This is a genomic window from Natrinema sp. SYSU A 869, assembly GCF_019879105.1.
Lineage (GTDB): Archaea > Halobacteriota > Halobacteria > Halobacteriales > Natrialbaceae > Natrinema.
Map to the genome: position 1 here is coordinate 631,122 of NZ_CP082248.1, position 115,343 is coordinate 746,464.

General features: G+C 57.8%; 90 protein-coding genes, 14 pseudogenes and 1 CRISPR repeat array (1 of these 105 only partly in view). Of the genes and pseudogenes, 42 read left to right on the forward strand and 62 right to left on the reverse strand.

Translation table 11 applies throughout. The features are described from left to right. Nucleotides 1-336: 336 nt before the first annotated feature. A complete protein-coding gene (locus K6I40_RS28200) occupies nt 337-954 on the reverse strand; it encodes a hypothetical protein (protein ID WP_255681503.1) in 618 nt (205 codons plus the stop codon). A 188-nt stretch (nt 955-1,142) separates the two neighbouring features. Between K6I40_RS28200 and K6I40_RS06975 the strand changes: the two genes are divergently transcribed. Both K6I40_RS06975 and K6I40_RS06985 read left to right on the forward strand, forming a co-directional pair. Then, the gene (locus K6I40_RS06975; protein ID WP_222913931.1) at nt 1,143-1,355 is read left to right on the forward strand and encodes a helix-turn-helix domain-containing protein; all 213 of its coding nucleotides are present in this window, start codon (nt 1,143-1,145) and stop codon (nt 1,353-1,355) included. 1,294 nt (nt 1,356-2,649) lie between these two features. After that, nucleotides 2,650-3,747 (forward strand): hypothetical protein, encoded by a 1,098-nt coding sequence (locus tag K6I40_RS06985; protein ID WP_222913938.1) that lies wholly within the window; start codon nt 2,650-2,652, stop codon nt 3,745-3,747. A gap of 294 nt (nt 3,748-4,041) precedes the next feature. On the opposite strand, the gene K6I40_RS06990 is transcribed toward K6I40_RS06985, so the two are convergent. Continuing rightward, nucleotides 4,042-5,784 (reverse strand): BCCT family transporter, encoded by a 1,743-nt coding sequence (locus K6I40_RS06990; RefSeq protein ID WP_222913940.1) that lies wholly within the window; start codon nt 5,782-5,784, stop codon nt 4,042-4,044. Between the two features lie 408 nt (nt 5,785-6,192). Between K6I40_RS06990 and K6I40_RS06995 the strand changes: the two genes are divergently transcribed. The 3 genes and pseudogenes from K6I40_RS06995 to K6I40_RS07000 all read left to right on the forward strand — a co-directional run bounded on the left by K6I40_RS06995 (nt 6,193) and on the right by K6I40_RS07000 (nt 10,192). Further along, nucleotides 6,193-7,044, forward strand: a complete 852-nt coding sequence (locus K6I40_RS06995) for an NAD+ synthase (protein ID WP_222913942.1) — start codon at nt 6,193-6,195, stop codon at nt 7,042-7,044. A gap of 452 nt (nt 7,045-7,496) precedes the next feature. Beyond that, nucleotides 7,497-7,625, forward strand: a pseudogene (locus K6I40_RS28960) (site-specific integrase); the annotation flags it as partial. A 1,394-nt stretch (nt 7,626-9,019) separates the two neighbouring features. Further along, complete coding sequence (locus tag K6I40_RS07000; RefSeq protein ID WP_222913236.1) at nt 9,020-10,192, forward strand: ISH3 family transposase; 1,173 nt, start codon at nt 9,020-9,022, stop codon at nt 10,190-10,192. 1,338 nt (nt 10,193-11,530) lie between these two features. Here the strand turns inward: K6I40_RS07000 and K6I40_RS07005 are convergent. Next, on the reverse strand, nt 11,531-12,361 hold the full coding sequence (locus K6I40_RS07005) for an IS5 family transposase (protein ID WP_222913921.1): 831 nt from the start codon (nt 12,359-12,361) through the stop codon (nt 11,531-11,533). Nucleotides 12,362-12,448: 87 nt separating this feature from the next. Between K6I40_RS07005 and K6I40_RS07010 the strand changes: the two genes are divergently transcribed. Then, nucleotides 12,449-12,742, forward strand: coding sequence for a hypothetical protein (locus tag K6I40_RS07010; protein ID WP_222913944.1), 294 nt, complete (start codon nt 12,449-12,451; stop codon nt 12,740-12,742). Here the strand turns inward: K6I40_RS07010 and K6I40_RS07015 are convergent. Both K6I40_RS07015 and K6I40_RS07020 read right to left on the reverse strand, forming a co-directional pair. After that, nucleotides 12,739-15,195: a hypothetical protein gene (locus tag K6I40_RS07015; RefSeq protein ID WP_222913946.1), complete on the reverse strand. Its 2,457-nt coding sequence runs from the start codon at nt 15,193-15,195 to the stop codon at nt 12,739-12,741. The two genes, K6I40_RS07010 and K6I40_RS07015, sit on opposite strands and share 4 nt — an antisense overlap. A 139-nt stretch (nt 15,196-15,334) precedes the next feature. After that, nucleotides 15,335-16,396, reverse strand: a pseudogene (locus tag K6I40_RS07020) (ISH6 family transposase); the annotation flags it as partial. 133 nt (nt 16,397-16,529) lie between these two features. On the opposite strand from K6I40_RS07020, the gene K6I40_RS07025 reads away from it, so the two are divergent. The 5 genes from K6I40_RS07025 (at nt 16,530) to K6I40_RS07050 (ending at nt 19,110) form a co-directional block, all read left to right on the forward strand. Continuing rightward, complete coding sequence (locus K6I40_RS07025) at nt 16,530-16,817, forward strand: winged helix-turn-helix domain-containing protein (protein WP_222913948.1); 288 nt, start codon at nt 16,530-16,532, stop codon at nt 16,815-16,817. Nucleotides 16,818-16,871: 54 nt separating this feature from the next. Further along, a complete protein-coding gene (locus tag K6I40_RS07030) occupies nt 16,872-17,174 on the forward strand; it encodes a hypothetical protein (protein WP_222913950.1) in 303 nt (100 codons plus the stop codon). Nucleotides 17,175-17,346: 172 nt separating this feature from the next. Next, the gene (locus tag K6I40_RS28205) at nt 17,347-18,258 is read left to right on the forward strand and encodes a plastocyanin/azurin family copper-binding protein (protein WP_255681504.1); all 912 of its coding nucleotides are present in this window, start codon (nt 17,347-17,349) and stop codon (nt 18,256-18,258) included. A 103-nt stretch (nt 18,259-18,361) separates the two neighbouring features. Next, nucleotides 18,362-18,877: a bacterio-opsin activator domain-containing protein gene (locus K6I40_RS07045; RefSeq protein ID WP_222913953.1), complete on the forward strand. Its 516-nt coding sequence runs from the start codon at nt 18,362-18,364 to the stop codon at nt 18,875-18,877. 53 nt (nt 18,878-18,930) lie between these two features. Further along, on the forward strand, nt 18,931-19,110 hold the full coding sequence (locus tag K6I40_RS07050; RefSeq protein WP_222913955.1) for a hypothetical protein: 180 nt from the start codon (nt 18,931-18,933) through the stop codon (nt 19,108-19,110). A gap of 1,309 nt (nt 19,111-20,419) precedes the next feature. Here the strand turns inward: K6I40_RS07050 and K6I40_RS07060 are convergent. Next, nucleotides 20,420-21,403: a hypothetical protein gene (locus tag K6I40_RS07060; protein ID WP_222913958.1), complete on the reverse strand. Its 984-nt coding sequence runs from the start codon at nt 21,401-21,403 to the stop codon at nt 20,420-20,422. A gap of 214 nt (nt 21,404-21,617) precedes the next feature. Between K6I40_RS07060 and K6I40_RS07065 the strand changes: the two genes are divergently transcribed. After that, nucleotides 21,618-21,965, forward strand: coding sequence for a hypothetical protein (locus K6I40_RS07065; protein WP_222913960.1), 348 nt, complete (start codon nt 21,618-21,620; stop codon nt 21,963-21,965). Nucleotides 21,966-22,074: 109 nt separating this feature from the next. Here the strand turns inward: K6I40_RS07065 and K6I40_RS07070 are convergent, their stop codons facing one another. From K6I40_RS07070 to K6I40_RS07105, 8 genes are all read right to left on the reverse strand, one after another. Then, nucleotides 22,075-22,590, reverse strand: coding sequence for a site-specific integrase (locus tag K6I40_RS07070; protein WP_255681686.1), 516 nt, complete (start codon nt 22,588-22,590; stop codon nt 22,075-22,077). Between the two features lie 80 nt (nt 22,591-22,670). Beyond that, nucleotides 22,671-23,453, reverse strand: a complete 783-nt coding sequence (locus K6I40_RS07075; protein ID WP_255681505.1) for a hypothetical protein — start codon at nt 23,451-23,453, stop codon at nt 22,671-22,673. A 219-nt stretch (nt 23,454-23,672) separates the two neighbouring features. Next, nucleotides 23,673-23,888 carry a hypothetical protein gene (locus K6I40_RS07080; RefSeq protein WP_222913963.1) on the reverse strand — a complete coding sequence of 72 codons (216 nt, stop codon included), beginning with the start codon at nt 23,886-23,888 and terminating at the stop codon, nt 23,673-23,675. Next, nucleotides 23,881-24,819 (reverse strand): ArdC-like ssDNA-binding domain-containing protein, encoded by a 939-nt coding sequence (locus K6I40_RS07085; protein ID WP_222913965.1) that lies wholly within the window; start codon nt 24,817-24,819, stop codon nt 23,881-23,883. Before K6I40_RS07085 ends, K6I40_RS07080 begins: the two co-directional genes overlap by 8 nt. A gap of 124 nt (nt 24,820-24,943) precedes the next feature. After that, nucleotides 24,944-25,867 (reverse strand): transcription initiation factor IIB family protein, encoded by a 924-nt coding sequence (locus K6I40_RS07090; RefSeq protein ID WP_222913967.1) that lies wholly within the window; start codon nt 25,865-25,867, stop codon nt 24,944-24,946. 448 nt (nt 25,868-26,315) lie between these two features. After that, entirely contained in the window at nt 26,316-27,077 is a 762-nt protein-coding gene (locus K6I40_RS07095; RefSeq protein WP_222913969.1) for an MBL fold metallo-hydrolase, read from the reverse strand. 78 nt (nt 27,078-27,155) lie between these two features. After that, nucleotides 27,156-27,923, reverse strand: coding sequence for a helix-turn-helix domain-containing protein (locus K6I40_RS07100; protein WP_222913971.1), 768 nt, complete (start codon nt 27,921-27,923; stop codon nt 27,156-27,158). A 58-nt stretch (nt 27,924-27,981) separates the two neighbouring features. Further along, nucleotides 27,982-28,377: a CopG family transcriptional regulator gene (locus tag K6I40_RS07105; RefSeq protein WP_222913973.1), complete on the reverse strand. Its 396-nt coding sequence runs from the start codon at nt 28,375-28,377 to the stop codon at nt 27,982-27,984. Nucleotides 28,378-28,480: 103 nt separating this feature from the next. On the opposite strand from K6I40_RS07105, the gene K6I40_RS07110 reads away from it, so the two are divergent. Further along, nucleotides 28,481-29,311 carry a hypothetical protein gene (locus K6I40_RS07110; RefSeq protein ID WP_222914977.1) on the forward strand — a complete coding sequence of 277 codons (831 nt, stop codon included), beginning with the start codon at nt 28,481-28,483 and terminating at the stop codon, nt 29,309-29,311. Nucleotides 29,312-29,418: 107 nt separating this feature from the next. Here K6I40_RS07110 and K6I40_RS07115 read toward each other — a convergent pair whose 3' ends face one another. Together K6I40_RS07115 and K6I40_RS07120 are read right to left on the reverse strand one after the other, a co-directional pair. Beyond that, nucleotides 29,419-29,631, reverse strand: a complete 213-nt coding sequence (locus tag K6I40_RS07115; RefSeq protein ID WP_222913975.1) for a hypothetical protein — start codon at nt 29,629-29,631, stop codon at nt 29,419-29,421. Next, a pseudogene (locus K6I40_RS07120) lies at nt 29,624-30,163 on the reverse strand (DUF955 domain-containing protein); the annotation flags it as partial. The gene K6I40_RS07115 and the pseudogene K6I40_RS07120, both read right to left, overlap by 8 nt. Nucleotides 30,164-30,239: 76 nt before the next feature. On the opposite strand from K6I40_RS07120, the pseudogene K6I40_RS07125 reads away from it, so the two are divergent. Then, a pseudogene (locus K6I40_RS07125) lies at nt 30,240-31,063 on the forward strand (IS5 family transposase). Here K6I40_RS07125 and K6I40_RS07130 read toward each other — a convergent pair. The 3 genes and pseudogenes from K6I40_RS07130 to K6I40_RS07140 form a co-directional block, all read right to left on the reverse strand. Continuing rightward, nucleotides 31,007-31,497: pseudogene (locus K6I40_RS07130) on the reverse strand (ArdC-like ssDNA-binding domain-containing protein); the annotation flags it as partial. The pseudogenes K6I40_RS07125 and K6I40_RS07130 overlap by 57 nt on opposite strands. Before the next feature lie 756 nt (nt 31,498-32,253). Continuing rightward, nucleotides 32,254-33,225 (reverse strand): transcription initiation factor IIB family protein, encoded by a 972-nt coding sequence (locus K6I40_RS07135; protein WP_222913977.1) that lies wholly within the window; start codon nt 33,223-33,225, stop codon nt 32,254-32,256. A 222-nt stretch (nt 33,226-33,447) separates the two neighbouring features. Then, entirely contained in the window at nt 33,448-33,882 is a 435-nt protein-coding gene (locus K6I40_RS07140; RefSeq protein WP_222913979.1) for a TRAM domain-containing protein, read from the reverse strand. Nucleotides 33,883-34,423: 541 nt separating this feature from the next. On the opposite strand from K6I40_RS07140, the pseudogene K6I40_RS28210 reads away from it, so the two are divergent. From K6I40_RS28210 to K6I40_RS07195, 12 genes and pseudogenes are all read left to right on the forward strand, one after another. After that, nucleotides 34,424-34,605: pseudogene (locus tag K6I40_RS28210) on the forward strand (hypothetical protein); the annotation flags it as partial. A gap of 93 nt (nt 34,606-34,698) precedes the next feature. Continuing rightward, entirely contained in the window at nt 34,699-36,198 is a 1,500-nt protein-coding gene (locus tag K6I40_RS07145; RefSeq protein WP_222913981.1) for a hypothetical protein, read from the forward strand. 231 nt (nt 36,199-36,429) lie between these two features. Then, nucleotides 36,430-38,004 carry a cell division protein FtsZ gene (locus K6I40_RS07150; RefSeq protein ID WP_255681509.1) on the forward strand — a complete coding sequence of 525 codons (1,575 nt, stop codon included), beginning with the start codon at nt 36,430-36,432 and terminating at the stop codon, nt 38,002-38,004. 396 nt (nt 38,005-38,400) lie between these two features. Continuing rightward, a complete protein-coding gene (locus K6I40_RS07155) occupies nt 38,401-40,224 on the forward strand; it encodes a PH domain-containing protein (protein WP_222913985.1) in 1,824 nt (607 codons plus the stop codon). Between the two features lie 296 nt (nt 40,225-40,520). Then, on the forward strand, nt 40,521-41,948 hold the full coding sequence (locus K6I40_RS07160) for a cell division protein FtsZ (RefSeq protein ID WP_222913988.1): 1,428 nt from the start codon (nt 40,521-40,523) through the stop codon (nt 41,946-41,948). Next, nucleotides 41,945-42,211 (forward strand): hypothetical protein, encoded by a 267-nt coding sequence (locus tag K6I40_RS07165; protein ID WP_222913990.1) that lies wholly within the window; start codon nt 41,945-41,947, stop codon nt 42,209-42,211. Before K6I40_RS07160 ends, K6I40_RS07165 begins: the two co-directional genes overlap by 4 nt. Beyond that, complete coding sequence (locus K6I40_RS07170) at nt 42,208-43,221, forward strand: hypothetical protein (RefSeq protein WP_222913992.1); 1,014 nt, start codon at nt 42,208-42,210, stop codon at nt 43,219-43,221. Before K6I40_RS07165 ends, K6I40_RS07170 begins: the two co-directional genes overlap by 4 nt. Further along, entirely contained in the window at nt 43,218-45,308 is a 2,091-nt protein-coding gene (locus K6I40_RS07175; RefSeq protein WP_222913994.1) for a hypothetical protein, read from the forward strand. Before K6I40_RS07170 ends, K6I40_RS07175 begins: the two co-directional genes overlap by 4 nt. A gap of 3 nt (nt 45,309-45,311) precedes the next feature. Continuing rightward, complete coding sequence (locus tag K6I40_RS07180; protein WP_222913996.1) at nt 45,312-46,538, forward strand: hypothetical protein; 1,227 nt, start codon at nt 45,312-45,314, stop codon at nt 46,536-46,538. Between the two features lie 2 nt (nt 46,539-46,540). Beyond that, on the forward strand, nt 46,541-49,501 hold the full coding sequence (locus K6I40_RS07185; protein ID WP_222913998.1) for a hypothetical protein: 2,961 nt from the start codon (nt 46,541-46,543) through the stop codon (nt 49,499-49,501). A 1-nt stretch (nt 49,502) separates the two neighbouring features. Beyond that, on the forward strand, nt 49,503-50,498 hold the full coding sequence (locus tag K6I40_RS07190; protein WP_222914000.1) for a hypothetical protein: 996 nt from the start codon (nt 49,503-49,505) through the stop codon (nt 50,496-50,498). Next, nucleotides 50,491-52,740, forward strand: coding sequence for a hypothetical protein (locus K6I40_RS07195; RefSeq protein ID WP_222914002.1), 2,250 nt, complete (start codon nt 50,491-50,493; stop codon nt 52,738-52,740). Before K6I40_RS07190 ends, K6I40_RS07195 begins: the two co-directional genes overlap by 8 nt. A 69-nt stretch (nt 52,741-52,809) precedes the next feature. Here the strand turns inward: K6I40_RS07195 and K6I40_RS07200 are convergent, their stop codons facing one another. The 6 genes from K6I40_RS07200 to K6I40_RS28215 form a co-directional block, all read right to left on the reverse strand. Continuing rightward, entirely contained in the window at nt 52,810-55,050 is a 2,241-nt protein-coding gene (locus tag K6I40_RS07200; RefSeq protein ID WP_222914004.1) for a hypothetical protein, read from the reverse strand. Then, entirely contained in the window at nt 55,047-55,913 is an 867-nt protein-coding gene (locus tag K6I40_RS07205) for a hypothetical protein (RefSeq protein WP_222914006.1), read from the reverse strand. Before K6I40_RS07205 ends, K6I40_RS07200 begins: the two co-directional genes overlap by 4 nt. Continuing rightward, nucleotides 55,906-58,203 carry an ATP-binding protein gene (locus tag K6I40_RS07210; RefSeq protein WP_255681516.1) on the reverse strand — a complete coding sequence of 766 codons (2,298 nt, stop codon included), beginning with the start codon at nt 58,201-58,203 and terminating at the stop codon, nt 55,906-55,908. Before K6I40_RS07210 ends, K6I40_RS07205 begins: the two co-directional genes overlap by 8 nt. A 1-nt stretch (nt 58,204) precedes the next feature. Then, a complete protein-coding gene (locus K6I40_RS07215; protein ID WP_222914008.1) occupies nt 58,205-59,182 on the reverse strand; it encodes a hypothetical protein in 978 nt (325 codons plus the stop codon). 186 nt (nt 59,183-59,368) lie between these two features. Continuing rightward, nucleotides 59,369-60,199 (reverse strand): hypothetical protein, encoded by an 831-nt coding sequence (locus K6I40_RS07220; RefSeq protein WP_255681518.1) that lies wholly within the window; start codon nt 60,197-60,199, stop codon nt 59,369-59,371. Nucleotides 60,200-60,207: 8 nt separating this feature from the next. Continuing rightward, entirely contained in the window at nt 60,208-60,468 is a 261-nt protein-coding gene (locus K6I40_RS28215) for a hypothetical protein (RefSeq protein WP_255681520.1), read from the reverse strand. A 131-nt stretch (nt 60,469-60,599) separates the two neighbouring features. Here K6I40_RS28215 and K6I40_RS07225 point away from each other — a divergent pair, with 131 nt between their 5' ends. Both K6I40_RS07225 and K6I40_RS07230 read left to right on the forward strand, forming a co-directional pair. Then, a complete protein-coding gene (locus K6I40_RS07225; RefSeq protein WP_222914010.1) occupies nt 60,600-60,761 on the forward strand; it encodes a hypothetical protein in 162 nt (53 codons plus the stop codon). Continuing rightward, nucleotides 60,754-61,446: a recombinase family protein gene (locus K6I40_RS07230; RefSeq protein WP_222914012.1), complete on the forward strand. Its 693-nt coding sequence runs from the start codon at nt 60,754-60,756 to the stop codon at nt 61,444-61,446. Before K6I40_RS07225 ends, K6I40_RS07230 begins: the two co-directional genes overlap by 8 nt. 264 nt (nt 61,447-61,710) lie before the next feature. Here K6I40_RS07230 and K6I40_RS28220 read toward each other — a convergent pair whose 3' ends face one another. Beyond that, complete coding sequence (locus tag K6I40_RS28220; protein WP_255681523.1) at nt 61,711-61,833, reverse strand: hypothetical protein; 123 nt, start codon at nt 61,831-61,833, stop codon at nt 61,711-61,713. 585 nt (nt 61,834-62,418) lie between these two features. On the opposite strand from K6I40_RS28220, the gene K6I40_RS07235 reads away from it, so the two are divergent. Then, on the forward strand, nt 62,419-64,158 hold the full coding sequence (locus K6I40_RS07235; protein ID WP_222914014.1) for a PQQ-binding-like beta-propeller repeat protein: 1,740 nt from the start codon (nt 62,419-62,421) through the stop codon (nt 64,156-64,158). Between the two features lie 538 nt (nt 64,159-64,696). Here K6I40_RS07235 and K6I40_RS28225 read toward each other — a convergent pair. Continuing rightward, nucleotides 64,697-64,996 carry a hypothetical protein gene (locus K6I40_RS28225; protein WP_255681691.1) on the reverse strand — a complete coding sequence of 100 codons (300 nt, stop codon included), beginning with the start codon at nt 64,994-64,996 and terminating at the stop codon, nt 64,697-64,699. Between K6I40_RS28225 and K6I40_RS28230 the strand changes: the two are divergent. Further along, a pseudogene (locus K6I40_RS28230) lies at nt 64,928-65,395 on the forward strand (site-specific integrase); the annotation flags it as partial. The gene K6I40_RS28225 and the pseudogene K6I40_RS28230 overlap by 69 nt on opposite strands. A 24-nt stretch (nt 65,396-65,419) precedes the next feature. Further along, nucleotides 65,420-65,554 (forward strand): hypothetical protein, encoded by a 135-nt coding sequence (locus K6I40_RS28235; protein ID WP_255681692.1) that lies wholly within the window; start codon nt 65,420-65,422, stop codon nt 65,552-65,554. A 334-nt stretch (nt 65,555-65,888) separates the two neighbouring features. Here K6I40_RS28235 and K6I40_RS07245 read toward each other — a convergent pair whose 3' ends face one another. Further along, nucleotides 65,889-66,788, reverse strand: coding sequence for a DNA-binding protein (locus K6I40_RS07245; RefSeq protein ID WP_222914016.1), 900 nt, complete (start codon nt 66,786-66,788; stop codon nt 65,889-65,891). Nucleotides 66,789-67,700: 912 nt separating this feature from the next. Here K6I40_RS07245 and K6I40_RS07250 point away from each other — a divergent pair. Then, nucleotides 67,701-67,856 carry a rubrerythrin-like domain-containing protein gene (locus K6I40_RS07250; protein ID WP_222914019.1) on the forward strand — a complete coding sequence of 52 codons (156 nt, stop codon included), beginning with the start codon at nt 67,701-67,703 and terminating at the stop codon, nt 67,854-67,856. Nucleotides 67,857-68,129: 273 nt separating this feature from the next. On the opposite strand, the gene K6I40_RS07255 is transcribed toward K6I40_RS07250, so the two are convergent. The 7 genes and pseudogenes from K6I40_RS07255 to K6I40_RS07285 all read right to left on the reverse strand — a co-directional run bounded on the left by K6I40_RS07255 (nt 68,130) and on the right by K6I40_RS07285 (nt 73,657). Then, on the reverse strand, nt 68,130-68,402 hold the full coding sequence (locus K6I40_RS07255) for a helix-turn-helix transcriptional regulator (protein WP_222914021.1): 273 nt from the start codon (nt 68,400-68,402) through the stop codon (nt 68,130-68,132). A gap of 355 nt (nt 68,403-68,757) precedes the next feature. After that, a complete protein-coding gene (locus K6I40_RS07260) occupies nt 68,758-69,051 on the reverse strand; it encodes a PadR family transcriptional regulator (protein WP_222914023.1) in 294 nt (97 codons plus the stop codon). 1,725 nt (nt 69,052-70,776) lie between these two features. Further along, on the reverse strand, nt 70,777-71,217 hold the full coding sequence (locus tag K6I40_RS07265; protein WP_222914026.1) for a response regulator: 441 nt from the start codon (nt 71,215-71,217) through the stop codon (nt 70,777-70,779). A 263-nt stretch (nt 71,218-71,480) separates the two neighbouring features. After that, nucleotides 71,481-72,104, reverse strand: a pseudogene (locus tag K6I40_RS07270) (DNA-binding protein); the annotation flags it as partial. A 578-nt stretch (nt 72,105-72,682) separates the two neighbouring features. After that, a pseudogene (locus K6I40_RS07275) lies at nt 72,683-72,889 on the reverse strand (hypothetical protein); the annotation flags it as partial. A gap of 71 nt (nt 72,890-72,960) precedes the next feature. Then, a pseudogene (locus K6I40_RS07280) lies at nt 72,961-73,364 on the reverse strand (transcriptional regulator). A 23-nt stretch (nt 73,365-73,387) separates the two neighbouring features. After that, nucleotides 73,388-73,657 (reverse strand): DUF6516 family protein, encoded by a 270-nt coding sequence (locus tag K6I40_RS07285; RefSeq protein WP_222914984.1) that lies wholly within the window; start codon nt 73,655-73,657, stop codon nt 73,388-73,390. Between the two features lie 262 nt (nt 73,658-73,919). Here K6I40_RS07285 and K6I40_RS07290 point away from each other — a divergent pair, with 262 nt between their 5' ends. Next, complete coding sequence (locus K6I40_RS07290) at nt 73,920-75,716, forward strand: multicopper oxidase (protein ID WP_222914028.1); 1,797 nt, start codon at nt 73,920-73,922, stop codon at nt 75,714-75,716. A 316-nt stretch (nt 75,717-76,032) separates the two neighbouring features. Here the strand turns inward: K6I40_RS07290 and K6I40_RS07295 are convergent, their stop codons facing one another. Further along, on the reverse strand, nt 76,033-76,596 hold the full coding sequence (locus K6I40_RS07295) for an SWIM zinc finger family protein (RefSeq protein ID WP_222914030.1): 564 nt from the start codon (nt 76,594-76,596) through the stop codon (nt 76,033-76,035). Nucleotides 76,597-76,826: 230 nt separating this feature from the next. Between K6I40_RS07295 and K6I40_RS07300 the strand changes: the two genes are divergently transcribed. Beyond that, a complete protein-coding gene (locus tag K6I40_RS07300; protein WP_222914032.1) occupies nt 76,827-77,090 on the forward strand; it encodes a hypothetical protein in 264 nt (87 codons plus the stop codon). 681 nt (nt 77,091-77,771) lie between these two features. Further along, entirely contained in the window at nt 77,772-77,966 is a 195-nt protein-coding gene (locus K6I40_RS07305; protein ID WP_222914034.1) for a hypothetical protein, read from the forward strand. 125 nt (nt 77,967-78,091) lie between these two features. Here the strand turns inward: K6I40_RS07305 and K6I40_RS07310 are convergent, their stop codons facing one another. The 23 genes and pseudogenes from K6I40_RS07310 to K6I40_RS07420 all read right to left on the reverse strand — a co-directional run bounded on the left by K6I40_RS07310 (nt 78,092) and on the right by K6I40_RS07420 (nt 105,366). Further along, the gene (locus K6I40_RS07310) at nt 78,092-78,913 is read right to left on the reverse strand and encodes an ArsR family transcriptional regulator (RefSeq protein WP_222914036.1); all 822 of its coding nucleotides are present in this window, start codon (nt 78,911-78,913) and stop codon (nt 78,092-78,094) included. Nucleotides 78,914-79,116: 203 nt separating this feature from the next. Continuing rightward, entirely contained in the window at nt 79,117-79,332 is a 216-nt protein-coding gene (locus K6I40_RS07315; RefSeq protein ID WP_222914049.1) for a hypothetical protein, read from the reverse strand. Then, a complete protein-coding gene (locus K6I40_RS07320; protein ID WP_222914051.1) occupies nt 79,325-80,263 on the reverse strand; it encodes an ArdC-like ssDNA-binding domain-containing protein in 939 nt (312 codons plus the stop codon). Before K6I40_RS07320 ends, K6I40_RS07315 begins: the two co-directional genes overlap by 8 nt. A 123-nt stretch (nt 80,264-80,386) precedes the next feature. Continuing rightward, nucleotides 80,387-81,310: a transcription initiation factor IIB family protein gene (locus K6I40_RS07325; RefSeq protein WP_222914053.1), complete on the reverse strand. Its 924-nt coding sequence runs from the start codon at nt 81,308-81,310 to the stop codon at nt 80,387-80,389. Between the two features lie 473 nt (nt 81,311-81,783). Beyond that, nucleotides 81,784-83,058: direct repeats of the CRISPR family, unit length 30 nt; unit sequence GTTTCAGCAGTACCTTTGTAGGGTTGAAGC. 589 nt (nt 83,059-83,647) lie between these two features. After that, nucleotides 83,648-84,547, reverse strand: coding sequence for a DNA-binding protein (locus K6I40_RS07330; protein WP_222914055.1), 900 nt, complete (start codon nt 84,545-84,547; stop codon nt 83,648-83,650). An 843-nt stretch (nt 84,548-85,390) separates the two neighbouring features. Continuing rightward, on the reverse strand, nt 85,391-85,627 hold the full coding sequence (locus K6I40_RS07335; protein WP_222914057.1) for a type II toxin-antitoxin system HicA family toxin: 237 nt from the start codon (nt 85,625-85,627) through the stop codon (nt 85,391-85,393). Between the two features lie 15 nt (nt 85,628-85,642). Next, complete coding sequence (locus K6I40_RS07340; RefSeq protein WP_175416523.1) at nt 85,643-85,912, reverse strand: type II toxin-antitoxin system HicB family antitoxin; 270 nt, start codon at nt 85,910-85,912, stop codon at nt 85,643-85,645. Continuing rightward, nucleotides 85,909-86,229, reverse strand: coding sequence for a hypothetical protein (locus K6I40_RS07345; protein WP_222914059.1), 321 nt, complete (start codon nt 86,227-86,229; stop codon nt 85,909-85,911). The genes K6I40_RS07340 and K6I40_RS07345 overlap by 4 nt, the downstream gene beginning before the upstream one ends. 61 nt (nt 86,230-86,290) lie before the next feature. Further along, nucleotides 86,291-86,584, reverse strand: a complete 294-nt coding sequence (locus K6I40_RS07350; RefSeq protein WP_222914061.1) for a PadR family transcriptional regulator — start codon at nt 86,582-86,584, stop codon at nt 86,291-86,293. Nucleotides 86,585-86,794: 210 nt separating this feature from the next. Continuing rightward, a complete protein-coding gene (locus tag K6I40_RS07355; protein WP_222914063.1) occupies nt 86,795-87,034 on the reverse strand; it encodes a hypothetical protein in 240 nt (79 codons plus the stop codon). A 393-nt stretch (nt 87,035-87,427) separates the two neighbouring features. Continuing rightward, nucleotides 87,428-88,318: an arsenite methyltransferase gene (locus K6I40_RS07360; protein ID WP_222914986.1), complete on the reverse strand. Its 891-nt coding sequence runs from the start codon at nt 88,316-88,318 to the stop codon at nt 87,428-87,430. Between the two features lie 154 nt (nt 88,319-88,472). Then, complete coding sequence (locus K6I40_RS07365; protein WP_222914065.1) at nt 88,473-89,429, reverse strand: permease; 957 nt, start codon at nt 89,427-89,429, stop codon at nt 88,473-88,475. Between the two features lies 1 nt (nt 89,430). Continuing rightward, nucleotides 89,431-89,814 (reverse strand): metalloregulator ArsR/SmtB family transcription factor, encoded by a 384-nt coding sequence (locus K6I40_RS07370; RefSeq protein ID WP_222914067.1) that lies wholly within the window; start codon nt 89,812-89,814, stop codon nt 89,431-89,433. 574 nt (nt 89,815-90,388) lie between these two features. Then, nucleotides 90,389-90,919: a hypothetical protein gene (locus K6I40_RS07375; protein WP_222914069.1), complete on the reverse strand. Its 531-nt coding sequence runs from the start codon at nt 90,917-90,919 to the stop codon at nt 90,389-90,391. Nucleotides 90,920-90,928: 9 nt separating this feature from the next. Further along, nucleotides 90,929-91,636 (reverse strand): helix-turn-helix domain-containing protein, encoded by a 708-nt coding sequence (locus K6I40_RS07380; protein ID WP_222914072.1) that lies wholly within the window; start codon nt 91,634-91,636, stop codon nt 90,929-90,931. Nucleotides 91,637-92,041: 405 nt separating this feature from the next. Then, nucleotides 92,042-93,298, reverse strand: coding sequence for a hypothetical protein (locus K6I40_RS07385; protein ID WP_222914074.1), 1,257 nt, complete (start codon nt 93,296-93,298; stop codon nt 92,042-92,044). 375 nt (nt 93,299-93,673) lie between these two features. Further along, nucleotides 93,674-96,687 (reverse strand): annotated as a pseudogene (locus K6I40_RS07390) (type IV secretion system DNA-binding domain-containing protein). Continuing rightward, nucleotides 96,677-97,825, reverse strand: a complete 1,149-nt coding sequence (locus K6I40_RS07395) for a hypothetical protein (protein ID WP_222914076.1) — start codon at nt 97,823-97,825, stop codon at nt 96,677-96,679. Before K6I40_RS07395 ends, K6I40_RS07390 begins: the two are co-directional and overlap by 11 nt. Continuing rightward, nucleotides 97,818-101,135 carry a conjugal transfer protein gene (locus K6I40_RS07400; protein ID WP_222914078.1) on the reverse strand — a complete coding sequence of 1,106 codons (3,318 nt, stop codon included), beginning with the start codon at nt 101,133-101,135 and terminating at the stop codon, nt 97,818-97,820. Before K6I40_RS07400 ends, K6I40_RS07395 begins: the two co-directional genes overlap by 8 nt. A 5-nt stretch (nt 101,136-101,140) precedes the next feature. Further along, nucleotides 101,141-102,349: a hypothetical protein gene (locus K6I40_RS07405; protein ID WP_222914080.1), complete on the reverse strand. Its 1,209-nt coding sequence runs from the start codon at nt 102,347-102,349 to the stop codon at nt 101,141-101,143. Next, nucleotides 102,350-103,204 (reverse strand): hypothetical protein, encoded by an 855-nt coding sequence (locus tag K6I40_RS07410; RefSeq protein ID WP_255681534.1) that lies wholly within the window; start codon nt 103,202-103,204, stop codon nt 102,350-102,352. Further along, a complete protein-coding gene (locus tag K6I40_RS07415) occupies nt 103,201-104,955 on the reverse strand; it encodes a hypothetical protein (protein ID WP_222914083.1) in 1,755 nt (584 codons plus the stop codon). The genes K6I40_RS07410 and K6I40_RS07415 overlap by 4 nt, the downstream gene beginning before the upstream one ends. 30 nt (nt 104,956-104,985) lie before the next feature. Then, entirely contained in the window at nt 104,986-105,366 is a 381-nt protein-coding gene (locus K6I40_RS07420) for a pilin (protein WP_255681498.1), read from the reverse strand. Between the two features lie 405 nt (nt 105,367-105,771). Here K6I40_RS07420 and K6I40_RS07425 point away from each other — a divergent pair. From K6I40_RS07425 to K6I40_RS07440, 4 genes and pseudogenes are all read left to right on the forward strand, one after another. Then, nucleotides 105,772-106,431, forward strand: a pseudogene (locus tag K6I40_RS07425) (DNA-binding protein); the annotation flags it as partial. Between the two features lie 56 nt (nt 106,432-106,487). Beyond that, nucleotides 106,488-107,484: pseudogene (locus K6I40_RS07430) on the forward strand (IS630 family transposase). Nucleotides 107,485-107,803: 319 nt separating this feature from the next. Then, entirely contained in the window at nt 107,804-108,004 is a 201-nt protein-coding gene (locus tag K6I40_RS07435) for a hypothetical protein (protein WP_222914089.1), read from the forward strand. Continuing rightward, nucleotides 108,001-109,209: an archaea-specific SMC-related protein gene (locus K6I40_RS07440; RefSeq protein ID WP_222914091.1), complete on the forward strand. Its 1,209-nt coding sequence runs from the start codon at nt 108,001-108,003 to the stop codon at nt 109,207-109,209. Before K6I40_RS07435 ends, K6I40_RS07440 begins: the two co-directional genes overlap by 4 nt. A gap of 639 nt (nt 109,210-109,848) precedes the next feature. Here the strand turns inward: K6I40_RS07440 and K6I40_RS07445 are convergent. Continuing rightward, nucleotides 109,849-110,631, reverse strand: coding sequence for an IclR family transcriptional regulator (locus K6I40_RS07445; RefSeq protein WP_222914092.1), 783 nt, complete (start codon nt 110,629-110,631; stop codon nt 109,849-109,851). A gap of 423 nt (nt 110,632-111,054) precedes the next feature. Here K6I40_RS07445 and K6I40_RS07450 point away from each other — a divergent pair, with 423 nt between their 5' ends. Beyond that, nucleotides 111,055-112,113: a TAXI family TRAP transporter solute-binding subunit gene (locus tag K6I40_RS07450; RefSeq protein ID WP_222914094.1), complete on the forward strand. Its 1,059-nt coding sequence runs from the start codon at nt 111,055-111,057 to the stop codon at nt 112,111-112,113. A gap of 328 nt (nt 112,114-112,441) precedes the next feature. Here the strand turns inward: K6I40_RS07450 and K6I40_RS07455 are convergent, their stop codons facing one another. Continuing rightward, nucleotides 112,442-113,626 (reverse strand): enolase C-terminal domain-like protein, encoded by a 1,185-nt coding sequence (locus tag K6I40_RS07455; protein ID WP_222914096.1) that lies wholly within the window; start codon nt 113,624-113,626, stop codon nt 112,442-112,444. Between the two features lie 191 nt (nt 113,627-113,817). Here K6I40_RS07455 and K6I40_RS07460 point away from each other — a divergent pair. Beyond that, a pseudogene (locus K6I40_RS07460) lies at nt 113,818-115,043 on the forward strand (mandelate racemase/muconate lactonizing enzyme family protein). On the opposite strand, the gene K6I40_RS28965 reads toward K6I40_RS07460, so the two are convergent. Then, nucleotides 115,014-115,238: a hypothetical protein gene (locus K6I40_RS28965; RefSeq protein ID WP_345779382.1), complete on the reverse strand. Its 225-nt coding sequence runs from the start codon at nt 115,236-115,238 to the stop codon at nt 115,014-115,016. The pseudogene K6I40_RS07460 and the gene K6I40_RS28965 sit on opposite strands and share 30 nt — an antisense overlap. Before the next feature lie 39 nt (nt 115,239-115,277). On the opposite strand from K6I40_RS28965, the gene K6I40_RS28970 reads away from it, so the two are divergent. Beyond that, nucleotides 115,278-115,343, forward strand: the 5' end (the start) of a protein-coding gene (locus tag K6I40_RS28970; RefSeq protein WP_345779383.1) for a D-2-hydroxyacid dehydrogenase. 519 nt of this gene lie beyond the right edge of the window; 66 of the gene's 585 nt are visible here — the first part of the coding sequence; it begins with the start codon at nt 115,278-115,280; the stop codon falls past the right edge of the window.

A 115,343-nucleotide genomic window follows, 5' to 3' on the forward strand; every position in this document is an offset into this window, starting at 1 on the left:
GGCGACAGCGGATCAATCCGTTGCCGAGTGGCTGGTACGAGTCGAACCGCTTGCTTGTGCCGTCCTCTAAGAGAATCGTGACCATCGTCAGATCTCTGGGATGACCCCTACGCCATGGTACATGTGTCGCTGGTCCCGACATTTCGAGCAAGCGTGCAAGATACCATCGTTATCCCCGAACACGCGAATGTACCGTTCCGAATGATGAGCGCCGCAGTTCTGACAGTAACTACTCATCGTGCACCTCTTCGGGAACACACGTTGCACGCGCTCGAGCGATCTCGAATTTCTCGAGTTCTATCTGCTCGCGTCCGGCGTCGGTCACTCGCCGGCGCATCAGTGATCCCCTCTGAACCGGCAGCCCTCTTTGTGAGTGGCATACTCTTTGCGTTCAGTGAGGATTTCACGGCCACAGTCCCAGCAGCGAACGTAATCCTCGCCAGTGGGATGATCGTACTTGTCGACCTCCGGGAACGGTCCTTCCCACGGGTCGCTTTCGTCCTCGAGAACCTCCGCATCAGTGGCTACCTCACGAACCGACACGCCGCCGTCAGTGGCGGCCTTACGGCCGGTGAGAGTGTCGGCGTCGGCAGTGTCGGACTCGTCATGCTTGGTCGGAACGAACACGCCTAGATCGTCGTCGATCGCGTCCTCGTCGATCCACTCCGGGATCTCCTTGAATCCGACCGCGTAGCGCGCACGATGGACGTGCTTGCACACGTCATTGTCGTCTAGGTTGTACTCCTGATCCGGGCATTCTTCGCCGTTCTTCTTGTGACATGTTCCTTCAACGACGTGAACGTGATATTCGCGTCCGGATTCGGTCGTCACCGAGTAGCGGTTCGAATTGTCCTGAACGGCCGGCAAGTCGCCGAGAACCGTCATGATCTCGGTCAGCGCCTTTGCCTCTCGAGTCTCGATACCTTCAAACGTGTCCGCTTGTTCAGTCATCATGGGTTATCTACTTCAAGACAGCCCAGCTCGCCTGTTGGCGCAGGCGGGCATTCCTTCCATCTTGAATGCCCCTTGGAACCGGGTCTGCCTCCACTTCTTGCTATGTAGCAAGTGACCATAAAACCTTCCATATAGCAAGTACTTGCTTTGTAGCAATTATTAAATAGACGGAGCGGTAAGGTTTTGACATGGAGCAAGAACCGTTGCATATGGTCTACTCCGAGGAGGATTACCTTGAAGCGATTCGAGAGAACGCCCCCGCAACGACGCAAGAGGTGGCCGACACCGTCGGTGTTACTCGACAGGGTGCCGACTACCGTCTCCGCAAGCTCGAGGACAACGGTCTGGTCTCGAGCGAAATGCTCGGGAATACGCTCATCTGGACGGTGAACGACAGGTGAGCTCTGCTGCCGAGTGTCCCACGGGCAGGGAAGGGTTTGACACTAAACGGGGTATGAAAATACACCATGCCAGTGTCCACAACGAGAGTATCGCGGCCTATCCTGCTCAAGAATTCACTTGCAAGTGGTGCGATGAGATATTCTCCCGTGAAGTGAGACCGGAAGACACCCGGAGTTTCTGCTCACAGTCGTGTGCATCGAAGTACAGACACAAGGAGAGAGGGAACAACCTCTACAATGGGGCGGGCGGACCGAAAAAGAGAGCGTTAGAACGCGACAACTACACTTGCCAGCGGTGCGGGGACGAAGTGGAAGACGGCCACCGAAAAAGTCCTAAAAGCGGAGAAGTACATCACATTATCCCGAGAGCCGCCGGTGGGCCGGATGCGTTGCCAAATCTCGTAACGTTGTGTCTCCGGTGCCACAAAGAGGCCCACCGAGACATGGGTGAGATTCACGAATACGCACCAGATGTCCTCAAGGAGTTGCAAGACGTTGTCTGCGAGGGTTAGAGCAACTATTGAGTTGTCTCTGTGAGAACACTTATGGACAAGGGTCAAAATGACTGAGGTAATCAAAACCGAACGAAGATCAGACTACGGAGGTAGGATAGTCCGAGGGCTGGGACCCCTCGAAGTAAGCACGCTCGCGCCCACGCGAACGCATTTCAAGCCTACGACGACACGAGGTCGTCTACTCTGTCCCTATCATGGGTGGAGTAAAAGACCTTTCGTCGTCGTTCGATCTGTGCATGGGGTGTTGTGGCGTGTTAGGACACTCAAGCCACAAGAATGATGGAAACACGAACGACGGAAGCGAACGAATCGGCGCCGAACTCGAGCAGCTCGACGACTCGAGAAATTTTCACCCTCTCCAGACCCGCGAGAGTCTAAGGAGATAGAAGAAACCCGCCGAAACGCCGGAAACCACGAGCGAGAGCACACTAGCGCTCGAGCGATTGCGGCGACGCTTGCTCACTACTACTACGTCACAGTACGTGACGTTGCTCTCTCAGAGGTGGTTCGATGAGTTCCACGAATACCCTCGGTCTTCGTTGGAAGCGTCCTCCGGAGTGGGAGAAATTCGAGAGAGCGGCTCACGATATTTTCCCGTCACGGGACTCAGCAACCGGGTATCTCGTAGAATTGGCGTGGCACGATTTTCGAAGTGACCACAAAGCCGAGGAGATAGTCAGTCGACTTCTCGAGGCAGTCGGTACGAACTCGGCTCCCGAAGAGGGTAAAAAATTCTCACGCGGTCTCGAGACGTCGGTGATGGTCGAACAACCGTTCGAGTGAGTTCGTCGGTCAAAGAGGAGATGGCTGACTTTGCTGACGAGAAAGACGTCGCGAACTACGAGATTCTCCGCGCGGTCGTGTGTTATCGTCTCGATGGTGGGGCACTTGGATGGGTCGGTCGACAGCTCAAAAAACTCGAAACACGACTCGATCTCGACACGGACGTCTCACTCGATGACCCAACGCGAAAGCGAAACAAGATCATCGATCGACTGCGCGAACTCGCCGGCGACGGCGAACTCACGTCGTTCACGCTCGAGGAATTCAATGAAGCAGTCGAGACCCATCCCAATCTGAAGATATCGGCGTCGAAGCACACTCGCGAGCGGCACCTTCCGAACGTGCTCGACGAACTCGAGTTCACGTGGCACCCGTCCAAGTCGAATCTGTTCGTCTCGACGGACGAGATCGATATCCCGGACGTTCGCGATCCGCGTTCGAAACCGAAAGCGATGCTGAGCGAGGCAGACAAGCGACTCGCGGTCAAGGTCGATGCACTCGAGAAACTCGCGAGTCTCTCCGACTCTCGCGAGCGATACCAGTACACCAAGGACGAGGCAGTCGGGATCAACGGGCTCGCCTACAACAACGCGGGCAAGTACATGCGGCAGGTCGCTGATTCGCCGGGATTCTCGTTCAACGAGGACAACGACGTCCTCCGAGTAACCAAGCGCGATATCCTGAAGACGGAGATCGCGAACGACGACGCACTCGAGATTATCGGACACCTCGCGATCGAAACCGAGAGCAAGGCCGATCGAGACGCCGAACTCCCGGATGAGAGCGGTCAAGAGTGGCTCGAGTCGACACTCGAGGAACTCGAAGACGTCGATGTTGAGGAGGTCCCCGAGCCCGCTCTCGAGACCGTCGTTCAGAACAAGATCGCACGGGCGCGATATCCTGACGAGATCGACGAGACGGACACAATATCTGGCGAGGCAGTCGAGAGAGTGACCGGTGAGGAGATCGAGACCGTGATCGAGACGCTCGGTCTGGGCGATAGCGAGCCCGATGAACTCGCGAACGTCGATGACCAGCTCGAGGTGCTCGAGGCTGGTCGCAAGGCAGCGGCAACGGACGGAGGATATGAGTGATGATGGTTCCCGGCGCGGTGGTCTGGTTTGATGAGGCGGTCGAAAATCTCGCGTGTCGTCACGGCGTGCTCTCGGCGGAGGATCGAGAGTTTCGCGAGACGATCGCGGCGATAATGATCGCCGACACGCACCCAGAACTCGAGGATCCGGATAATGTCAGGGAGAATGATATTACCGCCGAACCCGTCCATCTGTTCGTGAGCGAGGTCGTGTTGGGGATGCTGCTGCAATCCGGGATAATTCGTGTTGGTCTGCGACGCGTTCGGCTTCCTCGAGGATCGTCGGCAATCTCGGTCAGTCGTCTGCACTCTCAGAAGTCTCCCGAATGTCGGTCACGACTTCGGACCGGGATCTGTCGATGGCAACGTCCTCGTCCGTGATATCCTGAACGCGGTCGGCGAACTCCTCGGATTGGAGAAGTTCGTACTCCGTCTGAAGTCCGAGATACATCGTATAACACATCACGATGAGGACGAGTGAGAACGGGAAACCGGTCGCGATTGCTGCGGTCTGGAGGGCGTTGAGACCCCCGCTGTACAGCAACAGGGCGGCGACGACGCCTTCGGTGATCGCCCAGAAGATACGCTGGGTCTTCGGCACGTCATGTTTCCCGCCGGAAGTCAAGTGGTCGATGACCAGCGAGCCAGAGTCCGAGGACGTGACGAAGAACATGGCCACGACCAAGATGGCTAGCAGCCCGAAGACGGCGCCGAACGGAAACTGGTCTAGCAGGGCGAACATTGCGACCGTCTGGCCAGCTTGTTCGTGGGCTGTGAGGACCGCGCCGTTACCCTGTAGCGAGTTGAACAGTGCACTCCCCCCGAAGGCGGCGAGCCAGACCGTCGAGAACAGCGACGGAATAACGAGGACGCCGACGACGAACTCCTTAATGGTCCGTCCTCTCGAGATGCGAGCGATGAACGTCCCGACGAACGGCGACCAGGCGATCCACCACGCCCAGTAGAACACCGTCCAGTCGTTGACCGTCGACGATCCGTCACTAAGAGTGCCGGTGAAAAACGCCAGCGACGGGAGGTTGGTGAAGTACGACCCGAGCCCTTGCACCCAGGCGCCGAAGATGAAGACGGTCGGCCCGACAAGGACCACGAATCCGAACAGGGCGAACATCAGGTAGACGTTCAGCGTGCTCAGGCGCTTGACGCCGCCTTCCAAGCCGGCGGCGACGGAGGCCGTCGCGATGGTGGTGATGATGGCGATAAGCAGTATCTGTGGGACCGTTCCCGTCGGGACGCTTACGACGCCCAGGATGTCACCAAGGATGTACGAGAGCCCGGTGTTGATCTGTTTGACACCGAGGCCAAGTGACGTCGCGAGGCCGAACAGCGTCGCGAACACGGTTACAAGATCGATGAGATGTCCTGGCCAGCCGTAGATACGGTCGCCAAGCAGCGGCCAGAATATCGATCGGAAGGTCAGGGGGAGGCCGCGGTTGAACGAGAAGAACGCCAGACTGAGCCCAACCAGTCCGTAGATTCCCCACGGGTGAATTCCCCAATGGAAGAACGTCTGCGTCAAGGCTGCGACGCCCGCCATCCCCGTCCCCGCTTCGGCGTCGAAGAACCCAGGAACGTCGGAGTAGTAGACCATCGGCTCCGAGACGCTGTAGAACATCAGCCCGATACCCATGCCTGCGCTGAACAGCATCGCCATCCACGAGAAGTCGCTGAATTCCTTCTCGGCCTCGACGCCACCGATTCGGATCTTCCCGTATTTGCTGAACGCGAAAAACAGGAGGACAGCGATGAAGAAGTTCACCGAGAGGAGGTAGAACCAGCTGAAGTTCCCTTCGAAGAAGCTCCGAACGTCTGAGTATACCGTGGCCGCCTGTTCGCCGAGGAGGACGGTCGCGGCGACGAACACGGCGACCAGCAGGAGTGTGACCGGGAAGACGACTGGGTGCACGTCGAATCCCCACTTCTGGACGTTCGTGTCGCCGGGATCGCGTTCGGACTCCGGGTGGAACAGATCCATCTGGAGACCCTCCGTCAGCCCGCCAGAGTCGTCATTGTCGTCCATCTGTCACCCGCTCCTGTTCCGGTTTGGCTGTCGTTCAGTCGGCCTCGAATCGGGCCGCTCCGCTTGTGGGACGACGGTCAGTTCGACGGCTGGGGATGTCGAACTGGGGATGGTATTCGGTCGGTCAAGTGCTTGATACGCCTGCGGTGTCGCTGCTGTGTTTGTGTCCTTGCGCAGCATCGGCTGTTCAGTTCGTTGCATTCAGCACTGGCTTGTTGTTGTCCACCTGAATTCGGACGGGAAAAGCGATGCAGTCGGGTTCTCAGATGCGAGTTCTTCTTACCTCACGTCCACCTGCTTAACACACTTGAATGTTCGCGTAGCAGCTGTCAGAACTGGTGAATTCGCCAACTGAACGTCTCCCCTTCGAATCGCTTTTCCGTGTCAAGGCGAGACGTTCCGGGCATCATGGCGAACCTCTACGAACAGACCCAGCGCGAGATTGACCCACTCGACCTCCGCTTCTCCGAGAGCGAACTCGAAGCACGCGTCACCCACCTCACTGACTTCATCGCCGCACAAGTCGACGCAGCTGGCGTCGACGGCGCACTTATCGCGCTCTCAGGCGGTATCGACAGTACAGCGACCGCCCACCTTGCGGTCGAGGCCCTCGGTGCAGACGCAGTCCACGGCCTCCTTCTACCGAAAGAGGTCAACGAGGACGCGAACATGAGCGACGCCAAACAGGCCGCCCGTGAACTCGGCATCACGTACGACGTTCTCGAAATCGACGGCATCGTCGACGAGATCCTCGACACATACGATGCGGAGCCGGACGACAACTCTGAGGGCCGCTGGGAAGGACGACACGTCGGGAATACGAGTGCCCGCGTCCGAATGACACTGAACTATCTCGTCGCAAACTACGAGAATAAACTAGTTCTCGGAACGGGGAACCGCGCCGAACTCGGCACCGGCTACGTGACGAAATTCGGCGACGGAGGCGTTGACTGTAACCCGCTCGGGAACCTCTACAAACAGCAGGTTCGGCAAGTCGCCGCCCACCTCGGGGTCGACGAATCCCTCGTTCAGAAGACGCCGACCGGCGGCATGGTCGACTACGATACTGATGAGGAGGAGTTCGGTATTGACTACGACACCCTCGACGCGATCCTCGCACTCCACGTCGACGGCGGTGTCCCCGCCTCGGCCACTGCCCGCTTCACGGGCACCTCCGTTGACGACGTCGAGCACATCGTCGAAATGCACGAGCAGAGCGAACACAAGCGTACGCCACCATTGGCCCCAGAACCTCTGTAACCTAGAACGGGCGTGCTCACTTGTTTTCGAGTGCTGCGTAAATATCCGCGTAGTAGCGTCTGTCAGGCTTCCTCATTTCGAGGACGTCACCGAGACAATCGACAAGTAGGACGGCGATGTCTGGTCCGATGAAGCAAAACAAGCGGCGACGCGAGAACTCCGCAAGTTCTGGGACGATAACGGGGATGAGAAGTGATGGCGACCAGCGGTGACATGGTCGAGATGAAAGCCGAGTTCGAGCGCCCGTTGACTGATGAAAAGGTCGCCGAGCGTTTCTGGGCGATTGCCGAGTTCTTGCAGGGAGACGATGAATGATAACGGGTTCGACATCCGCTGGCGTGGTGTCGATGGGAAGGCCAAAAACTCGCTTTTGAGCTGCACTGACGGCGGTTACATAGGGTCGAGTGCGTCCGCTATGTGGGAATATGGGAGCCGATTAGCCGCGAGCCGGTCGAAGACGTCACCCTCGAGTTGTCATGTCGGTCGGTGGCTGGGATTCGTTCCAAGCAATCGAACCCTATCTGAACGCACCCACTGCCGACGTAGTCAATGAGGCCTTCGAGAACGCTGGCCTAGCGTAACATTCGATCAACAGGGTGTCATAGAAAGTTTCCATACCCTCTCTCTGTGACTACCCGACAAACGGTAAGTACAGGCGAAGGCGTTACCGCGACGAGCATCTGCGAACGAAGTGAGCAGTTCACCGCCGAAGCGGGCGAAGCCCGCGGAGGCGGTCTTTTAGCGTAGATTTTTGCAAGCGGTTCGAGCGACCGAAGGGAGCGAGGATCCGCAGCAAAAAGGTACTTGTGCACATGTAGTGAACGGGTAGTTCAGACCAGATTGCGTGAAAAGAACTCCATTCGGATCGTTCTCTGACACCTTCTGGAACAAGCAAGATGGACAGTCCCCTACTGTTGCTCGAGTTCAGTGATACGCTGGCGCCAGGGCTGACAGTCCCCCTGTCGCGTGTTGGCCGACGCGACGCCGTATCGCTCGTGGATGGTCTCACTGAACTGGAGCTCGCAATTGACAGTCCCCTACTGCTGTCGAGTTCACTCTTGAACTCGAGTCCCCGTGATTTGCTGTTACTGGAACCGTGGTGTTTCGCACAAGATGGCACCCAACTAGTGGACCGTCCAGTAAGTTCCTACCCGGTTACGTAGCGAGTCTCACGGTAGACACGAGGAGGGGAGCACTCCGCTGCCAAGAGTCGTCCCCATCTATCAGTTCCCTAATTGGTACAAATTAACTGGCAGGTTCACTAGCTCCAGCAACTATCTAACTCGGACAGTTCGTGATTCTTCTGGGGCATTCCACCCTAACTTACTCCAGATATTCCGCCACTTCGTTGGATACTTTCTGTGAATCGTCAAGTCCTGTCCATCTATACAAAAGTAGAGCGACCCCTCTCTTGGCCCGTGACTGTTGCAAGCCAATACGTATTCCACTTTGTAGCAGCCATCATTGGCGAATTCGGGGTGGTCGTAATACAACGAGAATATATCTCCTTCATAGATTATATTTTCAATGTACAGGTCGTGGGGTTCGCTTTTGGCACCAATAAACCCGTACGTGCGCTCTTCATCGATTTATAGGGTTGTCTCGCAAACCTCATTAATTGAATCACCATCATCAAACCACCAATCGAAAAGTGTAAAACTGAGATAGACATCTTCAGCCGAATCATTCCCGGCATTTACCAGGGAAAGCTCGGCAGAGATTGTTGTCGAATCTGGACCGGTTATAGGGTCGTGATCACCAGGTGTAGCATCTAATAGAAGTTCTGGTCGATTATAGAAATATCTATGATATGCTAATCCCGTCCCCAACAGAGCCACTACCGCTGCCATCTCCGCACTTAGTAGGACAGTCCCGATCCAATCGAGAAACACTCCAATAGTCGGTAGTTCCCATCGAATCAGAAGTTAGTCGAGACTGATGAGGTTAGATTCTCAGGAAGCGTCTGAATGGGTGTATGAAGTGCCTCTACCATCCAGACACCGTTCTTACGGCCTCTGACCTTGAAACCTTAGCGCTTGATCTCCTCTCTGAGATCCCGATCCCCGGAGTCGAAGGCTGCGGCTTCGACTCCGGGATTATCCGACAGACGCTCCTCCAGGCCGCTGTCGATCAGAAATCCATCAAGGCTGTCACTGACACCACTCGTGGAACGTACTCCGATGACTACACGCTTGCCCAACTTCACACGGTCCCGCCTGCTGAACTCGAAGCAATCGCTAACCGCCTTCTCTGTCAGCAGGCGGCGATGATCCTCGGCGCTGGGCCGAGGATCATCTGCCTCGACTTCGTCGATATCCATTATCATGGCTGTCCACACGCTGAACCTGGTGTAATCTGTCACACGAAGCCTCGCGATGGCACCTCCCAGTGCCATCGCTACCTTGCTGGATTTGTTCTTTGTCGGGCCAAACCACTGGTCGTCGCAGTCACACCCGTTCGTGGTGATGAACCGAAGAGCGACGCGGTCGAGCGAGTGCTCGACCACGTCGCGGCCCTCCCCTTTGATGTCGCTGGCGTTCTTGCCGACCGTGGGTTCTACGACGGAACGTCGATCGAGCGACTGAATGCAGTCGCATCAGTCGCTCTTCCAGTCGTGCGGCGCGGAAAACAGATGGCAGAGAAACTCGACACGACGGTGTCCTACTGGACGGAGTACGTGATGTACGAGGGGAGCGAGCGGGAACTACGCTTCCCGCTCGCGGTCTGTGTCTCCTACCAGCAGGGCAATCGAGGTAAACACGGCTTGCTCGTTCGGGCGTACGTGGCGTGCGATCTGACCGATCGCACGCCGAAAGATGTCGAAGCACTCTACCAGAAGCGCTCAGCGATCGAGACAGCTTTCCGAACGATACGTGAAGCGCGTGCACGAACCAGCACGACTGATCCAGTCGTGCGGCTGTTGTTCGTTCTGGTGAGCTTCCTGTTGCGGAATCTCTGGGTGATCGTTCGGTGGGGCGTGCTCGCCACGCCGCAGCGCGGCGGGCGAGCACTGCCTGTCTGGTTCCGGTTCGAGGTCTTCCGCGAGTGGATTGATCACGCACTCGACGACACGTTACGGCGGAAATGGGAAGCACCGACGAACTGTACCGGGATTCCGGCGACCTATAGCCAGCTGGACGCGGGCTGAGATCGCCCGCGTCCAGCGGCAACCCTATACCGGAGCGACGGCCTCGCATCGTGTCTGGCGCGACGGCTCTCTCACTGTCGTGAGATCGCCGTCTGAGCGTGCCGCAGGGAATCACTCGGTCTGATCTCTTTCAGTCCTTCTAAAAATCGAGTCAGCAATCAGGATCGATGGGAACTACCGATAGTAGCTGTTATCTTGGTGAGCCAATCCATTGCAAATTCTAGCATTCTCAGGAAGATGATTCCAGGCTTAAATAGTCCGTCGCTTTGACCCGACTTATCGCCCTTGGTACTGTTGGCACTCCATCAGTGCATCAAGATGTGATGAATTGACCTGTGTCGCTCACGTCGGCACCCAAGATGCCGGTAGCACTGGCTGACACCCCACGCTGACGCTTTGCGTCTTTGTCGGTCTGTTCCGGCAGCAGAGGACTGTCCTCACTCTTGTCGGTGGAGACTGTCCTGTGTAGTCACAGCCATGCTTTGCTGGTCCTCACTCGGTCCCTGGGGTTTCCTCATTGCTGTCCGCTACGTCCTGCTGTTGCGGCCTCTCGCTTTGCGGTCTTTTGCTGTGCGGTACACTGGCCTGGTCTGCTGGCGGCTTGCTGTCCTCCTGGTGTTGACTGTTCCGCTGGCGGTACACTCTGCTTTGGGGCCACTGCTCGCATTGCTGGACTGTCCCCCCTTCATCTCTGCATCTTTCCGCTCTGGGTCCGGCACACCCTGACTGTCCCACAGTCTCATTCGGCTGTCTTCCTCGCCGTCGCTCTCGAGTGGACTGTCCCACTGCTGGTTGTTCCCTACTCTGGGTACCTGGTGCTCACTCGAGTTTCCTTCGGCTCTGTGCGTCCGCTGGGGTGCCCCTGTTCGCGTCATCTCGTCCTCCCACTCTCTTGTGATCTCTTCGGGTGCCATCCTCTGCTGTGGTCGTGGCGTGATTCGTTCCACTCGCGTAGGGTTCTGTCTGCTTGGGTAGCGCTTCCGTCGCGTTGCTCGAGAGACTGATACGTCTCTGATTCTTTGCCCGGTTGACTTGTGGCCCCTGTGGTTTGATTGGTTCCTTATTGGTCGGTGTTTCTGGGATAGTTGGATAATAGTAGGATAATTACTAAGTAGATAGGCGTTATCTATAGGGTGTGGTCAATGTATGAGTTCCGAGAGTTCGGGCAAATTCGACGAGATTTCTGAGCAGATCACTGAGGATCGTGGAGCGTTGCTCACGGCTCTAAGTCGATCGGACAGTGACGAACGTTCGACGACAGAACTCCGCCGTGAAGCAGGGATCCCGTCGGGGAGTATGAGCTACCAGCTCTGTTGAATCGCTGTAAGGCGGTGGATTTCACTGTTTGACGGCACGTTTGATGTTGTAGACGACACACATCAGAGAAATTTCACGGAACTCTCGATACCAGTTACGCGCTCGCACGGCGTAGCCGAGCGAGCGCTTGACGGCTGAGTTGACGGTTTCGGCCATTGACCGCTGAGCGTACCGATCTTCATCAATGCGGGCGTTGTGTGCGTGATCGTACGGAGCGAAGATCCGGTGTTTGATCAGCGGGCGAATGTCGAGTTCACGGAGTCGTTCGCGGAGTTGTTGCTTGTCATAGCCCTTATCAGCGGCTAGAGACCGCAGATCGCCCGCGTTCCGGCGGGCGATCTGCTCACAGAGATCTGCGTCGCTGCCTTCTAACGTCGTCGAGCAGTGAAGATCAAGCACAGCTTGCGTTGCTGTATCGACGAGTTTTGTAACTTTGAGCGTCTGAACACGATAATTCGTTCGGTGGCAGTAGTGACGGCTTGCACGATCTCGTTCATAGAACGTAGCGTCGATCGCAGCGTGCTCAGAGAGGTCGTGTAGCTGTGCCGACTGGCACAGCAACACTCGACAAACGCTCATCTCGATCCGATCAAACGCCTTACACAGCGTAGATGGTGCGGGGAGATCGGCCGTATCAAGGCCGATCTCCCCTGTTATTTGCGGCATTTCCTTCAGCAGATCGATCGTCATTCGATAGGACGTATCGAGGTAAATCCGCAGACAATGCAGGGAAACGAGGGCATAGTCGGCGAATCCGCCGCCACCTTTCGGGGCGGCGGATTCGTCTCCATCGCCAGTAACGTTTTGAGCAATCGGCACAACTGCCCCAATGAAGCGGGAGATTTGGGTCATGAACAACTGAAGTCTCCCGCTTCAAGACCTTCGATTTAGCGAACCATTCCGCCGCTGTCTAGTGATTCAACACAGCCGAGCTACCACATGCAGACGCTCGTTGATCTTGGGCTAGTGGAAGTCGTCGGAGAGACCGAAGGGGAGGGAACGATCCCGGCGAACGTCTATTCCATTACCTCGCTCGGTCAGGAGTTCCTGGACTCGAGCCATTGGCGCTCGTTCCCGACGTATGATGATATAGAGCGACTCGAGAACCATGTGAGTAGTCTTGAGGACGAACTCGAGACTCTGAAAGACGTCGTCCGTCGCGGACTCGGTGATGACCTCCGGACAATCATCAGCGAAGAAGTCGAGAAGGAGTTGGAACAGCGGGAGCGTTAGTCGAGTGTTTCGAGCAACCCGTCAAGCGTCCCGGTTTCTTCGTCCTCTTCTGGATCGTCGTCTCCCGTCCCATCAGCACCGAGACTCTCGAGTGGGACAGTCATGCCGTCAATGTAGACTTGGAGCGAATCGCCATCAGACGGCACAACAAGGATGTGCCAGCCGTCGCCGTGATCTGGTAGTTCGCCGTCATCGAAGATGTGCTCGGGAATGACCGGGGTTTTGACCGTCCGAAGGTTCTCGGTCGCTCCAGGATCGACCGAAGGGTACCGGTCGGCGTCGGTGAAGATGCTCTCCACGTTGGGGAAGCGAGCATGCTCTTCGCCGGAGCTATCGCGAAGGATGTACTTGCCAGTCCGTTCGTTGCGAACCCAGACGTCTTCGCGAGCGCCGTCACGATAGATTTGCTCATCGTCGATGCTCAATGGGTGCAAGTTGTAGAAGCGCGTCTCTCCGTCCGGCTTGTGGTTCTCGTGCGCTCCCAGTGGCTCTTCAGCGAGCGTCTTCCATACGTTCGGTGCGATCGACTCGCGGGCGATGAACAGGCATTGCTCTCCGTCGTTGACGGCACTGGCAAGATTCTTTACCGTTTGGCCCTGTTTGGTGCTCCCAGTGGCCTTCTCGGCTTCGATCGAGACGTTATTCAGGTCGGTCAGCTGGGTAAGCACAGGTTCTTTCTCTTCAAATTCAGCCACACGGTTCGCGATCTCTCGAGCAGACGCCGAGTCGCCTAACTGCAGCGCATCGTCTAGGTTGGCCGTCGCATCAGGCATATCTGAGCCGTCTTGCTGGGGGATATCCACCAGAAGCCCGGTGTCCATCAACGGATCATAGGCGTCTCGAAGCAGCTGCTTGTGACCTTCGCCGCCGTTGTTCTCCTGGACGCTTTCATCGTCGTCAGCGAGGGAGTTCCCGCCAGAGAAGATAGCCTGCTTCCCCTGCTCGGTACACCGAACGTATAGCTTCCCGCCACGGTCCTCTCGTTCGATCTCACGGGCAGAGAGGTAGTCCAGAGCCGAGGAAACCTTGGATGGAGTGGAGACGTCCACATCGTACAGGTAGTCGTCCAGGCGCTCCGGGACGTCGTTTAGGAACACAAAGCCATCGTCGGACCCCTGTCGGAGCGCTTCGTCGTAGATCGCCTTGCACACTCGAGATTGTTGCCATGGTGTGAGGGTCGTACTCTCGGCTTCTTGTCTACTTGGTGTCCCGAAGAAATGGGATTCGTCCTTGATCTCTTCTGGACTCTCTGGGATCTCCCCATACTGTTCTACGGAGCGGCGCTTGAGGTCGAGTACGTCGGTATCGCTCATGAGAGCGGCGTTGCCTACTTCGCTCCGTACCTCGCGAACGGGCGGGAATGTGTTGACCCGGTAGGAGTGCGTGAAGTCGTCGTTATCGTCGTGGGTCCGCATGTACATGGAGTACCGCGAGAGATTCGAGAGGTCCGAGTCGTCGATCGTATGCTGGCCGGCGATATACTTCGCGTCCTGTCCACTGGTTCCGAAGCTAACGAACGTCTCAATCTGACTCTCGACGGCATTTGTGAGGCTCTCGGGGAGCTGGTAACTCGGTGCCTGACAGGCAAGGACGAACCAGAGCCCGTAGCCGCCGGCCTCAGAGAGCATTTCATCGACGTTGGACTCTCGAGTTACCGCCTTGTCGAACTCGTCCCACACGCAGAAGAACGGATCCTCGTTCTCGCTCATCTTCTTCGCGTTGTAGAAGCGCCGAACGAGCGGCGTCGTGATGAAGTTCTTCTCGGTTTCCCCGAGCGAGGGATCCAACCGTAGGACCGCTATCTTCCCGTCATCGACGATATCCTGGATCCGGATCGTCGGCTCTCGAGTGGAGAGCATGGTCCGGAGCGTCGCGTTGTGGACGACATTATCCATGCGGCCGGCCAACGGCTCGAGGTCAGCGTCTTCCTTCTCCTTGATCCGGTCGGCTGTCTCCCGGATGAAGTGGACCCGTTCTTCGTTCATCCAATCGGCGAATTGCTCGAGGTTATCCTGAGACGAGCATGCTGCAGCAAGATCGACGGGAGTGCATGTCTTCCCCGATTGCGTCATTCCCCGGATCAGCGTCCGCGTGACGCGACTCATGAGCGCTCCCCAGTAGTTATCGGACCCGCCGGTCTGGGCGAACGCAGCGGACATGTCATCGGCCAAGCTCTCTACGTAACTCGAGTGAGCGACTGATCCCGGCTCAAGCTCATCGGGAACCTCGAGGAGATTGAACCGGACCATTTCTTCGAAATCATCACCAGTGTCGATAAAGACAAAGTCCTCTTCTGTCCGATCCTCCGGCCACTCGGCGATGAACTCCTCATCATCGGCGAAAAAGCGGCGTTGCAGGATATAGAGCCCGATCAATGCGGCGACCCCTCCGAGGAGGACGATGAAGTTGGGTAGTGCAGACTCGCTCGGCGTTGGGACAGGCCCAATTGACATTGGCTTTCCCCCGCCACCGCCGCCGCTCTCGTAGAGCGCAATTGTGTACGTACCGCCGTAGGAGATCGGGGTCGAACCGTTCAGTTCCGCGCTAAGCGTTGCTATACTGCCGTCATTTTGGGTCCCGTCCCAAACTCGTCTAGAGTTCGCCTCTGGTAGCGTCAACTGACACCTCCATTGTGATGGCTGTTTTGGCTGATCGCTCGAGCAGTTCGTCGGCGAACGCCGCGAACTGCTCGGGATCGGCATACTGCACCAGATTCAACCAGAGAAGCGACTCTAACCCCGCTTCTGACCACCGCATCCATTGATTCTTACACCGCTTCGAAACTTCACCCCTGGCTCGTTCGACCACGTTTGACGTCCACGGAACCTGCTGTTGGTCAAGCGCGAGTTCCGCGAACGTCACAGTTGCTTCTGCCCATTCCTGGAGGTACGCCGTAGCTTTCGGGGAGTCTTGACGCTCTAACCTCCAGGCTTCCTTCCGGAGAGTCTCGAGCGTTTGGTCGATCCGCGAGCGAATCGCCAAACGCTCATTCCTCGGTGCATGGAGTGCAACAGAGTTCTTCAGATGGAACAGATCATCCGTAACGCCAGAGACGATTGCTTTCCGTTCGGAGAGCGGAAACGCATCATCTTTTCAGAGCTTGTACCCGAGCGTTCGACCGACGTGAACGAGATCGAGCTGGTGAGATCGATCACCACTCTCGAACGCATCGACGAGCGCCTTCTCGGCGTCACTGACGACCGTGGCGTCGTCAGTGACCGCCTCAGTCTCTTCGAGGGCTTCTGCTGTTTCATCCCAGGATTCGTTAACGTTGACGTCTAAGAGTGTGGTTTCTGTGTCGTCACTCTCGGCTGTTTGCCCGAGGGTGACGTTGACATCATGGTAGGAGCAGTGATCCTGCTGGCTATGACACTTCGTTCCATCAGGAACGACAGTGTCTGCGTTCGTCCCAGGAAGCCGATCACGAACGAAGTCACCGAGCTTGCTGCTGTATTCACGGACTCGCCGGTTGAGCGTCGAAATTGAGGGCATGGGAGTGAAGCCGTCGCCGTGGGCGACGGCATCACGATAGCTGAGCGAAGTAGCGAGTTCGGCAGCCTGGAGTGAGATATCCTCTTGATAGATGCGCTGGCCGTCGAAGTCGATAAGATCCTTGAGCGGACGGAAATAGGTCGGGTCGCCGTCGATAGCAGCCATTCGAGCAGTTCTCTGATTCACCAACAACGTGCTTCACAAGAGCGCTGTTTGATGTCGATTGCTTTACCGCGTTATCTGAGCCTTCAATCTGACCAAGTGTTTACAAGCTAGCTATCCGATATCCAAGTGGATGGACGGCGTTCTCTGGTATCTGCTTGCGAGTTCTCGCGGCGGTCCGACTCGCGTCCGGATCATCCGAGCGCTTAACGAGCGGCCGCGGAACGCCAACGAACTTGCGACCGAACTCGACATGGATTACACGACAATTCGCCACCATCTCGATGTGTTGCTGGACAACAACGTAGTCAGGACGGGCGGCGGCAACTACGGCACCGTGTACCTGTTCACCGATCAGGTGAAATCGAACTGGAATACTGTCGATGAGATCCTTGAGACAGTCGACCCAGAAGAGCCGTAATTTGGGACAAAATTTGGATAGCACCTATAACGATGACGACGAAATAGCAATCTGATGGAAGCCTGGCTCAACGCGGCGAGGGCGGCAGCGGGGGTGAATGTAGTACTCTTGCTCGCTCTTGGTTCGGTCTGGCTTCACAATTACCGGCAGCACGGTGCTCGCCACACGCTTGGGCTCCTCGTGTTTGCCGCGTTGCTCCTCGTTCAAAACGGTCTCTGGCTGTATTTCTACGTTCTTCACCCGGACTTCATCGGCTGGTTCGTCAATTCTGGTACTGACGTGCAGGTCGGTGTGACGATGTTGTGCGGTCTTGAGCTTGTTGCACTGCTGTTTTTAACCCGAATTACGTGGCTTTGACAGGTCTCTCGCCAACTTTGGACGAATTTTGGATGAAGTCCGGAAAATGACCTTATGCTGAAACGTCGACCGATCAGGTATGCGCCTGAACCGACGCACACTACTCGGGGCGACAGCTGGAGCGATCACCATGGCGGGATGCCTTGGGTCCGATAATTCGAGCGGCGAACCGGTGTCTAGTCCTGGCAACGAGAGTGGGAACGAAACTAACGGCGGAAACGAAACGGGCGACAATGGGTCATCCAGTGACCCAGCGGGTCCGACGGTGCAGGTCTACTGCCACTGTGATCGCGAGCCTATCCTCGTGGGGCCGACCGGCCAGACGCTGTACATGTTCGAGCAGGATACGCAGGGTGAAGGGGCGAGCGCCTGTTATGATGACTGCGCTGAGAACTGGCCGCCGCTGACGGTTGACGAGGAACCGACCGTCGGTGAAGACGTTGCGGCCGAGGTAACGACGTTCGAACGTGAGGACGGGTCGATGCAGGTGGCTGCAAACGGTTGGCCGCTGTACTACTTTGCTCGTGACCAGGCGTTGGGCGATGTCGAAGGCCAGGGCCTCAACGATGTCTGGTGGGTCCTTGACCCTGACGGGGCTTCCATCCGATCTGACCTCGGGTCGCATAGCCATGGTGGCGACGTGCCGGAAAGTCCGTCTGAGAACGCTGATGTCGCGATGGTGTCCGATGATGGACACCACTTCGATCCCCACCTTGTCTGGATCGAACCGGGCGGCACTGTGACGTGGACGCTGGAGAGCGGGAGCCATACGACGACCGCCTACTCTGCTGATGTAGAAAAACCACAGCGGATTCCCGACGATGCAGATGGCTGGGATAGCGGCATCCTGCAAGAGGAGGGAGACACGTTCGAACACACATTTGACGTTGAGGGTGTGTACGACTACTTCTGCCAGCCCCACGAAGGAATGGGGATGGTGGGAAGTGTGATCGTTGGCGAGCCAGATCCGCACGAACAACCCGGACTCGAACTACCCCAAGAGGACTTGCCAGACGGGGCGCGAGAGATGCTCGAACAGTTGAATCAGGCGGCAAACGAGGCACTCGGGCATACACACGAGTGATCGCCTGAGGACTCGGAGCGGCTACTCTCTATTAATCGCTAATCCCGAAAGTCACTGGCATAGGACAACGAGCAGATAATCCACTGGAACCTATAGTAGTCCTATGGTCGTACTCCTCGAATTCACGATCGATGCCGAGGGATTCGTAATAGGCGAGATTCTCAAGCAGGCAACGGGTGTCTATACCGTTGAATTGGAGCGGGTCATCCCGCTGGGTGAACGCCCTATCCCCTTCCTATGGGTGACAAGCGACGACCTCGATACGTTTGAAGAGAATGTCCTCTCACACCCTCTCGTGCAGAAGGTCCACAAACTGGAGCGAATCGATGATCACGGCCTCTATCGAATTGAATGGGCGGAGGACCCGCCCAACAATCTGCTCGTAGGCATCCAGAACACGAATGGAACCCTCCTTGATGCCCACGGCGGTGAGAACTGGTTTTCACCGATGTTCGCCAACATATGTCGGACGAAAACTGTTGTCAGGGGAAGGACAGCCGTCCACACATCGTCGCGGCTGATGGTGGCTAACGGGCCGATGAGATCTTTACTGCCCTCGCCGATAGGCAGCGACGGTGCGTACTCCACTGTCTCCAGAACGAAGAGCGGGCCTCACTGACCGATGTCGCGATGCAGATCGCTACGTGGGAATACGACGCTTCACCCGATGATATGCCAGACGAGGCGATCGAGGAATACAAGGTGATGCTTTTCCACCACCATCTCCCGAAACTCCGTGAAGCACGCCTTGTCGAATATGACGAGCGCTCGCAACAACTCCTCTTGCGTGAGTGTCCCGACCTCGTCGAGGTCTGCCTCGAACACTGTCAGGAGCAGGATCTCCCCGGCTGACCTACTCGAGATCATACAGAATAAGCGTACCCTCACCGCGAATAGTGACCTCCAGTCCCTCATAGAAGAACGTGATCACAACCACGTTACAGCTGCGGACGAGCGTATCAACGGCGTCAGTCGAAATGTGCTCTCTTAACGGTGTGAGGTCCATCGGGTCAGCGTCTCGAACACGAGCAACTGCATGGAGCAACGCTCTCGACGGTAACTCATCTTCTGTGAAGTCAAAGCGGTGTTCAGTCCCATGGTCTGTCATTATATTCCTCCAGACGGGGCGGCAGCAGTCCCCACAGGGTGTGGGACTATAACATGCATGGATGGGAGTGTAATGACTATTCATGGGGCCGTTAGAGCGTTCATGGAGCGCCTCGATCTCGCGGACCGAGATAAAGGATGGACTCTCGAGCACTATCCCCATGCTGCGAGCGCCGGGGGTAGAGACACAAACTGTCACCCACATATCCAATATAGAGGGAGATGGTGGACGATCCCGATCTCGGCTCCGGCGAGTTGCGTGATCCGGAGATCATGAAGGCGTGGAACGTGTGGTGCCGTCGAGGAGTCATTCTCCCGGGATACGCGAGGGACATCGCCAGACTGCGCCGCCTACACCGAGAATGGGGCCGAGAGGAAGAGCCGTTGCGGTAACGGAGCAGCCCACCAATAGGATTTACCGCTGGAAGACCCGGCCAAGAGTGAGAGAGAAAGGTTTCACTCCCAAACCATAGGACAGTACCCGCTCGAGCGCGACGCTCTCCTGAGGACTTATTGTGGCACAGTAACATGGTCTATATGCAGGGGCAGCTGGACATCCCCGGTTCAACCCCCTGCAGAGGAGGATTGAGCTACCTCGGCCACCACTTCCCGACGTAGCTTTTCAGTGCTATCGACGTCCTCGAGGTCGTCGCAGGAGACGTTTTCCCCAAGCGAAGACGGCACAGCCGAGTCGACCGACGATCGAGAATCGCAAGGCGGCAGAGGGAAAAATCCCCAGCAGAAATTTCACCTCACCCTCTGGCGAGTCGACCGACGGTTGCGAGGAGTAGATCGTGACTGTCGCCGAGCAGTTCGATGACCTTCCGAAGAAAGCGGTGACCGAGCCGGTGATCATGAATAAGACCGCACGGTCAAAGTATCCCGACGAAAAGCTCGAATCCGTTGATAATCGTCTCCTCATCGGGCTTCGAGAGGTAGGGCTCGAGGCTCTGATAGTCGTCCCAGCCACCGACTTCCATTACAACCCGTGGCTTCATCCGTTCCCGAACGAGCATCGTATGCGCGCAGTATCAGCGAAGGTCATGCGAGGAGATTACGATTGTGTTCCGACTGACGTCCCGGGGTTGAACTCCGTCAAGTCCTCAATCCGCTGTTCTAGTTCTCCAACTTCCTGCCGCAACTCCTCAGCTTCTGGATCGTCACTCAACGCCAGTTGGTCTTTCAGTCCTTGGAGACGGCTTTCCTTGCTTTCCTCGTCAACCTCGGCTTTGCGGACGTATTCGCGTTCGTCGATCTCGTACACCGCCGACTCTGAGAGTTCAGTCACCTCAAGCGCCTCATCGACCTTCTCGCGATCAACGGACATGAGCCGCTCGCGAGGGATACCGGCATCTTCGAGCACACGGAGCACCTCCTCGTCGGCTTTGAGCGAGCGGTTGCGTCGAGTCGTGCGTTGGACCGATCCATACTGGCCGTACACCGGCTTATCATGGTGAAGCCGGTCAAGAAGAACTTCACGAACCTCTGTGCGAAGGTCGCCCGCATTCCGTTGGACATCCGAGAGTAGTGTATAGAGATTGATGAGCACTGGCGTCTCCCACTCGTCGAGTTCCGCTGGATTATGCCGCTCGAGAGCGTCGATCAAGAGCAGCATGTCGGCGTAGACGTCAAGATCTGGTTCCGTCCGGTCTTGATTCTGCTCGTCAGTGGAGGGAGAGACACCCTTGATGAGTTGCGAGGTTGTTGGCTCGTCGGTCTCAGTGAGCGTCCCCGCCCGGTCGTTACACTCATAGCGAGGGTGAAGACTCAGAACTGCCGCGTACGGTTCCGCGTCCAGGGGGAGCCGTTGGAGGTCGAATGTGCCCCCAGAATCGGTGATTCGGCCGGCTAAGGTCTCGAATTGGTCGCGTTGCAACGGCTGCGAGTCGCCGGTATCGGTGAACTTAATCACGATACGGGACTCTTGAGCGCTGATAATACGAAACTGCTTCTCAGTGAGCGGTGTTGTGAGTGTGGCGTCCTCTCCAAGAGCATCGCATTCATCGAGGAGTGTCTGCCAGCTCGTCCCAAAAGGCATGGCCGTATGTAGTGGCCCAACGAAAAAACGTCTTCCCTTGCTCTACAGACCGTCATAGAGAGGTTTACCACCTCGACACTATCCTTGATCGAGAGGGTGTTATAGAATGATCCGCATGACGTTCTTTTCACTCAATCTGGAGCGAACTATCCGTTCACTACACGTGCGAACTGAACACCAGAAGTGTTATTTACTCATTCAAGTCATCTAATGTATGGGAGACGAAATTTCGTTTGATGGCCGGTCACTTGTTGGCGTTGCGAACGACGAAGACGGGGAAGTGGGTGCAGATACCGTCTTCCATTTTGAACAGGCCGGCGAACGAATCTATGCAAACTACTCTGGTGGCGATATTATAGATGGGCACTTGGTTGGGACATTCGATGGGGAACAATGGGACATCAGATACACCCAAATAAATACGGATAATGAAACCGCAACTGGCCACTCTGTTGGTGATGTCGAACTCCTCAACGATGGGCGTATTAGAGTTGAAGATAAGTGGGAGTGGGAATCAAAATCCGGTACTGGCGAGTCAATTCATGAAGAAATTGACCAGTAGATAGTCCTAACAAATCATATCTCGTCTGGTCACTACTTGACCTGTACTTACCGTTTGTCGGGTAGTCACAGAGAGAGGAACTTTTCTATGACACCCTGTTGGTCGAATGTTACGCTAGGCCAGCGTCCTCGAAAGCCTTATTGACTACGTCGGCAGTTGGAGCGTTCAGATAGGGTTCGATTGCTTGGAACGAATCCCAACCACCGACCGCCATGACAACTCGAGGGTTCACCTGCTTATCAACGAGAAGCCGCTGTGCATACCGGCGTCGGAGATCGTGAGAACTTACGTACTGATAGTCGTCATCACCCGTCTCGTCGGCTGTGCGTTCTGCTGTACGCTTTATAACTGCACGCACACCACGCTCAGTGAGATCGACCAGCGGCTCATCGCTATCGATATCTTCAGCGTTCTGATAGCGGTGGATGTCACCTTCCACGTCCTTCGGAAGATAGGCGTCTCGAGGCTTTCCGCCGTTGCCTGTGGTATCTTGTCCTTCAGGAACTCGAAGACGATAGTGCTCCCCGCCGTCGGTGCGTTTGACGTGTTTCGGCTTTACTTGGGGAATTTCAAACGCTCGAAGCCCAACGTAGTCACCCAACTGGATGGTGTCAATGACTGAAATTGAAACGTCGAAGTGGCATTCAGGATATCCGTTTCCGGACTCATCGACGAGTGGAACGACATCGTAATCGACGCGTCGAACTATCGCCGAAAAAGGGACCGAATACCACTCCGTAGCCGATGCAGTCCAGGGATACGTCGCGAGGTACCAGTCTTCGACCCCGACTCGGGATCGTCCCTCATGTTGTCCGACCGCCACGCCGGAAGGTCAACGGGGAGGTTCGACGCGGCGACACCGGAAATCACCCCCATCGAGGACGCCAACACGGCGATTTGTAGTTCGAATCGACTAAAATCTAGCGAGTCGGACTGCAGGAGCGTCCACACCATTCCGGAAACGAACAGCACCACTCCAGCAATGGTCAACCACTTGTCTGCGACGGACAAACCGTCTTCCCGTTGCGTGAGTCGAATCACGACGACACCCGTGACGAAGTGGACGATGAACACTGCGAGGAGGGATCCCGCGATTGACAGTGCTGCGAACGGGTTCCACGACGGGAGCGCCGACATGAAACTGGCGAGCAGGTCGGTCGGAACGAGACCGGCGACGAACTGCACGAACGCCCGAAGCACTGCGGCAATCAGGGAGTCGATCACCGCGAGGATCCGGACCGCGAGTCGAACCTCGCCGTCGAGGAGCGCCCGCGCGAGGTCACGAACTAGTCCACTGTCGAGAAGTTCGGCGAGGAGAAAGAGGCCGAATGGCGGAATTACTCCCAACACGAAAACCCAGCGCACGACCCACGAAAGGACGCCGCTCCGGGGGACGGTTCGCGCGACGAACCAGACGATAATGGCGAACGGAACGATTGCAAGCGGCGATTCCTGGAGGACGCTGAGCGTCGTTTCGAATATGGACACGGAGCGGTGGACGCACTGAAACTGGAACGAGAGTATTGAGAACTTTTCGGCTCCGGAAGTAAAAGAAAGAGAGCTCCCGATTCCGTTTTTGATCTCTTGCGTTTACACTCCGGTTCCGAGGGTACTGATGGATTTCGGGAGATTACGCTCGCCGCCGCAGTCTACAACGTCGAACTTATATGGTACACATACGGACAGAGGAGAACCAGATAGGCTCTCCTACTCCGGACCCGCAAGGACCTGCACATTGGACTGCGTCACGCAGAGACGAAACTCACCAACCGAGAATCTCACCTCGAGGTCATCGTTCGCTGAGTCGACGAGTTGCTTGAGCGCTTCGATGTCGATCACCCGTTGCAATTGGTACTCGTCATGACCGAGTCCCTGCTCTTCGAGTGCAGTGACGATCTCGAGGAGCAGATTTCGCTCACTCATCTTCCATCACCTCGTCGACGACATCAACGATCTCTGCCGCTGTCGAACTGATCCGTTCGAGTCGGTCGAAGATTGCCTCTGGTTTGTCGCCCTCCCACGCGGCCAGATAGAACGCCGAGCCGCTCGTATCCAGTCCGAAGTACCGCCCAACGATATAGCCGACTCCCTCGGCCTCGAGTTCGCGTTTCGAGCGGTCAGTCTCGTCGTCGACGTCACCATGCAAGCGTGCGTGGGCGTATTCGTGGACGAGCGTCACAGCGAGAGCTGCGCTGTTCTCACGATTTCGGACCTCGATTAGTGGTTGCTCTGCAGGAGAGCGATACTGACAGATGCCTTTGGCGTCGCCGTGAGTCCACTCCGTTGGGGAGACGACCTCTACATCTACGTTGAGTGATGAGGCCACCTCGAGAAGCACTGGGAGCAGTCCGTCGGCATCTCCACTCGCTTCGGTCTCGAGTCCGGGCAGTGGCTCTCCCTCAGTTTGGGAAATATCGAAGACGGGCGCTGGCCGGAAGCCCACGAGCCCTTTTGACCACTCTTCGGGTGCTGTCTCGTCGTATTCGCAGTCGCTTCGATCGTGGTACGATGGCGAGTTCTCACACTCGGGGCACTGCTTGGCGATGATCGGTGCCCAGATCCAGATCGCGTTTTCGCCCTCCTTCACATGCCGGTCGAATTCGTCTTGCCACGTCCGATAACCGGCGATACGAGTCGCGTTCGGACACTGGCGAGTAATCAGCAGCGTATTTCGGTAGGAGTAGTCGTGGAAGTGACTTTGGACATCGAGCCACTCTTGGAACTGCTCACTCGAGACTGCGTCGTCAACCTCGTCGACGAGGTCTTCGACCCAGGCTTCCATCGTACTGTGCATCTCGTCACGTCTGGTGTCCGAGTCATTGAAGGACACCGGCGAACAGTCGTTGGTAGTCATTGCTCTCGATGACGGACGCTCAATTCTGGAACGCCCCTCACCCCTCAGGGGGAGAAAAAACGAACTCGAGTCAGCGTTCGAGCGGATCCGCTACAAGCGCCTCATCGGGTTCTCTGCTACCAACTTAGGCGTCGATCTCGAGTAACTCGTCTCGACGGCTTCGAAGTGTGTTTGGTGATGTTCCTGCAATGTCGGCAATCCGATGCTGTGACAGACAGAACCCGGCTTGCTCAGCAGCGAGATAGAGACACCCCGCTGCGACGCCACTCGGCCGGCAGCCAATTGTGATCCCAGTTTCCCTCGCTCTCTGTGCGAACTCGAGTGCTCGTCGACGCACGTGGTCTGGGACTTCGAGGTCCGTTGCAAGCCGTGGAATGCGATCTGCTGCCGAAGTCGGCTGTGTCGGTAACTCGAGTTCGACGTTCATCGCGTCGTAGGCAGTGGTGAGTCTACTCTGTTCACAGCGGGCACTGGACGCAACTTCTGCCCGGGATCGTCCGAGTCCGTTACAGCGAGCGATTGCGTAGACGCTGGCTGCGGCCACTGATTCGAGCGAGCGGCCCCGACAGAGGTGTTCGGACTGTGCACGTCGGAAGAGCGCACACGCCTGATCACGGATACTGTCTGCGAGACCGAGACTCGCGACGATCCGCCGTACTTCACTGAGTCCATAGGCGAGGTTTCGGTCTGCTTTCGATTGCCACTGTGCACGGGACTGTTCGCGACGCAGTCGGTTCAGTCGTCTTCGCTTCGTGCTTGATAGGGTGTTTCCATTTCCATCCTGCTTGTAGCCAATCTCGGTAGAGAGACCTCGATCGTGGCGTGTCGGCGTCAGTGGTGCGCCAGTCCGTTTCTGGGTTTCTCCGTCGTCATTTCGTCCCCAGTCAGGACTTCGGTCCAAGTGGTTGTTCTCGAGGATGCGTCCACAGTCCTCACAGATCGTTTCGTGGCTGGTCTGTCGAACACTACCGCCACAGTCCGGACAGTCAGTTGCAGTCGTCTGGACGTCTTCGTCGAACGCAGTCGTGTCGATGTCTCTCGTTGCCATCTGTAGTTCCGAAGGGACAACAGAATAGCCCCTTCACCACTTCTGGGGCGATAAACAGCGACGGTTGATTAGAGGAATCCTCTATGGGACTAGAATGATACCTCGAGTCCGGTATAGACAAATCACATGATATTGTCGACCCGTTCGAGCGCCGAACGAAATCAATCCTCAGAACTACTCGTTAACTTATAAGCAAAACCCTACGCCATCCATTGGATTCGAAGTGTTCTGAAAACGGATGGGCGCTGCAGGCTCCGGCTCGACTGTCGAACGAATCGACCTCTGAGGCGTGAGACGTCCGAATTCGGGGGTCTGAAAATCGAATTATATAATAGGATTCCAACATGTTTCTCGCGTCGTACTGAATACAGCACGTCGCTGTACCGAGATCAAAGCTTGATTAATCCGGTCAGTGCGTGCTACTGAAATCGCACTCAGTGAAGTCCCGTTACAGGGAGACCTGCTCCCCATCCTCGGGTACAACCACGTCCTCGGTCTCTGCTCGCAATTCCTCCCGCGAGAGCAGACAGTGATTGATCGCTTCCATATGAACGACCGTGACCGTCGCGTCAGTGGCCTCACGGACGGCGCTGATGTCCTCGATACCCATCGTGATGGGTTTACCCTGATCGAATTGCGCTTCGCCGCCGTTGAGGATGACCATATCGAGGTCGAATCGGTCCAGCGTCTCTTCCACCGGGTCGTACCAGATTGTATCGCCAGCAATGTACAGCGTCTCGTCACCTTCGAAGACAAACCCGGAAACCGGGCCCATCCCCTCGGCTAATTCGCCATGTCCGTGCTGGCCCGGCGTCCGGTGAATCGTAATGCCATCGAAGGTAGCCTTGTCGTCAACAGGTCGCACGTCGATGAACCCTTCGTCAGTGAACGCCTCGGCCTCTTCAGGCTGACAAAAGAGCGGGACGTCCGTCTCAAGTTCCTCTTTCGCCGCCTCGTCCCAATGGTCGGTGTGACGATGGGTGACAGCGACTGCGTCGTAGTCAAGATCAACGTCTGGTAGCGGAACGAGCGGATTCCGGCGTTGATTCTCGGTCGTGAGGAACTCGGGAACTGCCGGGTTATCTGTCACCGTCGGCATCTCTCCTTGCGGTGTGAACATCGGATCAACGAGGAATGTCGTCCCGTTGATTGTCGCAAGGACGGTAGCGTTTCGTACGAGTTGTACACTAATGTCGGAGTCACTCGTCATACACGAGTGCTTGGAGAGACGAAGGATTACGAATTACTTCGAAATATTCCAAGTAGTCCTCCCGAGTGCGTTGTACACCTACTGAATGAACTCGATGTCTTCGGGGTCAAGCGCCGCGTCAATATCGACGGTCATCGAATCAGCTGCGAACTGTTCTGCGAGCCATGCTTCAGCGCGGTTCAATCGATACTGGAACGTTGAATTCGGTACATCGGTTTCGTCCGCGATCTCGGTGACTGTAGCCTGTCGTGGTTCCTCGTAGTAGCCGTGGCTCAGTGCGGCTTCGAGCGCCGACTTCTGTTCAGGTGTGAGGTCGGTCTGTACCCGACTATCTTCAAGAAGACACGGTGGCTCCCCGAGTCGTTCAACGGTGAGCGACAACCCATCGCGGAGATTGTTCCGAATTTCGTCGTGCATTGCTCCAATTGAATCATCGATGAGTAAATGCCAGCGGGATTGGTCACCCCGGCGTTCGGACCGCATAATCAATCCTTCACCGACGTGCTTTGCAGCGACGAGGGGAATCGACCGCGGGCCGTCGCCTTCCCTGCGGAGCGAGTAGATCTTCCGTGATTCAGGATTCGACGAGAGAATCTCAAACTGCCACTCGGTGATAGGCGCGCCGCACATTCCGGTCGTGTTCGAATCATTGGCAATCCGCTCCAGGCGGTCATCGTACTCGTTAAGGACGGAGGCCGGACCGACGACTTTGTCGATTCTCCACACCGCCTCGCTCGTTGCGTGCACCTCCATTGACCGGGCGTGCAGGTCCGGGTTGTCGATGAAGAGATCCATCAACTCATCGGTACCCCTCTCGTACTCAACGGTGAAAATGACCTCTCGCATAATACTGTAGGTTCGCGTTCGCCGCGTATAACCGCTGGGAACCGTTTCTGGCAGATCGTCATTCCTCGCCGTCCCGGATGACCATTACCTTGACCCGATTTACGCCGTCAAAGTCGCGGAGTCGGTAGGTGAGGTTACGTACCTGCTCGGCTGGCCCCCGACAAAACAGTGATTCGAGACACCACTCACCTTGGTGCGTATGACTCGTGTTGAGGATAACATCTTGGTACCCGTGTTGAACTGCGTGTAGTTCCTGTATCACTTCGTGATGGCGATAATCGAACGCGACGAGCGCGACGATCTCTCCGCTTGTCTCTTTGAGGCGGGAGTGTGACTCAATATACTCCAGCATCGCTTCTCGAACCGCTCGGGACCTGTTGTCGATGTCCTGCTCTTGCCAGACTCGGTCGAACTCTTCTATTACTTCGTCTGGAATATTGAAACTCGTTCGCATAGTTACTGGTTCGTCGGGATTCTACAAGAGGATCTCGTATGACGAGTCACCCATTTCGGTATTAACAACCGTTATTCACGTCGATAGCAGATTCTCACTCAGGATGTTACACGGCGAAGCGTTTGGTCTCTTCCTCGGGGCAGTCGCGCTCGGTGCCGTTCACGGCATCGAACCGGGTCACGGGTGGCCCGTTGCCGCCTCATATGCGCTCGACCAGACGAACAAGTGGGTGTACGGGTTCGCGGCGAGTCTCATCATCGGCGTCGGCCACCTTATCAGTAGTATCGCTATGGTAGGGGTATTCTTCTACGCGAAGGACTACTTCAACCTCACGCAGGTCAACGAGCCGATGACAATACTCGGTGGTATCCAGATCGGCGGGCCAGTCAGTCTTGTGGCCGGTGTCCTGCTCATCGCGCTTGGGATTCGTGAATATTCCCACGGGCATTCTCACGGCAGTCACGATGGTGAGGGCCACTCCAACCATCACAGCCATGACCACCAACACGATCTGGACGAACATTCAAACCATTCTCACGAGCAGGGCCATTCACACAACCACAACAATGGGCTGATCACTCGTTTGAAAGGCTTCGTTCCCTTCGTCGGTGGGCACTCTCACTCACATGATGACCCCGAAGCAACTGCTGATCGTGGCCTCCTTGGGATCGCGTGGTTCGCATTCGTACTCGGATTCGCCCACGAAGAGGAATTCGAGATTATTGCACTCTGCGCCGGGTCTAACCACTGCCTCGAACTGATGAGTGCGTACGCCCTCACCGTCATCGCGGGTATCGTCGGACTGACGATGCTGTTGATTGCAGGCTACCAGCACTCAGAGGAGAAAGTCGAGCAGTACACGCCGTACCTCCCAACGTTTTCCGCAGCTGTCCTCATCATCATGGGATTTGGTTTCATTACCGGGGTATTCTGACTTGCCCGTTCAATTCGCATATATACTTACCAGACTATTCATGTCGGTTAGGGATGAAATTTATATGGTACATAAACGGACAGAGGTGAACCAGATAGGCTCTCCTACTACGTACTCGGAAGGACCTGCACATCGGACTGTGTCACGCAGAGACGAAACTCACCAACCGAGAATCTGACCTCGAGATCAGCACCTGCTGAGTCGACGAGTTGCTCGAGCGCTTCGATGTCGATCACCCGTTGGAATTGGTACTCGTCATGACCGAGTCCCCGCTCTTCGAGTGCAGTGACGATCTCGAGGAGGAGATTTCGCTCATTCATCCACCATCACCTCGTCGACGACAGCGATGATCTCTGCGGCTGTCGAACTGATCCGTTCGAGTCGGTCCAAGATTGCCTCTGGTTCGTCGCCTTCCCACGCGGCCAGATAGAACGCCGACCCGCTCGTATCCAGCCCGAAGTACCGACCCACGATATAGCCGACTCCCTCGGCCTCGAGTTCGCGTTTCGAGCGGTCAGTCTCGTCGTCGACATCACCATGCAAGCGTGCGTGGGCGTATTCGTGGACGAGCGTCACAGCGAGAGCTGCGCTGTTCTCACGATCGCGAACCTCGACCAGTGGTCGTTCTGCAGGAGAGCGATACTGACAGATGCCTTTGGCGTCGCCGTGAGTCCACTCCGTTGGGGAGACGACTTCTACATCTACGTCGAGTGATGAGGCCACCTCGAGAAGCACTGGGAGCAGTCCGTCGGCATCTCCACTCGCTTCGGTCTCGAGTTCGGGGAGTGGCTCTCCCTCAGTTTGGGAAATATCGAAGACGGGCGCTGGCCGGAAGCCCACGAGTCCTTTTGACTGCCGTGTTGAATAGCGATCTAATCGGTTGATATCGCGGGTTAGAAAGGTGAAGTCGAAGAAATCGATTCTGTCCATGGAAGTCGATCTCCTCGACTTCGTTGAGCAGTGTCGCCACCTAGCCAAACAAGCGTTGGGGAAGCACGCGGGCGAGCCCGCCAGCGGCGGGTTCGCCCGCTGGGTCCATGTCGTACTGCACTGTTTTCGACTCGAAGAGGGCCACAGCTACCGCGAAACGCCGAATCGACTGGAGTACATGACTGAGATTCGTGATATACTCGGCCTAGATCGGGACGATCTGCCGGAGTACACGACGATCTACAAGTCGTTCGACCGGCTGAAATGTGGGTATGGCGGGCGTTGCTGCGCGTTTCCGCGCAGCAACACCCGCAGTCTGGCCACGCAGCACTCGACAGCACGTTCTTCGACCGACGTTCAGCCTCATCGTACTACCGCCAGCGGTCGGGAAGTACCGTTCAAACGCTGAAAGTGACGACATTAACCGGCAGGGAGTCCCTTGCTGTTCTTGACGTCCATATCTCGGCCCGGTGGAAACACGATACGAAGACCGGGCCGCAGGTCGTCCGCCGGAACGCGGACGACCTGCTGTCCGTCGCGGCGGACAAAGCGTTCCACAACTGGGTCACAAAATATGAGTTCTACGCGCTCGGTGTCGATCCACTCATTTTACAGCGTGGATCGAGACCGCTCACGGTAGGACATAACGCACTCATCCGGGCAAAAGGCTACTCTCAGCGCTGGATGGCTGAAACCTCGTACTCAACAACGAAGCGCTCGCTCGGCGATGCCGTGCGAGCGCTGGGCTGGTATCGACAGTTCCGTGAGATCGTCTTGATGTTCGCCCTCATCAACATTGAACCGTTGTGTGAATCGCTCTAACCATGACTCAGCATCTATTCAACACGGCACTTTTGACCACTCTTCGGGTGCTGTTTCGTCGTATTCGCAGTCGCTTTGATCGTGGTACGATGGCGAGTTCTCACACTCGGGGCACTGCTTCGCAATGATCGGTGCCCAGATCCAGATTGCACTCTCGCCTTCTTTCACATGACGGTCGAATTCGTCTTGCCACGTCCGATAGCCGGCGACGCGGGTCGCGTTCGGACACTGACGAGTGATTAGCAGCGTATTTCGGTAAGAGTAATCGTGAAAGCAGCTCTGGACGTCGAGCCACTCCTGGAACTGCTCACTCGAACTGCGTCATCAACCTCGTCGACGAGGTCGTCGACCCAGGCTTCCATCGTACTGTGCATCTCGTCACGTCTGGTGTCCGAGTCATCGAAGGACACCGGCGAACAGTCACTTGGAGTCATCGTTTGTGACGACGGACGCTCCATTCTGGAACGCCCTTCACCCCCTTCGGGGGACGAAAAACACACTCGAGGGAGCTCTCGACCGACTCCATTCCAGTAGGAAGCACTCCAATATATTCCGAAAAATATAATAAGAAAACAACCTCATGTACAGAGAACGCACCGATTGTTCGGTGCAGTCTATGTTCGTGTATTAATCCGACAAGAAAGGATTTACGTATTTGCGACTTACCTGCTTATATGAACCGCCGTCAGACCCTCGCGGCCCTCGGTACAACAGCCCTTACGTGGGTCTCAGGGTGTGCCACTCTTGAGGCCGAACTGGGAATGCGGACAGATACGCTCGGTGCAGTGACGCTGGCAAACAGTCTCCCAGAGTCGGTTGAGGTCTCGCTCGAAATCCTCCGTGATGGAAATCGCGTTCATCAGGCGTCGTATCAACTTGACTCAGGATCAGAACGAGAACGGCCACAGTACACCATTAATGAGTGGGGAGAGAATCCGAATGCACAACGGTGGGCTGTTCGAGCCAAGACACCACAAAGTGAGTGGAAAGACGCGACAATCGACGCTGCGACGGGCTCTGAAAACGAATGCTACAGTGTGACCGTCGTCACTGATGAGCGACCGGAGTCACTTCTCGTCCTTCTTGGCGGATGTAAACCGCACAACCGCTAACGATTACTGCTACACTCACACACGTCGTTACCATCGCCCAATTCATCATCGCCCAGATTTCCGGATAAAGAAACCGCGCTACCAACTACTCGTTACAAGCGTCTCATCTGGGTTGCGATGATCAGACTCAGGGATCGATCTCGAGTAAGTCGTCTTGCCGACTGCGGAGCGTGTTTGGGATGTTCCTGCGATATCGGCGATCCGCTGCTGGGAAAGACACAAACCGACTCGCTGGGCCGCGAGATAGAGACACCCCGCTGCGACGCCACTCGGCCGGTAGCCGATCGTCAATCCGCGTTCGCGTGCCTCCTGTGCGAGCTCGAGCGCTAGTCGACGAACATGATCTGGGACCTCAAGTTCTGTCGCAAGCCTCGGAATACGATCTGTTGCTGCAATCGGCTGTGTCGGTAACTCAAGTTCGACGTTCATCGCGTCGTAGGCAGTGGTGAGTCTCTCCTGGTCACAGCGGGCACTGGACGCAACTTCTGCCCGGGATCGTCCGAGTCCGTTACAGCGAGCGATTGCGTAGACGCTGGCTGCGGCCACTGACTCGAGCGAGCGGCCCCGACAGAGGTGTTCGGACTGTGCACGTCGGAAGAGCGCACATGCTTGGTCACGGATACTGTCTGCGAGACCGAGACTCGCAACGATCCGCCGCACTTCACTGAGTCCATAGGCGAGGTTCCGGTCTGCTTTCGACTGCCACTGTGCGCGGGACTGTTCGCGACGCAGTCGATTCAGTTGTCGTCGCTTTGTGCTCGAGAGCGTGTTTCCGTTTCCATCCGTCTTGTAGCCAATTTCGGTGGACAGGCCTCGATCGTGACGTGTCGGCGTCAGTGGTGCGCCGGTCCGTTTCTGAGAGTCTCCGTCGTCATTTCGTCCCCAGTCAGGCCTTCGGTCCAAGTGGTTATTCTCGAGGATACGTCCGCAGTCCTCGCAGATCGTTTCGCGACCGGTCTGTCGAATACGACCGCCACAGTCCGGACAGTCAGTTGCAGTCGTCTGGACGTCTTCGTCGAACGCCGTCGTATAGATGTCTCTCGTTGCCATCGATAACTCCGAAGGGAACAACTGATCAGCCCCTTCACCTCTTCTGGGACGATAAACATCGCTAAGGAGCTGTTGTCGATCTCCCTGTTGGAACGGCCGCGGATCCCTCACTCACTTTTTCGACTACTTGGTGGGCGAGGATCTCTCTATCAGACCAACTGGAACGGAGCCCTCTCAGCACAATGGTTACCGAGAAGAAGGCCGACCTACGAGGGATAACAATTAGAGTGCTCGTGGATCGCTATCGACGATGCTCGCAAACGCGACGTTCTCCTGAACCTGCTCGATTTCGACGGTCGGCTCGTCACCAGGTTGGGAACCGGGGACAATCACGACGTAGCCACGTTCGACTTTTGCAATACCGTCGCCCTGATTGCCGACAGTCTTAATTGTTACATCACGCACTTCGCCTTCATCGACAGGGGGTTCTGACGGGGCGCGACTCACGGTCTCCTGAGAAGGCGGTTGCTGTGGCCCCTGTTGCATCGATGACTCTGTCGAGGCAGGAGACTCAAGAATCGCTACGCGATACGTTTCGTTAGCTGACAACGCTTTATGATCGACTTCACTCGAAGGAACTTCAATAATGTACGTCCCATCTTGCTCTTCGATTGGAGCGCTGAACAGAGAGCGAAGGGAATTAGGGATCTTGACCATTGAGTTTGTAGTACTCAGTACCCACGGGACAAGTAAGTTTAACCAAGAAGGTTGGCGAGTTCGTAGAGGTTTTCTTTGCGGTTGTACTCAATTGAGAGGAATGAACTCTCTGGTTTTCACGGGATTTCGTGGCTCGTCAGAGTCATCTCATTGTTTTGAGTCGACTGATTCCGTGAAGTTCACTTGAGAAACCGGACGTGGCGCGTCCGGGTCCCCCTAGGAGGTGTGGCTAAGGCCAAGGGTTCAAACCAACCGCTATACCTTCGGAGACAGGGTGGTAGCTATATCGATAATTGTTCGCCAGAGAAACACAAATTGGAGCGGACCGCCTCCACTGTGTAGTTATGAGCATGTAGGGAACTTTAATAACAGTTTGGATAGGATGACTCCTCTATTCTCTCCCCGCTGCGATCTCTCGGCGGTATTGTACGTCTCGTCACTGATCGGTGTTTTACTCCAATTCTGGGTTTTCTCCCCGCTACGACGACCGAAGCGACGAGATGATTAACGTGACTGATTGTCATACTACGAGATCACTTTACTCTGTGAAGTCACGGTTCGAAACGTTGGCGAGTCGGCCCATGCCTGCATCTAGGAGACGGTAAATGGCCCAGTCGGCGCCTTCGGTACCGGCGTCGATGAGCTTGAGTTCACCGTTAGCATCGCCTTCCCCGAGCTGCCGCTGCTCCGATTGAAGCGAGTCGGACGGTCGACGTTCGATAGCAGGGTGGTTTGACAGCCGATACTTCTTTGCACTTCTACTGTCGACAGTTCCGACATGCAGACCGAGTTGAGGGTGGTGGGATGGAGGCGTTCGTGACGCAGTCACACGGATCCACCGTCGAAGTGGGGAACGGCCTGATGGCCTGGGTTGGTCGACCCAGCGCAGCGCTCTCACTGGCCGACGATCCGCTTCCGCTCGTGCTGGCCGGGGCAGTAGTGACAATCATCGGTGCCGCAGTCGTCGTTCGAGCGCGAGCCAAGGACTCGAGTACCGGTCCCGACAACCGCTCGAGCGGGGATCCGACCGGGAGCGAAGTCAGAGAGCGGTCCGCGCAGGTCTCGTTCGAGGAACGGATCGGGGAGACGACCCTCGATCGACTCGCACCGATTCTCCCCGACGCGGTCGGCCGCGTTCGTGATCTCGAGTCCGACGGCTGTGATGATCGCGAAACCGAGCGAGAGCGAATCAACCGCGCCGAGCGGGAACTCCGCCGCGGCCTCAAGGACGCGCTTGCAGACGGCCGCCTCGATACGGGGTTGACCGGGCCGGACGACGAACCCTACGAGATCGTGAACCTTCCGAGTCGCTACCGCGAGTTCACCGTGCCGCCATCGGGGCGGACGGTCCACGTCGGAGAGGCCGAGAGGGCCGTTCGGGACCAACTCGAGGACGGCACCCTCCGGGACGCGGCCATTGCCGCTGCGGCAGTTGACGACCATCGCGAAAAGATTCGGCAGTACGTTCAGGATCGCGAGGAAGAGATCGTCGACCTGCGGAACGAAATCGACGCGACGCTCGTAGACGTCCGCGACCTGAGCGGCCGACTCGACGGGAAGCTGGCGGACCGTGTCGAGGAGTTCGTCCTCGACGGACGACACGACGATGTCGACGGCGTCGCCGAGATCGAACGCGACATCTCGGACGCGATGCACTCGCTGCACCGCTGTTCGTTCGAGGACGCGCGACGGGAACTCCGAACCGCGCGCGAGGCCGCCGCCGACCTGCTCGTCACCGTCGACTTCCTCGGTGGGCTGGTCGGCACCGTCGAACACGGGAGCGGAACGGTCGAAGTGCCGACCGTCGTGTCGACGGCGCTCGTAACCGACCTCGCACCAATCATCGAACGACAGTACGATGTCGACGCGTCGGTCGACGGGACCGCAATCGCCATCACCGAACGGAACATGCCCGGCGACGAGGACGATGTGTCGAGGATATCGGACGTGGCAACACCCGCGACCGAGCAGACGCCTGCGGGTGAGTCGACCGGCGGATCGACGGGGACCCGGAATCACGTCGCAACCGAGTCAGTCGCCGACGAAATCCTGTTTGTCCTCCGGGAACTCGGCGGAAACGCGGACGGCGATACCGTCCAGTGCCAGACCGAACGGCTCCCAAAAGGAATCGCGCAGCCGGCCGTTCTTGAGGAACTGGCCGCGTTCTGCCGACGACAGACTGATGTCGTCGCCACCGTTGACCTCCAGGAGGGGGCACCGCCGGGCTTTCTCGAGATCGAGTTTACCGACCGGACGACGGTCAGGGGCGGTCTCGAGACGTTACGAGAGCGGTTCGTCGAGCGCCACGGCGGCTAAGACGAGTGTAGGTGCAGCTTCGATCGCTGGTGGGTGCCGACAGACGGGTGTGCGATCGCACGTTCAGTTGGTATGTTCTATGTAGGTATTCATGTAATAATTTAACATCTCGAAAACTGAGTCTGGTAGAGTCCAAGATCGAAATCGCTGCCGGTCCACACGTAATCCTTTAGATAGTTCCGACGAAGGGATAGGACAGTACTGAGAATGACGAATCTCTGTAAAATTTGTATGGCGCAGGCGGGCGAGTGGGAGCGGGCGACCCTCGTCGAACACGTCCGAGACGCACACGGCGACGAGCCGGAGTCCGTCGAACAGGTGTATCCAGACCTGCGCGAGGAGGTGTTCGCTCCGGAACCACCCGAGGACGATTCGACCGGCAACGAAACTCGATCGGGACCGGCGAAATCGACCGAGACGCTCAGCGAGGACCTGCTCGATAGCACCTATGGGAAGAAGTGGTTTCTCGTCGGCGTCGGCGGCGCGGGGAACAATATTCTCGATGCGATCTTGCTCCGTCGCGAGACGCTGGCGGAGAACAACGAGCGCCGCGCTCGGATCTGGGAGGGCGGACTCGCCGGTTACGGGCTCCTGAACACGAACGTCAGCGAACTCGAGCAGACCTACTACGCACAGGAGGAGAAGGGCTACAGCCGCAATGACCTGTTGCCGAACTGTATCATCGGGTTCGGCCGCCACGATTATGCAGGCGCCGGCTATCGGTGGGACATCGGCAAGGAGTTGATGGAGGCCGATTTCGAGGGCGACTCCGACCCCTTCCGAGAGCGCTGGGACATGAAAATAGAACGGATTCAGGACTCGCAGGCCGTAATGTTCGTCCACAGCGTCACGAAGGGGACCGGCTGCGGTGCGACGCCGGTCGTCGCCGATAACCTCAGATCCGACGTCCTCGAGGACGACACGGTCGTCCCGAAACCGCTTTTCAGCAGCGTCGTCATTCCGTCGGAGGGTACCGAGTACTCGGAGTTCGGCGGCCGCGCGAAGGTAAACGGCGTCGTCGGACTCGCGCGCACCTCCCGAGCGGTCGACGCGATCATCCCGTTCGATAACAACTGCCTCGAGAACGTTCAGGCGGACATCCGGCCGCAGATCGACCGGCTTGCGGAGTACAACCCGCCGCAGTATACGGAGATAAACCGACCGCTCGTCGCGTTCCTCGAGGCGTTTACCATGTCATCAGTGCCGCAGTTCCTCGATCAGGACGCGACGATGTCGATCATGGGCGACGTGTTCGATCCGGCCGACAGCTTCCGGCCGGTCGAGGACAAGTATCAGCTGAATCCCGACGTGTCGTTCACGCCGGCGGTGATCCTCGCGCCGATACTGGGGCGATCACGTGCGAGCGTGATCGATCGGTCGAAACTCGAGATTCTCGTCCGGAATGCGCTGTTTCAGAACAAACTGGCCGAGTTCGATCCGACGACCGCCTGGGGCGGGACGTTCCTCGTGTACGGTCCTCCCGAAAAGATGGACGCCGTGTCGGATTTCGTCGGCGACGGGACGCTGACGGAGATCATCTCCGGCGAGGAGTTCCTCGACGCGGGCAACGTCTCGGGAATCGAAACCGTCGACGTCCACGTCAAACAACTCGTGACGCCGGACCTCGACGACGTCCACCTCTGGGGGACGCTGTGGAATCCGGAGATGCCGTCGCTGTCGGAGATGTACGATCAGGCCCAGCGACTCAAGCAGGAGGGCAACAGCGAACAGGCCGAAAACGTCCGCGAGGAGTGGGACGCGGTCGAGGCGCTGTTTTCGGCGCTCGGTCGGGAGAACATGGCGTAATCGGCTGTTATCTCGCCGACCCGGTCGGCTCGTCGACGTATCATCGCGTGACGGAACTGGCCGTCCATCGCGTCCAGCATTCATCCATATGTGAATTATAGGGAATGAAATGTAAATATTACGGGTCTTTGTTCGACACATGCCAACGATGACGGACGACAGCTGTGGGGAGGGAGAGTTCGTAGTACTGGAGACCGGAAGAGAGACGGATCGTCACCGGTCAGACGCGACGACTACCGCTCGGCGACAGCGCCCGTAACGACCGATGTCAGAAGAAGACGCCCATCAGGCGAGCACCACCGGCATCAACCCACTCGACGGGGAAGTCGTCCTCAAAACGTTCACCCGTCCTGGATCAACTGGAAGTGGCGACTGTTCGGATCGATACTGTTCCTCATGGCCGGTCTCAGCGTCGGTGGCGGTGGGAGGACCGTCATTATGGGGATCGGAATGTTGCTCTTCCTCAACGTGTACCTCGCCCGAAGGCGGAGCCGCTATATCGTCACGAACCAGCGGGTCAAAAAGAAAACCGGCTTACTGAGTACGTCGACCGGTGAGACGCGGCTGAGCAACATCAACGGAATCTCGACCGGATCCGGTATCCTCGAAGGACTGGTCGGAAAAGGAACGGTCTCTATCACGGACGCCGCCGGTGAGACGTTTCCCATCAAAGGCGTCGGCGACTACGAAAAGCTCGCCCGGACGCTCCGCGAACGGCATCAGCAATCCATGCAACCGGGCCGCGGTCACGGGGCGGCCGCTCAGCCCGGTCCCGGTCCGGCCCAGCACCGCGGCGGTTCGGCCCCGGTGCGGCAGGCACAACAAGGGGCCGACGGCGGTCAGAACAGCTCTCAATCCGGCGACCGAGCGGCAGCCGAGTCGACCGAGGCCGCCGACAGTCCCAAGGACCGCTGTCTCGAGTGCGGCTCCCGCGTCGACGCGGGCGTGAGTTTCTGTCCGGAATGCGGGGCCGACGATCCGTTCACGCCGTCGACGAGCGACGGGACCGACGAGACGGCGGCCGAGACCGACACCGAGCCTGCGCCCGAACGCGACACACCGACGCATCCGATCGCCTCGATCGCGGAGTCGGTCGCCAAGCGCTGCCGGCCGGACTCGAGCGCTGCGACGGAGCTGTGTCAGACGCTGTCGGCCGAGGAGACCGACGAGCGGCGGCTCGAGGACGCCCTCGAAGCGGCGGTCGATACGCTCGAGACGGCTGCCACGGTGACCGACGCCGTCGAGAGGGTCGACGATCCCACCGAACGCCGGCAGCTGGAGTCCGCGCGCCGGACGATCACCGGCGAGCGCGGCCGCCTGCCCGCCGAGATCGAACCGATCCTCGATCGGACGATCGCAGTCAGCGAGGACCTTGAGGCGTGTGAACGCGAACGCGAACAGCTCCGAGAGGCCGCCGACGCGGTCTGTCAGGCCGCGAGACGGAATACGCGCGTAAAGCTCCGAAGCGGGGACGTCACCGACCGGACGGTCGCGGTGGCCGAAGCGATCGAGGACGGCGATCTTGGCGGCGACTCGACCGAACCGATCATCCCGGCAGTCGCCGGCGAACTCGAGCGCTCCATGCAACCGGAGTCGTCCCAATCCCGAGAACTGCTCGAGACGCTGGAGAAGCCGGAGTCCGACGGCGTCGAAGCGGTGTTGCGATCGACGGTCGATTCCCTCGATTCCTACGCGGACCTGCGGGCCACCGTCGCCGACATCGGCGAGCGCGACGTTCGGCGACGACTCGACGCCCTCGACGACGAACTTGGGCGGAAGGATGGCGACGTCTACCGACACCTCGCCGACCGCGTGCGGGAACTCGAGGCGATGCTCGAGCGCGATGGCGTCACGGACGTGCAGCTGTACGCGATCTACCAGGAGTCGACATTCTACGATCGGACGCTGTTGCCGCGGCTGTCCAGATCGCTGGGCGGCGACGGCGAGGCCGACCTCGAGCGGTCGGTCGCCGATCTCGATGATCGGATCGACGCGATCGAGCGCGAGTACATCGACGTCCGAGCCGATCACAACCACACCATTCCGCGGCACTTCCTCTCGCTGGCCGACGACCTCCGGGCGGAGGCTCAACGCGTCGACGGCGACAGCCCGATGCGTGCGGCCGGCCTCTGCTCGGCGGCCGACGAGGTGCTCGGCCACGTCGAAGCGCTCTACGAGCGAAACGAGTACAGCGTCATGCTCCGGCGGCTCCGCGGGTAGGACGCTCCCAACTCGGTTCGATATTCACACATCGGTCGCACGACAGCTGTGCGATCGGGTGTGCCTTGACTTTCAGTGGCTACTATATCTTCTGTTACTCTAGCGTCATCTAGCAGAGAATGACACGAGTTATATTCGGTTGCTTGAACGTAGATTCTATCGGATAACACTAACAGAAACACGCGATTGCAGGGCCATCAGTTTTAAGATACGTTGCTCGAGTGGTTTGATTGACAAGACATGTCCGATCCGATAACTACATTTGGAGTCGAACAGTACGATATTTTGATAATTGTATGACGTACCTGTTCGTTGGGGCTGGACAAGCAGGGGGAGCGATCGTCGATGCGATATTCGATTACACCGACGATTCACTGCTGGGGATGTTCGACTCGGCCGACATTTCGACGCTCGGCCGGCCGCTGGTGTTCAATTCGACGATGCGGGACCTCCAGAACCTCTCGAACGTTCCAGCCGAAGACCAGTACGGAATCGCGGAGCAACACGGCCTCGTCCAGGGGACCGAACCCGGGTTCGAGGAGATGGTAACTGGCGGGTTCGGCCGGAACCCGGTCGACGCCGACGAGGTGATGGCAGAGCACGCGCCACAGATTCAGACGATCCTCGGCGAGAAATTCGACCCGTCGTTCGCGAACGAGGCGGCGTTTGCAAACGAGACGGCGTTCGACGACGACTCGGTTGACGAGGACGCGCCGCTCGACGAGGACGGCGAGAACGATATGCCGGACGACGAGGATACGCCGCTCGACGAGGGCGATGAGGACGACGCGCCGGCCGAGACGCTCTCGGAACCGGCGGTCGAGCCGACGGGATCGGGCGTCCAGTTCGCGTTCCTGTTTCTCGGACTCGGCGGCGGAACCGGCTGCGGAATCGGCCCGCATCTCGCTCGCGAGATCAAAGCGTTCACCGACGGGCGGACAAAGGTGGTCGCGGTGGCGGTGTTGCCGAACACACAGAGCGCCGACGCGGTCGGTGGGGCCGACGACGGCGACGACGTTAGCGCCGGCCGACAGGCCTGGAACGCGCGCTATGGTCTCGATCGCCTCGAGGACGAGGTCGACGGGATCATCCTGATCGACAACCAGCGAATCTCCTATCTCGACTCGGCGGGCGGAGAGTTCGGGGAGTACAACGAGTACGTCGCCGCGTCGATCTACGATCTGGTCGCCGGACCGGTGTTGAGCGGGATCAATCCCAGTGCGGTCGAGGGTATCGATACGCCCGACATCGACGTTCGGGACATCGTCACATCGCTCTCCTTCGGCGTCGCCGGCGAGGAGACGGAACCGGGTTACGCCGCGATCGGCCGCTCGGTGACGATGACGCGATCGCTGCCGGGGTATCTGTTGCCGTTCGTCGGCAAGCGTGATATCGACAGCGCCGCGCTGTCGCGGCTGTCGGCTGCCAAGCAGTCGCTCGCGAAGGCCGACATCGGCGATTCTCAGAAGGCGATTTCACTGATCAGGGCGCCGAAATCGAACCTCGGTACCGGGAGCCACAGCATCGAGATCGGGACGGTCAAGGAGTACCTCGAGCGGAGCAGCAAGCTGAGCGAGGTGAATCTCGGAGTCGCGATGAGCGACCGGAACCTCGCGTCGGTGACGACGCTGCTGACCTACCGTCGCGACGACCTCGACCGGCTCGCGGACATCGAAGCGGCCGCCGAGGCTTACGAGGAGGAGACGGAGGAGTTGCTCGCATGAGACGGCGACAACGGAGCGCGGTGTGCCTCCTCGCAGTCGTCGCCGTACTCGTCGTGCTCACGGCGACGGTCGCGGCCGACGGGTCCGCAGTGAAAACGACCATCGACGAGACCGAGGCAGCGGCTAACGCGATGGCACTCGCGGATCAGACGATGCTGATCGCGGCCGGCGGAGCGCTGCTCGGAATCGGGTTCGGCGCCGCGGTCGCGAGCGGTATCACCTACTGGTACAAGAACCGGGAAATCGGAGGGCGGTTGCAATGAAGGCGGGACGGCAGCTCTTGTTTCTCACGGTGATTCTAAGCGTTACGCTCGCGGTCGGTGCCGGATCGGCCGCCGGCGCGCCCGACAAGAACTGTCCCGCCACCGGCCAAGTTGTCGTTGGTGTCGCAAACGGTGAGGAACTCGAGGACAGCGCCACGCTGACCGAGGGATCGACGTTCGAACTCGTCTACTGTGACGACGGGGCGGCACACACGAACGCGTGGTTGGATGGAACTGTCGACGAATTTGACATCCGGGAGTCCGCGGATGCGGGCGAAGAGGGTGTCTATACCGTCAGACTCACCGGTGATGGATCGGGAGCTGTCAACTTCGCTGACCATGTCACTCTCAACGAAGACGAAGCTACGGGGCTATCGATCACGGTAGCGACCACCGGCACTGATGGGAGCGCGCTCGAGCGGATCGACGACTCGCGAGTCGACGACTACCTCGCTGCACAGGAGGCGCTGGCGAACGCGACGGCGGAACTCGACGAGACGACGACGGCCCTCGAGAACGGCGAGGCGGATATCGCAGCAGCCGAGAACGATTTGAATGAACTCAACGACGCGTACGGGACCATGACCGAACGAGAGAAAGCACTCACTGACTCCCTCCTCAATCGAGCGGAAGCTGGGAACGCGAGCGGAGCGGTCGGCGCGCTCGCGGCGGTTCAAACGAACGCGAGCGAGCAACGCGACGCGACGGCATCGACCCTCGAGCGATACCGCGGGATCGTCGAGACGGAGCGAACCGAGGCACAGTCGACGGTTCGGCTGCTGACGCTGGGATCGCTCGCCGCCGGCCTGATGGTCGGCGGGGTCGCGGGCGTTGCAGTCCCGCTCGTCGCAGCACGGCGCGTCGAGGAGACGATGAAGCTGAGCCGGAACGTCTCCTACGACCGAAAGACGGCGCTCGTGCCGATACTCGTCGGGCTCGTTCTGGCGACCGCCGGCGCCGCCCTCCTCGCGGTCGTCGTCGAGCCGTCCCTCCTCGAGGTGGTCCGATGAACGCGAACGCGAAGAGCGCGCTGGGAATCGGTGCCGTCGTCGTCCTGGCGGCCGCGATCGGTGCCGGGGTGTTCGTTACGACCAGTTCCAATATCGCGGTCTGGTTCGTTATCGGCGGGATCCCGCTGCTTATCGTCAGTGGGATCGCGCTGTACGTCCGCGGCGTCGTGTCCCGCAGCGGGACGAGCGAACAACAGTACGTGAAGCAGCAGGCGCGGGCGGTCGCACAGGACTTTCAGGAGACGGTCCGGGAACGAAACGACCTCCGGGAGGCCTACCCGGACTGGGAGTTCACCGCGGACGCGCAACTCGAGTCGATCGCGGGCGATTTCCGGGCACAGGGCGTCGCGTTCGACCTTGAGACGGGCGCGTTCGACCTCACCAAAAAGGTCGGAAACGCCGAGGTACAGGCGTTCGAGTCGATTTCGGCCGAAGTTGAGCGCCTCAACGAGGATATCGGAACAGCGTTCCGGGAGTTCGCGACCACTGAACTGTCCCACATCGAGGACGCTCTCGACCGACTCGAGGATGTCGATCTGGTTACTCGAGATGCGGTGATCACCGGACCGGATGAAGACGCGGCCGTCCCGGCGTGTCGCGATACGGTCGACGCCGCGAGGGCGACCGCAACGGAGACGATCGAAACGGCGATCGAAACCGTCCGCGAGATGGGGCGTGGCGATCAGCGACCCGAAGACAGCGAGGCGATCGATCGAGACCTCGAGGCGGCCGCGGACGCCGTCGGCCGAAACGAGTTCGGAGCCGCCGTCGAGTCGGTACTCGAGGCGCGGGACCGCCTCCGCGATCAGTTCTCCGGCTCGTTCGACGCGGAGCGAGAATCGGTATTGTCGCTGGTCAACGCCGTCGAAGACGCCGGCGTGGCCGCACACGTTGACGCCGCGTACCTCGACGCGGTCGCAGACGTCGAGTCGGCCGTCACCGGCATGGACTCCGCGCTGGATCTCTCGGAGGTGAGCCACCGTCGTGCGGACCTTCGGCGGACCTGCGTCGACATGGTCGCCGGAATGGAGCGCGATCTCACGGACGAGGTCGAACCGCTTCGAACGGAGGAGCTTCCGCCCGGCTACTACACGGAGCCGGCGATCGCCGGCGAGACGTTCGTCGACGAACTCGAGAGGATCGACGACTTCGAGCGGTTCACCGAGCGGTGGCGTGAGGTCGCCGGCTCGCTGGCCGATGCCGTCGACACTGCGAGTACCAAAGCCGCCGTCGTGGAGGCCTACGACGACGTCGCCGAGATCATCGAGGCCGAACTCGAGACGTCGGGCGAGGTCACGAACGACGATCTGCCGGTACGTGACGCCGCGGAGTTCCTCGGGCTCTACTACCGGCGCAACGAGTCGGTCGAACTCGAGCCGGACGTGCCGGTGCTCCGACGCGGCGACGTCGAGAGCCACGACCTCACCGTCGATGTCACCTACGAGCGCGGCGGATCGAAGCGGACGGCGACGCTGTCGCTGTCGGGCTCGGGCGACGACGAGACGGCGACCGTGGAGACGCGAGTCGCCGGAACAGCGACGTTCGAGGACGTGTCGGCCGATAACCACACGCTCGAGGCCGATCCCGGCGACGACGCGTTCGCACCGATCGATCGGGAGGTCCGGATCGACGGGGAGACGAGCGTCGAAATCGAGTTCACCGAACAGAGCCTCCGCGAGCGGGTCTGTACCGTCACCGACGCGGACATGAGCGAGCACCTGTCGGAGCTCCGCCCGCGCCTCGAGGAGCTGTACGAGGACGAGGGCCACGTATCGACGGCGATGGAGCTGCCGGTGCGATCGGCACACGCGCCCTGTCTGCTCGCCGTCTGGGCCGAGACGGACGGCTACGATGCGACGGAGACCGCCGACGGCGATATCGTCGTCTTCGAGCACGACCAGCTCGAGCGGGAGTTGACCAACGTGGTCAGGTACAACCTCGAGCCGGGCGAGCGACTTCCCTTCGACGACCTCGAGCGGAACTTCCTGACGGCACCGGTCCCGCGGTCGGTCCTTCGGGACGCCGTCGCAGAGCTGAGCGAGGAGCACAACGTGACGACAACCGACGACGCGATCGAGATGAAGTAACACATGGCACAAACGGACACGTTTACGAGATGGAGCGTCATCGCCTCGGGAGAGGGTGGCGGGCGAATCGCATCGCAGTTCTTCGACCGCACCGAGAATCCGGGCATCGACGACCGGATTCTGGTGATGAACACGAACAGAGCGGACCTGCGGAACACGATCGACCGGCTCAAAGCGAAACTGGGAGCCACGGAAGACGAAGACGTGATCGAATCCCACGCCCTCGAGTTCGGCTCCCAGCAGGGGGCCGGGAACTTCTTCCCGAACGGCGAGACCTGCGCGCGCGAGGATCTCGATCGGATCGTCAACCGAATCACCGAGTTCGGAACGACTGACGCGTTCATGCACGTCGCGACGCTGGGCGGCGGCACCGGCAACGGGTCGATCCCCTACGTCGTCGATCAGTTCAAGGACGGACTCAGCGATTTGAACGACGACAACGCCGCCGAAGAGTGGATGGACAGCGTGATCCACGCCGCCTTCGGCGTCTGGCCCTACTACTACGAGCAGCCCCAGCGCCACTTCAACGCGGTCTGTGGTCTCTCACGACTGCTCCGGACGGACGACGACGAGCAGAACGCCGACATGGTGTTGCTCGCCTCGAACTCCCACCTCGACGACGACGAAACAGGGGCCGGCGATCAGTACGACTCGATCAACGACGCGATCATCACCGCGGTCGACCTGATGATCGGAGCCGGCCGGGAGACCCGCAGCGTCATCGATATCAAGGACTACGTGACGATTCCCTCCCAGATGGACGCCTACCACTTCACGCCCGCCGTCGCGACTGACCTCAACGGCTCCGTCTACGAACTCGAGTATATGCTCGATCAAGCGGCGGAGGGAACGTTCGTGCCGATGGACGTGGAGACGACGACGGCCGCCTACGCGATCGTTCGCGCGCCCGAACGCATGATCGACGACGGGGAGATCACCGAGCCGGAGGTTTACGAAGCGTTCCGCGAGTGGACCGGCAAGAACGGCATCAACGTCGCCGGACAGGCGAGTCTCACGCCGAAACGCGGGCGCGGCAGCGACGTTGACGTGCTCCTGTTGCTCGGCGGCTTCGATCTGAACCCGCTGCTCGACCACTCGTGGGACGACTTCGAAATGCTCGGCGACAGCCTCGCCGGGCAGTCCCGCGGCGGCGGTACCGACCTCACGACCGCCCAGCTCGACCGAATCGTCGATAACCTCGAGTCGTACGTCGAACGGAACGCGGAGTGACCATGACGGCACTGGCATCCATCCCCGACGATCGCTCGACCGCGAGCGGCGTACTCCTCCCACTCGTCCTCGCGGTCACAGTCGCCGGCGCACTGATCGCACCGGTGACGGCCGCATCGGCAGCGACGACGCAGGATAACAGCGGCGAAATCAGCATCGAGCGCACTAACGATTTCCTCGAGATCTCCCTCTCAGGGTTCGACGAACGACCGGACGAGGTAACGATCGAGGTCGCCGCAGCGAACGAGAGCGCGTCGACAATCGGGAACAGTAGCGACGGGCAGGCCGAGGTGGCGATCACCGAACTGGTTTCGGAGATCAATCACGTCTCGTTGAGCGATGCGAACGTGACGGTAACGGCCGGCGACGCGTCCGAATCGGAGACCCTCGATCTCCGCACGATCGCGTTCGCCGATGCGGATGACGTGCCGGTCTGGCTCAGCGGCGGCGACGGGTCGCAGGTCATACTCCCGCTCGATCAACGCGACACGGTCGGGCTCACGGAAAGCGATTCGATCACGATCTCCGCCAACGGCGATGATCTCTCTGCCGACGTGCGGGCGAACGGAACGCAGCTCGCGATCGACCAGTCCGCGCTCGTAGAGACGGTCGGTTCCACCGACGAAATCGCCCTCGAGGCGTCCATCGTCGACGATCGACCGACCGAACGAACCCTTCAGCCGCAACTGCGCGACGTGGCCGACCGGCCGGTGCTCTGGTACCCGCTGCTCGAGCCCGGGACCGCGTACGGAATATCCGCCGAAGACGATCGGGAGAGGCAGTACGTGAACAGCAGCGTCGATCCCGTTCGCGCCGGCGAGATCGACCTGTCGCCCCTTTCGGGGGCAGCCGCGGTGACGGCCTCCGTATCGATGGCCGATGAGGGTACCACGGTACTCGAGAACGAAGAACTCACGCTCGAGCGACCGGCCCCGCTCTCCGCGACGGTCATGGACGACGGTGCGGCGGTATCGTTCGACCAGAGTGTCGACGGCCTCGGTGTCTCCAGCGTTATCGTCAATTCGAGTGTAGGTGGGGTAACGCAGTACGCACTCGGAGACGGGACGATGATCGAGAACAGACGGCTCGCGCTCTCGAACGCAACAGTGACCGCGACAGATAAACTCGTGTTGGCGACCGACGCGGGGATTGCTCGAGTGACGCTCAATGCCGCCGAATCCGGATCGGACAGAGACAATCCTAAGGGAATGATTTCAACGCTACTCGACGTAGGTATAGTTGGCGCACCGCTTCTGATACCAGGTCTCCTAGGACTCGTCGTTGGATACGGTTCGTATTGGTCTCGTAATGAACGGACGAAGAAACGACTCGGCATCAGCGCGATCATTGCTACCGGACTCGCATCGGCGACCGCAATCGGACTTGTTTTCCTCCTCCCTGGAGAGCCGCCATCGATAGCACCGTCATTCTTTGGCGCGGGTATCGATATCTCGTTCCTCGAGGTGGCGTTGTGGCCCCATGGTTTCGCCGGATCCGGTGTCCTCCTCGGAGCGGTGCTGGCACCGGTACTCTACTACCGACTCAGCTACCCGATCGGCGTCGATCGGAGCGCCGGGTTCACAGTCGACGTGACCGTCACTGACGGGAATCAGCCACTGACCGGCCGAACGAAAATCGGATACAGACGAGTGGACAATCCCGATGCCGAGGCAAACGAGACGGCGATCTCGGGCGGCGTGGGGCGGCTCACCGTTCCGGAACGTGGAACGTGGAACCTCGCCGCTAAACATAAATCGCATGAATCAGACGTCGTCAAAGTTAGTCGGCGAAAGACGAGCGTCACACTCACCATAGTGTTCCCGACGACGGTGACGGTTACCGACGGCACTGACAGCGAGCCGATCCCTGGCGCAGCAATCACGCGCACGGACAGCGATACCACTGAAACGACGGGCGTGAACGGTACTGCGACGCTCGAGCCGGGGACTCCGGGCTCGAGCATCGAGATAGAGATCACACACGAGAAGTACGCAACTCGAACGGAAACGATTAATTTCTCCCAGAACGGGGACCGGACGATCGAACTCGCGCCCCGAACCGGACGCGCGCGGCTGGTCTCTCGCGTCGACGGCGTTCAGACACCGTCGATGCCGATTCGACTCAGTTCGCGAGAGAAGGCGTTACAGGATCGGTACGGAACCATTCACATGACGACCGACCGTGATGCAGTGGCCACTCGCGAGGGCCTCCTGATCGGCCAGTACCGCGCCGAGATCGATCCACCGGACGGTCGTGGCGAATTGTTCGACGGCGGGAAGCCAGTCCTGACTGTCCGCGAAGACCGGTCGACGAAGGTCGGCGTCGACGCCCACTTCACGTGGTCGCTGTCGTCGTCCCAACGGGATCGGATCGACCGCCTCCGGCGGAAGGTCCGAACGCTGTCCGACCATAGCGGACGGGACACGACCATCCCGCAGTACTACGGCTCGGTCGTCGTCGCAATACTCGAGACGGTCGAGTCCCTGCCGGAGGACGGCCACCACTTCGCGCACAGCGAGGCGACGCCCGACGCCGTCGCGGACGCGCTGCTTGCCGCCGCCGCGAAGGCGATCGACGCGATCAACGACGCGATGACGACCAAGCGAAACGTCGACCTCTTCGCCGCCTGTGCGGACATGCCCGATCCCGGCGTCGACTGGGACGGAGACTGCGACCTCGAGACGGTCCTCGAGTGGCTCGAGTCCGATGCGATAACGCAGCGAAACGAACTCAAGGACCGGTACGAGACCGTCACCGGGCAGGTCGAAACCGAGCGGAAGTCGGTCTCGGAGGCGGCTCCGGCAGAGGAGATGTTACGACACGCCTGGGACCTCGGCAGCGACGCCGGTCGCGGTCCGGAGGCGATCGTCACCATCTACGTCTCCCTGCTGTTGCTTGAGGCGGTCGCGGACGTGTTCGAGCACGACGCCCTGTGCGATAGACTCTCACGGACGGTGTTCTAACATGCGCACACACGCTACTCGACGAGCGGTACTACTGACGGCGATACTCGTCGTCGCGACGATCGGGACGGTACCGCTCTTCGGCGGGACCGTCGCCGCACAGGAGGAGACCGCAAACGACTACTTCGAAACGTTCCGCGCGATGGAGGGAGTCGAAGCCTACGAGGAGTACGACGAGCTGGAGACCGTCCGGACGTTCGCCGTGTCCCAGACGCAGGTAACGGGCGAGCTCTCCGCCGCCGAGCGCGCGGAGTTCGAGGCGGTCCTCGGGACCCTGCAGTCGTTCGATCACGCCTACGCTCGCGCCGACGCGGGCGAGTACGAAGCGAGTCTCTCGGCCGCCGAAAACGTGAGCGCCCACATCGACGAGCTCGAGGGGTACGACCAGACGCAGGCGACGCTCGCCACCCTCGCACTGACGCGGTTCTACGAGCGACTCGGCGACGGTCTCTACGAGGAGGTCGACGCGACGAATCGGACACCCGTTCGGATCGAGCGTCTCGAGATGACCGCAACGACCTACGAGCGGGCGGACATGCCGGAGGAGGCCACCCAGTTCAGGGTGCAGGCGGAACAGCTGAACGCCGAGTACGAACGCGATCGCGCGACCATCGATACCGCACGGAACGCCACTGCCACCTTCATCGAGGACTGTCCCGACTGCACGGACGTTCAGGCCGCCGTCAGCGCGAACGGCCTCGAGACGTTCGCAGCGTATCAAGACGCACAGACGACTCATAGCCGGGTTCGAGACGTGCAGGGCCACGCGGCCGATCACGGGCTCGCCGAGCGCGAGGAGGAACTGGCCGCGATGGGCGACGAGGTTGCCGAAACGCGGACGACGCTCGCGATCGCCTCGAGCGCGGTTCTGATCGGCTACGGCGTCGTCGTCGGGCTGGTCGGGACACTGCTCGTCGGGCGACTCTTCGCCTGGCGACGCACGTACGAGGCCGCTCGAGTCGGCTCGGTCGTGACGGTGGGTGAGAGCGATGTCTAAGCGAGCGCTGCTCCTCGCGGTCGTCCTCGCCGTCGGTCTAACGGTGGCTGTCGTGCCGGGGGCGGTCGCACAGAGTGGCGTCACGGTCGACGCCAGTGGCGGGACGGTCAATCTGGGTACCGAGACGGAGACGCGTTCGGTCGAGATCACTAACGACAGAAACGAGTCCGTCTCCGTCGACGTTTCGTCGCTGTCTGGAATCAGCGTCGATCCGGATCAACGGACCGTTCCCGCCGGAACGACGGAAACGATCACCCTCGAAATCGACGGAGACGACGACGCAGGCGGTGGGACAGTCACCGTGAGCGCCGGTGGGAGCGAGGACAGCTTCAGAGTCGAACGCCTCGCGATCGCCGGCTTCGAGGACGAACCGCTTGACGTCGGCGACGTGCTCGTCGGCGAGAGCGCATCCGGAGACGCGAGCATCGAGGAACTCACCGGCGAGGAAACCCTCAGTAGGGTCGATGCAACCGTCGTCAGTACCGATCCGGACGCGGATCTCGGAGTCAGCGCGAGCGGTACGGCGATGAACTGGAACGTCTACGTCGACAGCGGCGTCGAGCAGCATGAGACGCTCTCGTGGGAGGTCGAACTCGTCCCGAACGGGAACGACGAGGCGGCTCGAACCGTCGAGGTCGAGAGCCGTGTCATCCACCCCGCCGAGTTCGGTGCGGTCTCCCTCGAGGACGACCTGACGTTCGACGAGCCGCGGAGCTCGACGTCGACGATCACGAAGACGGTCGACCTCGAGGTCGAGAACGCCGGCGACCTCAAACTCGAAGTCGATCGAGTGACGGCGTCCGCCTCGACCCGTGGACTCGACGTGTCGGTCGCGGACCAACTCGATACGATTGACGGCCAGTCGACCGAGACGATCGAATTGGCGGTAACGGCGAACACCGGACTCAGCGAAGGGGAGTACGACGTCTCGGGGTCCATCAGCGCTGCGGACTACAGTATCAGTGACGCGAGCTACGACGGGACCGTCGAAATCGAACACGGCACGCGACTAGATATCTCCAGTCGGATCGACATCGGTGATGTGCCGATCGGCGAGCCCGAACGACGGTCGACGACCGTCGGCGAGGCGCTTGGCTACAACGACGTCAATTCCCTCGAGATAACGCGCGAAGAGGGACCGGAGAGCTGGCTGACGATCGAAGAGGCTCCGTCGGAACTCGCAGCTGGCAGCTCGCAGGCAGTCGTCTTCCAGACGGCCTTCGACACCGACGCGGAGCTGGGAACCAGCTACGAGTGGACGTACACCGTCACCGGTGACGGCGTCGAGGAACAGACCGTGACCGTCGTCGCGTCACCGGTGCCGCTCGATCTCGATCCGATTCGACGGGACGTCTCCGCGTACGACGGAACGGTCGCCGACCAAACCGTCGCGATGATCGACACGATGGACGAACGGATGCGAAGCAATGACGTTTCCAGCGAGGACGTCACGGTCATCCTGTCCTACGGCAGCGCCTCGTCGCTATATCTCGAGTCGATGACGGCCGCACGCGAGCACCAATCGGCCGGCGAGTACGAGGCGGCCCAGACGGAAATCGTTCAGGCCGCGGCCGCCTACAACACGATGACTCTCTACGGGGACGAACTCGAGGGCGAGGCCTTCCGGGACGACAGTTCGGAAGTAACGTCCGCTGCCGAGAGCGACCTGGCAGCCGTGATCAGCGACCAGCAAGCGCACTACGAGGAGCGCCTCGAGTCCGGTTCTATCTCGCTCGTGGCGGAAGCGACGGTTCAGCGACAGCTCGCTCGGATCGTCTCGCTTCAGGGCGACGACGAGCGGGCGGCAGCGCTCGAGTCGAACGCGAGCTCGGCGTTCGAGAACTACGCCGAGGCCGTCTCGGACGGGGAACGGGCCCGCCAGCGCGCTGAGGAGACGTGGACGGCGATGGAGTCCGAGCAGTTCGTCACGGTCGCCGGCCAGCCGCTACTCCTGAACCCGGCGGAGTACGACACGTACACCGAACGCGTCGATTTCATGAACGCCGCCTACGAGAACGCGACCGCGACGTTCGAGGAGGCCGGTGAAACGGGCCGCGCCGAAGCGGTCGCGACGAAGCACGAGGAACGGACGAGCGCGCTCCAGGTGACGCAGTGGTCGCTGTTCGGCGCGATCGCCGTGTACGCGATGCTCGTCATCGGTATCGTCCTCCGGACCGCACGCGGGATGTACTGGTATCTCCGGGACGCGCGTGAGTCGGTCAGCGGTGACTTCCTCGTGTGAGTCGGTTCCAAGGGCGGTTCTCTCCCCACGAGACGGAACAGGTAGATAGGGGTCAGAAAAAACTACTTTTCACTCGAGCCGGAACGGCGTCGACAGCGACGACAGCACGTTCGGATCAGTGGACGCGTCCTCGACTCGTTCGACCGACCAGCGCTCGCGGTGCTGCTCGGTCCAGGCGGTCTCGTCCTCGGCCGACGGTCCGGCCGTGCGGACCGTGTATTCGCGGGCGGCGTCCTCGAGTGTGTACGCCACCGTCGCGTCGAACGACGGGTCCGTCACGTCGGGTTCGATGTCGACGAAGTGCTCGATCCGGTCGCCGACCGCGAGGCGTTCGCGGCGCGCCTCGGAATAGAATAGCTCGTTGATCGGTTCACCGCTGGCTGACACCGCGACATCCGACACCGGCCGGTCGCCCCCGTTCTCGAAGACGAGTACGACGGTCCCGTACTCGCCGGCGACCTGTGTTTCCGGACCGATCGCGATCTCGAACGGGTCGTCGCCGTCGTTCGAGTCAGCCGCGACTGACGAGACGGTCGCGACGATATTGACCCGGCGTTCGCTCCCGTCCTCGTCCGCGACCACCAGTGATCCCTCGAGCGCGTCCGCATTCGGGTCGGTCCAGCGGTCGGGGCTGCCGGTCGCGGTCGCCGACTCGCCGGGGGCGAGCCGTGCATCGAGCGCCACCGTGTGTCCGGCGGCCTCGAGTCCGCGGATCCGATACGGCCGATCGTCGCAGTTCTCGAGTTCGGCGACGACGGACCCGTCATTCGGATCGACGGTCGCTCGAACGGCGACACCGTCGCCGCTGACAGCGATCGTGCGGCCGGAACAGTCCGCACGGACCGCTCCGTCGGCCGTGACCGCTACCGGTGACAGGGTCGTTTCGCCGCCCGAGAGGACCGCCACGGTGCGCTCGAGAGTCGTTCGCTCCCCGGCCTCGAGCCGGCCAACGTCGACGGTTGACTCGCCGACGTCGACGGAGACGGCCACCGCCGACTGTCCCTCGTTCTCGAGGTCGATCCGATCGCGAACCGCGTGACCGATCGGGGCCGTTTCGTCGGCGATTCGCCGCGTCGCGGCGATGCGTGGTTCGGCGGCGCTCCCGTCGCCGGCCGCGGGTTCGCGGGTACTCCTGTCGGAACTCGGGTGATCGTCAGCAATGTCGGTATCACCGACTGGCGGTTCGGTGGCAGTCTCAAATTCGCTGCCTGGCGGTTCGGTGGCGGATCCGAAATCGTCGACCGTGGACTCGGCAGTAGACCGGTCGTCGCTGACGGGAGTGCCAGTAGCCGACCGGTCGGCTGCGGCTATCGACTCGTCGGTCGACGGCCCGCTGTCATCGTCAGCGGCGCCCGAATCAGCCGCGGACGCGGGTGACTCGGCGTTCGTTTCGGATCGAACGGACCGGTCCGCGTTCGTCGGCTCGAGCGAGTCGGTCCCGATCGACTCGCTGTCGTCGTGGACTCGGTCCGGCTCAGTTCGGTCGGGATCCGTTCGGGCCGAGTCGTCACGACTGGCTCCGGACGACCGTGTGTCTCCGATTCCCGACGATCGAGAGTGCGTCCCCGGTCCCGAACCGGAAAGTCGGACTCGCTCGTCGACGTCGATCGATTCGAACCCGATCCGGGCTGTTCCGTCGTCGAACTGCGGGACGACGAGAAGGAACTCGTCGCGCTCGAGCGTCACGTCGGTCCGGACGCGACCCGCACCCGGGAGTTCGATCACGAGCCGATCGGCGACGGTCGCCGAGCCGTCGGTCTCGATGGTCGCTCGAACCGCGTCGCCGTCGGGTTCGACGTCGATCGTCGGCGCCGGCGGCAGCGTACACGTCGGCGCGTACTCCCGACGACGGGCGCCGCGGGCGACCTCGAGCCCGACTGAGACCCGGCGATCGGGTTCGTACGGCCGCGTGACCGTCTCCGTCCACTCTTCGCCGGGCTCGAGGGCGTCCGTCCCGGAATCCGTCTCGAGGAGCCGAACGTCCTCGAGCGCCACGCCGCCGACGTTCTCGACCGTAACCGCGAGGGTGGCAACGCCGTGATCGATCGTCGCCGCTTCCAGATCGGTCTCGACAGCGATTCCGCCACTCGCGGCGTCATCAAGGTCGATCATCGCCTCCTCGACGGTCGCCCCGTCAACGGAGAGTTCGACCGTCCGTTCCCCTTCGGATCGGACCGACTCGACCGGGAAATCGACGAGCACCGTCTCACTGGCCTTGACCGCCGTGGTTCGCTCGCTCGGTGAGAGCGTCGCCCCGTCGACGCTGGCGGCCAGCGAAACGCGGCGCTCTCGATCGGTCGCGTTTGTCACCTCGATGTCGATCGTCCCCCGACGCCGACGGAATCGGTCGCGACGGCAAGACGGAGTTGCTCACGGCTATGCGCGTAGATCGAGACGGTCCCGTCCCGGATCGCACAGACGAGCGAGCCGTCGGCCGTCGCGTAGCCGTCGCCGCTCGAGAGCCCCGTGACCGACGCTGTCGTCCCCTCGGGATCGACCGCGCGGATGCCGTCGGCCGTGGTCACCAGCACCGACGAGCCGCCGACCGGGGCGACGTGTTCCACCGCGAGTTCCGTTTGCCAGCGCGACCTTCCGGTCTCGAGGTCGGCGGCGACGAGCCGATCGTTCTGTAACGCGGCGACGATCGAGTCGTCACACCGTCCCAGGTTTCGCACGACGGCCTCGAGGTTCCTGTCGAAACCGACCTCGCCGTCGGGATCGATCCGGGTCAGGAACGACCACGTCGAGAGGACGAAGCCGGTCGGCGTCCCGAGCAGGCCGTCGTCGGCCGGTCCGCCCGGCCGTGTGCGCTCGACGTCGAACCGCTCGCGTCCGGTCGCGATATCGACGGCTCGGAGCCGGTCCGGGCCGAGCACGCCAACGAGCGCCGCCTCGGCGATGGTGGCGACCGCGTGGGCGTCCGCAGCGGGTTGCTGTCGGATCCGGTCGCCGCCCGGCGAGTAGACCGTCAGCGCATTCGCCGAGAGGACGATGACGTCATCGGCCAGTGCGATGTCGACGACCCGTTCGCCGTGATCGATTTCGACTCGGTCGCCACCCGCTACCACGATGATGCGGTCGTCGACCCCGACGGCGATCGCACCGTCGCCGACGCCGACGGCGTCGACGCGGTCGCTCTCGAAGGAGCCGACCTGCCGATAGCCGTCACTCATCGTCCGCACCTCCGCTCGAGTCGGCGTTCGGATCCGTTTCCGCCGAGTCCGTTTCCGTCTCATTCGTTTCCGCCGAATCCAAACCCGTTTCGTCACCGAGCAACCCCTCGAGCGACGGCGACTCCGTGCCGAGTCGCATCCCGAGCCGCTCGGTCTGCTCCTCGACGTAGCGCTTGAGTTCGGGATACCCCTCGAGGTCGTCGATCTGGGTCCGCACGCTCGCGACGTACTGCCGGATCGTCTTCGGTTCGGTCTCATCGAGTCGCTCGAGGAAGTAGTCGGTGTCCGGTTCGATCGGCTCCCGGTCGGGGAGGTGGACGCTCTCGACGAGTTCCCGCTGGAGTTCGCTGCCGAGGACGCGATCGGCAATTTCGGCCGGTGTGTACCCCCGCGATTCCGCGCCGATACGCTCGTACTCGATCGCCGCGGTTCCGGTCATCGCCGAGAGGTGTTTCTGCCAGACTTCGGCCATGACTTCCTCGTCGGGTTGGGGGATGAACTGCTGGATCGGGAACCGACGGGTCGCCGCCGGATCGATCGTAAACGGCATGTTCGTCGCCCCGATCACGAGCAGATTGTCCTCAATCTCGTTCATCTCCTGCAGGAAGGCGTTTGTCAGCGATCGCTCGTGGCGCTGCAGGGAGTCGTCGCCCCGATCCGGGATCAGGGTGTCAACCTCGTCGAAGAACAGCACGGCGAAGCCGTCCTGAGCGATCCCGTGGGCCTTCTCGAAGATCGCTTCGACGCGCTTCTCCGACTCGCCGGAGTACTTCGACAGCACGTCGCTCCCCTTGATCTCGAGGAACTTGACCTCGCCGTAGCTGTCCTCGATACTCGAGTTGAACTTCGCCTCGTAGGCGATCGCTTCCGAGATGAGGGTCTTCCCGCAGCCGGGCGGGCCGTACAGCAGCATGCTGTTGCCCCGGGAGGCGAACTCGTCGCCGTAGCGGTCGATAACTTCGTCGCGAACGTCGGGATCAAACAGCGCGAGCAGGTTCTCCGCGGTCCGCTTGACCTCCGGGAGTCCGGCGACGTCCTCCTCGAAACTCACCGTTGGCTGTTTGGGCTCGATCGACACCTCGATGGCTTCGTCGTCCGCGGGCTGCTGGTCGCCCCGCTCCGGCTCCACACCGATCGGTTCCCCGGGCCGAGCGTCCGCCGTCGCTTTTAACTCTCGGTACTCGCCGGTGTCGACGAACTCGATATCGGTATCGGCCGTCACCCGAACCGTACTGTATCCCGAGGGTTCCAGATCGACCGGTTCGAACAGTTCAGTGTCGTCACCTCGCATGACGACCTCTTCGATCGGATGCAGCAGATAGTTCGTCTCGCGCAGGAATGTGTCGAGACTTTCGTCGTCCATCGCGGTGTGGATCGAGACCGACTCGCAGTCGGGGATCGCGGCCGGATTGACGTCGGGATCGGCGAGACAGTCGCGACCGCGATCGAAGCCGCCGAACAGTTCCTCGACGTTCTCGTGCAACCGGATGTCGGTGCCGATATCGTCCACGAGTCGATCGTCGACCGGCTTGACGTAGAAGTAGGCGCGCCGATTCGCGTGTTTGACTTCGACGAGATCCGTCGATCCTCCGACCTTCGAGGCCCCGATCTTGACGTGGGATGTCGGCTGTCCCGACAGCGCGACCGGCTTGAGGTTAAGCATTTCTCCCCCTGCGACCGCAGTCGCGAGCCGTCCGGCTCCCTCGAGTAACTGGAACGAACCCTGGCGGACCGACCGACGAGTAAACTGGCCGATAACGAGCGCGTCGGCGATCGCGTCGGCGAGTGCCGCTAGCCGTTCCGCGACCGTCCAGAAGACCGTCTCGATCCGGTCTGGTGCGTCGATGGCCGCCCGCTCATGAACGCGACTAAACCCGTCGACGAGCGCCTCCAGACGATCGGTCAGGACGCCGGCGAGCACCCACCAGTTTCGCACGTCGGGCATCGACTCGCCGACCGGTACGAGCACATCGTCGGCGATCTCGTCGATCCGTCCCGCGTCGCGAGCGCGGTCGACCGTGTCCGTCGCGAGGTCCGCGTCGAACCCGCCGTCGAACCTGGCCCAGACGATCTCCGTGATCGCGTCGTCGCCGGGAGTCCGCTCGAGTCCCGAGAGGGTGACCTGTGACAGCGCGACCGACGCTAACTCGCCGACGTCCTCGATGGCGGCGATCGCGTCGTCGGCGATCCGGACCGCGCGCCCGATCCGGGCGAACGTCTCAAGGTCGAGCGCTCGATCGAGCGTCGCGTCGATCCGACCGAGCGTCAGGATGAACGACGAGGCGTACATATTAGATCTGAAGGTTCTCCTCGCCGGCCGCCTGCCCGGCGGTATCTGCGACGCTCGCGAGTTCGCTCGCCTCCTCCTGGACCGTCCCGCCGAGGTCCTCCTCGATCATCGACTCGAGATCGTCACTGTCGACGTCTTCTTCCTCGGGTTGGTCGACGCCAGCGAGATCGTTGATTAGAGTTCCAGCGTTGTCGACGAAATTGAGCGCCTTTTCAGGGAAGACAGTGTTCTTGGCCGCGGCGGTCCGGGTCTCGTTGCGGAACATTTCGTAGGCCTCTCGGGCGGCCTCGAGGCGCTCGATCGCCATCCCCATCTGGTCGAGTCCGAGACTGACGTTCTCGAAGAGATTCTCTTCCTTAGCCTTCTCGATGTTTCGCAGGTAGAGATAGTGACTCTTGAGCTGCTTGTACTGCGCTCGTTCCTCGTCGCTGAGCGTCTCGGGGTCCGGAATCCCCTGCCCGGGACCCAGGTTCTGGAGTCGCTGTGCCGTCTTCGAGAGTCGCTCGTTCGAGTCGGTGGTCTCGGTCTCTAAGTTGTCGACTGTCTCCTGAAAGCGCTCCTTCGCGTCTTCGACGCGCGCCAGGTGTTCGTCGATGCTCTCGATCACTGCGCCCATGAGCGCGGCCCAGTTCATCAGCGCCGGCCCACCGAGGGACTCCTCGTCGGGGTCGCGAAACAGGATCAGTTCGTCACCTTCGAGCCCCACGATGTCCTCTTCGGCGAGATACTCGACGAGGACGTCGGCCTGCTGTTCGCTCGAGACGAGCGTCTCCCCGTCGGCCGTCGCGCCGGCCAGTGCCTCGACGGCCTCGCGCCGGGAGATACCTCCGTGGCCGTCGGCGATATCGATCTCGTCGATCGTCTCGGGCTGGACCACCTGCTCGATCAGTTTCTCCCACTTTCCCTCGAAATCGTCGCTGTCGACCCAGTCGGCCCGAACGCGGATCGGTTCGGACTCCGGGCCCCGGGACTGCGCCACGACGAACTGTTGACCGTTAATAGATTTCGTTTCGAATGAATACTTGCGCGCCATGAACAATCGTTATCCAGATTTGATGTATCCGATCTATTTCAGTCCATCGGCTCCCTACTACGGCATCAGGATAGCGGTCGTCGTCAGCGATCACCGATCGGCTCTCGGCGATACAGTATTCCGCCAATCGTGTCAGAATTCTTTCTCATTGACGATCGCCTCGTATCGTTCCTCGACCGCGTTCCGGACGTACTCGTTGACCCGTTCGTCGCTCGCGACGTGGACCGCGTCGAAATCGTCTTCAGCCCGGTCGAGGAACTCCGACGGGGAGGCGAAGACGTCGTACTCAGCGCGGACGTTCTCGAGGATGCGCCGGGCCTGATTGTCAACGACGGCGTCGAACGGCTCGGCCGCGACGACCATCTCCGGCCCCTGCTCGAGACCGAGCCGATCGAGGAGCGCAGTCTCGACTGACTCGAGGATCTCTGTTCGGACGCTTCTGGCCGACGAGAGCACGTCAAACCGGTTATCGATCGCGTTTTCGACGACCTGATCGAACTCCTCGCTCCGCAGGACGTGACTCGAGTCTGCGAACTCCTCCTCGACGGTATCCGCGACTCGGTCGGCCAGATAGCGCCCGTACTCGTCGATCGACTCCTCGACCAGATACTCCCCGTCGAGGTCGACGATGTATCCCTCGCGGTCCAGATACCGGATCACGTCCGACGTCGCTGCGACGTCGATTACGCTCTCGAGGTCGCTGTGGGCGATCTTTCCGTTCGACGCCTCGGCCTCCAGCCGAGCGTCCAGCCCCACGTCGTCGGCATGCTCTTTGAGCGCTGGTCCGATCGTGTAGTAGTCGCGCTTCCCTGCCGTGATCCGCCGGACGTAGTTCCGGTCGGCGAGTTCGTCGACGAAGAAGTCGATGTCGTCGATCGCCAGCGAGAATCGCGAGCGCAGCGTCTCGCCCGTCACGACCAGTCGCTGACCAAATAGGTTCGTCAGTTCGCGGGTGATGTTCATGTTGCCTTTCACCCCGAAGGGGTCGACGTAGAAGACGCCATCTCGTAGTTTTCGAGGTCGAGAAACTCGTCTACTGCCATCTCGGCGAGGGCCTTTCGCATGTCGCTCGCGGACAGCGATCGTGCGTTGAGCGTCCCGGTATCAGCGCCTTGATAGCCGGTTCGAATGTCGTTTTTGTGCTCGGAGACGTAGAGAAAGCCGTAGTTATCGTGAGCGATGTCTCGGCAGACGTCCTCAAGAACGTCTGTGTCAACCGGCAGGAGTGTCATACTGGACAACGTCCCGTGTGCATACTAAGCTTTGCGCCCGCGAGATGTATACACTGTCTGGGAAACCCTCCTTTCAGACACACCCCTGATTAACGTTAGAACTAACAATCAAACTAACGTTGGTATGAGCGATGCCGAAGCGAACGACAACACGGGTCTCTCAGAACAGTAACGGCCAGTACCAAGTGACGATCCCGAAGGCGATGGGCGACGCCCTCGACCTTGCTGGCGAGGACGTCGAGTGGGATATCGTCTCGTCAACGAAACTCGCTCTCGAGAAAGCTGATGAGTAGAGCCGCCGCGTTCCTCCGCAAGTCGCAAGGGAGCGACGACGATGTCTCCCTTGAGTTGCAGCGCGACCGTGTCCCGGCGCTCGCAGAGCAGCTGGCCGACGAGGTCGACGTGATCGACCTCGGCGTCCACACCGGGTTCAGCGTCCATATGAAGACCGCCAACGAGAAACGGATCGACGCGAACCCGGAGGTCAAGGCGTTACTCGAGGCACTCCGCGACGGCGAATATGACTACCTCGTTGCGTGGGATGACACACGGCTGGCTCGTGACCAATTCTACTGGGAACTGAAACGGGCAGCTGTCCTCGGCGACTGTCTGTTCGAGTTTGTCGAGGACCCACCGCAGGACGAACTTACGTTCCGAGTCCAGAGAGCTGTCGAGAGCGACGTCAAACGCCGGGAGATAGAGAAATCCCAGGCCGCGATGGATGCCCGCGAACAGCGCGGGGACGACCACGGACGGCCGCCCTTCGGCCTCTGCTACGATGAGAACGGCAGACAGTGGGTCCCCGATCGCGAGAGCGGGGAGTTCGCGATTGCCCTCGAAGTGATCCGACTCCGAGAAGCTGGCCGTTCATGGAGGGACATTGCCGACGAAACGGGTGTGAACCGATCAACCGCCCGCGGAATCTACGATCGGCGAGACCGCTATCTCGAGGAAGCCGAATCCGGAGTAGTAGCATAACCGGAGTTTCCAGACGATACCCATAGGTACAAAGATACACTCGAGATAAATTCCGGATTATAGGGGGTCGAATCTGTTAATAGTAGATATCGAACCTAACGTAGCACTTTATCATCTTCACCGGGAAGTTTATAGAGGCTCTCTCTTTCCAGTCGGGTGGTAGAATGACAAATAGAAGCCTACCGCCAATGGTCAAAACAAGTGATTTTATCTATAATACTAACGGTCTCATCGTCCGAGGTGAGCGCAATGAGTGACAGTACGTTACTGTGCGACCGCTGTAGTGGTCCCGCCCCGGTCGGCGAATCCGTTGAGTTCGATCAGCAAGATGAGCCAGCTTGGCTCTGTCAGGACTGTCTTGATGAGACGGGTGTTCCACTTAGCCACTACTGATCTGTAGTGATTATAGGCGTTGGTTCTACCAACGTACAAGATTTACGCGAAATCATCTCCAAACTCTTTTCTAATTAGGATACTCACCGCATCGTTCTGCCTCCTTCAATTCGTCTCGAATAACAGATATCGGAGTAATTCGGTTCGAGATGCTTGTGGCACTTATGGAGTTGCCGTTCGAGTTTTTCGTCAGCAGTCAAGACACGGCTGGGGATGGCAACTCTCACGACTGCCTACCTGTTACTCTGCATTATACCTAAATATCCATGATTATTTAACAGAATATCCAGAATTCATACCTTTTTGTCGGGCCATTCATCGAATATTATAACGATGCATGATACGCGTCTCCAACGTTCGGAATACAGGTTCAAGTAAAGTTACTTAGTAGTGTCTGAGATAGAGGGTTTCCCAGACAGTCCCGTAGAAGACAACAGATCTCATAAATTCCGCGTGCCGTTGAGGTAAATAGGCCAGTAGGTACACATGCGAACTGAACAGTTTGAAACAATTGCATAGCTACGAACTGTCGTTAATTGATGGATAGGAATAGAACTGGTATTCGTACGTCGTGTCGTTATGTGGAAACGACGATCCGTGCTGGCGACTGGGGCAGCGCTGTCGATGGGGGCCGGACTCGCTTCGGTGGGGGCCGGAGCCGCCGAGGCTGACGTCGACGAGCTTCCGGATCCGAATCGCGATCCGGGACCGAACGAGGACTGGCCGTCGCACCGAGGCGACCCCGGTCACGCCAGATACATCGCGGACGGTCACGAGTTCGACGGGGGAGCACTCGAGGCCGCGTGGTCCGTCGAGGGTGCGGGTACAGGTGCCGTCGCCGTCGCCGATGAGACGGTCTACACGCCGACCGACAACGGCGTCGTTGCCCTCGATGCGACGGACGGCACCGTCCGCTGGGAGAATACGGATATCGACGCGGGAACGCCGTCGGTCGCCGGCGAGACCGTCTATCTCAGTGGAAGCGAGGTCGTCGCGCTCGACCGGGCCAACGGGAGCGTTCGCTGGGAGAGCGAGTTCGATCCCGAGGAGGAGATTGTCTGGCAGACGGTCGCCTACGGCGGCGTGTACGCCGTCGCCGACGGGACGCTATACGCACTCGAGGCCGACGACGGATCGGTTCGGTGGAAGAAAGAATCGGTCGGCAGCGACAACGATGACGAGTACGAGTTCTTTACGGCGCCCGCCGCGGCAAACGGCGTGATCTACAGCGTCACGGGCGCCGGTCTGATCGCTCTCGATCCCGAGACCGGTGCCGAAGTCTGGCAAAAGGGAACTATCGACTCCCAACCCGATACCGTCTACGCGACGTCGGAAGCGGTCGCTTACGCCGCCGATGGCTCCGCGGAGTGGCCGTTGCGTGATGCCCAGACAGGCGAATTTGTAGCCGTAGGTTACGGGTTCCGCGAAATAGCGTTCGGCGAGGAAATCTACGTCGGCGGCGGCAGCGACCACGGGTACGGCGGCAGTTCGATCCACGGTGATGAATACAGTTGGAGCCTCGACGTTCTGTACACCTACGGGCAAGCCGTCATCAGCGGAGAAACCGTGTTCGCGTATCTCACTCGGAACGGGGGCCCCCCAAATCCCGAGTGGCGGGACTACGATGAGCACCTCGTCGCCCTGAACAAGTACGACGGGTCCGTGAAGTGGGCGCTCTCGAAGGACAATGCGCCGGTCGGATCGGTCCGTGCGATCAGCGGCGAGACGATCTACGTCGATCACGACGGCGATCTCGTGGCGCTTCGCGAAGAAACCGACACGGACGACCAGCCCGACGAGAGCGACGAGAACGCCGATACGGACGGAGAAAGCGACGAGGGAGACGGATCCGACGAGGGAGACGGATCCGACGAGGGAGACGACCAGCGGGACGGCGAGGACGACAGTGACACGGGGGAAGACGACAGCGACAACGATCCGACTGACAACGACGGCGGATCCGATAGCGACGACGGCGGATCCGGTAGCGACGACGGTGGATCCGATAGCGACGACGGCGGATCCGGTAGCGACGACGGCGGATCCGGTAGCGACGACGGCGGATCCGGTAGCGACGACGGCGGATCCGGTAGCGACAACGGAGAGTCTGTCGATGACGATGACGGCGATGTCGTGAACGGAACCGCCGGAAATGGGGACGCTGGAAACGAGACGGACGCCGAGAACGACACTGACGCCGACAATGTGCCCGGCTTCACGACCGGTACCGGACTTCTCGGCGGGGCGCTCGGCCTCGAGTGGCTGCGCCGGAAGGCCGGCGTCGACGAATCGACCAGCGCGGACGAACCGTCCGAGTAAGGGGACCCCGGGTCGGATAAAGTAGGACGATATTACTGAACACCGCATCGGGATCCTCGCCTTGCCGATTACGTTTTCCCCGTGTCTGACGCACCCAGATAGTCTGTATTCTGTCGTTGGAAAATCCTTAGTAGATCACAATCTATTGCGTTACATCGGTTCCCTGTACTTACCGTTTCCTACACTACCAACTCGGCACTCAACGTGTGACTTAGATAACCAGGATTGTTCGGCAGGCTGTTCAGAAGATATACCTTCTCGACGGGCAGTTTGGGCCGAATAGGTAATCTCAAATCGTTCCAAAGGATGCCAGAGAATACTACTGTATGAAGGAATAATCTTATCTTCGAAACTAGGTTTTCAGTCTAATTGCTAGTCGGTTGATAGTAGCTGATCGAACCTATAGAGATCGCAACCGATATATTCATTTCCAATTATGTCAGGATAAAACCTGTGCGGTTAGGTCCGACGTCTCTCACTTATAAACCGATTTCCTCCCACGGCTCAAACCCGGCGTTTATCGTGAATAAAGCCGAATCTAGCGCAGGCCAGTGGTATAAAGAGTATCCACCGCTTCCGCGTCTGGGCGAGCCAGGATATCGAGACGGTCACACTCCGTGGCTATCTCCAAACATTCCGCGTCTTCCTCGAGTTTTGCGCGGCGATCGACGCCGTCGAACCGGGGATGCGCGAGCGCGTCCAGATCCCGGAGGTCGAACCGGAAGACGAAGCGCGGAACGAACATCTCGAAGACGGTCGAGCAGAGCCAATCCTCGAACACCTCCAGCGGTTCGCGTACGCCAGCCGAGAGCACGTCGTTACTGCTCTCCTTTGGCATACTGGGATCCGCCTCGGTACACTACGGTCGTTCGATGTTGGCGACTTCGACCAGGACGCCCAATGCCTCGATGTTCGTCATCGTCCGGAAACGGAAACGCCGCTCAAGAACAAGAAAGCGGCCGAGCGGTCGATCGCTGTCGGCTCCCATTACTGCGACGTGATCGAGGACTACATCGAGCACAACCGGGAGGATGTTACTGACGACCACGGCCGCCATCCGTTGATCACCAGCTCACGAGGTCGGCTTAGCGAAGGTTCGATCCGCGAGACGATCTATCGAGTGACGCAGCCGTGCGAGATCGGTGACTGTCCGCACGATAAGGATCCAAAGACATGCGAGTACCGCCAACACAGCCAACGGGCTGGCTGTCCATCGTCGCGGTCCCCGCATGGGATTCGACGCGGAGCGATCACCCACCATTTGCGGACCGGGTCTCCACAAGAGGTCGTCTCCGATCGAGCAAACGTCTCCGGCGACATCCTCGACCAGCACTACGACGAACGGACCGAACGCGAGAAGATGGAAATTCGTCGCGAGTTCCTCGAGGGGGTGTAACCAATGATGGACTCCACTCCACGACAATACGGTACGCGTTTTACCCGAGCCTCGGCAGGCATCCGTATCGATCAAGCCCCGGCGAGTCCACTACCATTTCTCTTCCATTTCCCGTGTTCTATACCGCAAGGTACGGAATTATCTCCTAGGATAGTATTTGGCTGCCCCCTCTGAGGTTGTGGCTGCGCGCGCAGCGACGTTCTCGTGAGCGGAGCGAACGAGAGCGGGGAAGACGAACGCAGTGAGTCTACCAAAGCGAGCACGGAGCGGAGGGTGGGGAGGAGGCGGTCTGGGTTGGACTGGCAGGAAGCAAAAAGAAGACCGCAGTACCCAACTACGCTTCCCACCAGCGATCGCGATTGGGGAAATGAATCGTGCTCCAGCCGGTTACGGCCAGTGAGACACGTCCCTCGTACCAGTTCCGGGCCGCCTTGTGAATGCGCACTTGCTCACCTTCTTTGATCCATAGTGCCTCCGACTTCTCCCAGATCGTTACACGCGTCTGGCCACTCTCGTCCGCGATGAGACCGACCTGAGCGATGCTCGGATGCGAGGGATCCCACAGCGTTTCGACATGCCCGTCGATGCTCACTTCGTTCCGATCGACCTCCTCGAGTTTCCCGATGGGAATTACCTGCCCAGGTGCGGTCTGCAACTCCTCGAACACGTTGACGACCGCACTCGGCAGGTCTTTCCCACCGACGACAGCTTCACCCAGCCGCTGGCCGATCACCGCTCGAGACCAGCCATCCAACTGGTCAGCCAGCCGCATTGATTGTTTGTTCACTGCCGCCAACTGCTCTCGAGTGAGTTCTGCACGGGGATCCACCCGATCTGGGTCCGCCATTGGATCCACACTCGCAGCCCGCTTCTGGAACGTCATACGCCGCTCTACGCTCCGTCTCGCGGTAATCTCTCGCGTCCGCTTCTCACGACCCTCCTGCGTTCCCAGCTCGGCCTGGGAACTGATCCGCTCGAGTTCTGCTTCTCGTGCCCTGATGCGCTCTTCCTGCTCGAGGGTGACACCGTGAATCCGCTCGGTGCTCGTATTTGCGATCCCGTCTGGGTGGTTCGCATCCACCTTCGCCTGTATCTCCTGTTTGACCGTCGCCTCGAATACCGGCGTCTCGTCGACGACTGGGACGCTATCTTCATCGACCGTCTGCTCGCCTGCCTGTTCGAATGCCTGCTCATCCACCGTAACGACCTTGCTACTCGAGTTGTTACTTGACATTGGTCTCACAAAGACCGAAGGCGCTCAGCGCCCGACACCGCGATGCTGGTACATCGCGGTTTTCTGACGACTACGACCGACAGACCCATCTACGCGCTCTCGCTCGCGCCTTCGCGAGCGCCCTTCTGGGCGCGAGCGAGAGCGCGCCTAAGTGGGGTGACCCAACCAGCACCGCGCGCCGTCCGCCCGGAGCGAGCGGCCAGCACACAAGCCGGTTTCGTGTCCATCGAGCGAGCGACGTCTGGAGCGAGGGAGACGCAACCGAAAGCGCGCTTGGTGCTGGCGTCGAGGGCACATCCATTTTAGCCCGGTAGCCCGCCCGCTACTGCAGGCAGGCAGCCCGGAATGGTCGGTCGCGAGCGAAGCGAGGCGTGACCGAAGGGAACGCCTCGAAGCGAACGGCGAAGCCGTGAGCGACGTGGAGGGCGGAATGCGGCGAGCGGGGCGGGCCGTAACGAACCACCCATCCAACCGAACCCGACGCTCGGGGAACTAGCCGATGTCCTGGTGGACTCAGAAAGGGCGAGGCCGTCTCGGTCACCGGGAGAGCAAAGCTCTCCCGAGCACACGGCGCTTCGAGCCGTGAACGTCTTCCGACCCCGTAGCACCGCAAGGACGAGGAGCGCAGCGGGGCTCTCGTGAGCGTAGTGAACGAGAGCAAGCGAGACGTAGTCTCGCGTGATCACGGGATGCCGAGCAGCCAAGGGCTCACAGGAGGTGATTCCTAAGTGACCTGGTCTAGTAACTCGCAATGGGATTCCTATCAGTAGATGATAGTACGGTTCCTTTATTCAGAACTTTCCGTGAAAATCGAGGTAAGTATAAATGCATATCTAGCACGAGACTCTTTTTTCCTGTATCTCTGACATGACTTGCAGTTTCTATTTATATCTGGGATTCAAAGATGAGAGTATGCCGCATGATCAAGACGTGGAAGACGATACCACAGAAATGACATCAGAATACGAGTGCCTTCAATGTGGGAAGATAGTTACGGCCGAGACGAACCCCGGTGAGTGTGAAGAGTGTGGCGGCGACTTCCAGAACCGAGCGAAATCGGTTGAATAGCATTCTACCAGCGGCCCATGAGTTATCGAACAGTTGACTCAGGAGAATTGTCCTCCAGAACTCTCCACCTATAGATCGTTCCACCGATACATACAATACCTGTAGTTGCTGAACTGGGTGTTTCAGTTCCTCACCTGGTTCTGAATAAAGAAACCGTACTACCAATTACTACTATTATATCGGCTCTACAATAGCTCCATTGAAATGTGTGTCTTGGTGGGGAACAGGGATTCCCTAACTCGAGACCGCAGGAGATCACAACAGCACCAGTCACTAGCCGAGGTACTGTGACTCCCACTCCTGTCGTTCTTTGAGCGTTTGCTCGCCATCCTCCGTAATCGCGTAATAGTTGGTTCTTCTGTCGAGTTGTCCCTTTTCCACGAGGTCCTTGTCGACAACAGTATCGAGATTTGGGTACAGCCGTCCATGATTAATCTCGTTACTGTAGTACTGCTCGATTTCTTCTTTAACATCTTGACCAGATGGGTGATCGGCACCAGCGATTACGTACAAGAGGTCTCGTTGAAACCCTGTGAGGTCGTCCATATTACAGGCATTCAATTGATATGATGTTTGTTATCCACCGTGAACAGCTCCGTACGCTGATGCAACTGGAAGTCTCTTTGTGATGCTATGTGACTTAACCAACAGAGCAATGGATATGTGGTGAACGTTGGGTAAAACACTCTACTCATAGATCTCACTCTCGAAGTCAAAGTTCAAAACGATCAAGCAAATCCGAGTGACTGCTCTGGTGACTTGGAGAGTATGATCCTCTCTATAGACTAGACGTGAGTATCACTGAGAGCGACGTACTGATATCTCGTCGATCCGAGCATCGGATCGGCTTCACGACTGGCACATATGACACTGAGTATCGATCAACCTGCTACCAGTCCCGTTACTTCGAGTCCGAAAGCAACTCGCCAACGTACTGCTCCTTCCACTCACGACGAGCTTCAAGTTCGCGGCGGCCACGAGCGGTGATCGTGTAGTAATTCGTTCGGCGGTCGAGTTCGCCTTTCTCCACGAGGCCCTTGTCGACGATTTCATCCAGGTTCGGGTAGAGCCGCCCGTGATGGATCTCTTTCTCGTAATAGTCCTCGAGTTCCTCTTTGATTGCGAGTCCGTGTGGCTCGTCCTGTCCGGCGATCGTATACAGCAGGTCACGCTGGAAGCCAGTCAGATCGTACATATCGGAATGTTTGCGTATTGACGGATAAGCATTCCGAGAAGAGATGGAAGAAATGATATAGCGCATGGAAGACACGTTTGGTCATGCATACCCCCTGTCAGGATTCTCAAGAGAAGGAACAGTACATACTGACATAGTCGTCAGAAAGGACATCACTAACGTTCTCAACGAGAACATAGTAACTACGCTCGATAATCTGCGTTGTGAGCCACATACTGCCGTTTCAACTGTGTAATTCTCGTGAACCACGCCACGAACGAGCAACCCAACTGAACTGGTAAGCTCATACGCAGAAGTGAGTTGTCGAACTGTACCATCATCAGTTACAGCGTCTCTCCAGTTATATGGGCAGTCACGAATACTTCTGCTTCACCTAGGTTGAGTCAGTCACGTATCTTAGATACACTTGCGCAGTCACGGTCTTGTCGATCATGATCTGACTAGCCTTGATGGCTTTGAGCGCATTCGTGAGGTACTCGTAGCCCTGTTGGAGGTCCGTTTTAGCGGCAGGAACGGTCGACAGACCATCAAGTATCGACGTAAGCCACGTCAACAGAGTCAGTGCTTGCGAAGGTACTCAACGCTGTTGAGTTGAGAAAGACCGGCCGCGAAAACGACTCGCTCATTCGATGCCGAGTGCTGTATCGACTTCGTCTTCGAGATTCTCTATATTCCCTGGACCGAGGCAAACCTCGTCACCTGCCTCGGTGGAGGACTTCTTCCCTCTCTCAGCGAGTGACACCGGTTCGCTCTGTAGCCTTTCCAAGCGAGATTTTACTGAGAACGTAGGGTCCGATAGTGGTAGCGAGTGCTTCAGTTTCACTGCCCGAATCCTGTAGTCAGGTCACGAGTTACTTGACCTCCTCCACGCCCTTCAGGGCGTGGAATCCGACCATCTGATTTCCGCCAGGTGTGGCGTTCGAGGTTCCAGCCCGCACTCAAGGGGAACCGGCAGCATACCGGGGGAACTCTCGTTTCCTCCCCTGTATAGGGCTGTGGCCCGGTCAAACAGGCCCCGTCGAATACCATGTCATCGCCGTGCGAACCACCGCTGGTTCGCCATCCTTTGTGGTTCAGGAACGGCATCTCACGGTATTCGTCGCACTCTATGCTACGACACACCACACTAAACCAGTTTTGATGGAAATCCGTTCCGGCCATCTACGACAGTTGGTCGGATAGGCCTACCGCTCGACCCGCGCCTGAAGACGCGGGTATGCGCTATCGTTCTGTATCAATTCCGTGCGCACATCCTGCCGAGATATCGCCTGCTCATGCCAGCCGAGCCGTTCGTCGTAATGGTACTTCGTGAATGTCTGACCGGTCGTATCGGCTGCAATGTACTGCGTTTGTTTGATACCCCAGACGTTCGAAGAGTGATACTCGGCGCCGACGTCTGCATGTGTGAGCTCAACAAGGACACACTCAACGAATGGGACAAGTGACTCCCGACTCCGATCGTTCGGGACTCGCAACTGGAGGTCAGACCAAGGTGGGAAAGAGGTCTGTCAATGAGTTGGTGTTCGATCAATACCACGGTCTCGTGGGTGCTGTCGCTCAGAATTCAGACGCTCTATCAGGACAGTTCGACTGCCCGCACCTTTGTAAGGGGTGATAAATATGACATCACGGTTGCGACGTTATTAGGAGATGTAGCACGATTTCTTCCTTCCAAGATACTCGCGGTAAGCATAGGTGAAGAAGTTACTAAAGAACCCGTATCCGTTAGTCCTCTCGCATAACTGCTAACCGGAACTTCCCAAACGATCGAATTACCTCAACAAATTCACCGGGGTCAACCGGTTTTTCGAGAACTGCATCTTCGTCTGCATCATGATCGAGGTCGCGGGATTTAGTCAGATCTTCATCCATCCCAGTCAGGATGATCACTGGGACGTGATCCAATTCAGGGTGGTGTTTGATTTCGTGTAGAACGTCTTCACCGTCCACTTTCGGCAGTTTCAGGTCGAGCAGTATGATGTCTGGTCGGGAAGCGTCCTCGTACTCTCCGCGTCGGTTGATGAAATCGAGGGCGGCTTGACCATCAGTAACGGTGTTGAGTGTGTTCGCAATATTGCCGTCTGAGAAGGCTTCTTCGATGAGACGAATATCGCCCGGGTTATCTTCTACCAGCAATATTACTGCCTCTGATGATCCACTTTCCATTATCTAATGTTGTAGGTTAACAAGTATAAGGAGTTCGGAGAGGTGCTTTGGAGGTGGAATTTCAGAATTGACTGTTGCTGCAACCTTCGTTCAGTACGCTCACGTACTTACCGAACCGAAAACTTCAGCTTTATTACTTAGTCTGAATGAAGAAAATATTCTTACTAGCTACTGTTACTCGGAGCTATCTCCAAATAACCGCCCCCACAAAGAGGTTGTCCCTGAGCCGGTATCTGACTCAGACGTCATCCTAGCTTGCTCTTCTCGAGTTTCCCAATGGGAATCACCTGCCCGGGCGCTGTCTGCAACTCCTCGAACACGTTGACGACCGCACTCGGCAGGTCTTTCCCACCGACGACAGCTTCACCCAGCCGCTGGCCGATCACCGCTCGAGACCAGCCATCCAACTGGTCAGCCAGCCGCATTGATTGTTTGTTCACTGCCGCCAACTGCTCTCGAGTGAGTTCTGCACGGGGATCCACCCGATCTGGGTCCGCCATTGGATCCACACTCGCAGCCCGCTTCTGGAACGTCACACACCGCTCTACGCTCAGTCTCGCGGCAATCTCTCGCGTCCGCTTTTCACGTCCCTCTTGTGTTCCCAGCTCGGCCTGGGAACTAATCCGCTCGAGTTCTTCCTCGCGTGCCTTGATACGCTCTTCCTGCTCGAGGGTGACACCGTGAATTCGCTCAGTGTTCGTCTCTGCAATTCCGTCTGGATGGTTCGCATCCACCTTCGCCTGTATCTCCTGTTTGACTGTCGCCTCGAATACCGGCGTCTCGTCGACGACTGGGGCGCTATCTTCATCGACCATCTGCTTGCCTGCCTGTTCGAACGCCTGTTCATCCACCGTAACGACCTTGCTACTCGAGTTGTTACTTGACATTGGATCTCACTGATCCGAAGGCGCTCACGCGCCTGCCACCGCGATGCTGGTACATCGCGGTTTTCCGATCACAACGACCGACAGAACCATCTGCGCGCTCTCGCTCGCGCCTTCGCGAGCGCCCTACCGGGCGCGAGCGAGAGCGCGCCTAAGTGGGGTGACCCAACCAGCACCGCGCGCCGTCCGCCCGGAGCGAGCGGCCAGCACACAAGCCGGTTTCGTGTCCATCGAGCGAGCGACGTCTGGAGCGAGGGAGACGCAACCGAAAGCGCGCTTGGTGCTGGCGTCGAGGGCACATCCATTTTAGCCCGGAACGGCGCTCGCGGTGCGGAGAGCGCCCGCATGCCCGGAATGGTCTGTCGCGAAACGGCGAACGGAGTGAGCCGTATGCGACGCGGAGGGCGGCATGCGGCGAGCGGGGCAGGCCGATACCCAAGAACGAGCAACCAATGTTACAGCATCCCGATCAATCCACGTGGGTGATCCGTTCGCGAGTCAGCAGTTCGTTCGAGAATACGCTTACAGACCACGTCGACGGGCGCGTGCTCGGGATTGCCAGTTCCGCTCCTGCACGTTGGCGCGTAGATGATCATCATCGCTTCGGTCTCGCGAACATCAATCTCGGTCGCGGCCATCCGCTGGGTTGTCTTCCCCGCGAAATGGAGCCCCGAACTCCGTAACACAGCAATGAGTTTTCCAGCTCCGTATCAGTCCAAGAAGTAGTTGACGTCGTCATCAACCCCATAGAGTGCAAGCGCATGCAGGTCTGTTGGTGTGATCACGATCATCGTCGACCACATGTAGCGAGAACAGAGAGTGAGGAGATCGGTTTTCGGATATCCAAGAACAAGATCTTTCAGGGTGCCGCTGAACCGACACTCCCGTTCGATCCTGCAAACGGGATGTCGATTTCAAGACCATCGTAGGCCAGTTTCGGTTTCTTTGCCTGACCAGATCTGCTCTTTTAAACTCAATGACGCCGATGTCTTCGAGCTCGGAAAGGTTCCGATGAACCTGCTTGTAATCTCGCTCCACCAGGTCAGCGGCTTCGCGGATGCTCTCGGGCTGGTGTTTGGAGATTGTTTCCAACAGTTCTAGGTTCTTCGGGCTAAGCAGGCGACTAAGTTCTGCATACGATCCGAAGTTCAACACCGGCTGGGAATCGTCAAGATCTTCACCCTCCTGGGCGGCCTTGATTCGGCTACGCGTGCGCTGGTTGAGGCGATCACGTTCACCGACGGTGACTTTGAGCGTGCGCATGGTGTCTACCTCCTGGAGACGTCCTACTCCGACCAGTTCCATGAGACAGGCGACATCTCCTCGGTTTCGTGTTTGAAGCGATCGTAGAGCGTCAACATCCCGGGGAATTCGATGATTTCAACACCGTTTCGGGTGTGGCGCTCGTGGCCTTTCGTCCGTTCATGGGCGTTGTCGTATCGAAGGATTGTGTCGCCGCCGACTTCCACGTGGTGTAGGCTGTAGTCCCATCCGAATGGGTACTTCTTATCCTCCGTCTGTCGAATAATCACATCGATGATGTATCCGTCTTCGATCGTTACTCTGTTTCTTTATTCTGAAAAGCTTACGAAACTCGTGACAAGTACAGGTGAAATACACATCGCCTAGGACAGTAGTTGCACCTGCCGTTGTGGATTTAGAACTCGCCTATTTCTTATACCAATAATTCTCCGGCCAACTTCCGCATCTTGTGAGATACAGTATGTGGTAGTAGTGACAAGCATGTTCTCTCGATTCCCATCCGGCAGGAACGGCCCTCTCCACTATCTATGAGAGGTTTATACACTAACATGTATTATGAACGAGCGTAGCGAGGTGCTTGGAACAGGTGTCTCACGCCGTAAACTTCTCTTGGCAACCAGTGCGACAAGTATCTCGGCTATCGCAGGCTGTTCAGCACCGAGCTCAAAGAAGGAACCAATACCAACTACTGTATCAGAGCATTCGTCGCCAGACCTTGAAAAATGGGTCGACGAAGTTCCATGCCCAGGAGTTATAGAGCCAACTGGGACGAAAAACGGACAACCTTATTACGAAATTGGGATGCGTGAGGTTGAACAGAAACTCCACAACGACCTTCCCTTGACGACAGTCTGGGGATACGACGGCCAGTATCCGGGGCCGACTATCGAAGCCCAACAGGGCGAACCAATCTATGTGCGGTGGCAAAACGAATTACCAGACGATCACCTCTTACCCGAAGATACGACGATCCATAGCGATCTTATACCGTACGATACGCCAGGCGTACGCGTCGTAACGCACCTTCATGGTGGGAACGTCGAATCCGAGAGCGATGGTCATGCTCAGGCGTGGTTCACTCGGGACTTTCAGGAGACGGGACCGAAATTCGAGAAAAATGACTATTACTATGTGAACGATCAGCCTCCAACGACTCTGTGGTACCACGACCACTCTCTCGGCATCACACGATTAAACGTGTATGCCGGTCTGGCGGGCTTCTATCTCCTTCGAAACGAACACGAACAGGAACTCGGGCTACCAGAGGGCGAGTACGAGATCCCACTCGTTCTTCAGGATCGAAGCTTCAATGATGACGGATCGTTGTTCTATCCGACAGCCGTCTCGGATGATCAGATACGTGGAGATGATCCACAACCGGAGCCAAGCATCGTTCCACAGTTCTACGGAGATACGTCAATCGTTAACGGGAAAGCCTGGCCTCGACTGTCTGTCAACCCCAGAAAATATCGGTTGCGGCTTCTCAACGGGGCAAATAGTCGATACTACAATCTTACACTCCTCGAGTACGACGAAACCTCCGGCGAGACCGGTGCCGATGGACCCTCATTCATCCAGATCGGGAACGATGGTGGTCTCCTCTCAGAACCGGTCGAGATCACTGACCGCCTCGAACTTGGATCGAGCCAACGTGCCGACGTCGTCGTTGACTTTTCCGACTACGCTGGCCAAACGCTGCTCCTCCACAACAATGCACCATCCCTGTACCGAGGCACGCTAGAGAGAAGCGAGGAGACGAAGCCACTTCCGGAGGTTATGCTCATCGACGTTGACGACGCAGGAAACGGTCAAGATCCAAGCCAGGTCCCGAACGAACTAACGACAGTTCCGAAACTCCCTGCTGACACGGCTGACAGACACAGAAAACTCTGGCTCTCTACGCAAACCGATGACTATGGACGGATGCTCCACCTACTCGGGACACAGGATCAGATACGAGGGTACAAACTGACTGATTCTGTCACCGAGAATCCAATGCTTGGTGATACCGAGATCTGGAGTATCGCTAATAACACCGGTATGTCGCATCCAATACATATCCACCTTATCCACTTTCAGGTATTGGGCCGACAGTCGCTGGCCGACTACGACGCAACCGCGGAGACCATCGATACGGACACATTCGAGTCACCAAGACCCTTCGAATTGGGCTGGAAAGACGTAGTGACTGTTGATCCTGGTGAGATGGTTCACGTGATTGCACATTTTGGGGAGTACAAAGGGTTGTTCAACGACCAGACTGGCGAATACATGTGGCACTGTCACATGATTGAACACGAGGATCACGACATGATGCGTCCCCTCAGAGTAGGGACGGATTCTGATGACTAACTGGGCTTAAACTGCTGTCATTCAGTTCGCAGACTTACTTACTGAAAGTGATCGTATCGGACTTCACACTTGTCGGAACAGAACCGTCCGGCGTATCCTGCTTGATTACGGGCGAGTCTCGTACAGGTCGGCAGTCGACACTCATTGCGGTCAGTCATCTGGCGATACCTCGATTCAGAAACCGAGTCGTCTCACTGTCTGGCGACGCTGGTACTCCATCAGCTATATTCATGGATTGCTGCGATGGCTCTGTTCGAGCCCCCGCACTCCTTCTGGGGCGACAAACTGCCTTGAGCAACGACTCAATCACTCATCGTCAGCGGCTGAATGTCCCATCTGGGGCAGGAACCAGTCCCGTACGGATCTCGAGATCGAGACGCCGAAGATGCTTGCAGCCATCGTCTAGCTGACGTTGCTCGAAGTCCGGACAGGTACATGTCCCTTTCTCGATGTCGACTTCGTAGGTATTTCCACTCTCACTCACAACCTCGTAGAGAGCGCCCGCTGTGGCAAAGCGGACGTCCATGTCCTCACTCAATGCACGGCGAGTTCGTGGGTCGTCGATCGAGTAACTACCTGCCTCGAGTGGGGTCGATGGTGCCGGTGTTTCACACTGGTCTCTGAACTCGTCGCGACGATTGCGTTCTTGGCCACAGTTCCGACAGCGCCAGTAGCGTGTGCGGTACTCGTAGCCATCGGTGAGATCGATATCGTATGGTGTTGGTTCCCTGCCTGGGAGCCACTCGTCGATCGCGATGAGTTCATGCCCGTTTAGTCGAGCAACGTCTCCGGAATACCTCTGCTCTCGGTCAGTGGTGTCGCCGCGATCGTGATGGTGCTCCTGCTGCTGCTCGTGATGGATTGGTCGATCTGTACTCATGGGTACTCTCGAGGCACACGTCGTCGCGCCTCACCCGTCAGGCGCGAAAAAACAATTCAGATTTTAGGTCAGGTAATCGGTGGTGGAGAGACAAATCTGAATGGGAATCTCAGTCCCAGTTTGCTCGAATGAGCACTCCGAGACCGTCTGGTACCTCCCAGAGTCTGGCCTATACCCGCTGAGGGTATTCTTAAGCGAGTCGATAGCAAAGAGTGGAGTACGAAGTCGAGATGAACGATCTCTCTGATCCACGGCCACCGCTACCGGAGTGGATATTGGACACGTACGATGTCCTTTGTACTCACAGCCTCAACTCGGCTGAGCAGGAAGACGCCCAGTCGATCCCTCGAGAGCAAGCGCTCGAAGTTCTCCACAGTACCGATGAACTGGCCCTCGAACCCGAGGACGCGACCCATGCACTCACCCGATTGATTGAGCGAGGCTACTTTTACAAGGTTGACGGCGAACTTCGGGTGACGACGCCAGAAGACTAACTCGTGGATGCGGTTCGAAGCGCAATACTGGATTTGGAACGTAATCGACTATCAGTTTCTGTGATCGCTCCTTCACTGATCTCCACTGGATCAATAGAACATGCTCCTCTTCGCGTTGATCACGCCGATCCAAATATGTGGCATCGGTGGTCTCAATCGGCGTCGATGATTGAGTATTCCTCAGAGGTCAGGCGACGCGACTCGACAGCCACACGGCGCCGCGACATGCTCCATCGGACCGCGTGTGTGTACCAGAATTACCGCTTTCCCACAGTGCGGACACGATGGCAGCGACCAGTCTTCCTCCTCTCCTGACTGTCTCTTCTCGCTCATAGCCACCTCGAGCGGCGACTATCTGGATTGACGGTTACTCGAGTACGATACGACTCTCGTGCGGGACGTTTATATCCCGTTAGAAGTAAGCGAAACATGGCTTTCAAATCCCGGGTATGGGATTGGAAGCCACGTCTCGGGTGTGCCAGCACCCGGGGCATTTCAACGCATGCCCCCGCGACGAGGTGGAGCGCGGCTTCCATCTTGATTAATGATACCTAGTCACTTATAGCATTGGGATTGAAACTCGAGAGAAATAGTTTGATACCCATCTTGCTCGGTGACTCTTTGCCGGTATTCTGACCCTCATGCTCTGATTTATATACGATCAGGAGGCTACTGCCGGCGATGTCTGAATACGAATACAGAGATAACCTTCTCATCGCTGTCGCACTAACTGAGTTCAGCGTCCAGTACGAGCAAGCTGATCCCGAACTAGCTGAGCATGCCTGGCAACTGGCTGCCACCCGTCTCGTCGATCACGATATTCGGCCCGCTAGGGCTGTCGACGAACTCGAGATTGGAGCGCCAAGTAGAGAGTGAGACTAATCAGAGAAACCAATCTTAATTGTCAGAGAATAGCTTACAGAATACTATTCTGATGAGAGCTACCGTTCAGTACAGGTGGATTAGGTATCGAATTCGTTCCTCATAGCGGATACTCTCGGTCACGTTTCAAACGGAAGGGTTCCCAGAAAATCGTCACTCTGGTAATCGAGGTGATCCAGTCGAGGGCCGAGCAGTTCACGGACGAGGACCACCAAGGGATTGGTCTTTCCGTCACCGATCATCGCGATCTCCGTTTTCGTCCCATCCGCGTCTTCGTCCCAGAGACCGACGACGACTGTCTCTCGATCGGCGACGATGAGTCGACTCACTTTGGGGTGACTCGACTGTTCATACATCCAGTCCATCTGTGGGTCCCAGATCGTCGCGTCGGGAAGCCGATCCCGAAAGAACTCTCGGGCCTCTCGGCTTTTCGTTCCGGCGTGTAACGCGACTCCTCGATCGATGGCATTCTCCGCATGTGGGAGACACTCCTCGTCGAGTAACTCGTCGGAGGCATAGATCAGAAACAGTTCATCCGTAGCTCTATCGGCCAATTCCCGACAGTAGTCGTACACGGCTTCACGACCCTCAAGTCGTCCCACAGTGTTCTCGTCTGCTTTCCGTCCCGTTCTAAACTGTGAGAGCAGTTCGTCGAGTACGTCGACGTTCATCCATTCGGCGTCGGCCTCCGAGTAGCCCCCCTCGGTGACGACGTTTTCGTCGCGATCATACTCGATCAATCCTACTTCGTCGAGTCGGGGAAGATAGTTGTGATGTAGCGAGATGACCGTCTGGTCGACTTCCCCCTCATCCTCCGAAACGAATCGTTCGGAAAGTTCGGTCACGGAGAGCCCGTGAGGAGTGTTATTAAGAGCGGTTAAAATCGCTCGATTAGTGGTATCCGTAAGTAGCCGAATGAGTCCTTCCTCCTGCAAATCCATTACCGGTAACTATCTCCGAGGAATAATAAATAGAAGGTATCAGTACATACGAATTGTCCCAGAATTGTAATCTATCACCTTCCGTTGAAGGTCAATTCTTCCCAACGTTCAATACGCACACGTACCTACTGGTATATTCTTCCCAATCTGGGATGATCTTTAGGGAGTGAACAAACGAGTCGAGGATACCCTAGCTGGTTCTCCTACTCCGAACCCGCAAGGACCTGCACATTGGACTGCGTCACGCAGAGACGGAACTCACCAACCGAGAATCTGACCTCAAGATCAGCGCCTGCTGAGTCAACGAGTTGCTCGAGCGCTTCGATATCGATCACCCGTTGCAATTGGTACTCGTCATGACCGAGTCCCTGCTCTTCGAGTGCAGTGACAATCTCGAGGAAGAGATTTCGCTCACTCATCCCCCATCACCTCGTCGACGACAGCGATGATCTCTGCCGCTGTCGAACTGATCCATTCGAGTCGGTCGAAGATTGCCTCTGGTTCGTCGCCCTCCCACGCGGCCAGATAGAACGCCGACCCGCTCGTATCCAGCTCGAAGTACCGCCCGACGATATAGCCGACTGCTTCAGCCTCGAGTTCGCGTTTCGAGCGGTCAGTCTCACCGGTGACGTCACCATGTAAGCGTGCGTGGGCGTATTCGTGGACGAGCGTCACAGCGAGAGCTGCGCTGTTCTCACGATTTCGGACCTCGACCAATGATCGTTCTGCAGGAGAGCGATACTGACAGATGCCTTTGGCGTCGCCGTGAGTCCACTCCGTTGGGGAGACGATCTCGACATCTACGTCGAGTGATGAGGCCACCTCGAGAAGCACTGGGAGCAGTCCGTCGGCATCTCCAGTTGCTTCGGTCTCGAGTTCGGGGAGTGGCTCTCCCTCAGTTTGGGAAATATCGAAGACGGGCGCTGGCCGGAAGCCCACGAGCCCTTTTGACCACTCGTCAGGTGCTGTCTCGTCATATTCGCAGTCGCTTTGATCGTGGTACGATGGCGAGTTCTCACACTCGGGGCACTGCTTTGCGATGATCGGTGCCCAGATCCAGATTGCACTCTCGCCTTCTTTCACATGACGGTCGAATTCGGTTTGCCACGTCCGATAACCGGCGACACGAGTCGCGTTCGGACACTGGCGAGTGATTAGTAACGTGTTTCGGTAGGAGTAGTCGTGAAAGCAACTCTGAACATCGAGCCATTCCTGGAACTGCTCACTCGAGACTGCGTCGTCAACTTCCTCGACGAGGTCGTCGACCCAGGCTTCCATCGTACTGTGCATCTCGTCACGTCTGGTGTCCGAATTATCGAAGGACACCTGCGAACAGTCGTTCGGAGTCATTGTTCTCGATGACGGACGCACCATTCCGGAACGCCCCTCACCACTCAGGGGGAGAAAAATACACTCGAGGGAGCGTTCGAGCGGATCCGCTACAAGCACCTCATCTGGTTCTCTGCTACCAGCTTAGGCTTCGATCTCGAGTAACTCATCTCGACGGCTTCGAAGTGTGTTTGGTGATGTTCCTGCAATGTCGGCAATCCGATGCTGAGACAGACAGTACCCGGCTTGCTCAGCAGCGAGATAGAGACACCCCGCTGCGACGCCACTCGGCCGGCAGCCGATCGTGAGCCCAGTATCTCTCGCTCTTTGTGCGAACTCGAGTGCTTGTCGACGAACTTGGGCTGGTACCTCGAGTTCCGTTGCAAGCCTCGGAATGCGATCTGCTGCCGAAGTCGGCTGTGTCGGTAACTCGAGTTCGACGTTCATTGCGTCGTAGGCGGTAGTGAGTCTCTCTTGGTCACAGCGTGCACTGGCTGCGACTTCTGCCCGTGATCGCCCGAGTCCGTTACATCGAGACGTTGCGTAGACGCTAGCTGCGGCCACCGCCTCAAGCGATCGCCCGTGACAGAGTTGTTCGGACTGTGCAGTTCGGAAGAGCGCACACGCCTGATCACGGATACTGTCTGCGAGACCGAGACGAGCCACGATCCGCCGTACTTCACTGAGTCCATAGGCGAGGTTCCGGTCTGCTTTCGATTGCCACTGTGCACGAGACTGTTCGCGACGCAGTCGATTCAGTTGTCGTCGCTTTGTGCTCGAGAGGGTGTTTCCATTTCCGTCCTGCTTGTATCCAATCTCGGTGGAGAGGCCCCGATCGTGGCGTGTCGGTGTCAGTGGTGCGCCGGTCCGTTTCTGGGTTTCTCCGTCGTCATTTCGTCCCCAGTTAGGCCCTCGGTCCAAGTGATTGTTTTCGAGAATAAGTCCACAACCCTCACAGATAGTCTCGCAGTCAGTCGTTCGAACATTGCCACCACAGTCCGGACAGTCAGTTGCAGTCGTCTGGACGTCTTCGTCGAACGCAGTCGTGTAGATGTCTCTCGTTGTCATTGTTGACTCTGAAGGGGCGATCGGAACAGCCCCTTCACCCCTTTTGAGGCGATAAACAGCGCCAGTCGATTCGATGGGACCCTCCGTCAGAGAAGTTAGAGTGGCTTGCTCGAGGAGTCACTAACAGTAGATCCACCATCAGATAACGGTTTGCAATCTGATCCTAACAAAGATGGAGAGAAGTACCCATACTTCATTGGCGAAGTAAGGGTGGTGACGAGCGGGATATACGCCACGAGGTATCGGATGACGTCTCGAAAACAGATGTTCGAGAATTCGCACGACAATATGCATACAAGAACCTAGAGGATGTAGCTGATTTCATGCGCGACGAAGGATTTGGCGTGCTCGATTGACAGAGTAACAGTCACCAACTTCGTCGACCCCGGGGGGTACAACCAGAATTAGAGGTCGACGAAATTCACACTCACAAACCAAGGTTATTAGACGCTGTATTACCCATCTATAGCATGGTTTCAGCAGTACCTTTGTAGGGTTGAAGCGTGTCCGCGCAGGCGTGCGTGACAAACAGTCGCTGTTTCAGCAGTACCTTTGTAGGGTTGAAGCTCGAGCCCGCGCGATCTCAATCGCCAGCTCATGCCGTTTCAGCAGTACCTTTGTAGGGTTGAAGCGGCCTGGTCGAGCAGACCGACGAAGGGGAGTATCGGGTTTCAGCAGTACCTTTGTAGGGTTGAAGCGACCTCCAGCTACGACAGACGGGCACGCAGAACGACGTTTCAGCAGTACCTTTGTAGGGTTGAAGCGCCGTTCCAGGATATCGCGGTCAGTCAACCGGGAGAGTTTCAGCAGTACCTTTGTAGGGTTGAAGCAATCCGGACGAACAGGCGACGTTTGACGTAACTGGCGTTTCAGCAGTACCTTTGTAGGGTTGAAGCGCCGTTCCAGGATATCGCGGTCAGTCAACCGGGAGAGTTTCAGCAGTACCTTTGTAGGGTTGAAGCAATCCGGACGAACAGGCGACGTTTGACGTAACTGGCGTTTCAGCAGTACCTTTGTAGGGTTGAAGCATCAAAGCAGCCCATCACTATCTCACTCAACAGGAGTTTCAGCAGTACCTTTGTAGGGTTGAAGCTTGAAGACGCCGAAGGACTGAACGAAGCTGTAATCGTTTCAGCAGTACCTTTGTAGGGTTGAAGCGCTGCGGAAGAGACCGGGAGTGTGATGGCCCATATGTTTCAGCAGTACCTTTGTAGGGTTGAAGCGCCGGATTGCTGTGGAGACCGCGATGGAAGCCGTTGTTTCAGCAGTACCTTTGTAGGGTTGAAGCACATGTCCAGAGTGTGAATCTGATGATGTTGAGAGAGTTTCAGCAGTACCTTTGTAGGGTTGAAGCCGCCCTGTTGCGGTTGCCATGGTGATTCGACGTTTGGTTTCAGCAGTACCTTTGTAGGGTTGAAGCGACGACTGCGGCGATCCGGTCGCACACTTCTGCGAGTTTCAGCAGTACCTTTGTAGGGTTGAAGCGATGGTGAAGTTGGTGGTAATGTCGATCTTGATAATGGTTTCAGCAGTACCTTTGTAGGGTTGAAGCTCCGCTGGCCCCTCGAGTGCGACGCCAATCGCCGAGTTTCAGCAGTACCTTTGTAGGGTTGAAGCGACGAGGGAGATCGCCTTTCAGGAGTGGCACAGGGAGTTTCAGCAGTACCTTTGTAGGGTTGAAGCGGGACTGAGTCTGCTATCAGGGACGCAACGGAACTGTTTCAGCAGTACCTTTGTAGGGTTGAAGCGATAGCTACAATAGGCGTTTCGGCATTGTCTAGTTCTGGATTGTCTCAGTTGGCGTCTTTTCGTTGAGATCTTGATGCGTTCTCTGGCGGTTCTCGGAGTTCTTCGAGCGACATAGACACTTGCGACAAGAACTCCTCAGGATCACCGCAGGAGGTCGTCTCTAGTCGAGCAAATATCTCGGATGACATCCTCAATAAACACTACGACGAACGGACTGAACGCGAGAAGATGGAGTTCCGCCGCGACTTTACCGAGGGGATATAGTCCAATGATGGACTCCACTCCACGCAGAAACAGTATCCGTTTTACCCTAGCCTCGGCAGGCCACCGTATTGCACAAGCCCCGGCGAGTCTACTACCATTTCCAGGGTTCTACACCGCAAGATACGGAATGATATCCCAGGATAGCAGTTAGCTGACCTCTCTGAGGCTGTGGCTGCGCACGCAGCGACGTTCTCGTGAGCGGAGTGAACAAGAGCTGGGAAGACGAACGCAGTGAGTCTTCCAGAGCGAGCACAGAGCGGAGGGTGGGGAGGAGGTGGTCTGGGTTGGACTGGCACGAAGCAAAAAGAAGACCGCAGTACCCAACTACGCTTCCCACCAGCGACCGCGATTGGGGAAATGGATCGTGCTCCAGCCGGTCACAGCCAGTGAGACACGTCCCTCGTACCAGTTCCGGGCTGCCTTATGAATGCGCACTTGCTCGCCTTCTTCGATCCACGGTGCCGCGGACTTCTCCCAGATCGTCACACGCGTCTGTCCACTTTCGTCTGCGATAAGACCGACCTGCGCGATGCTTGGATGCGAGGGATCCCACAGTGTTTCGACACGCCCGTCGATGCTCACCTCGTTTCGATCGACCTCCTCGAGTTTCCCGATGGGAATCACCTGCCCAGGCGCTGTCTGCAACTCCTCGAACACATTGACGACCGCACTTGTCAGGTCTTTTCCATCGACGACGGCTTCCCCCAGCCGCCGGCCGATCGCCGCTCGAGACCAGCCATCCAACTTCTCGGCCAGCCGCATCGATTGCTTGTTCACTGCCGCTAACTCCTCCTGAGTGAGTTCTGCACGGGGATCCGCCCGATCTGGATCCGCCATCGGATCCACACTTGCAGCCCGCTTCTGAAACGTCGCACGCCGCTCTACGCTCCGTCTCGCGGCAATCTCTCGCGTCCGCTTCTCACGTCCCTCCTGCGTTCCCAGTTCGGCCTGGGAACTAATCCGCTCGAGTTCTGCTTCTCGTGCCTTGATACGCTCTTCCTGCTCGAGGGTGACACCGTGAATTCGCTCGGTGTTCGTCTCTGCAATTCCGTCTGGATGGTTCGCATCCACCTTCGCCTGTATCTCCTGTTTGACTGTCGCCTCGAATACCGGCGTCTCGTCGACGACTGGGACGCTATCTTCATCGACCGTCTGCTCGCCTGCCTGTTCGAATGCCTGCTCATCCACCGTAACGACCTTGCTACTCGAGTTGTTACTTGACATTGGTCTCACCAAAGACCGAAGGCGCTCAGCGCCCGACACCGCGATGCTGGTACATCGCGGTTTTCCGACGATAACGACCGACAGACCCATCTGTGCGCTCTCGCTCGCGCCTTCGCGAGCGCCCTTCTGGGCGCGAGCGAGAGCGCGTCTGAAGCTGACGACTATCCAGCACCGCGCGTCGTCCGCCCGGAGCGAGCGGCCAGCACACAAGCCGGTTTCGCGTCCGTCGAGCGAGCGACGTCTGGAGCGAGGGAGACGCAACCGAAAGCGCGCTTGGTGCTGGCGTCGAGGGCACATCCATTTTAGCCCGGTAGCCCGCCCGCTACTGCAGGCAGGCAGCCCGGAATGGTCGGTCGCGAGCGAAGCGAGGCGTGACCGAAGGGAACGCCTCGAAGCGAACGGCGAAGCCGTGAGCGACGCGGAGGGCGGCAGCGGCGAGCGGGGCGGGCCGTTGAGAAACACCGTCTATCCGGACCGACGCTCGGAGACACAACCGATGATTAGCGGACTCAGAAAGGGAGAGATCTGCTCTCCCGACCTCTCGGCGCAAAACTCAGTGAACACCCCCACCCTCGTAAGCACTGTAGGCACGACGAGCACAGCGGTGGTCGTGGGATGCCGAGCGGTTGAGGCTTTCAGGAGACGTGCTTCACTCGTCTTGCTGCGCGTTCAGCTCCCAAGGAACTTGTCCGCCGTCGTCCCGATACGAATTCTGTTGATGTTGCACATCTCGAGGTCGATATCGATCCGCCGCCAGTCTCCTATCGTCAAGATGGCAACTGGCTCTAACGGGAGATGATCCCTTTAAATCGACTTAGGAAGTACTCACAGGTTCCGATCGAGTCAGTCCAAGAATCGCTGGAAGTCCTTCATCCCTGCCTGTTCACCAATCTCTCTTAGTGTCCCTGTTGCAACTTCGTCATGACGTGGAACGGGAACTGTTCGAGCATCGGAATCGTGATCTGCAGGAGGTTCCCAGCGGAGAATAAAGTGGTCGCCGTTGACGCGATCGACGTAGAATGGGCCGTGATTCACTAACACTTTCATTACGTCGTCGCCAGAATATGTCCGTCGAGCCATTTCAAGAAACGAACTCTACTGAAATTCGTCGGGGAGCGACTCTCCGGAGACGTTGTTCTCGGGATCAATGCCGATCTCTCGGAGTTCTTCCTCGCTGGGCTCTCTTCCCTCTCCCTTATAGCCAGCGACAGCCTCATCGAGGTTCTCGAGCGCTTCGATCCGGGTCGTACCCTGACTGGACACGCCTGTTTCCTCGTCTTTTGCGACCCACCACTCACCTTCGTTGGTGAGCGTGATCGTAGTCCGGACCTCATGGTTACCGTTCCGATCGGTCTCGGTACTCATTGGTCGTGTGTACGGGTGGTGGATGGATAAGCATTCGGTCCTCTAAGGTCTTTGTAGACTGTTGCTGGCAGCTCGATCTCTTTCGATTCGACCTTCTCGTCGATCACCCAATGGCGCCGGTCGCGCGTCGGACCCATGTACTCAACGAGGTCGCTACAGTGGCCATGTTCAACATGATAATCCGGGTAGCGGCCATTGGTATCTTTCCACATCTCAGAACCGAGGCCACCAGCGTAGCCGTCCTGGGATGGCGCGTCGCCGATAGTAGCGGCCACAACCCGTGGCTTGAATCTGCCCGATTCGATCTGGCGCTGCATCCGAGGAAACGGCGTATTCGAACGATAGAGAGGCCCGTTCTCCGATGACCGATCGAACTAGCTACTCGTCGCTCGAGCTGAATCCATCGACGTACTGGTCTTCCCACTCGCGCCGGGCTTCAAGTTCACGCTGGCCGCGGGCAGTGATCGTGTAGTAGTTCGTTCGCTTGTCGAGTTTGCCTTTCTCGACGAGGCCCTTGTCGACAACCTCGTCGAGGTTGGGATACAGCCGGCCGTGATGGATCTCCGTCTCGTAGTAGTTCTCGAGTTCGTCTTTGATCGCAAGACCATGGGGTTCGTCTTGGCCGGCGATCGCATACAAGACATCACGCTGAAAGCCAGTCAAATCGTACATATCGAAATTATTGTGTATAGGGCTATAAGCGTTCTGAGAACTGGTGAAAGAAAATGCGCTTCAGAGACAGCATGTGCGTGAGAAACGAGTCTCAGGATTTTTGCTCCTGAAAGGCCGCCTGGGGACCTCGTTCGTCTCGAACTCGCTATCAGTCTCGTCTTTGCTGTCCGCATGGTCGTAGCGAATAACGTCGTGCCCGATGGCCTCCCGTCAGATGGCCCTTCCAGCGGCGACGATCAGCTTGCAGAGGCCTACATCGAAGCGGTTGCGCCATGTGTATGAGAGAGTCTGTTGAGTCGGTGTATCGTCGAGGTCGAAGCGGAGTTCGAGGTACTGCCACAAGTCGACGCGGTCAGCGAGTTCGCTATCGCTGTAGTCCCCCGCGTACTTGTAGAGGAACAGGCGAACCTTGACCTCCTCCACGCCCTGAAGGGCGTGGAATCCGACCATCTGATTTCCGCCGGGTGTGGCGTTCGAGGTTCCAGCCCGCACTCAAGGGGAACCGGCAGCATACCGGGGGAACTCTCGTTTCCTCCCCTGTATAGGGCTGTGGCCCGGTCAAACAGGCCCCGTCGAATACCATGTCATCGCCGTGCGAACCACCGCTGGTTCGCCATCCTTTGTGGTTCAGGAACGGCATCTCACGGTATTCGTCGCGCTCTATGCTACGACGCACCACACTAAAACAGTTTTGATGGAAATCCGTTCCGGCCATCTACGATAGTTGGTCGGATAGGCCTACCGCTCGACCCGCGCCTGAAGACGCGGGTATGCGCTATCGTTCTGTATCAGTACTGGTTACACTTATTCAGAAAAGGTTACGAGCAAATTCCAACGTAGTGGCTAATTGCTCGGCCTGTGTGCCCGGATAGTCGCAGAAATGAGTACCTCGTCTAAGTCGCGGTCGTCACCCCACTCGCGGATGAAGTCTTGGGTTTCGTCCTGAGGTTCGATTTGGACGTCTTGGAATCCCGCGTCTTCGAGAAGACCCTCTAATTTCTTAATTCGTGTTGCACCGCCAACGCACTCTGCGATTGAGTCGAGGTCTGCACGCAACTCGTCAGGGAGTTCAGCGGTCAAAACGACATCCGAGATAGCCAGTCTACCGCCGGGTCGGAGCACTCGATAGGCCTCTTCAAACACGTGGCGCTTGTCGGGTGAGAGATTGATTACGCAGTTCGAGATGATGACGTCGATGGTATCGTCACTAATAGGGAGATGTTCTATTTCACCGAGTCGGAACTCAACGTTCTCAGTGTCGTTTTCTTCACTATTTGCACGGGCTTTTTCGATCATCTCGGGCGTCATATCGACTCCGATGACGTGTCCATCCGTGCCGACCTCGTTTGCAGCGAGGAAACAGTCGAATCCTCCGCCGGAGCCGAGGTCTAGAACCGTCTGCCCTTGGGTCAGGTTTGCGATAGCGGTCGGATTACCACACCCAAGTCCGAGGTTCGCATCAGTCGGAACCGACTCGATTTCTTCAGAACTATACCCAACTTGTTCCGCCCATGTTGTTGATGTTTCATCGTTTGTACAGCACCCGGTTAGCGTCTCTGTGTCGGTATCGTCACTTGTTGGTGACTCCGTGCCACTACCGCAGTCAGCGTTCGAACTCGATTCGCAACAGCCCGTGTCATCAGATGCCACCTCCGCGTATCGGTCGCGGACTGTCTCGTGCTGTTCATCGTCAGTGAAAGTCGATTCTTCTTGAGAGGTTGTATTTTCAGTCATTGTTGTTTGTCGGATAAGTGTCAGCTTTTTTGGAGTCCGCTGCGACGAGGATTGTGTCGACTGGTGGTTTGATCGGCCAGGACCCAGTTTGGAATTCAACAGGCTTGCTACCTTCACTAAGGGGGTCTGAGTGTTGCTCTCTCATATTTGGAAATCAGACGATGAAGAGATTGAACACGATGCCAACGGTAATACCGATTGTGACGACGGTTCCAGCGTAGACGAGCAATAGCCGGCGTTTGAACAGTTTGTTTAGGAGAATTAGATTCGGGATGCTCACGCCTGCGCCACCGATAACGAACGCAAGAACGGTCCCGATCTCAATCCCGTGTTCGCTGAGCGAGGCGGCGATGGGGAGCATGCCGCTGAGGCTAATGTAGACCGGGGCACCGGCCAACGCCGCTAACGGCACGGCGAGCGGGTTCTCCGAACCAAGGACGGTATGAAGCATATCAACCGGAACGGCGCCGTGAATTAGCGCACCGATCGTCATTCCGAGTATAAGATACGGAAGTGTATCGACGAAGAACGACCACGCTTCACGCGCGGCTGATTCGAAATGCTGTCGGTGCGTCTGCTCTACATTCGCTGTCCCTCCGGCACAGCAATCAACTGTCCCGCCGTCCGCTACGGCCTGACTCGTACTATCCGTAATGCGGACCTCTTTGACGTGGTCGGCTAATCCGAGCCGTCCGATGATGATGCCACCGACGACAGCGGCAACGAAGGTGATTGTGACGTAGTAGATAGTCACCTCGATCCCGAAAAGTCCTATGAGTAGCAGTACGGCAATCTCGTTCACGAGTGGCGATGCGAGTAGGAACGAGAACGCGAGTCCAAGCGGCGCGCCTGCTTGCAGCAAACCGGCGAGAACAGGGACAGTCGAACACGAACAAAACGGTGTTACCGCACCCAAGCCAGCTGCAGCAGCGTTGCCAGTCCCTTCGTCATGACCACGGAGCTTGCGTTCGACTTTCTTTGGGGGGAGATACTCCTGTGCGAGACCCACGAGGAAGGAGGCCCCGATGAACAGCGGTACGAGAATGACGGCGAGGTGCAGGAAGTAATCCCACGAGTCGAGGAGCGCATTGGGAAGGCCTGGTGGAAGCATCTCACGCGCTCTCCTGAATAGCGTGGGCGAGATCAAGCAGTTCGAAGACCGCGGTATCAGCGATGCGATAGTAGCTCCACTTGCCCTTCTTCCGGGATTTGACCAGTCCTGCCTCTTTCAGCTTCCGGAGGTGGGTGGCGACCGTCGATTGGGGGGCGTCGAGCACGATCTGTAACTCACAACCACAACACTCGGATTCGCGGAGTGCACTCAGAACTCGGAGGCGGTCCTCATTCCCGAGGGCCTTGAAGACGGTCTCCTGACCGGCGACATCTTGTTCAGATGGCCGGATATCCTGTAAGGTGGCGATTCGTTCTTCTGGATCGTCGTACAGCCGTTCGAGTGCGCTGTAGGCTTCGTCGGGTGGCGAATCTGGCTTAGACATATTTGTATTTCTCGGTTCGAATTATTCGCAGCAGCTTTCGGACTCGGTTTCTGTCGAATTAGATTGGACTTCTTCGATAGCGGCTCCACAACATTCGGACTCCTCATCCTGCCCGTAGCGGTTTGCGAGGCGATTCCAGATTCGATTGAGGGTACTCTGAGTCATCAGCATCGTATCGTACTTTCTCGATTCATATGAAGGTTGTGGTGGCACAGGTTTAGCCTCACAGTTGAGAAGAGAATTCGCGTAGTCACGCTTCAGCACATACAAAATAGTCTCTCTACTCCCTACTGGAGTAAATAGCGATCAGGTTTGTGGTACACCGGACTGCTTCCCATTGGATTATTTAAATATCTAATTCCCTGTGTTAGAAATATAATAATCTGTAGCTACTCACCTTTCGAACCTCTGCTGTCTCGGTTTCTACCTCGAGGTTGTCATGGACTGTGGGCCAAGACGAACCTCACCATCGACCTCAGTGAGAATATCTATCATCTCCCAACAGGTGACGCCAGCACGCTCCATAGCCTTTCCAAGAGATGCTCAATTGGTACGCGAACCACATGAGTGCCACCTAAATCAACTGCATCGAATCACCGGAGTCGTCTCCGATGATGTCTGCCAATCCATATACCGTGATCGTATCCGTGTAGCCCTGTGCTCTGACTGCGTTCTCGATACCCTTCCGAGCCGGCTTATCGTCAGTGAGCACAATGATGCCTCCCGATGAGCGGTCTCTGACATACTGAATGGCCAATCCGGCAAGAATCGCATCGGTCTTTTCGACCTCGTGTTCGGCCTGGCCAGTTTCATTCGCAATGGTCCGCTTGGCAATATCGCTCGCAGCGACAGCATCCCCATCAGTCGGTGACGGGGCATCAATGATCTCGGCCCACCCTTGGTCGAGTGCTGTTCGAACACGGTCCGTCTCTGGTCCACCAAGTTCGCCGATCACACGTCGGGGAAGGTTGCAAACGACCCCAGCATTCTGGACTGCACTTCGAAACCGACGGTATTGTGGATTTGTGGGGCGTCCGATCGCATAGAAAATGTTCGCATCGACGAGGACATCTTGATCTGCTGCTAATAGCGGATTTCGACTCATCCACCGGAGTCACCCGTCAATATCCGGCGTGCTCGAGGGGGCACCAGCTTGCTCGTCAGTATCGGGGAGTTCCATCTCGTCAGACACGTCCGGAAAGAGGTGCTCAAAGAACGGATCGTGTTCCCGGCCGACGGCTAGCGCGGGCTTGAGCGCAGAGATGATCATCATCGCTTCGGTGTCGCGAACGTCGATGTCGGACGCGACCATTCGCTGGGTCGTCTTCCCCGCGAAGTGCAGCCCGGCACCGCGCAACGCGGCAATCAGTTTGCCGATACCGTACCGGTCAAGGAAGTACTCGACATCCTCGTCGACCGCTTGGAGCGCAAGCGCGTGGAGGACGGTCGGCGTAATGACGATTGGGACGTATTGTTCGACGATGATGATCGGATCAGCGGTCAGTTTCTGGGGCCGCGTCGAATCGTCGCAGTCGACCAGCCCAAGGTCAACCAGCGTCTCGACGTACTCGTACGTGGTCGATTTCGAAAGCTCGAGGGTGTCTATGATCTCCGGCGGGGCAACTGGCCCCCAATAGCAGACGTACACGTAGACGCGAGCCAGCGCTGGCCGATTAAGCAGTTGTACGACTATTTCCAGTCGAGGTGCGTTCTGCGCCAGCGTCCCTGGCTCGAGCGTTTCTTCGTCCATCACATCCATCGGTGGAGGATCCAGCGCATCAATCCCTCCGTCCGGACGAATACGATCGTGATCGGGGGTCATAGTCACTAGTTCGAAGTTCATGTACTTCAGACTTCTGCCGCTCCAATTGAGGAACTGCTCGTTCATTCGAGAATGAAAGGGGAATACTGACAGAGCAGCACGGGTTGCCTCTTGGTCGCATCGCTGAGTTCGTTTAGTCTTGTAGTTCCATAGGCCAACTGACTGTCCACTACACCAATTTATATTTTCTAACCAATTAGTATTCCTGATGCACCGCATTTCGAGCAGCCGATCGGTGATCCAATAGAACCAAGCGCCGCTGGAATCGAATCATACCGACACTCCTCGAGTGGTTCGTCTACCCACACAATGCGTTGGTCATCTGTCTGGTTGGTTACAGTCATCGTTGAACTCCTCACCCTCCGGGGAGTCGATAAACCCGTCAGAGTACTTTGGAACGGGGACTCAATTGTTATCACCAACGAACCGCCGTGCACGGCCCCAGATCGAGTCACCGTCGTCAGCACCCGTCTCATCTTTCTCAGGGGACGAAGCCTGCTCACGACTCTCGAGTGCCTCCTGACAGTCACTGAGTGCCTCCCGAAGCGTTTTGTTGGTTGCCTCGAGGTCCGCAATACGTTCGTCTTTCTCCTCGAGTGTTACCTCGAGGTCGTCGACGCGGTCAGTCAACAGTCGATTCTTCTCGACTAGATACGCATGATTTTGCACTGGTTCGTCACGACTGCCGGCGATCGACGACTCGCTCTGTCTGGAACTCGCTTCACTCGAGTCATCTCGAGCGTCCGGATCGTAGAAGTCGGAGGTGTTCGTAATCGCTCGTTCGATGGTCTTCTCGCCGTACGTCGATCCGTCGGCGTAGTGGACGTCGCCCCACTTCTCCCGGAGCAATCCAGACTGCCGGAAGAGTCGATCCACTCGAGTGTGGTCGCCGCCGGTCCAGAACGCCAGCAGACAGCACAGCGCCATATCAGCTTCTGACTGACTCTCGTACCCAGCAGTCGAGCCACGCCATAACCGCTCGAATTTCCCACCGTTCGATGCATTTCGAGCCTTTTCGAGCAACTCCTCGTCCTCGAGATTAACGCCGATATCGACTACCTCGTCCGTCGGCACCTGTTCGTCAGTTGTGCCTCGATACCCGGATTCGGGTTTTGCGTTAGTATCGGTATCTTGGACGTACTCCTGGTGGATCGCCTCGAGTGCATCCTGCCGACGAGCAACGCGACTGGGCATCTCCTCGAGGGTGTCACCAGTCACGGTGAAAAACCGGGCGGTGTCGTACAGTTCAATACTTCCACGTCGATTCCGTCCGTCCGGGAGTTCACCCTCGATGAGCACATGGAAGCCAGTTCCTGACGGAGAAATCTCTGTATAGGAATCAAGCCGCTCGATAATGTCCTGTGCTGCGTCGTCGACGGTCTCAGTCTCTGGGTCTCGGCAGTCATCGAGATCCACACCAACGATAGGATCATCGTCGGTAAACACGAACCCGACGCCATCTGCATCCCCCGAATCGGCGTACTCGAGCGCGGGTTCGACCGACACCCATGTCTCTGGATCCGTCGAGGAGGCGAACTCACCACTCCCAGGTGTCACCGGGATCTTAGTCGGCTTCCCGTCTCGAGGTTCTTCTCGCCAGCAGACCCACTGGTCACGCTCACGTAACTGCTCAGGGAGCACCGAAACCGTCCGTTCAGTCATCGCCGATCCGCCTCGTACTGCACGTCCATCTGGTCGCATACCACCCATCAGTATGCTGATAAACATGCCATAGGCTGGTAGACTGTCCGTGACCCTGTCCAACGGGTGCAACCCGTTCTATACTAGTTGGTTTTGAGCGTGAATTTGCCCTGAACATCGCCTCAGTACTGCGATTTTGCCCTGAACAGTTACCAATTCCGTGACCTGAACGGGAAATTTGCCCTGAACGGGAAATTTGTCCTGAACAAATTTGTCGATACGGCGGATAATGGCAAATATACCGGTTAGTACTCGGATTTCTGAATTTGGTCTGTGGGGGCGAGATCTTCAGTGGTCCAAGTGGGTGAATTATATTCATCGTTCTGATAGTATCTCTCACTCAAGGAACTCTGATCCATCACTGGTCAGATCGATACCGGTGTAGACAGTCACGAGATCGCCACCATCTCTGACTCGGGTATCCTCATAGTCAACGACGTTCGCAAGCTTTCGACCGAACCAGCTCGCGTTTGTCCCATCAATGTCGTGCTGGTCGGTCCATCTCGAGTAGGCCTGAAACAGTGCTGCCTTTGGAATTTGTGCTCCAGAAGCCTCCCTGATGTACATCGCTGCGAACGCCTCAATGCCGTCGCCGTCTGGGTCAACCTCAACTGGCTCCGATATTGATGAACCTGACTCTACTGATGAGGACGACTCCGTTGCTCGAGAGTGATTCCCTGAAGGGATGTCTGGCCAGAGTTCCTCATCGCTTGGCGAGTCGGACAAGTCGTATGTCTCGCCTTGCTGGAAGAGTACAGGACTCCCATCTGTGGGGTGTATTAGGATCAGGTAGCTATCATGCGAATAATCCGGATCTGGCAGGTCGACGGCAGGATAGAACGGCCGTTTGATCGGCATCCACTCCTCCTCAAAGTCGTCTCTCGAGTTGTAGACATGGGTCTCTCCACTCTCGTAGACCGTATACTGGCCGGTTTCTTGATCATAGCTATAGTAGGCTGGCACACTGTCTTTCGAGAGGGTGCCCGCATCTGGAACGCGGGCAAACTCTGTTTCACCGTCTGAAAGAACGATATCACCGTCCCTCGTGTCCAAACAGTTCGGTTCGTCTCAGATGTCTTGGGCCGAACGGCAGTGACGCCACCGTGAGCAGTCGCACCACCACCGAAGGTCACGACCTCGTCGCAGTTGTAGAATTGTTCAGTGCCATCGGCTCGCTCTTGCAGCGGTGGCGAGAGGATATTCTCGACTCGAGTCGCCCACTCTGTCTCGGAGTCACCAGGTCGAACGACGAAGATCGGAATTCGATCCGCTTCGTGGGCTCGCTTGAGATTCTGCAAGACCTTGACGGGTCGCTCTGGCGTCGTTGTCTCAGCCTCGATGTTGAACACGACGTCGTGATCTGGATGCGTCGCGATGGCGTCCGGTTGCTCGCTTCCGTCCTGCTCGAGGATTTCGACACTGAATCCACGTTCGGTGAGTGCTGTTTCCGTCTCGAGGAGGAGTGCATCGTGACTCGACCCACCGGCAGATCTGACAGTGCCCGTCTCGGGTTCGACCACTGTTTCTCCGTCGTCAGTGAGCCGAACCACGATGTCGTCGTTCTGCAGCGTAACCTCAAGCAACCGGGATTCCTCACGAACGTCAGGCAAGTCTTCGGGTGCAACGTCGATCTCAGGCTCAGTATTCTCGAGACGGGCCGCGAGTTCCTCGTCGACAATAGTGACATCGACCCAGCCGTTTTCTGCTCGCACGCTTTCTCGAATCTGGACTGCACGAACGGCTTCCGCCATCGTTTCCTCGAGAATCTGCTTGGGGTTCGCCGCCTCGTTCGAATCGCTATAGATGAGATCCTGTAGAATCTCAGCGTCCGTCAGCGGATCAGTCCCATACCGCTCGAGGCTCGCTTCGACAATCACGTCAACAGCCTCGGCAGATCGAAGCGGTGGGTACGGCGGGAACATATTGAGGAGCAGCGGCTCCGAGTAGCGTCCACCATCGAGCGGTAATTTCGTCCAGGCTTTGTACTGATCTGTCGAAATCAGGTCCTCTGCGGTGTAGTCTTGGAACCGTTTCATCAGGAGCCGAGCGTCGTCGACGTCGTTGACCGAGAAGGCGAGGAGGTTGTCACAATTGTTCTGCATTGCCTTCAGCGTGTCCTCGTCGAGTTGGGAGGGATACTGCGAAGCCAAAGTCACCGACAGTCGCATTGACCGAGCACGGGCCAGCATCGACTCGATATCGAGATTGTCACTGGCGATGTCGTCAAACTCGTCACAAAGGACGAAATAAGGATCTGGATCGGAATCGCGTTCGTACGACCGATGCTGAATGGCACTCCAGAGATTCCGCATCACGCCGAGGGTGACCATCTTCTTGATGTCCGTATTCTCGACGGGCGTTCGAACGATGACGATGCGGTCGTTGTCGATGATATCTCGGAAGTCGATGGTGCTCTCGCGATGGGCGATGATTCGGCGAATTACCGAGTTCTCGACCCACGACTTGATCCGTTTCAGAAGTGGCCGGATCGTCTCTTCTTCCATATTCGCGATCTCGAGACAGAACTCCCTGATATAGGGATCCTCGACATCGAGTGCGAAGTCCTCCCGTCGCTCGGCGTTGAGCAACGTGAAATACATATCGATAATGGAGAACGGTTTCTCCGATTTCATCATCGCTCGGGCCATCGACTCGGTAATCGCCTCCATATTGATACCCCAGTAGTCGGACGTGTCAAAGACCGCCTTCAGGTTCTCGACCCGGTTTTCGATCTCGTTCTCGAGTTCCTCGGTTGTCTCACATTCGGGCACCTCAAGGAAATTCATCCCGACCGTCTTCTCGTGGGTGGTCGACCCAGGCTCGATCCAGACCACGTCCTCGAGACGGTGTTCGGGAAGCTTCCGAAGCAGTTCACGGGAGTCTCGGCCTTTCGGATCGAAGTACACGAAGCCGTGGCCAGCGTACGCCCACTGAACCATCATATTCAGGAGTGCTGTGGTTTTCCCATAGCCGGTGGTGCCCGTAATCCAGATATGACGGAAGAGCGAGTCAAAGCGAAGTGGTGCTTCACGGAAGCCAGTCTGGGGATCTTTATCGTAGCCGATCCAGAGCGGTGCAGACGAGGTATCGACACCTGCCTCGAACATCTCGCGGATAAACGGTCCTGCGACAGTCCCCTCACGAGCCGTCTCAGTGACAGCTTGCTTCCCTCCGACGGAGCTAGTCTTCTGCTCAGCGATATCGTACGTCTCGCCGAGTCGGGACTGGGGAGCTGGTGGTGAATCAGCCCCTGAGCCACTGTCACCAGTGGCTTGTGTCGCTGGCTTGGTCTCCGTCTCTTCCGTTGCTTCTCCGGACTTGTCGCGGTCAAAGAATCGATCAAACACCATTGTGTCCTCTGTTGTTGACGTTGTGTTCAGTGGAAGCGCTGCTATCGGCGGATTGTTCGTATTGGCCAAGATCGGCGGGAACGCGGTCGCCACGTTGCGTATATCGCCAGTCGATCTTTGGCGTCTCAATCTCTGTATTGGGGATGTGCGCGACGCCGGCGAGTTCGTCGACGGTCATGATCATGTGCCGATCGACCCACTCGCGGTCACTCATCCGCTGGACGAATCGCCGGAGCCGCTTCGCTCGCTTCCGCTCCCTGCGATGCCAGACCGGGGTATCGCTGAGCCCTTGCTCGGTGATCGCGTTGTAGTACTTCCTGAACATCCCCGCGACACCGTGGGCTCGAGATTCGGCTTCGTCCTGTTCTACCGAGGCAGCGAGAACGCGGATATTGACGTGGAACGCCTGTTCACCACGTTGCTGTTCGATCGTCTTCGCGGCCTGCTTATCCTTGGCGCTCGGTGGTCTCGTTTGCGGGTTGATCCAGCCGACGGATGTCCCTTGGCGAAGTGCGTGGGCGAGTTCGTCGACGCTATTGTGCTTGAACCGGTCACCGTCGGTCCACGACTGTTTCGCAGGCCGGAAGATGACCTGTGTGACGACCGTACTCTCGTCGAGCGACAACATCTCGCTCGTGATCTCACCGTAGGGGTCTGTCTCGAACCCTTCGCTGTTGTGATGGCGAATCGGGTAGTAGGGTATCTTCTCCATCTCGAGCCACGCGCCAGCGACATACTCGTCAGAGCCGATGATAGGAAACGCAGGAGCCTCCTCTACTTGGAATACCTCACTGTTGGCATAGTTGTTCCCGACACGCCGTCTGAATTTGTCGGCGGCCGCCTCGCTGGCAGCGTGCATGTAGAATCTGATCTTCCCCTCGTCGAACCAGACCTCGAACGAGTGGTGATCGCTCGTATTCTTCCCGCGGAAATTGGTTGTCACATCGTGGACCGACTGGAGGACTCCTGCACCATCTACCACTCCCTCGTTTTCTTTGTAGGGACGAATCCGCAGTAGCGTTCCTGGCGTGTCGGCTTGCTGTTGGACGAACGAGTCGTGCTCTCCGTAGTCGAGTTGCGTCGCCTTGTACCGTGGCGACGAACTCAGGATCTTCCTGATTTGCTTGAGCCTAGTCATGGTCTTGGATGTCACACTCCGTTTCAGTTGTGTCTCCTTTGGTCGGTGATTCCCCACCGTCAGTCCGGACATGTGCCTCGTCAGCGTCCGTCTCGAGGGCATGGTCAACGACCGCATCGAGGACTTCTTCTTTCGTGAGATCCTCCTCGAGAAGACGACTCGCTGTGTCTGCAGTGAGATCGAGATGCGTCGCAAGCGCGTTGCGCTGTGCTTCGTTTTCGACGAACTCTTCGAAGGCGAGCAACTCTGCTGAGTCGTCGCTAATCGCTTGCTGGATGAAGGCCTGGTCGTCAGGTTCGTAGTCGATGACCCGTTTCTCGAAGTCATCAGCAACAACGTGCAGCGGGTACGTCCCGTGTTCCTCGACACGGACAAGCGACTGGCTATAGCCGAGATCCTCTTTCCCGGCGTCAGCACCTCTGACGTATCGGCGCTGCTCTTCCGTCAAGCCGATTTTGTCGGCTGTCCCGTCGTCCAGATCGGGGAGCTTGTGGAAGACCTTGATCGGACACATGCCGATGATCTTCTCTGCCTGTTCGGTTTCGTAGAACTCCTGAGCAGTCTGCGAGAGTAACACCATTCGAAGCCCAGCGTGGCGCTGATGACGGAACGCCGTCTCGAGGAAATCAAGGTTCGCCTGGTCCTCGAAGAGGTAGTGCGCTTCGTCGATCGCGAGCTCGACGTTCCGTTGGGTGTTCTTCGCCTGCTGATAGATCGTCGAGAGCAGGAGCTGCATCAGGAACGTCTGGCGGTCGATCCCCGATGCACTACCCTCGATCTGACCGAGATCGATGTAGACGACCTTGTTGTCGCCCTCGAGGATATTGATCTCCGAGCGGTGTGAGAGATTTTCGTAGGAACCGCCCTCTCGGAAGGGCTGAAACGCGATTGCGAGTTCGTCTGCATATTGTGCGGCACGCTCGCGAGCAGATTCGGATGCCGCAATATTGTGCTCATCCGGGTTCTCAGCGATATCACAGAGAATCCGATGGACGTCCTGCATCGTCGGTGAGTTCGCCGACGTGTGCGTCGAGACGTCGTCCTCAACGATCCCTGCTTGTCGGTAGGACTCATCAATAACGTACGAGAGGACACCAGTTTCGGCTCCGAGTTCGATATCACGAGCGTCGAGGAAGTTCTCGAGAACGGCGTAGACCTCGTCTTTCTTCGCCGAGAGGGGAGAGATGCCATCGCTGGACTCGAGGACGTGCTGTGGCGTCTCTCGGATCTCGAGTGGGTTGAGCTTCGTGTCGCCGCCGACGGTGATCGTTTTTGCGTTCAGGGCATCCGCGATGCCACGGAAGCCGCCGACTGGATCGACGAGGACGAGCATCGTGTCGTTGCGTCGTTTCATCATCCGAAGGTGGCGCATGATGTCGCCGAACGTCTTCCCAGCACCCGGCATCCCGACGACGAGTTCGCTGTGTCCCGTCTCGAGTTCCCACGGATTGATTCGGACTGGTGACCCGTTGTGACCGTGATAGCCGTATTCGATACCGTCGTCCATCATGAGGTAGTTCGACGAGAACGGGAACATCGCGCCGATCGCCTGATTCGTCAGTGTGGACATCCGATCGCGGCCGAGTTCGTTTGCTCCAAGCGGTGACACCGTTGCGAGGCCACGTTCCTGCCAGCGGCTCGCAACTTTGAGCGTACAGTTCGCCGGCGCATCCTTGATGATCGAGCGTAATCGAGTCGTCTGATTCTCGAGTTCTTGCTGACTTTCGGCAGCGAGGCGAATGAACACACCACCCCGGTAGAACGATGCTTTGTTCGCCCGAACGAGCGACCGCATGTACTTCGCCTGGTCGATATCGTCCTGCAGATCTTCGGCTTTGAGACTGTTCGAGTCGTGCTGGTTGATCTTCAAGTCCGAAATCCAGTCGGCCATCATGTCCTGGGCCGACTGACTATCGAACGGATCGAGGTGGATGCTGAGATCCGTCTGCAGATCGGTCTCGAGTAAGAGTCGCTCGAGGAGTCCATCCGACGGCTCTTCAGGGAATTGTTCGATCCAGAACGTACGGACGTATGTCTCGTCGTTGATCACGGCGTAGGTCGTTTCCCAGTCGATCGTCGAGGGAGCGATAACCGACTGGTGCATCGTCGACGTGTCTGGTAGCCGGTCATCGGAAGGAACCGGCGGATCATCGTCAGCGTCCTCGTCACTGTTCTCTTCGGCATGGTTGCTCGAGTTCGTGTCCGACAGATCGTCGTGTTCGTCCATTGCATCGAGGACGTCATCCGGGTCGGGCGTCGCTGGGACACCGTCGCTAATCCCGTGCGAGACGACCGGGAACGTACCGAGCGCGGTCGTGATATCAGCGTACTCTTCCGCTTGGCACGTCCAGTACTCCTTCGTGATCCGAGCGAGGTCGTATGCGTCGACAGGGCTAACTGAACACCGGTAGAGCGACGAGCCGCCACGGCGGAGCTGTGTGAGTCGAGACTCGAGTTGTTCTTCTTTGAGTCGCTCACGCTCGGAGTCGGTCAGATCATCGGTCTGGAACCGGTCGAAGAATCGGCCTAATGCGGGCATCTCTGCAAGATAGGCGAGGACACTATCGTCAGTTTCGTCGAAGTGCTCAATATCCGCATCGTTCACTGCAGTAATAAGGTAGTACTCGCGGATCGTGGTCGTCTCAGAGTCGATCTCCCTGTTTTCGGTCGTGTTCGCCGAAACGTATTCCTCGAGAAGCCGTTTCAAGACTGGACGCGAGCGAACGTCGACATCACCAAGTCGATCCTGGTGTGCACGGACAATCTCATCCTCATCGACCTCTCGACTGGTGACGTAGATCTTCACTGGAAAGTCGACAGTCGAGTTGGCAAACTCCGAGAGTGATTGAACGGCCTTCGCCCACGCATTGTCGTCCTCGAGAGCCATATTCGCTGGCTCGACTTTCATCGCTCCGACGAGTGCTCCGTCCGTTCGTTCGACAGCGTGGGGATACACCCGCTGTAAGCGGGTCAGGTAGCGAACCTCGCTGTTGTCCGCATCGCCGTGGGTATACTCCTTGTTCTTGATCGCCCAGCCGAAACGGGCAGCGAGCCACTCCGTGAGCCAGAGGTATCTGGGCTTGACCTTGTGGAGCAAGAACAGCAGCGTCGTGAGCATGATCCCGAAGCCCAGTACGGGAATCGTCAGTGCCGCCGGGACGAACGTCGCTGCAACAACGGTGACGAACGCCACTGCAAGGAACAGCATGAGTTCGCCGATCGTATAACCCCGGAAGAATGCCGTTGTGCCACCCAGTGACTGGTGGATCTTTCGCGCGTTATACTCATGGTCTGCTGTGTTCGTACTCATCGAAATCACCACCTCGAGACCTTCTCTTTCGTGTTTTTGAATCCACGCTTCGCTCGAGTCGATGTCTTCTGTGTCGCCTTGCGGGCATCATCTGCGGCTTTGTCACGCATGCGACCCGTCTTCGACTTCCGCAGGTTGTTGTATCGGCCGGCGTGAGTCTTCGTTGAGCGAGCCGAGGAGCCGAGTTTGTACGCTTTCGAGTTACCGCTCTCGAGTGTCGTCTGGCCGCTCTTCGTTACAGCACCAACCTGGTTGTCTGCGTATCCACGATGGACGTTTCGAGCACCACGGACAGCCTTTCCAGAGGTGCGCTTTGCCTTCGCAGCCCCAGATTTGGCTGCTGCAGGATTCGTTGCGGTAACACCTTTCTGGGCGATGGTCCGCATTGCCGGGCTACTCCAGTAGACCGTCATGACCATCGCAATAATCGCTGTAGGGATCAGTGCTAGTCCGATGAATAACGAAAAGAGACCCTTAACCGAGGTCTCGAGCCCGCCCACCTCCCATCCAATTCGGAAGAGGATCGCTGGCGGAATCCCAGCAAGCACTAATCCCGGGTAGACACCTGCAGCTTGACGTGCCATGTTCGCCGCTGGACTAAACGGCCAGGCTTCCATTGACCAGAGAACGCCCAGCAACGGCATTATTGGCGTTAATACGCAAAGAGCGATCCAGCGGAGAGCAACAACGAATCCTGCGATGACCAAGAAGAAGTTCGATATGACGACCATCGCAAGAATGGCAAACGTGCCTCCAAGAGAGGATTGGATAAGACCACCGAGCCCTGCTGACATCTCGTCAGTCGGGGCTATCGTCATTCCGACTGCGTCGATGAACTGCAGCGGAATCGATACCAGTGGAAACCAAACGAAGGTACTCATGAATACAAGTCCAAGTCGTCGCAGGAGCTGCTTTCTCCGATACTCGCTCATCGAACCCGCTCGGAGACCAACAAACGCAAAGCCGATGACTGTCATCATGATCGCTAACGGCATGATATACGAGAGGTACACGTCTTGATACAGACTCTCCCATGGCGTGTTGTCTGGAACTCCAACAACCATATATCCCGAATCCGATTTTGGGGTTGGAACTCCGACGATAGGTCCTAAAACCGCTTCATAGATATTATTGACAAGACCGAGAAGGGCATCGGTGAAATCTTCGATGACGTTCTCGATTGCGTTCTCAACCTCTTCTTGCAGCCATGCCATTCAATTCTCACCCTCACTAGGTGTGGATTCAGTAGAGCTGCCATCGCCGATGGTGATTTCACATGACTGGTCGCCTCCGTACTTGATTTGCTGAGTGTATGATGGGTCTGATCCGACCTGAACAACAGCCGTGACAGTCATCGGTTCTGTCTCAAGTTCGCTACAGTCTAGCGAGTGAACTGCACCGTCTGTCGCATAGACTGATCTCTTAGAATAGACTGTAGTCTCTCCCGGCGGCAAGCGCGTTTCATGGTAGTACGACTGCGATTCCTTGGACTGTAGTCGGGCGACTGGTGCCCCTGCCCATTCGAGTTCGGTGAGCAACGATGGAATTGTTCCTTTATTCTTGATTACGACAGCTGCATACTCATCCCAGACAGGCGAATTCTTGTCCCAGTCCATGTCGGGGTTCTCTGCCGCCCACAACACGTCCGTGATCGTACAATCTGCCTTGAGCGTGATCGTTGTCGTACCGAGCTGTTGGTCTCCATCGAGGGCAATTAACTCATATTCTCCGGCAGGAGTCTCATCTGATTCTCCGAAAATTTCGAACGACGTCTTGGTTTCGCCAGTCTCGAGACGCTGTTGATCGTGGAGTTCACCATCCGGATCGACGAGGTTGATGAACTCGACCGAAGCATCATCGGTTACTTCGATCTCGAGACTCTCTTCGACGATCTTGACGGAATTGAATACGTCGCTCCCGTCGGCACTAATTCCATTCCCGTCTGTACTATTGTTCGGGGAATCGGACTCCGACGTACAGCCAGCAAGAGCGGCTGTACTCACGCCGAGGCCAGCGAGGACTGATCGACGAGCGATACGACTCTCGTCCGTATGAGTGTCTTCTGTCATTGTTGAGTTGTAAGTCCGAGAAACGTGCCTCCAGACAGGTAGTCAAAGCCGTAAACGGCTAGCGCGACCGGCAGGAACCAGAGGAGCGTTACGAGGACTAACTGAACGAGTTTCTGGAAGGCAGGATACTTCGGGGGAACCTTCGCACGGTCCTCCGCTGTGCCGTACAGGTGGTCTGCACGCCACCACTCCGCTGGGACGTACTGACCATCAACGAGCAAGGACGGCCGCCCCTCAAGTTCGAGAACGGCCATTCCACTGGCGTTCACAGCGGCCGACTGATTACCGACTTCGACTCGCCCAGTCGTAATCGGATCGCTGGTCGCGTTCTCTGTCACCGTTGCCTGAACGAGGACTCCTGTCGAGTTCGCTTCGAGGACCGTCAACTCGAGGTTCGTTTCGCGAACGGTTCCGTTATCATCGATCGAGACTGTCCGTGACTGGCCGCGAACGATGCCGTGAACGGCCACTTCATCGACGGTTGCTACTGGAAGCGTTCGCGATTGGACAGCGATCGATGTCGTGTTCACATAGCGATCGGCAGTCGCAATATCGATCCTGTTCGGGAGTGATGGCCCCTCTTGTTCGCTTCCCCACGTCTCTTCGATCGCTACTGGTGGCTCAGCATTATCCGTCGCCGTGCTCGAGATATCCGGTTGTTTTTGCGTGGGTATGGCATGGACCTGTGCTGGGCGAACGGTCGAATCCGTGCGGGTGGTGTCCGTCTCTGTCCGGGACACCATCGTCTGCCAGCCGTCGACTCCGGCGGAGTAGAACCGCCAGTTTCCTCGAAGACGAGTCTCACTGTCGATATCGATTGCTGACCACGTGGTACCTGGATGGACGACGACACCGGTGCGGTTCTCGTCGCTCTCGAACGTCACTCGTGTTCCGCTACTCTCGTCGAATTGAGTAACGACTGTCTGGCGAGAGTCGGCTGCTGTTACCTGCTCAGTGGGATATTCGGTTTCAATCTCCCACTCTCCGCCACAGGACTCTGTAGTACTGTTGTACTCCTCGCACGTTCGCATTTCGTGACGAAGGCGAACAGAAACGTCAACCTCGATGGAGAGGTTCTGCGTCCCTGACAGCCCACTGTACTCGAGTGTGGATCGATGGTTATTGTCGGAGTCAAGGACCCGATCGTCCACCTGTAGTTCGACACTGTCGATATCAGTCTCGGCAATCGACCATCGGTCGCGGACCGATCCATTGGGATCGTCGTCCGGAACACGGACTCGATAATCGGTAATCGCGAGGATCTCTCCGTCTGGAGCGATGTATCGGGTGGAGTTATTCCCCGAATGCAACACCGTCGACGGCTGGACTGCAACGATGCTCGCATACGCATCCCTGATGTAGAGCCCGTTCTCGAGTTGTGCACCCTCGGGATGAATCGACGTTTCCTCGTCGCCGGGAGCAAAGTCCTGAATATCACCGCTGTTCCAGGTCTCGACGTCTCCCATCGGTTGTTCGAACGGAACGTCTGTCGAGCCAGCAAGTCGGGTGGAAAACTCCGCAGCGGAGGACACGTTGGCCTCGAATTCGTCACTCGAGCGGTTCCTCTGCTCGAGGTCTTCCGACCACAACAGTGGGAACCGCGTCTCGCTCACACCATACGCAGGTCCGTCATCGGGGATCACCGTACTCGAGTTTGGCTCAGCTGCAGAGGCTCCTGCAGTCAGGCAAACAATGCCCCCGCTCGCAGCGAGGAGCGTAAGGGCGATGACGATCGGACGTGGCGTGGTCATTGGCTTCAGTCAAATGCGCCGTTTAGTGGGTTAGAACGGCCGCACACAGTCTGAAAAGCCAAATCCCATCTGACTGCCGACCTTGTCGATGAGTTCTGGTGAGATCAGGGCAAGGACGATGATCCCGAACCCGATACCCGACATTACGAGCCTCTCCTTGGCTTGGTTCTTCTTCTCTGGATTCCCACCAGCACGCATGTATGAAAGACCAGACCGACCAACGTAGAATCCGGTTGCAGGAAGTCCGAGACCGGCAACGGCGCCAAAGACGATCCCGATTCCAGTCTCGACACCGGTCCCACAGTAGACGTCTCCGACCTCCGACTGCGCAGCTACTGACCCAGAGATGACGATCAAAAACACGAGCCACACTGCCAGTGGCTGGATTGTTGACCTAATCTGGCCGAACAACCGGCGAGTCCGGGTCGAGAAACTGAATACCGAATGAGGGCATTTGGTGACCGATTCGGATGACTCACGAGGTGAAGTATCACTCATAATGGTGGATATTTGGACGTCGTGTTCCCAGCAGCGTCTCGAGATCAACGATCTCAGTCGCTGATTCGGACAGCTCATCCCACATGGAGTTGCTCCCACGACGGGTGATATTGCAATGGGCTATCAGCCCAGTCACTGCTTTGTAAGCCAGTCCAGACGTACTGGGGCTGGTCGTCTGTCTGAGAAACCACGCGTCGGCAGTCTGGCCTCCAGCTATCGTATTGAGTATGTTACGTAGTATTCCACTTGATTCCATACCTAACATCATCTCTTTAGTAGTTGGAATAAATAAATATTTCCATAGCCTATCACCGATATGAGTCCCCATCGTACCATCCGAAGGTGGAGGTTCTGGTGAATAAGTCGATGAACGACAACGAGGCATGGGCCGATCGTCACGAGGTGACCGAGCAGATCAAGGAGACGCTGTTGAACGCGCTGTACTGGGAAGACATCTCGCTTGGTCCCGACGGCAGCAGCGTCTACGTCGCGGACGACCACTTCGACGCGGTCGCTCGAGACGAGCCGGGCGAACTGTACGAAGACCCGCCGCCGCGCCTCGAGGCGAAGACAGACCACCTGTTGATGACGACGCTGCGAGATATGGGCGAGATCGCTCGCGACGTGTCCGAGACAGTTGTGACTGAGGCGGTGCGACCGTCGACGATCTCGCCGACCAGCTGGGAAGCATCCCGCGACGATCTATCGAGCGATCGACGACCTCGGCGAGATGCTCGAGTTAAACTAGGGCGGCGTATCGTTCCAGGCCCGGAAGTACCGCGAGGAACTGCGAGCGCTCGTCGAGCCCGCCGAGTACGCGATCGAGAGCTACGCCGATCGGATGCAGCACATCATGGGCTTGGCCGATCACGTCGCCGAGTCTTCTCCCTTCTAGAGTGGCTCGCGAAGAACGGGGCCGACCTCGAGTTCGATAATCAGGGCGAGCCCCGACGGATGCGGATCGATACTCTCCTGACTGAAGGCCGATATAGTAACAGTTAGAACTTTCTACTCAGAGACTGTTGCCAAACGCAGTGGATCATCTCGACGAGATCTCTGTCGAGGAATTGCAAGATGCTCTCGACAACGTGGAGGGAAAGAAGCCGACACAACGTCTCTTAGCAGCAATAGTACAAAAACGGCGTTACGCAGACTGAACTAGCCGAGTGGTACGACGTTCAGCGACGGACGATCTATAGCTGGCTCAAGCGACTCGTCGGTGCCGAGTCGCTTGAGCAGGCCGTTACTGATGCTCACTGATCTGGGAGAAACCGAAAACTCTCAGAAAACGAGCAACAAGAATTTGAAGAAACTATCCACGAATCTCCTAGGGAAGTTGGGGTTGACGCACCGGCGTGGACGCCAGCGCTCGTCCAGCAGTATCTCGACGAAATGTACGATGACGAATACTCAATCCCGAGTTGCCGGCGGTTACTCAAAGAAGCGGGATTGAGCTATCAAAAACCACGCCGTACAGCTGCCGAGTCAGAGGCTAACGAGCAAGAAACATTCCGCGAGGAACTCAAAAAAGCGGCGGGAAATGGACGCCACAGTAGTTTGTCTCGATCAAACCAAGAAATCCGTCCAAATTGAGCCGCGTGCCGCGTGGTTTCCGCGCGGCACGCGGCCATCTGTCGAATTATCTGGGTAACGTGATTGGACGTGTTTGTTGGGCGCGATCACCGAAGACGGTGATCGCTTTTTTGCTCGATTCGAAGAGTACGTGACTAGCGACCATGCAAAACATTTCACTCTCGCGTTATACAAAGAGTTTGAAGATGACTTGATCGTCGTACTAGATGGAGCACTGTACTTTCAGGCGTCGGCCGTCACGGACCTGGCGGCCCGTGACGACCTCGCCTTCGTCACGTTACCGGCGTATTCTACCGGACTAAATCCAGTCGAAGAGTGTTGAGACAATTGCAAACGGCTCTCAGTAACCGATTCTTTGAGTCACTTACCGAGCTTACAACAGCGATCGACAACGCCCTCAACCAACTCTCGGCCCCAAAGATGAGTGATTATTTCTAATGTCTACTATAGACACTACCAGTGAGACTCGCCTCGAGAGCGCGATGACTATCACCGATGGCAGACATTCACCGTGAAAGATAAGGAATGCGGCCGTCAAGGCGGGAATCTTATTATCCAACCATCCTGAATGGTGGATGACTAATAGTATCATATGGTTATTACTAATAATAACGTAATATCTCGTCGATGAGAGAATGTTATACGTCCCGGCGTAAAGAGATCGATCTCGAGACCGATTAATTACATTCATACACTTGTAAAACAAGTGCCCTGGGACTGTCGCATGTGTGTCCAGTTTCGTTACCATTCAACATTGTTGAACAAGCCGAACCGCTTTACGCATTTTGGAGAGCGGGAACTTGAGGAGGAGAAACGACGATTCCAGTCGAAAATGTCAGAAATGGAAGCGGAACTCGAGAAATTAGACGCTGAAGTCGAGGAAACGCGAGAGGAGAAGGAAAAGTACGAAGAGAAGATAGAAGAGCTGCAATCGAAACAACGGAATTCCAGAACGTGAAGCGTCGGATTGAATCCGAATGCGAGAGCCTCGAGAACCTCGAGGACGAGCTTGAAGAGCTGATGGACGACCTGCCCAGTCGAGACGAGATCTCCGACGAACGTATTTCGCAAATCGAACAGGAGATTCAGCGCCTCCGCGGACAGGTGCAGCGGATCGATTTGACGGCCGGCGATCTCCAGTCAGTCATCCAGTTCAACGAGCAATTCTTGGAGGAGGGACAGCCGGACTTCCTTGAGGGGTTCGAGGACGATCGGTCACCCAGTGGCGAAATCACTGATAAACTCGTCGATGATACTGAAGAGGTCGTCTGCTGGACGTGTGGAAGCAAGGTCGAGCGATCTCAAATCGAGGAGACGCTCGACCGGTTGCGGACCATCCGAAACAACACGATAAGCGATAGGCAGCCCCTCAAAAGCCAGATTGACGAATTAAAGGACGAAAAGTCGACGCTAGAGAGCGAACAGCGGAAAGCCGAACAAATACGACAGAAGATCACGGACGTCGAGGCCGAGATCCACCGCCGCGAGGAGACGTTAGAGACCCTCCGAGAGCGCAAAGCGGAGCCCTCAGAGACGATCGACGGACTCGGTGCGGAAGTAGACGAGTTCGAAGGCACTGATCAGAACGAGATACTCGAGGTACAGAGGGAAACGAGTCGGCTCAAAGTTGAACTGAGTCACCTCGAGGGAGAACTCGCTGGCATCGAAGATGAGATCACGACCGAACTAGTTGACCTTCGAACACATGTCGAAGATTTACAACAGCAGGCCATCGAGGAGTTTGACAACCACATGGCTGCCGTTCTCGAGCAACTCGACTACGATAATCTCGAGCGCATTTGGATCGAACAGACGGAAACCGAAGTCCGAGAAAGGCGCCGAAAGGTGGTGAAGGATCGGTTCGACCTTCACATCGTTCGCAGTACCGGTTCGGGAACCGTCTACGAGGACACGGTCGATCACCTGAGCGAGAGTGAACGGGAGGTGACCGGGCTCGTATTCGCTCTTGCCGGGTACCTTGTCCACGACGTCTACGATCACGTTCCGTTCATGCTACTGGACTCCATCGAAGCCATCGACTCGAACCGAATCGCACGACTCGTCGACTACCTAGCGGGATATGCGGGCTATCTGGTGGTTGCACTGCTCGAGGAAGACGCGGCTGTGCTGGACGACAGCTATCCTCGAATCGAAATGATCTAACCGTCCCTGTCCCGTTTTTCGACTCTGCGTGTCACGTTCCCCGGTCAGAAACGCGCGAGCGCCGTTTTCGGTTCGGCTTCACGTTCGGTCCGATCGCGTGTCCGTCCGACCGAACCGATACCGATCACCGAGGGCGACCTCCGCTCGGGTCTCCCGCGTACACTGTTGACTCTGACGTGGATCCGTGTCCCACCGGTCCGTATCCGTCGAGACAGGCTGTTACTAATATGAAATAGACACACATAGTTATTTATTCCAATAATGTCCATTTTAATGCAGTGCATAGAGAACAGTCTCGATGTTTCCTCAAATTATCCCCTCTCCCATTCACACTTCAACTTTTTATGCTGTCAGCGAGTTACACTGTGGGTAACTCACACGGTGGCGCGTATACGGCGGTAATATAGCGTGTTGTGCCGATCGACAGCGATAGTGACGAGTAGATCGGGATTGTACAATTGAAGACGAGCAGGGAGAATTTTCAGTCTCTCATCCGAATCGAATGGGAGAGTCGCGAGGATGGAGGTCGCTCTCACCGAGGGAACGAGAGCGAGAACCGATACAATTGGGGACAAACGATGGTGCTCTCACGATTTTCGCGTCAGGTAGGTATCGAGTGTCGTTGCCGGCTTCCGGCTCTCAGGAATGAGTGAGATTCAGTTCGATCTCGTTGACCAAGCTCCTCATCGTCTCGATAACCTCCTTGGTTTTCTTTTGCTTCCGTAATCTGTGTACTGGACCGGAAACGGCGCACGCACCGATGACGTCCTGATCCGGCGTACTGACGGGAACCGCGATAGAGTAGAGCCCCTTCGTGCTTTCCTGATTGTTGATGGCGTACCCCTTACTACGGATTTCTTCTAACTCTTCGTAAAGCGACTCTTTGCTAGTAATCGTGTTTTCCGTGGCAGCGAAAAGTCCGTATTGATCGATGATCTCCTCCACCTCGGACTTCGGCATGGACGCGAGCATCGTTTTTCCCGATGCGACCTGATGAATCGGGTATCGGTATCCGATACGTGCACGGGTTAAGACGCCTTGATGCCCCGACTCTCTGTATATGATCACGGTGTGCCCTCCTTCGCGGACCATGTACTGAACTATCTCACCCGTCTTCTCTGCGGCCTCGACCATTCTCGGTTTGATAATTCTCGTCCCATCGATCTGATCGCGGACGAATCCCCCGAAGTCCAGATACCGTAGACTGAGTCGATACTTGTTTTCCTCTCTCATAACGAACCCGTGCTTCTGGAGCGTCTGTAGATGTTTATAAACATTTGCCCTCGAATTGTCTGTCGCGTCAGCTAATTCGCTGACTTTTGGCGACTCGAACTCCATTAACGATTCGAGTATCGTTATCGACGTTTCCACGGATTTTATCGTCCTCGTTCCGGAACCGGGGTCTGAGTTCGAATCGGTCATGCCTACCACTATCAAACATGCTTCACCCACTTATTGTTTCCTGTGAGTAACAATAATTGGCGTCCAGTTCACGATGTGATATCACCAGTAGTCGGATTCCACGCCCCGTTGCCCTCGCGATCTCTCTTCATCGGGACGGAGCCTCGTCGCTTCTCATCTCGTAGCCGTTCTTTGGATACCGAGACCAGTCTCGTAGCGAGACGACGGGTTACTCCCGAGCGTGCCACACGATTATTTAGCGCTCGTCCGTACCATCTCTCCGTCAGCTGGAAGCGTGCCTCGGTCCCCGCTCAGCGAGCTGCACCGCTCTCGACTTCTCTGCTGGTCCTGCCAGTGGACGATACAGCGTTGTCCCGCCCGAGATGCATATAGTGTAAATAATTGAACAGTATTTTTAAATAGCAAGGCATGGCAACAAGCTCCATGGGGTTTGATAGCGATCGACGCGACGTAGTGAAAGGTATCGCAGGGATCGGACTGGCCGGTATAGCAGGCTGTATGGGCGGCAGTGGCGGGGGTTCGAACGGCATCGCTATCGGTCACACTGGTGAGGGATCGATTGCCGGCGGCGTCGCACTTTCGATCCAGCGCGTGATGAACGAGCATTCCGACGAAATCGATGTTGCACCGGAAGGGACCGGTGGCGATCCGTCATCGGTCCGTCTCCTCGAACAGAGTGAACTCGAAGGCGCCGTTATGGGTCCCTACAGCATCCTCTTCGCCGAGGAGGGAACGACGCCGTTCGCCGAACAACAGCCTGATCCGGAGCAGTTACCGCTTCAGTGCTTCTCCGGCGCACTAATCAACGGAATGTGGCTGGCGAGAGAGGATACGGACCTCGAAACGACCGACGACCTTATCGACAGCGATGCCCAGATCTGGGCCCTCGATCCGGAGTGGGGATTTTACTCCCTCGTCCGGCAGATTCTCAACCAAGTCGAGCTCGATAGTGGTGAGACGTTCTGGGAGAATATCGAGGACCGGCTGGTCAACGTGTCCAGTTCCGACGCTGCAGGTGCGATCGAGGAAGGGAGGATCGACGCGGCGATGACGCTCGGTTCGAGTTACAGGGGACTCCCCTCGTACGCCGCCGAAAAAGATGCGCGCGCTGATTTGAAAGCGCTCAAGCAGTCCGAGAGCATCTACGAGACCGTCGATTCACACCCCGCGATGACAGCCGAATACGTCTCCCCGGACGTCTGGGGCTGGGAGCAGGACCTCGGAGTAGACGAGATGCTGTCCTGGTCGACGCCCCACACGCTGTGGCTCTCTGAGGACGTCGAAGCCGACGTCGCGTACGATATCATGTCGACGGTTCACGAGAACGGCGAAATGTACACGAACACGGCGGAGACGAACCTCGACCTGACTGCCATCGAAGACATGGGGTACGTCTATGGGGACTTCCCGTTCCACCCCGGAGCGCGCGATTTCCTCCAGGAGAACGACCTCTGGGAGGATAGCTACGAAGTGGGCCGTTGAAGACGAGATGCAGTTCCCTTCTTCGCTGGAATCGAACCGCTATCTGTCTCGCTGACGGTTCGTTGTTCTGTCCGTCCGGGGTCGATACACCGTCACGGGCGGACAACCCGATCCGATAGATAACTCGGTTGCGGTTGCCGTCGAATCCAGGAATAGCTACGAGCTGTGCACAGTCGCTCGAGCATACGTGGCCGAGTACGATGGCGAACACCGGACCGGGAATTCGAAGAGAGATGCGGAGCATCCCGTTTCCGTCCCGGCTCCAACCCGAGTGCACCAGTCGATGCCGGATGGGGGGACGCGTTTTCCGCGCCGGTGTCTACCGTGCTTACTCGTACGATCGCTTCCGCGTGCTCTTATCGGAAATATACTCCCAGTCGTACGTGACGCCGAGGCCCGGTCCGTTCGGGACGGTGACATACCCGTGGTCGTCAACGGCGTCTATCCCGTCCCCGTATTCGCCCTTGTAGACGGGCGGGTCGTGAGTGACCGAGTGATTCGGGTGGGCGAGGCCGAGTTCGTAGTAGTTCGTGTTTCGGACGGCGGCGATACAGTGGCGTTGGGCGGGACCACAGATGTGGTACTCGACGTCGAGACCGAGCCCCTCGGCGACCCGCGATATCTTCATTGCGCCCGTAATCCCGGCGTCGTACTCTGGATCCGTTCGGAGAAAGGTCGTCGCCTCGTTGACCGCGAAGTCGGTGTGGGGCTCGAGTCCCCGAACGTGCTCCGTCTGGAGAAGCGGCGTTTCGATTTGGTTCTTCAGCGTTTTGCTCCCGTGCTGGGAGGTGCCGAAATCGCGACCGGGATCTTCGAGCCAGAGGAACCCCTGTTCGTCGCAGGCCTTCCCGACTTTGAGAACGTCACCAAAGGTTTCCAGTTGGCCGACCGGATCGTACATGAGGTCCATCTCGTCGCCCACGCGGTCGCCCACCGCGTGGATCAGGTCGACTTCGCGTTCCACGTCAAGGCTCGACGCCTTCGCTCGCCATCCGTGGAGTTTGAACGCGGGAAAGCCGGCGTCGAGACACTCTTCGGCGAAGTCCGCGTACGCTGCTGGCGAATCGAGACCGCCGTTATCGTCCCCGAACGCCGTCGACGCATACGTCGGGATTTCGGTCCGGTACGTTCCGAGTAGTTGGTGTATCGGAGCGTCGTGAAACTTCCCGGCGATGTCCCAGAGGGCGATGTCGATCGGTCCGATTCCCATCCGATCGTACTTCCGCAGGATCAGCCTGAACTGGTTCCAGTGTTTCTCTCGTTCGAGCGGATTCTTCCCGACGAGATACGGCGCGATCGAATCGATCTGTGCGAGTGCCGGTCCCGGTGGAGAGTTCAACGAGACGAACGTGCCGTCGATATCGGCGTCTGTCTGGATTCGAACCGCCAATACCGTCCGCTCATACGAGCTGTCCGGGCTGTATCCCGGATAAAACGAATCCAACGGCTTCTCCATATTCTCTATCGGATAGGTGAACTCGATACACTCGATGCCCGTTACTGTCGGTGACATACCACACGGGTTTCACACCTGACTATAATATTTGATCGGCGGTGGTCTGATCGCGCGTTCTACGGCGAGACTATACGGACGGAATACGGCTACCGGCCAGGAGACCGTCTACGTAAACACTCGAGGGCCCGTTCAGGTGGGAGAACGTCCCGTCTACGGGCTAGGTAAATTATTTGGTGGTTCATCTGGCAATGAGTAGCATGGGTATCAAACGCACCCTCTCAGGAGACCGGTTAGCGTTGACAGCCGACCGCTCTCCCGAGACGCGAGATGTGGAGATAACGGACATACAGACGGCAGTGGTCGGAGAGAGCGGGGAGTACGGGAGTTTCCTCTGGACGTTCGTCCGCGTTTACACCGACGCAGGTATCGTCGGAACCGGCGAAGCGTTCCCGGCCGGCGGGGTACCTCGTGACGTCGAGCGGATGAAACCGTTGCTCGTCGGCGAGAACCCGATGGATATTGATCGGCTGTGCGAGCAACTGTACGAACGGATGACCCTCGAGGGATCGATCGGCGGAACGATCGTGTCGGCGATCTCAGGGATCGAAATCGCGCTCCACGATATCGCTGGGAAATCCTGAACGTTCCGGCGTACCAGCTGCTGGGCGGGAAATATCGCGACGAGATCCGATGCTACTGCGACTGTGAACACGAGCGCGGATGGGATCCCGCCGATTTCGCTGACGAAGCCGAGCGAACCATCGACGAGCACGGATTCGACGCGGTCAAGTTCAACTTCGATCTCCACAGCGGCATCGAGAAGGATTACGCGAACCGACACCTCCGACCGCCAGAGATCGATCACCGCCGGGCCATCGCGGAGGCGGTCACCGAGCGCGTCAGTGACCGCGCCGACGTCGCCTTCGACTGCCACTGGGGATTCACTGTCGAGTCGGCCAAGCGGCTCGCGAAGGCGATCGAACCGTACGATGTCTGGTGGTTAGAAGATCCCGTTCCGCCCGAGAATACCGAGGTGCAGACCGACGTGACCGATGCGACGTCCACGACGATTGCGACTGGTGAAAATCACTCTCGGAAGGAGGGGGTCCAGCCGCTGGTGACCTCGGGGGCGGCCGATGTCCTCCACATCGACGTTCCGAAGGTCGGTGGAATGCGGGAGACGCAGAAAATTGCGAGCATGGCCGACACCTACGCGATGCCGATGGCGATGCACAACCTGAGTTCACCCGTCGGAACGATGGCAAGTGCGCACGTCGCGGCAGCGATCCCGAACTTCCTGGCGCTGGAGTTTCACTCGTACGACATTCCGGAATGGCACGACCTCGTCGAGGAACCGGTGTTGACCGATGGATCCGTCAACGTACCCGAACGTGCCGGTCTCGGTCTCACGCTCGATCTGGATACCGTCGAGGAGCACCTGGCGTCAGGCGAATCGATGTTCGACGAGGTGTAACGCCATGCGTGTTGAACGACTCGGCATCCACGAATCGGTACGAACCGTCTTTCCCCCGAGGAGCTCGCCGATCACCTCGCTGATTCGGATCCCGACGTCGAGGTCGTCGCAGACGACGAAATCGATCAGTGCGATGCGCTCGTGACCTTCGCGTACAAGGATCACTTCCTGGACTGCGGTCTCAGCTGGCTCCATTCGATTCAATCTGGCGTTGATCAGTTCCCCTTCGACGACTTGGAAACGAACGATATCGTGCTCACCAACAGCACGGGCATTCACACTGACAGCGTCGGCGAGACC

Coding starts and splice junctions, on each gene's coding strand:
- K6I40_RS07095 (WP_222913969.1), bottom strand. CDS start 27,077: ATGACGAGTGACTCCGACATTAGTGTACAACTCGTACGAAACGCTACC.
- K6I40_RS07135 (WP_222913977.1), bottom strand. CDS start 33,225: ATGGCAACGAGAGACATCTATACGACGGCGTTCGACGAAGACGTCCAG.
- K6I40_RS07220 (WP_255681518.1), bottom strand. CDS start 60,199: ATGAACATCACCCGCGAACTGACGAACCTATTTGGTCAGCGACTGGTC.
- K6I40_RS07320 (WP_222914051.1), bottom strand. CDS start 80,263: ATGACTCCGAACGACTGTTCGCAGGTGTCCTTCGATAATTCGGACACC.
- K6I40_RS07000 (WP_222913236.1), top strand. CDS start 9,020: ATGAAGTGCCTCTACCATCCAGACACCGTTCTTACGGCCTCTGACCTT.
- K6I40_RS07205 (WP_222914006.1), bottom strand. CDS start 55,913: ATGAGTGACGGCTATCGGCAGGTCGGCTCCTTCGAGAGCGACCGCGTC.
- K6I40_RS07415 (WP_222914083.1), bottom strand. CDS start 104,955: ATGACCACGCCACGTCCGATCGTCATCGCCCTTACGCTCCTCGCTGCG.
- K6I40_RS07305 (WP_222914034.1), top strand. CDS start 77,772: ATGTCTGAATACGAATACAGAGATAACCTTCTCATCGCTGTCGCACTA.
- K6I40_RS07250 (WP_222914019.1), top strand. CDS start 67,701: ATGCCGCATGATCAAGACGTGGAAGACGATACCACAGAAATGACATCA.
- K6I40_RS07090 (WP_222913967.1), bottom strand. CDS start 25,867: ATGGCAACGAGAGACATCGACACGACTGCGTTCGACGAAGACGTCCAG.
- K6I40_RS07140 (WP_222913979.1), bottom strand. CDS start 33,882: ATGGTCAAGATCCCTAATTCCCTTCGCTCTCTGTTCAGCGCTCCAATC.
- K6I40_RS07265 (WP_222914026.1), bottom strand. CDS start 71,217: ATGGAAAGTGGATCATCAGAGGCAGTAATATTGCTGGTAGAAGATAAC.
- K6I40_RS07060 (WP_222913958.1), bottom strand. CDS start 21,403: ATGCCTTTTGGGACGAGCTGGCAGACACTCCTCGATGAATGCGATGCT.
- K6I40_RS07340 (WP_175416523.1), bottom strand. CDS start 85,912: ATGAGTACCGAGACCGATCGGAACGGTAACCATGAGGTCCGGACTACG.
- K6I40_RS07385 (WP_222914074.1), bottom strand. CDS start 93,298: ATGACTGAACGGACGGTTTCGGTGCTCCCTGAGCAGTTACGTGAGCGT.
- K6I40_RS07380 (WP_222914072.1), bottom strand. CDS start 91,636: ATGACCCCCGATCACGATCGTATTCGTCCGGACGGAGGGATTGATGCG.
- K6I40_RS07010 (WP_222913944.1), top strand. CDS start 12,449: ATGCAGACGCTCGTTGATCTTGGGCTAGTGGAAGTCGTCGGAGAGACC.
- K6I40_RS06995 (WP_222913942.1), top strand. CDS start 6,193: ATGGCGAACCTCTACGAACAGACCCAGCGCGAGATTGACCCACTCGAC.
- K6I40_RS07050 (WP_222913955.1), top strand. CDS start 18,931: ATGCCAGACGAGGCGATCGAGGAATACAAGGTGATGCTTTTCCACCAC.
- K6I40_RS07030 (WP_222913950.1), top strand. CDS start 16,872: ATGGAAGCCTGGCTCAACGCGGCGAGGGCGGCAGCGGGGGTGAATGTA.
- K6I40_RS07445 (WP_222914092.1), bottom strand. CDS start 110,631: ATGACCGATTCGAACTCAGACCCCGGTTCCGGAACGAGGACGATAAAA.
- K6I40_RS07100 (WP_222913971.1), bottom strand. CDS start 27,923: ATGCGAGAGGTCATTTTCACCGTTGAGTACGAGAGGGGTACCGATGAG.
- K6I40_RS07400 (WP_222914078.1), bottom strand. CDS start 101,135: ATGAGTACGAACACAGCAGACCATGAGTATAACGCGCGAAAGATCCAC.
- K6I40_RS07350 (WP_222914061.1), bottom strand. CDS start 86,584: ATGTACGATTTGACTGGCTTTCAGCGTGATGTCTTGTATGCGATCGCC.
- K6I40_RS07190 (WP_222914000.1), top strand. CDS start 49,503: ATGCGCACACACGCTACTCGACGAGCGGTACTACTGACGGCGATACTC.
- K6I40_RS07405 (WP_222914080.1), bottom strand. CDS start 102,349: ATGGCATGGCTGCAAGAAGAGGTTGAGAACGCAATCGAGAACGTCATC.
- K6I40_RS07260 (WP_222914023.1), bottom strand. CDS start 69,051: ATGTACGATCTGACTGGCTTCCAGCGTGACCTGCTGTATACGATCGCC.
- K6I40_RS07185 (WP_222913998.1), top strand. CDS start 46,541: ATGACGGCACTGGCATCCATCCCCGACGATCGCTCGACCGCGAGCGGC.
- K6I40_RS07065 (WP_222913960.1), top strand. CDS start 21,618: ATGGGAGACGAAATTTCGTTTGATGGCCGGTCACTTGTTGGCGTTGCG.
- K6I40_RS07085 (WP_222913965.1), bottom strand. CDS start 24,819: ATGACTACCAACGACTGTTCGCCGGTGTCCTTCAATGACTCGGACACC.
- K6I40_RS28200 (WP_255681503.1), bottom strand. CDS start 954: ATGATGACTGAACAAGCGGACACGTTTGAAGGTATCGAGACTCGAGAG.
- K6I40_RS07300 (WP_222914032.1), top strand. CDS start 76,827: ATGAACGATCTCTCTGATCCACGGCCACCGCTACCGGAGTGGATATTG.
- K6I40_RS07080 (WP_222913963.1), bottom strand. CDS start 23,888: ATGAGTGAGCGAAATCTGCTCCTCGAGATCGTCACTGCACTCGAAGAG.
- K6I40_RS07255 (WP_222914021.1), bottom strand. CDS start 68,402: ATGGACGACCTCACAGGGTTTCAACGAGACCTCTTGTACGTAATCGCT.
- K6I40_RS07365 (WP_222914065.1), bottom strand. CDS start 89,429: ATGCTTCCACCAGGCCTTCCCAATGCGCTCCTCGACTCGTGGGATTAC.
- K6I40_RS07325 (WP_222914053.1), bottom strand. CDS start 81,310: ATGACAACGAGAGACATCTACACGACTGCGTTCGACGAAGACGTCCAG.
- K6I40_RS07155 (WP_222913985.1), top strand. CDS start 38,401: ATGGCCGGTCTCAGCGTCGGTGGCGGTGGGAGGACCGTCATTATGGGG.
- K6I40_RS07105 (WP_222913973.1), bottom strand. CDS start 28,377: ATGCGAACGAGTTTCAATATTCCAGACGAAGTAATAGAAGAGTTCGAC.
- K6I40_RS07045 (WP_222913953.1), top strand. CDS start 18,362: ATGGTCGTACTCCTCGAATTCACGATCGATGCCGAGGGATTCGTAATA.
- K6I40_RS07175 (WP_222913994.1), top strand. CDS start 43,218: ATGAACGCGAACGCGAAGAGCGCGCTGGGAATCGGTGCCGTCGTCGTC.
- K6I40_RS06990 (WP_222913940.1), bottom strand. CDS start 5,784: ATGGACGACAATGACGACTCTGGCGGGCTGACGGAGGGTCTCCAGATG.
- K6I40_RS07455 (WP_222914096.1), bottom strand. CDS start 113,626: ATGTCACCGACAGTAACGGGCATCGAGTGTATCGAGTTCACCTATCCG.
- K6I40_RS07310 (WP_222914036.1), bottom strand. CDS start 78,913: ATGGATTTGCAGGAGGAAGGACTCATTCGGCTACTTACGGATACCACT.
- K6I40_RS07005 (WP_222913921.1), bottom strand. CDS start 12,361: ATGACCCAAATCTCCCGCTTCATTGGGGCAGTTGTGCCGATTGCTCAA.
- K6I40_RS28215 (WP_255681520.1), bottom strand. CDS start 60,468: ATGACACTCCTGCCGGTTGACACAGACGTTCTTGAGGACGTCTGCCGA.
- K6I40_RS07450 (WP_222914094.1), top strand. CDS start 111,055: ATGGGGTTTGATAGCGATCGACGCGACGTAGTGAAAGGTATCGCAGGG.
- K6I40_RS07290 (WP_222914028.1), top strand. CDS start 73,920: ATGAACGAGCGTAGCGAGGTGCTTGGAACAGGTGTCTCACGCCGTAAA.
- K6I40_RS07245 (WP_222914016.1), bottom strand. CDS start 66,788: ATGTCAAGTAACAACTCGAGTAGCAAGGTCGTTACGGTGGATGAGCAG.
- K6I40_RS07115 (WP_222913975.1), bottom strand. CDS start 29,631: ATGAATGAGCGAAATCTCCTCCTCGAGATCGTCACTGCACTCGAAGAG.
- K6I40_RS07375 (WP_222914069.1), bottom strand. CDS start 90,919: ATGAGTCGAAATCCGCTATTAGCAGCAGATCAAGATGTCCTCGTCGAT.
- K6I40_RS07360 (WP_222914986.1), bottom strand. CDS start 88,318: ATGACTGAAAATACAACCTCTCAAGAAGAATCGACTTTCACTGACGAT.
- K6I40_RS07295 (WP_222914030.1), bottom strand. CDS start 76,596: ATGAGTACAGATCGACCAATCCATCACGAGCAGCAGCAGGAGCACCAT.
- K6I40_RS07410 (WP_255681534.1), bottom strand. CDS start 103,204: ATGACAGAAGACACTCATACGGACGAGAGTCGTATCGCTCGTCGATCA.
- K6I40_RS06975 (WP_222913931.1), top strand. CDS start 1,143: ATGGAGCAAGAACCGTTGCATATGGTCTACTCCGAGGAGGATTACCTT.
- K6I40_RS07315 (WP_222914049.1), bottom strand. CDS start 79,332: ATGAGTGAGCGAAATCTCTTCCTCGAGATTGTCACTGCACTCGAAGAG.
- K6I40_RS07170 (WP_222913992.1), top strand. CDS start 42,208: ATGAAGGCGGGACGGCAGCTCTTGTTTCTCACGGTGATTCTAAGCGTT.
- K6I40_RS07015 (WP_222913946.1), bottom strand. CDS start 15,195: ATGTCAATTGGGCCTGTCCCAACGCCGAGCGAGTCTGCACTACCCAAC.
- K6I40_RS07235 (WP_222914014.1), top strand. CDS start 62,419: ATGTGGAAACGACGATCCGTGCTGGCGACTGGGGCAGCGCTGTCGATG.
- K6I40_RS07210 (WP_255681516.1), bottom strand. CDS start 58,203: ATGTACGCCTCGTCGTTCATCCTGACGCTCGGTCGGATCGACGCGACG.
- K6I40_RS07370 (WP_222914067.1), bottom strand. CDS start 89,814: ATGTCTAAGCCAGATTCGCCACCCGACGAAGCCTACAGCGCACTCGAA.
- K6I40_RS07355 (WP_222914063.1), bottom strand. CDS start 87,034: ATGGTCGGATTCCACGCCCTTCAGGGCGTGGAGGAGGTCAAGGTTCGC.
- K6I40_RS07225 (WP_222914010.1), top strand. CDS start 60,600: ATGCCGAAGCGAACGACAACACGGGTCTCTCAGAACAGTAACGGCCAG.
- K6I40_RS07165 (WP_222913990.1), top strand. CDS start 41,945: ATGAGACGGCGACAACGGAGCGCGGTGTGCCTCCTCGCAGTCGTCGCC.
- K6I40_RS07180 (WP_222913996.1), top strand. CDS start 45,312: ATGGCACAAACGGACACGTTTACGAGATGGAGCGTCATCGCCTCGGGA.
- K6I40_RS28965 (WP_345779382.1), bottom strand. CDS start 115,238: ATGGAGCCAGCTGAGACCGCAGTCCAGGAAGTGATCCTTGTACGCGAA.
- K6I40_RS07160 (WP_222913988.1), top strand. CDS start 40,521: ATGACGTACCTGTTCGTTGGGGCTGGACAAGCAGGGGGAGCGATCGTC.
- K6I40_RS07025 (WP_222913948.1), top strand. CDS start 16,530: ATGGACGGCGTTCTCTGGTATCTGCTTGCGAGTTCTCGCGGCGGTCCG.
- K6I40_RS07330 (WP_222914055.1), bottom strand. CDS start 84,547: ATGTCAAGTAACAACTCGAGTAGCAAGGTCGTTACGGTGGATGAGCAG.
- K6I40_RS07150 (WP_255681509.1), top strand. CDS start 36,430: ATGGCGCAGGCGGGCGAGTGGGAGCGGGCGACCCTCGTCGAACACGTC.
- K6I40_RS07110 (WP_222914977.1), top strand. CDS start 28,481: ATGTTACACGGCGAAGCGTTTGGTCTCTTCCTCGGGGCAGTCGCGCTC.
- K6I40_RS07335 (WP_222914057.1), bottom strand. CDS start 85,627: ATGGCTCGACGGACATATTCTGGCGACGACGTAATGAAAGTGTTAGTG.
- K6I40_RS28225 (WP_255681691.1), bottom strand. CDS start 64,996: ATGCCAAAGGAGAGCAGTAACGACGTGCTCTCGGCTGGCGTACGCGAA.
- K6I40_RS07230 (WP_222914012.1), top strand. CDS start 60,754: ATGAGTAGAGCCGCCGCGTTCCTCCGCAAGTCGCAAGGGAGCGACGAC.
- K6I40_RS07395 (WP_222914076.1), bottom strand. CDS start 97,825: ATGACTAGGCTCAAGCAAATCAGGAAGATCCTGAGTTCGTCGCCACGG.
- K6I40_RS07195 (WP_222914002.1), top strand. CDS start 50,491: ATGTCTAAGCGAGCGCTGCTCCTCGCGGTCGTCCTCGCCGTCGGTCTA.
- K6I40_RS07345 (WP_222914059.1), bottom strand. CDS start 86,229: ATGCAGCGCCAGATCGAATCGGGCAGATTCAAGCCACGGGTTGTGGCC.